The organism is Corynebacterium tuberculostearicum (assembly GCF_022347235.1).
Taxonomy (GTDB): Bacteria; Actinomycetota; Actinomycetes; order Mycobacteriales; family Mycobacteriaceae; genus Corynebacterium; species Corynebacterium tuberculostearicum_F.
Window position 1 is genome coordinate 1 of sequence record NZ_JAKRDX010000009.1, and the last position, 96737, is coordinate 96737.

A 96737-nucleotide genomic window follows, 5' to 3' on the forward strand; every position below is an offset into this window, starting at 1 on the left:
GGTACTTCCTTTCGAGGATAGGTAAGAGTTGATTCGAAAGGTACCCGCGATGGTCGCCTTCATGCACACCGGCACAAGACTTACCGCGGGCTACAGATACACCACGTTAGGGGACGCAACCGTCGGCTCCATGCACAAATAGGCCCGCCACCTGCGCAAACAATAACTCAGGGGCGGGCCTGTACAAACCATGTACCAAACGTATGGTAGCTGTGATGGTAGCTATCGCACCCGGACACTCACGAGGGGCGAATCATCCTCACGGGGCTTTAGGGAGCAGCTCCACTCAGAACGAACCACACCCCCAAAATCATTTTGTGAGTCAACATACTCACGGATACGCCAGACCGTCCCATCTGATTCTTTTTCTGAGGTGTATTCAGAATCATCTTCAAACTCAGCCGTGGATGGGGACTTCAATTTATCGGCCACCCATTCGTGGCACTTATCGCGGGCTTCGCTTGCCGTCCAGTCGAGGATTGCATCTTCTGGGGTGAAGCATCCGGTGAGGGTGAATAGTGCTGCGGTGAGGGTGAGAGTGAGAGCTGTCTTTTTCATGATTAAAGTATAAATTGTTGTGGTGGCAGCTCACTAAAAAGCTGCCGCTCAGAACTGGAATGATGAGCACAGCGTACAGTTCGCTTGTGGTCAGAAACTCCAAAACCAGCAATTCGGGCTGGATTGCTACAAGCAAATAACGGACTATCAATGTACCGAGCTGTAGGCGCGGTTTCGATTCCCTCAGGCACAGACTGTCAAATATGTCATGAACTCAGACACCGTCGTCGGCTCCAATTTTCGGGGGGACAATATCGTGCTAGTCAGTGGCGCTTAGCCACTGGGCCAGTTCTTTTTGTGCCCGTGCTACCCCGCCTGGATAGTGGGCTTCCAACTCTGCGGCGGCTGGTTCGAAAAATTTCTCTGTGAGCGCGGCTAGATCGCGCTCAGGAACGGAGCCACGGATGTCATCTAGCGGGGCACGAAACGTCATTCCAAGATCGGTCCGGAGCTGATATGCACGCCAGTCTTCGCTGTAGATGCGAAGTTCTGCCCCACGCAGGTTGGACTCAATGACCACGTTGCCGAATATGAGCGTGGTAAGGGTTCGTTCTTCCATGGCGCCGAGTCTACTAGCCGCAGCGGACGATGGGCTGCGGGTCGTAGACCGTGGTGGTGGTCTCGCGGGAAAGCTCCTTGCCGCCGAGGTCCTTGATGATGCGGGTATCGGACGTCGTAAAGCCTGGCGCACCAGAGGAAGGCGAGCAGTCGCTGCCGGGTACGGACATCGGTTGTGGGTCGGTCTTAGCCCAGCGGCCATTGTTCACAGACTCGACGTCGACCGTCTTCGTACCCTTTAGGCGCACGGTAATCTTGCCGCCCCCAAAGTCGGTCTCAATGCGGACCGGGGTATTGAAGGTATTGGTGAACTGCAGGTCGATGGCGCCCTCGTACACGGTGGCTTCGCGGCCGGCAGGGTAGCGGGAGATGTAGTACGAGTGCGGGGTGTGGGCAGTATCTTCCATGCCCGCAAAGTAGGCAGCGTTGTACAAGGTGGTGGCGAACTGGGAGATGCCGCCGCCCACGGCGGAGCCGGAGTGGCCATCAATAATGATGCCGGACTCAACGTAGCCTTGCGCCGTGCCGCGCGGGCCGGTGTGGCCGTTGAGGGAGAAGGTCTCGCCCGGGTTGACCACGGCGCCGTTGACCTGCTGGGCTACCAGCTCGATATTCTTGCCCGAGGCAGCCGAGTAGCCCTCGGTGGTGAATTCGCCGACGGTGTCGTTAAAGGTTGCCTTCTTGGCGTCTTCGGTGGTGAACTTGGCTGGGTCTGGCTTATAGGTAGCGTCCCACTCGCGGTCATCGCCGGTCACGCGCTTGTCAAAGTCCTTCATGGTCGGTTCCCAGTCGATGATTTCGCCATCTTCGGACGGGGTGATCTGCTTATCCTTGCCGTTGAAGGAAATCTTGGCATTCACGCCGGGCACATCGGCGCCTTCGGAGCGCTCGGCCAGCAGCTCTTGCGCGCGGTTGGTATCTACGGCGAGCTTGAGCTTGCCGTCCTTCTTCTCAATGCTGGTGAATTGCGAAATTTCCGGCTTTTTCAAGGTAGCGGTGACATTATTTTTGGCCTTCAAGGTAATGGGATTATCCAGCGCCTTGGCGGCGTCGCCGGTGCGCATGGCCTCGATGGCCGCATCGTTGATGGCTGGTTCTACCTCTTCTGGGTCCACGTCCACGCCCTCGGAATCGAGCCAATTATCCGTAACCGCATTGTGCAGGGTGCCGGCATCCACGGTTTGGCCGAGCTTGGGGTCGGTGACCTTGAGCTCACCATTGTTGAGCTCCAACATGCCATCGACTGGATCGGTGGAGAGATCCTTCTTCACGCGGTCCAGAGCCGGTTGCAGCTGTGCCTCATCCACGTTGGTCTCCACCGGAATATCCCGGGTGGAGCGGAAGAAGCTATACAGGCGGGTAAAAGGATTGAGGGAAGGCTCTTCAATATTGTCTACGGCGCGCTGGTTATCCAGCGCAAGGCCGGACTCGGAAGGGACGAGTTCCGTGTGGAGGTCGCCGGAGGTAACGCTCACGGGCTTGGTTTCTACACCCGCAAGCTCGTCTTCGAGCTTCTCCACGGCGGCGGTGCGATCCATGGCGGAAATATCCACGCCGTTGACGGAAACGGCGCGCGGAATCTTGTCCTGGTTAGCCGCGACATCCCAGGCATAAGCAATGCCCGCGATCAGGACAAGGCCGACCAATACGCCGAGCGCGATGAGCCAGCCTTTAACACCGTTTTTTCCTTCTGCCTTTTTCACGCCTTAAAGGTTAACGGTTTTAGTGGCGTTTTTCCTAGTCCTGTGCGGGCTCGGGTACAGCGCCAGCCGGCGGAGCGCTGACATGTCGAGCGGCGTCCGCAAGGCGTTCGAGTGGCAGGCGGCCCTGGTCGACGGCGCCAACAACGGCGTCAATCACCGCATTAATGTCGCCTTCGGTGGACCAAAGGGGCATGTCGGCTCCGGCATTGAGGGAGGCCACGACGGCGTCGGCAAGCGGGAGCGAATCTGCAATCGCCTTCATGCCGCCGATGTCATCGGTATAGATGGGCCCGTCGTACTGCAGAGTCTCGCGGGCTAGGCCATAGGCCTCCGGCAGGATAGAAGCGGGAGTCTGACCATCGCCCAAGCCGGGCACGGCGAGGTGGCCCATCATGAGCGCGGTATTGGGCGCTTGAGGGAGGGCGGTTTTAAAAGGAATGAACTCGTGGCCTTCTAGTTCTTCTAGCGGCGGGGTAACGGCCTCGGCCAGGTGGGTATCGCCAGAAGCGCGGCCGTGTCCCGGGAAATGCTTGAATACGGCCTTGACCCCAGCGGAATCCAGCCCGCGTGCAAAGGCCGCGCCATACTCGCCTGCTTGGACCGGATCGGTGGAAAAGGATCGATCGCCCACCACCTCTAGGCCGTTGCCATCGACGTCGAGCACCGGCGCAAAGTCCACGTTGATGCCGTGTGCCTTGAGGCTGGTGCCAATCTCGTGAGCCAGCTGCTCCACTTCTTGCGGGGAACGTTCGGCCGCCATCTGTTGCGGGGAAGAGTACTCCCCGAGGACGTCGGAAAACCGCTGCACGCGCCCGCCTTCAAAATCGATAGAGACTTCAAAGTCGCGGCCCACCTCCTGGCGCAGGGCATTAATATCGCGGCCTTCTTCCTGCAGCAGGTTGGGATCCGCCCAGCTGGGGATAAAGATTCCGCCCACTCCTGCCTCCAACTTGGCCTTAGCGTCGTCGTAGTTGGTGACCGGCGGCATCAAGACGGAGGCAGCCATGGCGCGGGTATCCTGCTGCGGGGCGGCCTCCTGCGAGGTCTCTTCGTGCGTTTCATGCGTTGCGGCAGGTGAGCTCGACGCAGCCGGAGTGGTGGAGTTTTGGCTCTCATTGTCCTCCTGGGTGGAGGTAGAGCAGGCGCCCAAAGCCGTCACGAGGGCGAGGCTGGCAAGGATGCGCGGAGTTTTCATGCCTTCTAGTGTGCAATATTCCTCGCGTTCTGTCGCAAGCGGTGGGTAGACTAGTGACATGAGTAACGGCGAGACAATGCTAATTGCCTACGATGGCACCGAACGAGCCGGCCGCGCCCTCGAGTACGCGGCCCAGCTGCTGCGGCCCACCACGGTAGAAATCCTCACCGCCTGGGAGCCGGTAGCCCGGCAAACCGCCCGCGCCGTCAGCCGCACCGGAATACACCAGTCCACCGTCTCCCCGGACGGCGTCGAGGAGGATCCGGCCTATGAAGAGGCACTAAAGATTTGCCGCCAGGGCATCGAGCTGGCCGAAAGCCTGGGCCTAGCCGGCCGCGCCCACCTGGTGGAATCCGCCACCACCATCTCCTCCGCCATCATTGATGCCGCGCACGAGCTAGACGTGGACGTCATCGTCACCGGCACCCGCGCCCTGACCGGCTTCCGCGCTTGGTGGACTAACTCCACCGCCGATCAGATTGTGCGCAATGCCGGCCTTCCCGTCTTCATCGTGCCGCAGGAAAACGAAGATGACGCGGACGATGATGAGGCAGAATACTTCTAAATAGCTGCTAGTATCTTTAGCCATGGCTCTGGAAACCGATTCTTTGAACAAGCGCACCCTTGGCCCTGCCATCGGTAGCGCTGTTGTGGGCATCGCGCTCGGCGTCATCACCATCATCGGCATCGCACAATTCTCCGGCACCGATACCGTGCCGGAAGGCAATGCGGTTTCTGCTTCCGATGCGGTTTTGGGCGGCCCTGAGTACGGATCCCGCAACTAGGTGTGCGTACCCTCCGCGGGCGGCTCGCCCGCCCCTACCCGCTGGGGATCTTTGCCCTAGCGCTCATCCTTCTCGTGCAGCCGTGGGGGTTGACGGCCGCCGATACTAAGCATGATCTGGCGGCCAATCCGCTGCACTTTCTCCACGGGGCGCTAAGCGCCTATACGGACACCTTTACCCTGGGACAGCTGCAAAATCAGGCCTATGGCTATCTCTTTCCCCAGGGACCTTTCTTCGTTTTAACCCAGCCCCTGCCCGATTGGGTGGCCCAGCGCCTGTGGTGGCTGCTGGTTTTAAGCGTCGGCTTCATCGGCTTCCATAAGCTCGGCCGCAAGGTGGGCCTGCGTGGCTGGTGGGTCTGGGTTGCAGCGATGCTCTACGCGCTCTCGCCTCGCGCCCTTTCTACCCTGACCGCCATTTCTTCTGAGACTTGGCCGGTCATGCTCGCTCCCTGGGTTATCCTGCCCTTCCTCAATGCCAAGCTCACCTGGCGCGATGCCGGCGCGGCCACCATCCCCGTAGCGCTGATGGGTGCGGTCAATGCCACCGCGACCATCGCGGCGTGTATCCCGGCCGCTGTAATCCTGCTCTACCGCCGCGCCTTCAGACCCGGCGCGGCCTGGCTCTTAGGGTGCCTGGCGGTATCGGCCTGGTGGATCGGCCCGCTCGTCGTGCTTGGCCGCTATGCCCCGCCGTTTACGGAATTCATCGAATCCGCTCGCGTGACCACACGCTGGCTTAACCTGCCAGAGATTCTGCGCGGAACCACGAGCTGGACGCCGTTTGTAGATACCGAGCGCGTGGCCGGCAATGCGCTGGCTACCGAATCCTTCTTCGTGCTGGTCACCATGGGAATTGCGGCCGTGGGCATTTACGGGCTCACCAAGCTGCCGCGCGTGTGGTCCGTCATGCTGGTGGTGGGCATCGCGGTGCTGGGCTGCCAGGTGGCGTGGTACCTCGATGCGCTCGATGGCCCACTGGCCGCGCTGCGCAACCTGCATAAATTCGATCCGTTGGTGCGCATCCCCCTGCTGTTAGGCGTGGCGCGCGCCTGCGCCCATCTTCCACTACCGAGGAGCTTGCGCCCCACCAAGAGGCAAACGGTGGGTGCATTGACGCTGCTCTTGTGCATCGCGGTGGTTTCCCCGGCATGGTCGCAGCGCTTGCTGCCACTGGGGGCTTATAAAGAGGTGCCTTCCTATTGGCACGAGGCCACGGACTTTATCAATACCCACGCCACCGATACCCGCACCCTTATCTACCCAGAGGCGTCCTTTGCCCGGCAGACCTGGGGATGGACGCGCGACGAGCCGGCCCAGCCGCTGCTCGATGTCCCCTGGGCCGTGCGCGATGCCATTCCGCTCGTGCCACCAGAGGCCATCCGCGGGCTCGACGGCGTCATGGCCGCACTCAAGGAGGACCCAGCCACGGGCGTTCGCTCCCTGCAGCGCTTGGGCATCGGCGCGGTCATGGTGCGCCACGATCTCTTCACCGGGGAGGACGAGGCCCTGGCCAGCAAGTTTGGCGGCGAGGTCCATCGCTTCGGCGAGGTCGATGTCATCCTGTTCAACCACGCCGGCATGTCCTTAGGACCCACGGACCCAGTGCGCGTGGCCGGCGGTGGGGAAGCCTTGGCGCTTCTCGACGCCCACTCCACCCCCACCACCCGCCAGCTCGTCGATCGCGACGCCGATATCGTCACCGATACCCCAGCGCTCACGGACCGCAACTACGGCACCCTCGATGGCCCTATCTCCGCACCTCTGGCTGCGGACGACCCCAGCCACGTGAATAACCGCCTGCGCGATTATCCCTCCGCAGGGCCTCTTAGCCAGGTCGAGACCCACGGCGGTTCCGTGGCGGTCTCCTCCTCGGCGGCCGATGCCACGGCCTTTGGCGGCGCCCAGCCGAAAAAGTCCGCCACGGCCGCCGTGGATGGGGAGAACTCCACCGCCTGGTGGCCCGCGCCGGGCGATGACTCCGGGTGGATTGAACTGCGCGGTTCTTTCACCCAACCGCGCCTCAAGCTCATGGCCACCAGCGCCACCACGGTAACCGTGCGCTCCGGCAGCGCGGCCGTAGAGGTGGATTTACAGCCCTTCCGCTCGCAGGAAGTCCGCGTTCCCGGCGGCGATACCGAGGCCATCCGCGTAGGGCTCTCCCACCGCACCGGCATCGCGGAGTTAGGGGTGGAAGGCCAGCCGGTCGAGCGCGTGGTGACCGTCCCGGATACCTCCCCTGACGTGCACCAATTCTTCTTCCAGCAAATGCTGCAGGATACCGGCGTGCTCATCCGCGATTTCACGGCGCCGCGCCCCATGCGGGTAAAGGTAGATTCCACCAAGCCTGTGCTTATCGACGCCCACTGCTACTCCCCCGGCGAATCCCTCACCCTCAACCCTGGCACGCACCGCGTGCGCACCACTGGGCCATGGGTGAGCTTGCGCGAGGTGGGGTGGCATCCTGCGGGCTCCTCCGAGCCCACCGGGTACTCGATTACAGCCGCTGATGAGGATCGCCTCTTGATCACCGGTCGCGCCTTCAATAGGGGCCTGCGCGGCTACCTAGGCGAGGAAGAGCTCACCCCACGCGAGATCGATGCAGCCACCCAAGCTTTTGTCATTCCGGCCGGCCGCTCCGGTGACTTCCGCATGACCTTTAGCGCCCAACCGGTTTATCGCGCCACCCTCCTCTTCGGCGGTGCGCTGGGGTTACTTGCCCTCGGCCTGTGCATCCTGGCGGCCGCACGCCGCCCTTCCCAGCCCACGTGGCGCGCGCCGCGCGGCGGCGCTGCCTCGTCCGTGGTCGCACTCGGCGCGCTGGCCCTCACCGGCTGGCCGGCCGCGGTGGCGGCCGTTGCCGCTTGGTTGGTGCTGCGCTGGACCACCATTCCGCGCGCCTACCTCGCGCCCGGTGTGGTGGCTGCGACCGGGGCCATCCTCGCCCGCGCGCCGTGGACATCGGGATCCTATGCGGGCGATTCGCTCCTGCTTAGCTGCTTGTGTGCCGCGGGCGTGGCCTGTCTTTTCGCCGCCGACCGAGGAGAAGATCCCGGCCGGGACGCTCGATGAGCGTATAGCTCGCGGCCGAAACCACCACGGTGCCCACCACCGTTACGGCCAGAATCACCCAAAAATCCAGGGTTTCCCCGCTAAACAGCGGCACCCCGGTAAGGGGAAAGGCTAGCCCCAAGATAGCCACATGCCACAAGAAGATGGAATAAGACCACGCGCCCAATGCCTGCATAAGCGGGCTGGTCAGCCAGGACTTATCCCGTGGGGCAAGCGCTACCGGCACCACCACGGATGCGCCAAAGGCCGCTCCCGTAATGATGCGTCGGGAAAATTCACCCGGTTCTGGATGCACCAGTCCCTGCGGCCCGAACCACTCGCGGCTGGCAATCCACAGCACCACCGCCGCCACGAGCCACCACGCCCAGCGCGCCCGCAACACGCGCTGCACGCGCGGGCTAATACCGATCTCTTCGCACTCCGCGGCCAACATTCCCACGGCAAACCACGAAGCATACGCCGGCGGCCAAATCTGGGAATTGACCTGATCCTTGGCGTAATCAGCCACAAAGGGAACGAAGCCCCAAGCCCAACTAATCACGGCGCCCAGCACAATGGCCGCTACCCGCCAGCGCCGCGGCAGCGCCCCAAGGAGCCACGCCAGCAAAGGCAAAGCAAGGTAGAAGAAGAACTCTACGCATAGCGACCACAGGTGGGTAAGCCCCGGCGCTAGTCCGTCCACCACATAAATCTGGGTGGAGGTGAGGTTGCTCAGCAGCTGGGTGAGGGAGAGCGAGTGGGCGTCGGGAAGCAGGAGCATCACCGCCACCACGCAGGCATAATAGGCCGGCAAAAGTCGCGCCACGCGCGAGCGCGCGTAGCCGGATAAGGTGTGCAAGCTGCGGCGACGCCACAGCAGGAAGGCGCTGAGCGCAAAGAAGACGGCCACGAAAAAATCGAAGCGCCCAGCAAACCCCCACCCGGTTCCGGTCTGAAAAGACACGTGGGTGACAATGATTCCAAGGGAGGCGACCGCGCGTAGACCGTCTAGCTCCGGCAGATGCTGGGGTACGCTTTTCACAGATGCCTGCGGCTGCACGCTTGCTCCTAACCCCGGATCGACCTGAAACTGATTGGACATATTACTGCAATGAAACGCTACCTTTGGCCACGCTCGCCACTGGCGTGGGTTGTCATTGCCGCCGTCAGTTTCTTGGTGCTGGGTACAGTGGTGCCGCCGCTGTATAACAATCAGACTCGGCCGCTGGCCTTCGACCAAAACATCAACACCGTCACCGCGCCGTCAGCCGGCGTGTGGATGGAAGCGCCCGAGTTCATCGCCGGGGCCAAAGCCACCGGCGATAGCAAGGACCCGCAGTGCCAGGAAAAGCAGGCGCCCATGTGGTGCTACCTGCACCACGACCTGCTTACTATCGAGCGCAATACCACCACCTCTGAGGTAGCAGAAGACGATGCGCTCGCTAACTCCGATTCGCTCTCTCGCCTGCTCGCCGGAGATACTCCCCTTGCCCAAATCACGGAGCATTCCGTGTTGAACCGCGAGTCCACCTACCCAGTCGCGGCGCCAAAGGATAAATGGAAATTTGTCCTGCCGGCGCTGGATACCGGCATGGCCCGCACCGACTTCGAGCGCGATGGAATCAACTACTTCTTTCCCTCCGGTACCGAGCAGCGCTCCTATCCGTTTTTCGATCTAGCGACGCAATCCTCCACGGCGGTGGACTTCACCACGACGGAAAAGCTCGATGGTATCCCTACCTATTCTTTCCACCACGATATCCAGCCTATTTCCCTGGCTGATATGCGCAAAAACATTACCGCCGAGGTCGATACCGGCACCGGCGATAGGCAGCTAGCGGCCGAGGATTTTCGTATCGCCGGACCGGCGAAGCGGTTCTACGACGCCGAGTCGCGCGAGTTCCTCGGACTGGATGCCACTGACCGGGTCACGGTAGAGCCCTTCTACACCATCGGCCGCGATATCTCCGTCGAGCCCACCACCGGCACCATGGTGGACCTGCGCGAGAACATCAAGATCTTCTTCGCGGCAGATGAAAAACAGGCCGGCACCATGGTGGCGAATGATGATACGGAGGACCGTTCCATCTTTGCCGCCGATTTGCGCTGGTCCGATGAGACCCGCGCGGAGCGCCTTGATGAGGTGCGCCCGGTCATTCGCACCATTCGCGCCTTGATGGTGGTCGGCTGGGCCGGCAAGGCCATCGGCGTTGGTCTATTGCTCTGTGCCGCCTATATGTACATGCGCCGACACCGTGAAGGCTAGGCGTCTTTTACTCCTTATCTGGGGCGCCCTCCTTGTGGCCGCGGTGTGCTGGCCCTTTGCCTTGCCCGGCGAGTTTTTGTGGCGCGATATGGCGTTGCTTGATCATCCGGCGATTTCCCCTTCTGCCTTTGGCGGCGGCAGTCTGCCCGCCCGCAATGCACCGCAAGATGGTTTCCTTGCTCTCGTGGGCGGCGCGTGGGCGGCGCGGGTGCTCATTTTTGCTGCCGCCGCGTCCTCCGCGCTCACCGCGGCGCGCTGGGCACGCTCTACAGTCGCCGCGGTGAGCGCGATGGCGGTGGCGGTGGCCAATCCCTTCGTCATCGAGCGTCTCCTGCAGGGCCAGTGGTCGCTTGCGGTGGCTGCGTGGCTGCTGCCGGTCATCGCGTGGGCAGGAAAAAGGCACAGCTGGGTGGCGTGGCTGGCTATGTGGGGAGCTTCGCTTACCCCTACGGGTGGTCTCTTTGCCGTGGTGACCGCGGCGGTGACCTGCCGCAAGCGGGTAGCGCTCGGCGGCGTGGTCTTGTGTTTGCCGTGGGCCATTCCGGGCATGTTCAACCCCGCCGCGCCCGGCGACACCGCAGCAGCGGTGGCCGCGTTTGGCCCGCGGGCAGAAGACTACGTCGGCACTGCGGGCGCGCTGCTGCGGCTCGGCGGTATCTGGAATGCAGAGGCGGCCATTGGGTTCGCCGTATGCGGCGTCATCGTGGCGGTCATCGCCGTACTCGGGGCGTGGCGGGTCCCCGCGCGGTTGAGCATCCTTGCAGCGATTGGTCTCGGCGGGGCGATATTCTTCTGGCTGGTTCCCGGTGCTCTGGTGTGGTTCATCGATCACGTACCGGGGGCGGCGCTGCTGCGCGATAGCGGAAAACTGACCATGTTGGCGTTGCCGCTCTATGTGGCCTCGTTGGGGGCGCTGCCGAATCTGCCGGCAGCACTGGCAACCGTGGCTGCAACCGTGCAGCTGCTGCCCGTTCCGGGACGCCTCGCGGTGCTCGCGCCGCGGGATACGGGGATAGATGAGGAGTTGGTGCGCGCGATTGACGGCCGCGTGGCCTTCTTCCCAGAACGCGCCAACCTCGTGGAGGTTCCTGGCGGCGTAGCCGTCGACCCCTACTCCAAGGCGGTGGCCATGGTGGAATCGGGGGAATTAAGCGTAGACGGGACCGTGGTGGACCAAGCCTCGCCGCACTACCGGGCGGCGCTGCGCGCGTGGAAAGAACACGATATGAACCGGCTGGCCGAGCTCGGCGTCGGTGTGGTCGTGGTGGGCGGTGCTATAGCCGCGGAAACGAACGCGCCGCGGCCGCAGGTTCCATGGGCTCTTACCGTCTTGTGGATGGCGTGTCCGCTACTAGCCTTTGCAGCAATTCCGCGAATTGCTCGCCGGTCTTCTCCCACGAGAAGCTAGCGGCAAAATCGCGCGCGTTGGAGCCGAGGGTGCGGCGAAGGGGGGCGTCGGCAAGCAGCTGCTTGGTGGCCGCCACGAAGTCCTCTTCGCGCTCTACCAGGATGCCGGTCTTGCCGTTGATAACGCTGTCACGCAGGCCAAATGTATAACCTACGGCGGGCACCCCATGTTGGGCTGCCTCCATTACTGCCAAGCCCCAACCCTCTTTACGCGAGGGCATGAGCAAGGCATCGGCACGGGCCAGCAAAGCGTGCTTATAGTCCTCGGTCACCTGGCCGCGGAAGCGCACGCGATCGCTTACCCCATGCTCCTCGGCATAGGCACGCAGGTTAGCCTCCCACCAGCCGGAGCCGATGACGTCCAGGACCGCGCCCGGGGTCTGCGCCACCGTATCCATGGCATGCTCGATCTGCTTATGCGGCACTAGGCGTGAGAGCGTGACCAGGTGCACCTCGGCCTCTCGTTCCAAGGAAGGAACGTGATCCGGAACCGGGTCCAGGCCATTGGCGATGATGTGCGCGCCCTTAATGCCCAGCGCCTCTAAATCCTCGCGGGAGGCCTCAGACACGGTGACATAGGGAGCGCCGCGATACACGCGCGGGGCCACCCGGGACTCGAGGAACCAACCGAGCCAGCCTAAGAGGGGACCCGCCACCGGCCATTGTTCGCGGTGGCAATGGTGAGTAAGCAACACCGTCGGCGCCCCGGACACCAGGCGAGCGAAGAAGGGGATGCCGTTTTGGGTATCGATTACCGCATCCACCCCGCGCAGGTCTCCCATCCCCAGGCGGCCGGCCAGCATCGCCGCCCAGGCACGCGGATATACGCCGAATTTGGCGCCACCGCGGCTATAGCGCACGCCATCGCGCACCTCGCGGTGGGCGGCATTCATGTGCTTGGAGGTGCGAAAGACCACCTCGTGGCCTTCAGACGCCAGATACTCGCCCACGCGCTCCAAGTAGCGCTCCGAGCCACCGCCTTGCGGGTGGGTGGAATCGCGCCAGCATAGTAAAAGAATCTTCATCGTGAGGTATTAGCCTAGTGGGTTATGAGACATACCCGTGAGATGGCCACGCTCCGCCGCTCTATTCAGCTGCTGCGTTCCTTCCGCTTTGAGCAGACGCGCCCGGAGATTTTCTACGGCGGGCTCGCGGAGGATACGGCCGCGCTGGTTGATAACCTCGGCCGCGACTTGGGCGTGCAGCTTTTCGGAGCACGGGTGCTCGATGTCGGCGGTGGCCCGGGCTATTTTGCGGATGCCTTTGCCCGGCGTGGCGCCCGCTATGTGGGATTGGAGCCGGATGCCGGCGAGATGTCTGCGGCCGGCATCCACCTGAGCAATTCCGTGCGCGGCGATGGCACCAACCTGCCCTTTGCCGATGATTCCTTTGACGTGGTCTATTCCTCCAACGTGGCCGAGCACATCCCCAATCCCTGGGATATGGGCGAGGAGATGCTGCGTGTCACCCGCCCCGGTGGTCTCACCATCCTGAGTTACACGGTGTGGCTCGGCCCCTTTGGCGGCCACGAAACCGGCCTGTGGGAGCACTACATTGGCGGCGAGTTTGCCCGCGATCGCTATACCCGCCGCCACGGACATCCACCCAAGAACGTCTTTGGCACCTCGCTTTTCGACGTCCCCTGCTCCGCCGGCCTTGCCTGGGCACAGCGCACCGGCGCGCTCAAACTCGCCTTCCCCCGCTATCATCCCAGCTGGGCTTGGTGGCTCACCCGCGTGCCGGGTATGCGGGAATTCGCGGTTTCTAACTTGACATTGGTATTGCAACCTAAAAGTTTCAATGGCAATACGCGCTGAGCTCGAATACCTCGCTACATTGATCCCGGACTCGATCATCGTGGGTAACCACGATGACAGCAGCACCAGCAGCGGCTTGCTCCTGCAGTAGGGACAGCACGCGGTCACTGTTCTTACTGTCGAGAGCCGCAGTTGGCTCATCCGCCAAGATGAGGCTCGGGGTGCGTACCAAGATACGGGCAAAAGAAGCTCGCTGCTGTTCGCCACCGCTTAAGGAAAATGCTTTCTCCTTCTCTCGCCCAGCTAAGCCCACCTGCTCCAGCGCACCGGAAATAATTTCTGACTTCTTAGCCTGCGGCGTCTTAGGAGGCAATGCTACAGCTAAATTATCGGCAACCGAATCGGTATCAACCAGAGCAAAATCCTGAAATAGATAGCCAATATCGTTGCGACGCACTTTTCGCGCCTGCCTTTCTTTCATACGCGTAGCATCGTGACCGAGCACTTCCATGCTTCCGCCGGTGAGCGAGTCCAGAAGACCTAAGCAATTTAATAGCGTGGTTTTTCCGCAGCCCGAAGGCCCAGTTAAGGCGACTACTTGCCCTGGCGCGATATCTATATCCACGCCGGACCACAAGGTGCGTTGAGCAATGGAGTAGCAACCTTCCCGAATCTTTATTACGGCCTCATTCATTCTTCTATCTCTTTCCTGCCCGATATGAGATGTGCACCATTGTCATTACTGAAACGACAGCCACAAGAATCGAAAGCCCAACCCCGTAGGCCATTGCTTCTGGCGTTACTTTCAGCTGAGCGACGACGGCGGGCATACTATTCATACGTTCTAGCTCTCGTGCTTGGCCGCCTTTAAACCATAGATAAGCGATGGTGACACAACAGATTGCGGCGTCAGCAAGCCATAAATATCGATACGCCCGAGCCATGGGGATTCCCATGAACCGGTAGACGCGAAGCCGCTGTGCAAACAACTTTCGATACAAAAAGCCCGCAATGACCGCCATGGTTAGCGCAATCAAAGCCGCAGCAATGACACCGAGGACCAACGCAACGGTATCGGCACGCAGCGATGCGTTTCCCTTGGCCCAAAGATGTGCAGCCGAGTTGGTCTTCAAAACGAAGTTGCTAAGGTCCGGATCATCGCGAAGCTCAGGCGGAACCCCACCCAGAAAGCCAGTGCCATTCTGAGTCATGCCGGCAACAATGGTTCTATCTGACGGCAACTGGTCGTCCGGATAGATGGTCATCCGGATAGATGGTCATCACCGGCCCCGCAGTTTTTATCTGTTCTCCCCAACCAGTTTCATCTATCTGCCAAGTAGCTACGTCAAAGTCATCACTATCGAGGATCTCCACTGGGCATTCGTGCTCGCTGCAATAGAAGTCCTTCGGGACCGAATCTGCAATGCCTTCCAGTCCTCGCGGAATATACCTCGTGGGTTCGTGCGGCGGATTATTCTGCAATTCCTCGCGCAGTGGGCCTTCCACCGAACGCATCGCTGCCGTGTAATTGAAACTGAGCATATCCCGGCCGACTCCACCGAACTCTGCCGGTGAGTCCTCAGAAAACTGTACATATTGAAACTGACCAACCGCAGATTTAGCCCGCGCAAGCTCGGATAACTTGTGTGTTGAATCTACGATGCCTTCGCTATCACGCGCCCCTGAAAGTTCCAGGAGCTGCAGATCATCGGCTTGCTTCCAGAAGTTACCAACGCCATTTTGCACCTCCACTTCATGCAGGTGGTTTAGTGCTGGGGCTATGAGTCCTACAGCTGCAATGCAGGGCACGAGTTTCAACAAAACGACAATTGCCACGGTACTGCGCTGCGGCAGCTTCCCTTTGAGCCGATCCCTCAACGCTAGCTTTTTGCACGCCCATGTAGTCAGGAGGAATGCCACCACCATGACAACGAGAAGCGGAAACAGAAATACTGCCGAGTAGCGCATAATCCCTAGCATCACTCGTGGTGAAACTAATATTGCGCATAGCACCAACGCCACCGCCCCGATGGCCAGTGCACTAAGAAATGCACTTGCATAAGAACGCCGAAACTCACGTGCAAATATGACGCTAGGCGATAGTCCCATGAGCTGCCACACGGCATAATCCCTCGTTCGCGCGATCGCGCCGGCCACGACGACAGCAAAGCACGTGGCCAGAATCAGAAAATAAATTCCAGCTAGCGCGGTATCCGTGAAAAGGAACGACCACTCTAGGCTTTCAAGTTCCTGATGCTGCGCGCTGTAAGCATCCAGAATCCCATACACTGTATTTTTGAAATCCTCGCCTCCGGACAGTTGCAGAAGCTGACGCGGATCCTCATCCGGTAATTCCGACAGATCGTGTACGCGAACTGGACTGCCCGGCGCAATCGTGTCGTACCAACTGCTACCAAAGTCCCCTGCGGCGTAGACGTCGGTATGGTCCGGTTGCTCGAGCTCCACTGCAATGCGCTCACCCTTCGATTGCGCAGCCTCATCGAGTGCAGCAAGAATTTCAGAGCCCTGGCCATCATTCGATCCGACGTTAATGAAAGAGCCGGTTTCAAATATTCCCTCCGACTGCGTCATCGCAAACGCCCAATACCCCAAGAACAATGCGGATAGTACGCAAAATGCGGCGAGAATTCGTTGAGAAAGGCTAACGCCTTCTTTCATGAAATACTTCCTTAACTAAAGCAAGGGTCGCCCATGACGGCGACCCTTGTGACGCTTACCTTCTATTAACACAAGCGGTAATAAGCGCCATCCGCCCCGAGCCAACGAGATGATGCCTGCGCACGGGCCCACGTATTCGCTGGCTGGCAGCCAGAGTCAACGTACTTGTGGCCATTCACGGAACTACCGTGATTAACACTGGGATGGTGGTAGTTCGACCACACTCGTCCTCCACCCTTACCGTGTTCCCACATACCTCCATCGACAAGTTCTCCTGCCAAAGCAGTTCCCCCAAGTGCACCAGCACCTAGTACAAAAGCAGCGGCTGCGGAAGCCAGACTTTTTTCCGCATCTATTTCTCTCCTTTTCCGAAATGAAATACCCGTTTTCCGGGCCGATAAAATAATTTCATAATTATTAATAGTTGTCATCGTTAACGATAAAGAGTTTCATTTTTATTAACTAAGATTAACTTATTGTTTACTTTTTATATCTGGCGGATTCTAGTGGTCGTGGAAACACTTCCTATGTTTCGGTTGAGTTTATCAGTGCTGCCATTTTCTCGGCTGGTGTTTGAAAGCCCAGGGTTTTGCGGGGGCGGCGGTTGAGTTGCATGGCGACGAATTCTAGGTCCGCTGCACTGTGGAGGCTTAGGTCTGTTCCTTTGGGGAAGTACTGCCTAAGTAGTCCGTTGGTGTTTTCATTGGTGCCCCGCTGCCACGGCGAGCCAGGATCGCAGAAGAACACGGGACAGTTTGTCGCTACAGAAAAGGCCTTATGGCAGGCCATTTCACTTCCCTGGTCCCAGGTAAGTGAGCCTTTGAGATGATCTGGCAAGCCAGCGATCGCTTTAGTAAGTGCTGCATTTACTTCGGTAGCATTATGCCCATTAGGTAGATGCAGCAAGATGACATAGCGCGTGGTTCGTTCTACGAGAGTCCCAATTGCAGACTTATTGCCCGCGCCTAAAATGAGGTCGCCTTCCCAATGACCTGGTACGGCTCGGTCGTCTACTTCTGCTGGCCGGTCGGAAATCATCACTATAGGGTCAACAAACCGCTTGCGGGCGCTGCGCGTGCCACGAGGTCGACGTTGGGCGTGACCGCGACGCAGTGCAGCAGCGATTTCTTTTTTCAACTCGCCTTTAGCCTGGAAATACAGAGATTGATAAATCGTTTCAGGACACACGTACATAGTCTCATCACCGGGGTAGCAACTGCGCAACCGCCCAGAAATCTGCTCTGGCGAGTACCTGTCTTTCACCATTTCCCAAACCACCTCACGCAAGCGTGGATTGGTATCAATCTTGCGCTTTTTCGGTCTAAACCTACGCAACACCGATTTACGGTGCGCATACGTGGGAAGATATACCCCAAACTCATCCCGGTTGCGTTTAAGTTCCTTGCTGATAGTTCCAGCAGAGCGCTGAAGACGCCGAGCTATCTCACGTACGCCTTTGCCTTGCCGGTCAAGATCAAAGATGAGCTCGCGCTCTTCTATCGATAGATAGCGCGAAGAAATACGCCTATCGATACGCTGTTGTGAAATAACCTGGACTGGAACTGCTTGGCGACCATCAACGTACTCGAGTACCTGCATAAGCCTGTTATACAGCGCCACATCCGGGCCATCCGGGACAAAAGGCACACGCCCGGTGGAAAGCTTAATGACGCCTTTGTCTATATCAGCAGCATTACGCGGATGAATGCCACAGGCTAAAGCGGCATCTTTGCGTCCTAAAGCATTTACACGCAGTTGCAGATAACTACACCGGCGAGTTGTTGCCGCAGCTTTGCGGCCGTACGGATTGCGTTTCCACAAACCAAGCTCAATACCGATTCGATATACCGGAGTAGAGCCTATGGAAAGCTGGCGCGCAATATCCATTGGTGCCACACCTTCAAGCCACAGGCGAGCTATTGCCTGACTGTCAGCCGAGCTAATACGCCTGCGGCGCTTGCGCGGCAAGTCCAACTCACCAGCAAGCCGATAAGCCACCGACCGCGGTAAACCAACCACACCAGCAGCCGCCCGTATTGAACTACCAGCCCGAACCAACGACGCAAACCGCGCCACGACAACAGAATCCGGAACCCATTTCGACTCCACACAATCACCCAACCCATGTCAGGTGTTTCCACGACCGCTAGAAATCAAGTCTAGGTAAGGCAATACGAAACCCCCAGCGTCAATGACGTCGCTGGGGGTTGGCTGAGCCTAGTGCTTAGGAGGCGTTTTCTACGCGCTCCTTCAGGGCATGGAACTGGTCCCATACCTCGGACGGCACGCGGGAGCCCAGGAAGTTGAGGTAGCTAGCGTTATCTTGCATATCGCCTTCCCAGTCCTTCGGGTTGACGGCGAGAGCAGCGCGCACATCCTCGATATCGAAGTCGATGCCCTCGAGGTCGATGTCCTCGGCGCGAGCGGTGTGACCTACGACGGTTTCCTCGGCCTCAACGTTGCCCTCAATGCGGTCAATGATCCACTTGAGCACGCGGGAGTTCTCGCCGAAGCCCGGCCACAGGAAGCGGCCGTCGTCGCCACGGCGGAACCAGTTAACTAGGAAGATAGACGGCATGCGGTCGCCGCCCTTTTCACCCATATCGATCCAGTGCTGCAGGTAGTCACCGGCGTTGTAGCCGATGAACGGAAGCATAGCCATCGGGTCGTGGCGCAGGGTGCCGACACTGCCCTCTGCTGCAGCGGTCTGGCCGGAAGCCAGCAGGGCACCGATCATGGTGCCGTGGTTCCAGTCAAAGGCCTGGGTTACCAGCGGAACGGTGGTCTTGCGGCGGCCGCCGAAGAGGATGGCGTCGATCTTCACACCCTGCCAGTCGTCGTACTCCGGAGCGGCGCTCGGGCACTGGGAAATCGGCACGCAGTAACGGGAGTTCGGGTGCGCAGCCTTAGTGGAGGAGGACGGAGTCCAATCCTGACCGGTCCAGTCGATGAGGTGCTCCGGCGCCTCCTTGGACATCTCCTCCCACCAGACATCGCCGTCGTCGGTAAGCGCAACGTTGGTGAAGATGGTGTTGCCCGGCTCCATGGTCTGCATGGCAATCGGGTTGGAACCGTAGTTGGTGCCAGGGGCCACGCCGAAGAAGCCATTTTCCGGGTTAACTGCGTAAAGGCCGTCCTCGCGCAGGTGCAGCCAGGCAATATCGTCACCGACGACCTCGGCCTTCCAGCCCGGAATGGTCGGGGTAATCATAGCCAGGTTGGTCTTGCCGCATGCCGAAGGGAAAGCGGCCGCAACGTGGTACTTCTTGCCCTCTGGGTTGGTGAGCTTCAGGATGAGCATGTGCTCTGCCATCCAGCCCTCTTCCTTGGCCATGACAGAAGCGATGCGCAGCGCGTAGCACTTCTTTGCCAGGATAGCGTTGCCGCCGTAGCCAGAACCGTAGGACCAGATTTCCTTGGTCTCCGGGAACTGGGTGATGTACTTGGTGTCATTGCACGGCCACGCCACATCTTCCTGGCCCGGCTCCAGCGGAGCACCCACGGAGTGCAGGGCGTGGACGAAATCGCCGTCGGTACCAATCTTGTCCAAGGCTTCCGCACCCATACGGGTCATGATGCGCATGGAGAGCACCACATAAGCGGAGTCAGTCAGCTGCACGCCCAGCTTTGGTTCCGGATCGCTAATAGGGCCCATGCAGAAGGGAACCACGTACATGGTGCGACCCTTCATGGAACCACGGAATGCCTCCGTCATCTCTTCCTTCATCGCAGCTGGCGGCGCCCAGTTATTGGTCGGGCCGGCGCCTTCTTCATTCTCGGTACAGATGAAGGTGCGGGATTCCACACGGGCAACGTCGGAAGGATTGGAGCGAGCCAGGTAGGAATTAGGACGCTTTTCCTCATTCAGCTTGATAAGCGTGCCCTTTTCCACCAGCTCTGCGGCCAAACGGTCAGCCTCGTCCTGGGAGCCGTCTACAAAGACCACCTGGTCCGGCTGGAAAAGCTCAACATTCTCGCTGATCCAGCCGATAAGCTTTTCGTTTTTAGTCGGCAGCTCTCCGACGAGCCCTGGGATAGTGGCGGTCATTAGTAATTCTCCTGAGGGTGGGTGTGAAAATTGGGGAAATAAATCCCCAACTGTGCCTTCCACCTCAAGATTAACGTGCTTGTCCGAATAATTTGCGCAGATTTTGTCACACCGGTTATATCCACCGCGTTTACCAGAACTTCACCAAGCGCAACCACAGATACTGTGTTAAAAATCGCCTTTTCCCATCCCCCTGTCTGGGGGTCTATTCCCCTCCCTAGCGGCAACCAAAACGATAATCTTCCACCCCCAACCGGGCCCACTGGTTATACCAGGATTGGCTTCGCCACACGTGATCCCCGGCGCGGCGTATTGCTTGGCAAGGCTAAGCAGGGAAAAATAGGCCGCAATGAATAACACAGATAACTCTCAAAACACCCGCGCTGGAGAAATGCCTCCAGGGCGCCCGCCACAGACCGATTTCAATGCCGTATTCGACAACGAGCTTGACTACCCACGCCTGGGCAACGTCACCTTCCGCCGCGGCACGCTGACCGAAAATCAGCATGAGCTTTTTGAAAAGCGCTGGCCAGAACTAGGCCGCACGCTGGAAGACGAGGTCATTGACCTCGATGCCTGGTTTGGCCGCAGCGGCGCCAAGACCATCGTGGAAATCGGATCCGGTACCGGCACCTCTACCGCCGCCATGGCGCCGAAGGAGGCCGATACCAATATCATCGCCGTCGAGCTCTACAAGCCGGGCCTGGCCAAGCTACTGGGCCAGATCGAGCGCGAGGGCATCGACAATATCCGCATGATTCGCGGCGATGGCATCGAGGTCATGGTGCGCATGTTTGCGCCGGAATCCCTTGATGGCATCCGCGTCTTCTTCCCGGATCCCTGGCCAAAGGCCCGTCACCACAAGCGCCGCATCATCCAGTCGGGCACACTCAACCTTTTTGCGTCCCGCCTAAAGAAGGGCGGCGTGCTGCACGTTGCTACCGACCACGCCGGATACGCCGAGTGGATCGATGAACTTGTGGACGTAGAGCCGAGCCTGGATTACAAGGGCTGGCCATGGCCAGAGTGCCCGCAGTTGGTGGATCGTCAGGTCATCACCAAGTTTGAGGGCAAGGGCCTAGATAAAGAACACGTCATCACGGAGTATCTCTGGGAGAAGAAATAAATGAGCACCTACCTACTTGTCTGGGATGCGCCCAATATGGACATGGGCCTGGGCTCCCTGCTCGGCGGCCGCCCCACCGCCGCACACCGCCCGCGCTTCGACGCCATCGGCCGCTGGCTGGTACACCTTGCCCAGGACGTTGATGCGGAGCCGCGCGCCGATGTCTTTACTAATGTCACCCCGGGCGGCGCCGATGTCATCCGCCCATGGGTAGAAGCCATCCGCAACGTGGGCTTCGGCGTTTTTGCCAAGCCCAAGATCCACGAAGACGACGACGTGGATCCGGATATGCTCGACCACATCGAAAGCCTCCGTGAGGATCTAGCCGGCGTGATTGTGGCTTCCGCCGATGGCCAGAATTTCCAGGAACCTTTGGAAGAGCTCATCGCGGAAGGCCTTCCGGTGACGGTCCTCGGTTTCCATGAGCATGCTGCATGGGCCGTAGGCCACGCGGATATCAATTTTGTGGACCTGGAAGATATCGAGGGTGTATTCCGCGAGCCGCTACCGCGCGTGAACCTGGATAACCTGCCCGAGGGTGGTGCATGGCTGCAGCCATTCCGTCCCCTGGCTGCGCTGCTTAATAACCGCTAGGAGGCTGCCCCAATGTTTGAAAAATGGGGACGTTTTTCCTATGCGCACCGCCGGCTCATCCCCGCCGTCATCGTCGCCGCCATCCTTGCGCTCTTCATCGGCTTTGGCTTGCAGCTCGATGACCGCATGAGCCAGGAGGGCTGGGAGGATCCCAATGCGGCGTCGACAAGCGCAGCGCAGATCGAGCAGGAAGCATTCGGCCGCGATAACTCCGGCGATGTCATCTTGCTCTTCCACTCCCCCGATGAGAACTTCGACGCCGCCAAGCAGCACTTGGCGCAGTTGAAATCGGAGTATCCGGACCAGATTGACTCGGTGACCAGTTACTTCGACACGAAGAACCCGAACCTGGTCAATGCTGATCATTCGCTAGCCTTCGCCGCCATCGGGCTGAAAGGCGATGATGAGCAGACGCTGAAGGATTTCCGCGCCATCGAAGGCGCGCTTACGGATACCACCGCACCGGTGGAGATTGCGGGTGCCACCGCGGTTGCTGATGCCCTGGATGAGGGAATGTCCCACGATATTTCCCGCGCCGAAAAGGCCGCCCTGCCACTGGTAGGCATCCTCCTGCTGGTGGTCTTCGGCTCGGTGGTTGCGGCCTGCATGCCGCTGGTGGTCGGTGGCCTCTCCATCTTGGGCTCTTTGGGAATCCTGTCCATCCTGGCCGGCTTCTCGCAGGTCAATGTCTTTGCCCAGGCCGTCGTCACGCTCCTGGGACTCGGCCTAGCCATCGATTACGGCCTCTTTATGGTTTCGCGCTTCCGCGAAGAGCTGGATAAGGGCCGATCCACCGAGGAGGCCGTGGCCACCACCACCGCAACCGCCGGCCAAACCGTGGTTTTCTCCGCGGCCATGGTCGCCGTTGCGCTTTCCGGCCTCTTCCTCTTCCCCCAGGCCTTCTTGAAATCCGTGGCCTATGGCTCCATTTCTGCGGTCGGCTTAGCCGCGCTCCTTTCCGTCACCGTGCTGCCGTCCATTTTTGGCATGCTCGGCCCCAAGATCGATACCTGGTCCGTGCGCCGTACCTCGCGGACGGCACGCACCATTCAGGACACCTGGTGGTATAAGCTTCCGCGCTGGGCCATGCGCCATGCCCGCGGGCTGACCATCGCCGTATGCGGCCTGCTCATCGCGCTTACCCTGCCCGTCATGAGCATCACCTTTGGCGGCATCAACGAGTCCTACCTGCCGCCTGACCAGGACACCCGCGTGGCCCAGGATAAGTTCAACGAGGAGTTCCCCGCCTTCCGTACGGAGCCGGTCAAGCTCGTGGTGGAAGATGCCTCGAACCAGCAGCTTGTCGACGTCGTCATGCAAGTCCGCGGCCTCGACGGCCTCACCGAGCCCATGGCGCCGACGACCGCCACCAAGGACGGCACAACTGTCCTTTCCGCCGGCATTGAAGACCGCGATGATTACGCGAAGATCGTGCACGAGCTGGAAAAGGTCAAGGCCCCTGAGGGCGTGAACCTCTACGTGGGCGGTACTCCCGCCATGGAGGTGGAGTCCCTCGATGCGCTCTTCCACACGCTGCCGTGGATGGCGCTCTACGTGGTGCTGGCTACATTCCTGCTCATGGCTCTGGTCTTCGGCTCCTTTGTACTGCCGCTCAAGGCCATTGTGATGACGTTGCTGACCTTGGGCGCAACGCTGGGCATCCTGACGTTGATGTTTGTTGCCGGCTTGGGCTCGGACATCCTCAACTTCACGCCCGGCCCGCTCATGAGCCCGATTTTGGTGCTCATCATCGCCATTGTCTACGGCCTGTCCACCGATTACGAGGTCTTTTTGGTCTCCCGCATGGTGGAGGCCCGCCGGCGCGGCGCTTCCACCGACGAGTCCATTGCGGCCGGCACCGCGCATACCGGCGGCATTATTACCGCGGCGGCGCTCATCATGATCGTGGTCTCCGGCGCGTTCGGCTTCTCCGATATCGTGATGATGAAATACATTGCCTACGGCATGATTTTTGCCCTGCTTATCGACGCCACCATTGTCCGCATGCTCCTCGTCCCGGCCGTCATGCACTTGCTGCGCGAAGATAACTGGTGGGCCCCTAGCTGGCTGCGCCACGCCACCACCACCTTGACCGGCGGTGCGACCCACCGCGGCAAGACTGTTCCCTTCACTGAGCTCAAACAACGCCTCGAAGGGGGTAAGTAAGTGAAGAATTGGCTGCGCCTTATCGCCTCGCTCATCGTCCTGCTGGTCTTGGTTTATGTCTTCCGCGATGAGCTAGACTTCCTGCGCGAAGGCTTCTCGCGGCTTTCTCATTCCAACCCAGCCGCGATAGCACTCGTGGTCATCGCCTCCATCGTGGCGGTACTCGCCATGGGCGAGGTCATGCGCCTGCTCATTCGCGCCGGCGGCATCAAGGTACCGGCCTCAGAAACCGCAGCACTAACGTTGGCCGCTAATGCCTGGTCCACCACTCTTCCGGCCGGCCCAGCTTTTTCCGCCATCCTCACCTTCTACGTGCAGCGCACGTGGGGCGCGTCCGTCATGTTGTGTGGCTGGTTCTTCGTGCTGTCCTCTGCCATTTCTACGATGTGGCTCGTGCTCATCGGCTTGGGCGGCGTGCTCTTCCTCAACGCGGATATGGCGCTCTGGTCCCTCATCGGCACCTTGGTGCTCATGCTGGCGCTTTCTGGCGGCCTGTTCTGGCTGACCAATCATCCGGATACCATCATGCGCTGGCTCAACCGCCAAAAGCTCATTAAGGGCTCCAAGCGCGAAGCCCTCGTGGACCAGGTCAAGAATCTGGAGGAAGTTCACCTTACCCGCCGCCAATTCGGTTGGGTCTCCTTCTACTCTTTGGCCAACCGCCTGATCGACATGGTCTCGCTATGGGGCTGCGTGTGGGCCGTTACCGGCCACCTGCCCGCCCTGCACGCTGGCGAGGACACCACGACGATGGCCGGCGTGGCGCTGGCCTATCTCACCGCTAAGCTTGCCGGCTCTGCTCAGGTCACGCCGGCCGGCCTCGGAACGGTGGAAGCCGCCATCATCGCCACTCTGGTGGCCACGGGCATGACCGCGGTGGACGCTACCGGCGCGGCCATCATCTACCGCCTCATCTCCTTTGCCTTGATCACCATCATTGGCTGGGTAATCTACTTCTGGCACTATGCCCGCAAGGGCATTACCTACGCCGCCTTGAACCGAAAGGAAAACGCATGAGAATCGCCCCCGTAATCGATATCATCGCCCTGATGCTCTTCGCCGTGGCTGCCCGCCTCGCCCACGGCGGCTTGAGCTTTTCCACCTGGGTAGATGCCTTTTGGCCCTGGGCCGTAGGCGCGCTTATCGGCTGGGTCATCATCCTGGCTACCAAAGCGCACGGCAAGTGGAAGGAAGGCGGCATCGTCTGGCTGAGCACCGTCGTGGGCGGCATGGCCCTGTGGATGCTGGTCAACGGCCGCTTGCCGCACTGGAGCTTCCTCATCGTAGCGACGGTGATGTCCGCACTATTTTTCTTTGGCTGGCGGCTTTTCGCCCGCAAATAAAAAAGAAGGAGGGTTTAACCCTCCTTCTTTTTTGCTCCACTTACTTGGAACTTACCTGAATGCCTGCCTGATTCAGAATATCGACCACGAAACCAATGATCTCGCTGACGATGTCCACAGCGCTAGACAGAATCATAGATAACTCCTTCACTAGGATTAGCTCTTTATATGCTATCCAAGCACAAGGCATTACATCGGGGCAATAGTGTGCTTCTTCGGCAGATCGCTTTCCTGCTTGGTGGCCAGTTGGCGCAGTGCCTGACGGAGCGCCAACCGGGACTGATTCGGCTGAATCATCGCGTCTAGATAGCCGCGCTCGGCCGCGACATAAGGAGCGGTCATGGTCTCATCGTAGAAGTCCATGAACATCTTCTTGGTCATCTCACGCTGCTCAGGGGTCTCGGCGGCCTCGAGCTGCTTGCCGGCGATCATCACCACGGCAGCGGCCGCGCCCATCACGGCGATCTGCGCGGTCGGCCACGCCAGGTTGATATCGCCGGTCAGGTTCTTCGAGCCCATCACCGCATAGGCACCGCCGTAGGCTTTACGCACGATGAGCGAGACCTTCGGCACGGTGGCTTCCACCACGGCGAAGGCAAACTTGGCGCCGCGGTGGATAAGGCCCACCTTCTCCTGCTCCACGCCCGGCAGGTAGCCCGGGGTATCCACCACAAAGACCAGCGGAATATTGTAAGCATCGCAGATGCGGATGAAGCGCGCGCCCTTATCGGCGGCATCGGCATCAATGCAGCCCGCAAGGTGCATGGGGTTATTGGCCACAAAGCCAACGGTCTTGCCATCGATGCGACCGAAAGCGGTGATCATATTGGGCGCGAAGTTTTCTTGAATCTCAATGAGGTCCTCGTCATCGCCCAACTGGGTCAACAAGTCCATCATGTCGTAGCCAGCATTGGTGTCATCCGGCATGAAGGCATTGAGCTCTTCGTCTTCGGCCACTTCGGCGTCGGAAGGCGCAGCGAACTCCGGTGACTCATCAAAGCAGGTCAGCGGCAGGTGATCGAGGAGATCGCGGACCATATCAAAGGCGTCATCCTCGGAAGGGACGACCGCCGAGACGTTACCGTTGAGCTCCTGCTGGCGAGCACCGCCCAGCTCAGCGGAGGTAATATCCTCACCGGTAACCTCACGGATGACGTTCGGGCCGGTGACATACATTTCCGCTTCCTCGTCCACGGCAATGACAAAGTCCGTGGTCACGGGAGCATAGACGGCGCCACCGGCGGACTTGCCCATCATGATGGAAATCTGCGGGCTACGGCCGGACAGCGGGAGCTGGCGGCGGGCGATCTCGGAGTACATGGCCAATGAGGTCACCGCATCCTGGATGCGGGCGCCGCCGGAATCCTGAATACCGATGACTGGGCAGCCAATCTTGATGGCCATGTCCATGACCTCGGTGACCTTCTTGCCAAAGGTCACGCCGACAGAGCCGCCGTAGACGGTTTTATCGTGGGCGTAGATACACACTGGGCGGCCGGAGATGCGGCCATAACCGGTGACCACGCCATCGGAATAAATGGCGTCAGGGTCACCTGGGGTCTTACCCAAGGAGCCGGTTTCGACGAAGGAACCCTCATCTAGCAATTCATCGATGCGTTGACGAGGCGTGGTGCGCCCAGCCTCGTCGCGGCGCTTGCGGGAGCGCTCACTGCCTGGGTCCTGCGCCTTGTCCAGACGCTCGCGCAGGTCAGCGAGTTTCTCAGCGGTTGTCTGCTTGGCCGCCACGTATCTTCTCCTCGATCCATTCGTCCATATGCTTGCCCACGATGCCGATGGCTGGCTCGTCTGGCACTGCAAGGTGATCGCCTTGCAGCTGCACAATTTCTAGATCCTTAACGATAACTCCCCAACCTCCGTCGGGATCAATCTCAGCGTAGCGCGGCTCCAGCTCAATCGCACCGTCGTGCATGCGCTCGGAACGGAAAAGCAGCACCGGCACCGTGACATCGGCCCAGCGATGGAAGTCAATCTTGGCCAGAATCTGGTTATCCACGAAGGAAGCGCGCTGGTGCTCCAGGACGCCGGCGGCAAGGCCGTGCTCGGAGGCGTCGGTAGTAGCGAGGAACTCCGCCAACATGGTCATGAGCGCATCTTCGCCCATGGTCTCAAGCATCTCGTACGGTGGCTCAAAATCCAGGCCGTAGGTCTTCTTCGCAAAGGCCGCGTAGCGCTCCCAGCGGGCACGGGTTTCTTCCGGGGTATCCGGCGCTGGGTTCGACGGCTGGGTGGTATCCAGCAGCGCGATGAACGCCACGTCCACCGAATCCTGGCCGCGCTGGGTGCGCTGATGCAGCTGGTAGGCCACCTCATAGGCTAGCGCGCCACCGAAAGACCACCCGCCGAGCACGACCTTGCGGCCGCGAGCGTAGTGCAGGATGTCCTCGATATAAGCCTCGGCGCGCTCCTCCAGCGAACCCTCGACGCGCTCTACGCCGTAGACTGCCACGTCCTCGGGCAGGCGGCGGGTTAGTGGCTGGTAGACCACAGTGGTGCCGCCGGCTGGGTGGAACATGAATACGGCCGGACCATCAGCCTCGCGCAGGACGCGGATATTGCCTTCTACCTCGGTCTCCAGTCCTTCGCGGACGAGGTCGGCCAAAGTCTCTAGCGCCTCGGCCTCGTGGACCTGCTGGGCGGTGACCTCGATGCCGGCACGCTCGGTGAGGCGCTCAGCAATCTGGGTGGCAACCTCATCGCTTACCTCGGGCAGTGCCGAAGTGACACCCGCCGCGGCCTTTCCGGTGAAGGTAGCCCAGGTGCCAAAGACCATGCGCTCCGAGGCATCGCGCGGGGCAACGCCGACGCCCTGGCCCGGCTCATCTTCTTCTGGCGCAGGGGTATCCGCAGAAGCAATCTCGCTGGTATCCACGCTGCCGCCGGCCACGGCCTCTTCCACCATGGCAATGACGTCTGCCAGGGAGGCGTCGCGAAGCGCTTGCACCTGCAGCGGCGGAATCTGGAAGTCATTTTCCACGCGGTTCTTAATGCGCATGCCCATCAGGGAATCCAGGCCCAAGTCAATGAGCGGCAGCTCGCGCGGCAGGTCAGAGACGTCGTAGCCCATGGATTCCGACACGATGAGTGCGAGGCGATCCTCCACGGTTTCCTCCGCGGGATCCCAGCGCACGGCATCAACCTCTGCGGTTGCTGCAGGCTCGCTTTCAGGCACATCGGCCACGCCCGGGATAGGCGCCGCGCCCAAGTCCAAGGCGGAGGCAAAGCCTTCCGCCAAAAGCTCGGTTTGTGCGCCACGGACGGCGTAGATGGCTACGGACATACCACCGATGGACTGGCTTACCACCGTGGTGACCTCACCGCGCGGTGGCAGGTCGGCGTGCTCCTCGGTGGCGATGATGCGCGCCCCAGGCTTGACGGCCTCGGCCGCCGCCTCCACGATGGCCAGCGCGGATGGCGCCTGGTCCGCATTGGTGGAGAAGGCAACCTTGCCCTCGGGCAGGTTGACGCGAGCGCCCGGCAGGCCGGAAACGCCGGCCGACGGACGCGCGTTGGTCCAGAAGCGCTGGCGGTTGAACTGGGTATAGGGCGCCTCTACGCGCGCACCCGAGCCAAAGACTGCGCCAAAATCTACCGGCATACCGGCGACATAGAGCTTGCTGAGCAGGTCCAGCAACGACTCGGTGGGATCCACCTTGCGCTTCAACGCATACAGCAGCTGGGCATCCGCCTTGCCCACGGCGAAGGCGGTGGACATGAGGCCCATCAGCGCCACCGGATTCGGCGAGATTTCTACCAGCTGGGTGTGGCCGGCGTTGAAGGCTGCCTCGGTGGCATCCTGCAGATAGACCGAGTGGCGGGTCATGCGCAGCCAATAGTCCTCATCGTGGACGGTGGTACCAGGGCGATAAACCTCGCCCTTATCCACGGAGGAAAACAGCGGGGTGTGCAGCGGCTTGGCCTCCATGCCGGCGATGGCTGCATGCAGCTCGCCCAGGATGGGGTCCACGGCCGAGGTATGCCCTGCTGCCTTCACATTGAGCGCACGGGCGAACTTGCCCTCACCGTCGAGCTTTTCCACCAGGTCCAGCACCTCTTGGCGCGGGCCGCCCACGGTGGTCATACCGGGTCCGGTATACACGGCGGGTTCGATATTGCCGTCGAGCGCGGCAATATCCTCGGCCGAGAGCTCTACGACGGCCATGGCTCCTTGCTCGGCATCGCTTAGCGACGCCTCACCCTCACCCATCAACCGCGCGCGGTGGCAGGCAATAACCATGGCGTCCTCTGCGGAGATGCCGCCTGCGGCATAGGCCGCGGCAATCTCGCCCATGGACATGCCCATCACGCCGGCCGGGCGCACGCCAAAGGAAGCGAACAGGTCCGTCAATGCAATCTGAATGGCGGTAATGGCCACCTGGGCGGTCTCGGTGTCATAGGTTTGGGCGTCGTCGTTGACGATATCCAGGATGGACCAGCCGGACTCAAAGTCCACGATGGCATCCAGCTCTTCCAGGCGGGCCTTGAACTGCGGCGAGATCGCAATCATGTCCTTCGCCATCTTGCGGTGCTGGGATCCAAAACCGGAGTAAACAAATACGGGCCCCGGGACCTGCGGGGAGTCCGCAGCGGCGATGCCAACAGAAACCTTGCCCTCAGCTACCTGGCGCAGGCGCTTGACTGCTTCCTCGGTGGAGCTAGCCATCACGACGGCGCGGGATCGGGAGTGGTTGCGGCGGGCGACGGTGCGGGCGACGTCGACAAGCGCGGGCTTTTCCGCCTCAATGAAGTCTGCCAACAGGGCCGCAGCGCGTGCCCGGTGCGAAGGCAAAAGACCAGAGACCGGCAACGCCACCGTGTCGGTGGAAAGCTGCGGCGCGCGTTCAGCCGGGGTGCCGCGGTAATCGGTGAGCACGACGTGCGCATTGGTGCCACCGAAACCAAAGCCGGATACGCCAGCGACCTTGTGGCCGGAGTACTCGGGCCACTCGCGCGGATCCTCGACTACCTCAAGGTGCTCGGCCTCGAAATCGATATAGCGATTCGGCGCCGAGTAATTGATATTGGCCGGAATCACGTCATTGCGCATGGCCTGGATGACCTTGATGAGGCCGACCACGCCCGCGGCGGATTCAGAGTGGCCGATATTGGTCTTGGCAGAGCCGAGCAAAATTGGAGTTTCGACCCCGCGGCCCGCACCGAGCACGCGGCCCAGGGCAGAGGCCTCGATCGGATCACCCAGAATGGTGCCGGTGCCGTGAGCTTCGATATAGTCCACGTCCTGCGGATTTACGCCCGCATCAGCATACGCGCGACGCAGCACATCCTCCTGTGCCTCCGGGTTCGGGGCGGTCAGGCCATTAGAGTGGCCATCGGAGTTGACGGCCGAGCCCTTGATGACGGCCAGGATATCGTCGCCGTCCGCTTCCGCGTCCTCCAAGCGCTTGAGCACGAGGACGCCGGCGGCGTCGGCACGCACGATGCCATCGGCGTCGTCCGAAAAGGCGTGAATGGCGCTCGTTGGAGAGGTAACGCCCAACTCCGAAAAGGCAGTGGACGCATGCGGGGCGGCCAGAATATTCACGCCGCCGGCCAGCGCCACGTCCGCGCTCCCCGTGCGCAAATCCTTCATCGCCTGGTTCACCGCCACGAGGGAGGAAGAGCACGCCGTATCCACGTTGATGGAAGGGCCGCGGAAATCCAGGGCGTAGGAAATGCGATTAGCAATCACGGCGGAAGAAATGCCGGTCAGCGCATACGGGTGCATCTCGGCGGAATCGGCACCGATGAGCATGCCGTAGTCATTATTGGTCGAGCCCATGTACACACCGGTCTGCGTTCCCCGCAGCTCATTGGCGGGAACACCAGCGTTTTCTAGCGCTTCCCACACCAGCTCCAAGAGGATGCGCTGCTGGGGATCCATATTGGCAGCCTCAAGTGGAGACAGGCCAAAAAATTCCGCATCAAAGGAGGCGATGTCTTCAAGGTAACCGCCATCGGTATTTTGCTGAGCGATCTTCTCGCTCATTACCGGATCGGCGGAGTATTCGGACCACCGACCCACTGGCAACGGGCCAGTGCCTGCGCGGGATTCCGCCAACATAGACCAGAACTCTTGGGCATTCTTGGCGCCCGGGAAGCATCCGGAAAGACCAATGACCGCAACGTCGGATCCCTGCGCGATCCGCGGGGCGCGCTCTTCCGGCTGGGGCGCCGCCGGTGCGTTCAGCAGGCGGTCCGCCAGCAGCTCGATGGTGGGATACTCATATGCCACGGTGGCATCGAGGCGGGTGCCCAGAAGGTTTTCCAGCTCGCCGGATAGCACTACAGCATCCCGCGAGGAGAGACCATAATTTTCCAAAGGCTTGGAATCTAGGATCTCTTCGGCGGAAACACCGGTGGCCTGGGCGACCCAGTCACGCAGCCATGCTCGCAGTTGCTCGATGGTCATAAAAAGGTCTTTCGTTACGGAAAAATACTAAATAGCATAGGGGTATATCGCTATATTTTGTCACTTTGTTAGCGATATATCAGAATCCCACATAATTCTTCTTGGCTACGCGGCGCGCAATCTTGCCGGAGGACGTGCGGTTGATTTCGCCAGGTGCCTTCCACACGATGTCATCCGGAGTGATGCCGTGGTGGGCAGTGACCGCGGTGCGAATGGCCTCGGTTGCCTCGGCATCGCCGGACGGCTGCGCATCATCGGCGCGCTCCACCAGCAAAACGAGGGACTCAGAGTCATTGCCTTCCACGGAGAAGGCAGCGACGGAATCCGGGCGAACCTGCGCGGAAGCGGCTTGCACCGTGCCCTCAATATCCTGCGGATAATGGTTGCGCCCAGCAATGACGATGAGATCCTTCAGTCGGCCGGTAATATACAATTCCCCATCCACGATGGTTGCCAAGTCTCCGGTGGCCATCCAGTAATCGTCTTCCGGCAGGCCATCTTGTTGACGCTCACCCAGCGTATTGCGGAAGGTCGCAGCAGTTTCCTCTGGGCGGTTGAGGTAGCCGGTGGCCATATTGGGACCGTGGACCCAGATTTCTCCGATAACGCCGTCCTTCACCTCGGCGCGAGTTTCCGGATCCACAATGGCGAGGTGCTGATGCGGCACGCACTGGCCATTGGAGGCGTAGGCAACGGTGTCTTCGGATTTATCCTCGATGACGGCGCGACCTGCAGCTAGCTCCGCGCGGTTAAAGTGCGCGATGACCGGGCGCTTCTCGGTTTGCGGAGTAGACACAATAAGCGCCGCTTCTGCCAGGCCATAGGACGGACGCAGTACGGAACGGTCCACGCTGAAGGCATCGAGGAAGGAGTCCACGGCCGATTCGGTCACCGGCTCGGAACCGATAATGATGCCGGCCACGTGCGAGAAATCTGCATCCTCGGCATGGCGAGCAGCGAGTTCCAAGGCAAAGTTCGGGATGGCGGCATAGGTGGCCTGCTTGCCCGCGGTGAGGCGCCGGACCCAGCGATCCGGGTGCTGGATGAAATCGCGCGGGGTCATCACCTCGAAGTCGAGGCCCAAGATGGTGACAAATACGGCAAGGATGATGCCCATATCGTGGTGCATCGGCAGCCAAGAAACGATGCGGGCAGGCATCTGCAGCTGCACGGCCTGGAAGATCTGCGCCACGTTGGTAATAATCGCGCGATTGGTGAGCTCCACACCGGCCGGGGTGCGGGTGGAACCGGAGGTGTACTGCAGGAAGGCAGTGTCCTCTGCGGTTCCCTCCACAGGAGTCCAGGAGGACGCCAAAGAATCAGGAAGGGCGTCGAGGGAAATGACGCGCGGGCGCTCGCGTTGAGCGGAAAAGTACGTGCGCACTGCCGCCGCCGATACGCGGTTAGTCACCACAATGGACGGTTCACAGTCACCAAATACGGCCTTAAGGTGGTCCGAGTGGCCCGGCTCGTTGGGGTCATAGAGCGGAATCGGCACCATGCCCGCATAAAGAGCACCCAAGAAGCCGAAGACGTATTCCGGTGAATTACCAGCCAAGATGGCCACGCGGGTACCAGGCTCTGCCACCTGCTGCAGGCGCGCCGCCACCACCTTGATGCGGTTATTGACCTGCGCGCGGGTAAGTTCCCGGCAGGTTTCTTCCTCCCCGTAGATCCACTGGCGCATCACCACGCGGTCTGGGTTGGTCTCCGCTTGGAAGAGATTCTCTGACAACTGGGCCAAGGTGAACTCGGGCGCTAGGAACTGCCCCATCTGCGCTTTCAGATCCATCGATTCTCCTTAGGTAAATGGTTTCGATAATAAAACTATCGGAGTTGGGGGAATGGTTGTTACGCGGCGTCGATAAGCTGGCGGGCCCAACCCACTACCCACTGGTTGGCAGTCGTGCCATCGATAACGCCACTATTGGAGGCGTATTGCGCATGCACGCCATTCGCGGCAATCAGACCCTGCGCGCGCTCTAGTGCATTGGTCACGTTTGGCGGGGCATCACACACCGAATCATTGGGCGCGCAAATCTGGAAGGTGCGATCCGCGAGGCTACCGAACCCATTCTGGCGCGCACCACGCATGGAGGCACCCGGCACGATGGGCTGAACCAGTCCGGATACCGGCTGAAGGGCAATTTCTGCACCGACGCCACCCACCTTGCGGCCTGGGTTTTGCCCGACGCCATTTTGGCGGCGGCCGTCTGCGATAAGGGCCACGCCTGCGATGTTTTCCGCCGGAACCACGCCCTGGCCGCCACCAATCTCATCGGCAACGTCGCCAGCAATCACCGCGCCCTGAGAAAAGCCGCTCACAATAAATTTGGTAGCTGGGCAGCTTTGATGAACGCTACGCAGCTCGTCATTCATCTTGGCGGTTCCCTCAGTGCGGGAATCGTCGTAGCTCATTTCGTGCTGCGCATTAATATTTTTGAATTGCGCGGTATAGGGAAGGGTCCAAACCTTCACGTCATCCCCGTAGGCCTCCTGCAATGGCTTCGTAATAGACAGCATGAACGAGCGCGGGTTGGCAGAAGGATTAATGGGGTCGTCGTCAGCCGCGGACTCCCAAGTACCCGGGGCAGAAATGAACTCCACACGGGGGCACCACTCGGGCTGCTGCGGTTGCGGCGGCGCGGCCTGCTCCGTGGTGTGCGGAGCAGGGGAATCGGTGCCTTGGTTGAGGTAACGCGACGCGCCCACGCCGATGACAGCTAATACGACGAGGGCCGCGACAACGGTAATAGTTTTTCGCATGGATTAGTTGTACCAGCTAAACCTAGCAAATCCCTGAACGTGCAGAATCCTTGATGAGCTGGGAAAGCTCCTCAAAACTCTGCGTGGTGCGCTGCTGCTCGATGAGCTGGCCGGCAACCGCAGAAATGGTGACCTCATTCTCGTCACAGGCCGCTTTGCCGGCTCCAAGGAGCTGATCCTCTACACCATCGACGTTAACGCCGGCGTCCTTGAGCTTGTCCAAGTACTTGGCGTCCGGTTCCGGCACCTCAGCGGACGGGATTTCAGAGATCTCACGCGCACCGCGGTCTTCCTGCGACTTAGAAGCGGAATTCTCCGAAGAGGAAGGGGCATCGGACTCCCGCTCGAGGGGCGCGATCTCGGTCTCTTGCGGCGGTTCGCTATCCACCGTGGCGGAATCGCAGCCCGCAAGACCCAGGCACAGCGCCGCGCCCACAACTACTAGCTTGCGCATAGCTACTTCTTCTCGGCCCGAACCTGGCCGAGGACCTCGCTGATCTTGCCGTGCTGGAATTCCTGGCTCAGGCCGCCAGCGGCAATCTCAGAATAGTCAGAAGTAGGCCAGCCGAACTCGCCTTGCTCCCAACCAGCCTGGCCCCAGCGGTCCATGATCTTGCTCTTCAGAATGTAGTGCGCGCCAGTCTTCGGGGACCAGTAGATGCTGCCCTTCTCAAAGGTCTGGTAGAAGCCGCCGTTGACGGCGTTCTCACCGGACGTCGGGAAGCCGAGCGCAGATTCAGCGCCGCCCATGTCCTTGTATTTGGCGCCGATAGCGCCGTGGACTACCTGGTTGGAGCCATCCGGGTTTCGGGTCAGGATGCCATCCTGGAATTCCTGCATGTAGCCCTCGCCGATCTTCTTGACCGGGCCGGTCGGGTACTTCAGGTCGCCCTTTTCGTAGCCGTTCTTGCCCCAGGCCTGGAACATATCGCCGGTAATCTCCCAAGCACCGGACTCCGGGGACCAGTAGATGGAGCCGTGCTCGAAGTGCACGAAGCGACCCTTGCCGTCCGGGGTCTTAGACTCGCCGGTCTTAGGGAAGCCCAGCCAGGAGGTGGGCCCGCCGATCTCGGCGTAGCGAGCACCAATGCGGCCGAAGAGGGCGTGCGCACCGGTATCCGGGGACCAGTAAGCGGTACCAGACTCGAAGTCCTGGGCCTTGCCCTTCTTGGCGACGTCGTACTCGTTATTCAAGCAAGAGCCAATGACGCCGCTCTTGGTCTCCTTGGCGATGGCGCCGATGGCCTCACAGTCCGCACCGCGATCAGCCTTGTCCATCTCGAGGGCATCTGCGATGTAGGGCCATGCCTGCTGCATCTCAAACTGCCAGTATTCCCAGCTGTGCACGCCGGATGGGCGGAACTTAATCACTGGGTTAATCTTGGCGCGCTTTGCGTAGTCCACATAGGTCTGGGTGGACATGCGGGAAATGACCTCCAAGCCCATACCGGCGAGATTGGCCTGACCCTTGGCTACGGAGTTGGCGTTACCAAAGTCATCCTTGCCCGAACCTGCGGAGACATATACCTTCATGTCCTTCAGGTTTTCAATGCCCAGCTTCGGATCGTGGTCGATCCAGTTTTGGGAACCTGGCTCGCCCCACATCTTGCGGGAATCATAACCGCCGGCATCGCGCTGCGCAGCCATAATGGCTTCCGGCATACCGCGCGTAGTGGTGTCCAGGTAGCCGGAGAAGGAGCCCACGAAGTTAAACAGGTGCGGGTTACGCTCAGCCAAGTTCATCGCGGCGGTGCCGCCCATGGACAGGCCGGTGACCGCACGCTTGTGGTTCGAGCGGTACTCATTGTCCAAGATGGGGATCAATTCCTTGGTCAGGAAGGTCTCCCACATGTAGCGCTGACCGCGGTCTGCCTGCTCCCAGTCCGAATAGAAGGAAGATTCGCCGCCTACCGGCATAACTAGGTTGACGTTACGGTCAGCGTACTGGTTCAAAATATTGGTCTCGATGGTCCAGCCGGACTCATCGTCACGGGCACGTAGGCCGTCGAGCGCCCATACCTCTGGGAACTTCTTCTCCGGGTGGGAGTACCAGTCACGAGCAAGCTGGATTTGTACCTTCTGCTCTTTATCCGGCATAGCCGCGGACTTGATGTAGACCATCAGGTGGCGGTTGGTCAGGTACTCCACACGGTTGATCTTCACGCCCTCCGGCAGGCCCTTAACATCCGGGTATTCGGTGTTCAGCGGGGTGCGGGCGGGCGGTTCCTTCGGTGCGAAGTGATCGGACAGGCTGGAATCGCCGCCGATGGCGGAAGAGAGATCGCCTACGGAAGATTGTGCGGTGGCGTTTGGCAGCAGAGCCAAACCCACGGCAATAGCGGTAGGTACTGCGGCCACTGCAAGGCCCTTGCGAGCTTTGCTCGGGGAAGTGCTTTTGCGCATAGGTAAACGTCCTTGAAGATTTGCCGCGGTACCTTTCCGAGGGTTCCCCTCCCCCGGACCGATGCCTGCGGCGTGAGCTGTCTATCGTGTGCTCAAGTTTAAGTTGAACTTGAGACTTACGCTAGACTGACACGCCGCTACATTGCCGGGGAGTTGCCCGGGTTATCCTGTCCGCTCACGCGGTACAGGTGCTCGTTGACAAACTCGCCGACGCCCCAGCGCGCCAGCTCGCGGCCGTAGCCGGAGCGGTTCACGCCGCCGAATGGCAGGCCTGCTGCGGTTACCGACGCCTCGTTGACGAACGTCATGCCATCGTTGAGCTGGTTTGCCACCTCGAATGCGGCATCCAGGTCGGTGCCCCACACGGAGCTGGACAGACCATACTCCGAGTTATTGGCAATCTCGATAGCCTCTTCAACATCCTTGGCCTTGTAGACAATAGCCACAGGGCCGAAGATCTCGTTGCAGCCTACGTCGGTGGATGGGTCGACGTCGGTAAGCAGCGCAGGCTCCATGTAGGCGCCCTCGCGGTCAATCTTCTTGCCGCCTACGCGAATCTTAGCGTCGCCGTTGGCCGCAGCCTTTTCCAGGCGCTCCACGATCTCATCGCGAGCATCGATGGAGGACAGCGGACCAATGTCGGCATTCTCGTCGTCATAAGTGCCGACCTTCATGTCCCCAATCTTCTTCTCCAGGTACTCTACAGTGCGGTCGTAGAAGTCCTCCAGAACGATGAGGCGCTTTGGCGCGTTGCAGGCCTGGCCGGTGTTGTACATGCGGATTAGGTTGTACTGATCCAGTACCCACTCTAGGTTCTCATCATCAATAACCAGGAACGGGTCGTTGCCGCCCAGCTCCAGCACGGACTTCTTGTAATTTTCACCGGCGGTCTTGGCCACGGCAGAGCCCGCACCCTCCGAACCGGTCAGCGAAACACCCTTGATGCGCTTATCCGCTACAAAGGCATCCATCTGGGAACCGGAAGCGTAGATGTTGATGTACGCATCCTTCGGCAGACCAGCCTCTTCCAGGATGTCCTGGCACGCCTGGGAAGACAACGGGCAGATGGAAGCGTGCTTGAGCACAATGGTGTTACCCAGCAGCAGGTTAGGCGCCGCGAAGCGGGCCACCTGGTAGTACGGGAAGTTCCACGGCATGATGCCGAGCAACGGGCCGATCGGCTCCTTGCGCACTACGGTCTTGTCGGCATTCTGTGCCGGCAGGTACTCGTCGGCAAGCAGCTCGTGCGCGTGCTCGGAGTAGTAGCGGTAAATATCGGCAACAATCTGCACCTCGGCCTTGGCCCAACGGGTCAGCTTGCCCATCTCGCGGCCGATGTGATCCGCTAACTCATCAATGCGCTCTTCATAAAGATCAGCTGCGCGGGACAAAACCGCAGCACGCTCCTCGATGCGAGTGCTACGCCATGCATCGTAGGCCGCGGTGGAGCGGTCTAGGATGTCATCGCGCTGCGAATCATCGATACGTTCAAACTGGTCTTCACTCTTGCCTGTGCTTGGGTTCTCAATAGCGAACATGGGCCCCTGTATAGTCCTGACTCACATTCCTTGCAATGATCCCCTCCTGAGCTTGAGGAATCGCTCCCACGTCAGCTTCCAATGAATATTCCGGGGCGCCAGAGGACCTGCAGCTCGGTCCACCTCATAAGTGCCATCCTCAAACATCCAGACAATATCTCCGGTAAACGGGTCCATGATGTATCGCACCCGACCATCCGTCTTCACGTTATGGTGATGCTGACACAAGCTCACCAGATTTCCCACACTGGTAGGTCCTTTGTCGCCGTACTCCACGCGGTGATCCAATTGACAATAGTGTGCTGGCATCGAGCACCCTGGCCACCGGCAGGTCGCGTCCCGTCCCTGCACCCAGGCACGGATTTCTTCTGAGGGGACATACTTTTTGACGTCCTCGGCGGTTAGAGTTCGCACCGCAGAGTCATGTGCTAAGTCCTCCCCCAGATCGCACCATCCCGCGCTAGGAATGAAGACGCGGGAAGGATCCTCCCCGGTGCGATAGGTGTTAATCACCACCTTGGTACTAGTGCGGTTGAAGATCAGACTTTCCAGCGCTTCTGCCTTTGACACCCCGTCTTGTGCTGCCGCTTTATCAACATGCCTGGAGATTGCCGCCGCAGTGGCCTTATCCGTCTTCAATACAATCGTGGCTTGTCCACCCGAATAGGACACCGACACTGCGCGCTCGATCTGCGCCGACAAATCTGGCTTCAGCAGCCCATCAATGAATCCACGCAGGAAATTTCGGATTTCCGGTTCCGTCGGCACGTGCTGTCCTGGGTCTTTGGGCGTGAGGAAATCTGCCAAGGCCGCATCAACCAGTTGGATCTGCGCTTCATCCTCGCCGAGGGGACGCAATTCCACGTCAATGACCTGGAGTCGCGGAAGGTCCAAAATCCAGTGTTCCGTTTGTACCGCGGTAGTAAGCGGCAGCTCGCGCATCCGAAAGTGGGCTTGGATCGCACTTGATACCCGCCATCGCGAAAGACCGAGCCTCTTAGACAATATGGCCAGTGTGCAATCAACGTCGTCTTCTAACTGTGGCAGCACTGCCTGGAACAGTTGCCATGATTGAATTCTTTGCACCATGGCCATGACACACACGGTGTCTTCCATGTCATTGGTAGAAAAATACGCCTGTTTTGGTGGTGCGGTAGCAGTAGTCACGAAAGCTCCCCCTCTAAATAGATTCGCACACCCAATCGAACTGACACCCCTAGATTAACGCAACGACGAGACGCCCGCAATAGATAGACGCATATTTGTTCGATACGACCCGCAAAAGAAAATCCCCTTTCCTTGAGAAAGGGGATTCGGCCGCAAGAATTACCAAGCGTTCATAACGTTAAGTACCTGTGGCTTAGAGCGGTTGAGCTGGTAGCCGAACTGTTCCCAGTTGTGCAGACCCTGTGCTGGGTAGTCCACGGTCGGGTTCAGGCCCTGCAGGCGAGCGGCGCCCTCCCACACGCGGGTGGTGATATTGGAGCCGAACTCGAGTGCAGCACCTGCCGCTTGGTGCTCCGGCAGGTAGTGGCTATCGCCGGCGCCTGGGACACCAGAAGCTGCGGAGATGTACAGGTTGGTATTGCGCAACTGCGGAATAAGCAGCAGCGGATCGTTCTGGAAACGCTTCGGGTTAAACAGGGAACCGTACATAGCGTTGATGTTGAATCCGCCCGCATCCAGCATGGCAAAGCGCATCATGGTCTGAGCGCCTGGGACCGTGGTGGTCAGGAAGCCGGAGTAGGACAGCGCCTGACGGAACTGGTTCGGGTGCTTAGCAGCCAGGGTCAGAGCGGCACCAGCGCCCATGGACAGGCCAGCAATGGAGTTATTGTTGCGGGCAACACCGAAGTTACGCTCCAAGTAACCAGGAAGCTCGCTGGTCAGGAAGGTTTCCCACTTGTAGTTGACCGGATTTTCCAGGTCGTAGGTAGCAGGACCCTGCCAGTCAGCGTAGAAGGAAGCGGCACCACCGACGGGCATAGCGAGGGTGATGTTGTGCGGCTCGTAGGTCTTGGCAGCATTAACGTCATTTACCCATGCGTTAGTGCGATCGGTGGCACGCAGGCCATCTAGCAGGTAGAGGGCAGCATTGCCGCCGCGCTTTGCCGGCTGAACCTGTACCGGAATGGTGCGGCCCATAGCCTGGGACCATACGTCGCAACGCTGGACCCACCAGCCAACCTTGTCCCACTCACACGTACCAGTGGCGTCACGGCGCAGCCAGTCGCGGTTGGCTGCCTCTGCCGGCTGGGAACCCGCCACGACGGCCAGGCCCAAAGCTACGGCAACTGCCATGATGACTGAAAGGACGCGACCCTTGATGGATGCAGTCATCTTTCTCCTTCAAACTACTCGGTGATTGTCACTAAGTTCTATCGTCCGGAACCTGTATACCGTTAACGTCACGGATCGATAACAATGTCACAGAATAGTGTAACTTAGGTTCTCCCTAAAGTCTGCATTTAAAGGGATTAATGCAGGTAGTCAGAGGGATCAGAAGAAAAAGTGAGGGTCCGGCCATCGGTCAGGGAGAATTTAATATTTTTCCAGAAACGGTCCCAAGTTAGGGGTTCCCTGTATGTGGCGAAGAGTTTCTGAAAATCGACGTCGGCAAGCGCGGCGCGAGCCTTGGCCGCCTCGTACTTATCAATCCACGCCGGGATCTCGTCAATATCGGCCGCGGAATCTGCCACCTGCCACGACATATCCAAGCTCTTGTCGTGCCCAATGCGTCCGCCCTCGATGCGCGGCTGGCGCGCCGCCAAAGGGTTGCTGAGGCCGATATTGTCCAGCACGCGAATATCCAGCGGCGCATTCATGGAAGACAGGCCCAAATTGAGCAGGTAAACGGTCGGCGGATCGGTGCGCGAAGGGTCTGCAGGCGTGGCCGTCCACGAGAACCTATCTTCGCCCTTGATATAGCGGAAGGTCATGGCGTCGCCGGCCTCTAGCTCGTCGATGCCCTCCTGGTAGTCCTCCATAAACTTGGCGCCGAGGAACTCTTCAGCGCGCATGGGCGGGTCCTGGCGCTGGGTGGCATAGGTCCAGAAATCGCGCTCGTCCACGATGGAGATCTCATCCGCATAGATGCTGCGATCCACCGGATGTCCGCGTAGAACGATAACCAGCGCCCACACCGCGCAGAGGACGGAGACGATCCACATGCGTACGCTAACGACAAAGATCGGAAGCAGAAACGCAAAAAGTGGCAGCAGCAGCATGCGGCCATGCATAAAGTCCCCGCCCACGCGCAAGACGTAAAGCGTATGGATGAGCGCCGCGCCCACAAAAAGATAGGTGGCAGTGGCGGTGGAGCGCAGAGCGGTGGGCCGCAGGTCCGCCTTCCATAGACCGGCAATGGCCAGCACGATGAGCGGCAGGAAGAGCCAGTACGGTCCGGCAAAGTCCGCCAGGTAGGTAAAGCCCTTGTCCCATTCGGAACCCGCCGCGGACTTGGCCACGGCCGTGTGCGGGGTCAACAGGCCGTAGTAACCCATGCGGAAAATCTCATAGGCCAACGGCAGCGGCACTGCGACGGCAAGAATCTTCCACCAGCGGTGGGATACGAGCAGCGCGATTCCCACCAGGCCGCCATACAGGGCGAGCTCCGGGCGCACCAGCCAGGACAGCCCGGCCCAGAAGGCGAGCCAATAGGCGTCGCTATTACTCCCGGAGTGGCGGCGCGGGCGCGACCACCGCAGCAACAGCCACCACAGCACCGCAAGGTAGAAGATGCACAGGCCCCATTCCAGGCCGGAGGTAAAGAAGTCGCGGGCCGGTGGCAGGGCCACATACACAAGTGCGCCGGCCGGAAGGACGGCGCCAGAGCGCATGCTTGCCGACGCCCCCGTGCCCACAACCATTGCCGCTACCGCCAAGAAGAGGCCCAAGTAAATGGCGATGCCTTCCAAGTTTGCGTGGGAGACCCAGCGCACAAGGAAGATGAGGTACTGCCACAGCGTGGAAGTATTGGCCTCCACGCGCTCGCCCATATTGAACACGGGCCCGTTTCCGGCTTCGAGATTGCGCACGGTACGCAGGACGATGAGTCCGTCATCGGAAATCCAGCGGCGAGCGAAGCCGCCCCAGAAAGATAAAACACCGATCACAAGAACGACCGCTGGGGTACTCCAGCGGGCGATACTCTTGTGGTCGGTGTTAAGCACGGGGAGAAAGTTTATCAGCCCCGCAGAAAATTTCTATATCGATTCCGCTGTGTCTAGATCAACGGCATGATATAAACCGCCATGGCAATGCAGGCGAGCCAGGCCAAGGCGAGAACCTGCAAAGTGCGGTCCTCGAGTGCAATCTCGTCCGGTGCGCCGCCCTGGCCGCGGTCCACGTCGGCCGCATAGCGGAGGATGGCGATGGTAAACGGCACCATGGAAATCTGGTACCACACGCCACCGGTCTGAGCGTCGTTAGCGAGCTCGAAGCCCCACAGGGTGTAGCAGATGACCACCGCGGTGGCGGCTAGGGTCCACACGAAGCGCAGGTAAGTGGGCGTATACCCCTCCAGGGACTTGCGGATTTTCGCGCCGGTCTGTTCTACCAACAGGATCTCCGAGTAGCGCTTGCCGGAGGCCATAAACAGCGAGCCGAAGGCCGCCACCAGCAGGAACCACTGGGATAGCTCGATGCCTGCGGCTACGCCACCGGCCATGGTGCGCAGCATGAAGCCGGAGGACACCAGGGCAATATCGATCACCGGCATATGCTTCCAGCCAAAGCAATAGCCCAACTGCAACGCGATATAAATCGCCATCACGATAGCCAGCTGCGGCCCAGCGGTGGCAAGGAAAGACAGGCCGATGGACAGGCCGATGAGCACCACGGCCATGACATAGGCGAGCTTAATCGGCAGCACGCCCGAGGCAATCGGGCGGAAGCGCTTGGTCGGATGCTCTTGGTCCTCGCGCCAGTCCTTCGCATCGTTAATCAGGTAGATGGAGGAAGCGCCGAGGCAGAAGACGACGAAGGCCAAGAGGACGTCGAGAAGCACGCGGCCATGGAACAGCGCATCGGCGCCGGCCGCGGCGGGGGCAGCCAGCACCAGGACGTTTTTGACCCACTGCTTGGGGCGCAGGGCCTTAATCATGCCATCGACAAGATTCTTCGGCGGCTTGCGCTTGCGGCCGGTATCTACGCCGGAGGTGTGCGGTTCCGAATGGAAAAAGTGCTGGTTTCCATCATCACTCATGCTTCATTCCTTTCATCACGACCTCCGCGGTAGCAGCGCCGATGGCCGCACCCACGGCCGTGTCTGTTGGATAGTGCACTCCGAGCACCATACGCGATGCCATCATTACCGGCACGCCGAGAAGGGGCGCCTTGCGGCCGGTCAGGCGGCTTACCGCCACCAGGAATGCGGTGGTCGAAGTCGCGTGCGAGCTAGGGAAAGACAATGTGGAGGGCGTCTTTACCCCCACGCGCACGTACGGATAATCCGGGCGCTTGCGGCGCACGATGCGCTTGAGCACCACACTGGCGGCGTGCGCGAGGAAGGCGGCGGCCCCAACACGGACCCAGCCTTCGCGGCGGCGCTTGTCGATGCCCGCCCCTACCGCAGCGCTGCCCATCCAACCTAAGGCATGCTCGCCCCAGTGGCTAAGCCCGCGGGCGGTGGGAAGTACGCCGGGCACGTCGAAAGCCGCACCCTGGATGGACTCGAGGACGCGCGATTCGGCTACGGAAAGCTTATTGGGCATCGAAGACCTTCTTCCACGACTCGCGCGAGGTCAGCTCCGGCTGGGCCGCGCGGTATTCGGCGCGCAGGTCGTCGAAGTTCTCTTCGATTTCCTTCAGCAATTCGCGGGTCTGGGCCACGAGGTCCTTAGCTAGGTCGCGATCACGCTTGCGGAAGGCCACGCCGGTGCCACCCGCGGTGGACACGGTGGCCGAATCTACGCGGGACAAGGTGAACCAGCGGGCCTCGTCCGGGGTGAGGTTGAGCTGCGGCGCCTCATGGTGCGCAGCATCTTCCTTGCTGACGAGATGCTTGAGGCCCTTGATGGCCCACGGGATCTTCTTGATCTTGGCCAGGCGGCCGCCGATATTACGGGTGGGTACTCCCGGCGCGCCGGTGGGAGCTGGCAGCTCATCGGCGGATTCCAGGATGACGGCATCGGAGTAGTTCTTGCGGATCTGCGCGATGCGCGGCAGCGAAGACTCCAAGATGTCGAAGAGATGGTCCGGTCCGGCCAGGAAGTCTCGCATGGCCTCAATCTGGATGGCCATGGTGGAGTATTCCATGCACATGGTGTGCTTGAGGGTGGACTTAAAGATGGACTTGGTAATGCCCTTGGCCGGTCCCTCGTGGTACATCGCGGCCACGATGAGGCGGTTGCGCAGGTGGAAGTAGGCCTGCCAGTCAATGGCATCGTCCTTATCCGCCCAGGCCATGTGCCAGATGGCGGCGCCTGGCCAGGTCACCGTGGGGAATCCGTTGCGCGCCGCGCGCAGGGAGTACTCGGTATCGTCCCACTTGATAAACAGCGGCAGCGGCTGGCCGTTGGTTTCTGCCACGATACGAGGGAAGAGGCACATCCACCAACCGTTGTATTCCACGTCAACGCGGCGATGCAGCGCGCGGGAATCGTACTTCTTGGGATCCAGGTGAGTCTCGCGGGTGCCGATGGCGCGCAGCGGGTACTTGGCAAAGTCGTGGTCGTAGACGGCGTGCGGCGCCGCGCCCCACATGAAATCGGCTCGGTTAACCTGCTCGCCGGTGGTGCGCAGCTGGGAGCGCTCCTGCAGATTGAGCATCTGGCCGCCGACGATGATGGGCTTAGCCGCGTAGCGGGCCGCCTGGACCGCGCGCAGTACGGAGTCTGGCTCGATGGCGATGTCATCGTCCATGTACAGGATGAAGGGCGATTCGGTATTTTCCAGCGCCTCGTACATGATGCGGGAGTAGCCGCCGGAGCCGCCCAGGTTGCCCTGGCGGAATTCGCGGAAGCGCTCGCCAAAGTGGGCCACCGCCTCGTCGTAACCCGGCTCATCGGCGGGGTGCTGGTTGCCTTGATCCGGCATGAGGACGAAGTCGATGATCTCGTCTACTACCGGGTCCTCAGCCAGTGCCTTGAGCGCTGCCACGGCATCGGTGGGGCGGTTAAAGGTGGGAATGCCAACCGCCACGCGCTTGTCCTGCGCCGGCTGCTCGGTGCCGTCCGGCAGCAGCTGCGGGCCGGGGGCGTGGGGGGAGCACCAGGCGGCGTCGGCAAGCGTGGTTTCCTGCTCGGCGGTGATATCGAACCACAGCCAGCCGCCATCCTCGAAGTTTTTGAGCGGCAGCTCAAACTCATGGTGGCCGGTGCCTACCAGGTGGTTGGCCACGGAAATGCGCTGGCCATCCTGCTTGGAGCGGTAGAGGGAAATATTTGCTTGACCCTCAATGTCCAGGCTGAGGATTACGGAACGCAGCTGGGACCAGCGGCGCCAGTAGGAGGCTGGGAAGGCATTGAAGTAGGTTTCAAAAGATGCTTCCTCGCCGGCCGGGATGGTGACGGAGGTGCGGTTAAACCAGCTGAGGCGTTCGCGGTTTTGCTCGGCCTCGATGAGGTAGAGCATCCGCACATCAAAGGGCTCGCCGCGCTTAGGCAGCAGGATGCGCTGCAGGGGCTCATGGGCCTGGGTGTTGTTGGCAGTCACGATAGCTTCGATTCTCCAAACGGTATAAACAGTAGTCAGCGATTTAGCGTAGTTGCTTTTGCATAAGTACTACGGTTTACACGCGGAGCCCGTAATATGGAACATCATGAGATGGGTTCCTTGCGCGGCAGCAGTAGGTCTTCTCGCTGTAGCCAGCGCGCCCGCCGCTATCGCAGAGGAAAAGCCCGCGGTGGAGTTTCTGGACCACGCCCAAATCCTCAGCAATTCGGACGAAGACGCCATCAAATCGCAAGCGCAGTCCATGCATTTGCCGGATTCTGTGCACGAGGTCGTCTACGCTACGTATCCGAACTCGGGCGAGGAATTTTCCCGGACTCTGTTCCATGACTTGGCCCGCGAGCATCCACAGTTCATCAGCGGAAGTGGGTTACAGAAAAATGTGCTCGTCATCGCGGTAGGTTTTGAGCCCAATAGCATGGCTGTGCACTGCGGCACAGAGGTGTGCCAGGACATCAAGATTTATGACGAGGGCCGCATGGACGGCATCTTGGACCAGATGCGGCCGGCGCTGGCGGACGATGACTATACCGTCGGCATGATCCTGGCGACGCGCGCCACCGCGGATACCACCGTGCGCCGGCAATATACGCAGGATATGCCCACGTGGTCCTTATTCATCGCGGCCACTATGGTGCTCGTGGTTCTGGGCGCGGTTGGCCTCATTACCTACTTGTTCATCCGCCGCGCCCGAGTGCGCAAGCGCTTCGATTATATTAAGGGCGCTCGCGACGGGGCTGAGGAACTCATCAAGCGCACGGAAGCACGGATTGACGCCCTGCATTCCCCCTTAGCGGGCGACTACCTGAAGGTACAGTGGCGCTCTCTGGTCAATCAGTACACCGATGCGCGGCCGACGCTCAAGGCGCTGGAGGACATCCAAGACTATTCGCTTCACGCTGCCTCCATCAAGGAGGCGTACAAAGCGCTCAAGCAGATCAATACGGCCGCAGCGCAGATAGATTCCCTGGAAAATTTCTGCGCCGGCGATACTGCGGTGCGCGCGGGCGAGGTGCAATGGCTGCTTGGCGACGCCCAAGCGGCCCTCTCCCGCCAGCCCGACAACGCCAGCTTGCGCCAGATAACGCAGCGCATTAGCGACCTGTCCCAGGATTTGTCGCGGGAAGACTTCGATTCCGCCTTCGCTCGCGTCCTCGAGGACTATCACCCCATGGTGGGCGCGCTGCCAGAACGGCTATATCCGCAGCGCGACCGCAAAACTCCCCCACTGTTGGGCACGCCGGAATGGCGCCCCGGTATGGGCACGCACTACATGCCCTATAGGTTTGCGGGCTTCTGGGTGGCTAATAATAACGTCTCCTCCCAGCTGCCCGACCCCTATCGCTTCTAGGCGTTGACCGGCTCGGTTACCGGATCGATGCCCAGCTTATTGAGCATGTAGAGCACGCGGGCTTCGAGGTCATCAGCCAATTCGCGCGCCTCCTCCACGGTATCCGCAGCAGGAATATCCCAAATCTTGATGTCCTTGCCCGCCTCATCGCGCTCTACCTCGCGGCCCAAGAACACGATGTAATCCGGCATCGCTACCGTGCGCACCTCGTCGAGGTACTTATTCGGGGCCTCACCCATGCCGCGCTCGTTCATGACGTGGGCAAGGTGGCCTTCCGCTTCGTTTTCTGGGTGAGCAACGGCGGTATCTACAAAGAGGGCTTCGCCGGCGTGCTTGCGGGTAAGTTCCGCTGCGGCTTGGGCCAGCGCATTATTGGTACCGGCGGCAAAGCGAACGTGCAGGCGGTGAGCACCGAAGTAGTTGCGCACCTCACGCTCCACCAAAAGCGGCACGAATTCCTCGAGCTCCGCCTTCTTGGTGTGCTTGGCAATAACCTCATCGAGCTTGGCATCGATTTCCGCGGCCGTGTACTCGTGGCCGTAGTTCTCGTGCAGATCCTGGCGCAGGGTTTCAAACTGGTTCATTGTTATCCCCTTTCTCGGATTATTGTCCCGTTTGCTAATTGTTAACCTGTCGTTAACTTTAATGGTTAACGTTGGGTTAAGTCAAACGGTTGGGAATAACCCAATAGTTTTCTGCACCAAGAAAGCGGAAAGGCCCGCCGGGAGTTCCGGCAGGCCTTCTTGGACTGTTCCTTCTTTTTATCGGGAATGCGCGATGCGCGGCTACGTAATTTCAGATGCTCTTGCAGCCGCTCCGGCGACATTTTCCACATGCGGCGGTCAGCCATGCCGTCACCTCCTTTCCTCAGAGGTGATTAAGTATAGCGCTTAGTGGCCACGCTCCTGCTCAATGGCCTTGCCCTCGTTCCAGAACGGAGCCAGCTTGATGTCGAACATGCTCAGCGCGGAAACGATAGCCATGCACATGTCGACATCGACAGACAGCCCGAGCCAACACGTTTACAAGCAGGAAATCGGCCACAAAGTGCACATCAATCCCCCGCTTTAGCACCGGATCTGACCGAACACGTCAGCAAGTCATGCGCTTTTGAAGCCCGATCCCCACGAAACCCAAACCACTCTCGGGCAACACTTTTTAGTATTAATTAACCAGCCTTAAGCCCCCTTCAGGACGATTAACAGACTAAAAGCTGGGCACTCCACTCGAGTTCGTTTAACGTATTGGGCAGAGCAATCAGCAATGACCGCTCACCCTTATTCCCCATCACTACCCTATGAAAGGAGGCCTCAAGTGACCGCAACACTGACACTCGCCGATGTCGCCCGGCTGACCGGCGTTACGCGCCCCGCGGTCAACGAGTGGATTCAGCGCTTTAACTCAGAATCCAACGTGCCCTTCCCCTCCCCTTACGGAGAACATGATGGCCACCCCTACTACGCCATCACCGAAATTCAAGACTGGCTGCGAGCAACCAAGCTCGGCCGCCGCGACACAGCCGTTGAAGATGCCCTCTTCTATTCTTCGCTCTACCGAATGCTGCTCCGCAATCCGGCACGCGCGGCCTTGGGCCTTTTGAACTGCAACACGGCTCTCTCCCCTCAGGATTTTTCGCCCTCTGCTGCAGTAATCGACTCTCTTACCGCGGCGTACCAGCGCGCAGCAGACAACATTCCTTCTGATGCCCCTGAAGCTGATATCGCAAAAGCAGCAGAGCAGGTAGCCGAGGCAGCTTTCGGGCCCGCGGCCGCGCTCGCCCGTCTTGCAGATGACCTCAGTGCTCAGCGCCAGGTCACACTCTCTTCCCGATTTACTTCCCGCGCTATGCAAGCAGTATCGGAAGCCCTCACGCTAGAGAACCCAACTCCACCTATCATCCCTACTGATGAATACAGCCTAGGTTTCGTCACTGGACTCACCCGGGAACTCGAAGAGACACTGGTGCTCAGCATCGGATATCGAAAAGACTGCGCACCAGACTCTCTCTATTGGGCCGAACTAGCGTGCCGAAACGTGGAATTCATCGACGCTAGCGAGGAGATCCCAGCGAATTCTCTCCTCGTCCACGCTGTTCCTTCCCCTCCAAAGACTGCGCCCGAATACTTCGAGCACCTCCAGGACTTGCTCGACAACTTAGACGAGCGCGGCACAATGTTCTGCATTTCCACCGCAGACATGCTTATCGAGGACTCTTTAGCGCAGGTCGTCCGACGGCGGTTCCTCGCACCGACCGAAACCGGCGCAATTGCACCGCTGCGTTACAGCGCACGGCTGCCCCGAGGTATTTTTCCGGACCGCGGACAGCAGCAGGGCGCACTATGGATTCTCAAGCGCCCTAATCGCGAGGCCATAGGCAACCCTGCCGATGCTGCTGTGGTTATCGCTGACGTGCCGGACCTTAAGAGACCCGGTCTCGTCTCAGACTGGGCAACCATGCTCACCACACCGGATGAAGCACGCAAGCACGCCTTTGTCCGCGGTCGTATTCTTCGCGCCGCTGATGCCTGGCGCAGTCGTACTCATTCTCTCGATGACTCGGTCTTTTCTTCTACGTCGACGTCCTCCGCCGCCGATCTCATGCATACCGCGCATCAAGCAGGATTAGACATCAGTTCAGCAGGGCTGGAGGACGCGCAGCCAAAGATTGGTATGCGCGCTGAATCGGGGGCAACGCGCCTTGAGTACCTACCGTGGAAGGCCGCGACCAACGCTCGCACTGGGGTACTGCAGAAACTCAGCGGATCCCGCATTGCCGAACATGATCTCGCCCCTGAAGCAGTAGCAAAACTGGAACTCATCGGTGAACCCGAAATTCTGGGGAGCACTCCACAGGGCGCACGTTGCATCGATCGTCTCCGGCTGGAAGACATTGCACCGCGCGGCACCCTCACAGAACCAGGGGACGTGGTCTTCATCAAGAACCCAAGACCACGCGCGCTCATCGATGAGGAAGGCGGCAAGCTAGTCACTGCACCGGCTCAAGCACTACGATGCCGCACCTTCCGTGGACGCAGCCACACTCCCTTGGAACAGGTCTGCCTTCCTTACCTCGTAGAGAAGGCTATTAACGAAGCTGTCTCCTCCGAGTTGGCATCGGTGTACTTCCCCGTATTGCCTCGCAAGAATGCGGAAGACCTCAGCACAGTCGAGCAACAGCTCGGCGCACGGCGTCGCCAGTTGGTTGAGCAGCTAAGGAGCATCGATGTTCTACGGCACAACCTCACTATTTCGATAGGTACCGGTGCTGTCACCATCGCTGAATCTCGTGCACAATCCCCGCCAGGTTAATAACAGAGTTCAACATTCAAACGCACAAACACCGTTATATCTAAGGAGAAAAATGACTAACTCAGTCAAGGATGAGCAGAACGTAGAGTCTGCCTCCGCCACCACCCTCAAAGAGCTCAAGGACACTTTATGGAAGGCAGCAGACAAGCTGCGCGGTTCCATGGACGCATCCCAGTACAAGGACATCGTCCTAGGACTGGTGTTCCTCAAGTACGTCACTGACGCCTTCGATGCCCGGCGCGCGGAGCTGCGTGCTGAAGGCGAGGAGCGCGGCGATAGCGAAGAGTACATCCAGGAAGACCTGGAGGATATCGACGCTTACCGTGAGAAGAACGTTTTCTGGGTGGACCGCATCGCTCGTTGGACCTTCCTGCGCGACAACTCGAAGGGTAAGTCGGCCGACGCTGGCCAGGAGTACCAGTCCATTGGCAAGCTCATCGATAACGCGATGAAGCAGCTCATGCAGGACAATGAGTCGCTATTAGGTACCCTGCCCACGAACTTCGCCTCGGATAGCGTTGACCAGCGCCGTTTGGGCGAACTCATTGACTTGTTCAGCACCACGCGTTTCACCGCGGAGGGTCCCGAGCGTGCTCGCGATTTGCTGGGTGAGGTCTATGAATACTTCCTGGAGAAGTTCGCCCGTGCCGAGGGCAAGCGTGGCGGCGAGTTCTACACTCCCCGCCCCGTCGTCCGCACTCTCGTAGAAATCCTGGAGCCAACCCAGGGTCGTGTTTACGACCCGTGCTGTGGCTCAGGCGGCATGTTCGTTCAGGCAGAGAAGTTCCTCGAAACCACGGAGAAGGACCGCACTGCTCTGGCCATCTACGGTCAGGAGCTCAACGAGCGCACGTGGCGCATGGCCAAGATGAACCTGGCTATTCACGCTATTAGCTCCGCTGGCCTCGGCGAGCGCTGGGCCGACACCTTTGCCCGCGACATTCATCCGGGTAAACAGATGGACTACGTCATGGCCAACCCACCGTTCAACATCAAGGATTGGTCGCGCAACGAGGAAGACACTCGCTGGAAGTACGGCGTCCCACCCAAGCGCAATGCGAACTTCGCGTGGATGCAGCACATCATCTCGAAGCTCACCTCTCAGGGTGAGGCCGGCGTCGTCATGGCTAATGGCACGATGACGTCGAACTCCTCCGGTGAAGGCGATATCCGCAAGGCCATGGTCGAAGACGACATCGTCTCCTGCGTCATTGCACTTCCTGCACAGCTCTTCCGCGGCACACAGATTCCGGTCTGCGTCTGGTTCTTCGCCAAGGACAAGAAGGCCGGTTCCAAAGGCACCATCGACCGCACCAACCAGGTGCTCTTCATTGATGCCCGCGAGCTCGGCCACATGATCGACCGCACGGAGCGCACCTTCAGCGACGACGACATCCAAAAGATTGCGAACACCTACCGCTTGTGGCGCGGCCGCACCTCCGCACCTGAGGGCAAGGCCTACGAGGACATCGCCGGCTTCTGCAAGTCCGCCTCCCTCGATGACATCCGCGACGCCGACTTCGCCATGACCCCCGGCCGCTACGTCGGCTTCGCCGAGACCGAAGAAGACGACGAGCCCATCGACGAGAAGATTGCCCGACTCACCGGCGAACTCACCGCCGCGCTTGACGACGCCGCCCGCCTCGACCAGGTCGTGCGCGAACAGCTTGGGAGGTTGAAGTAACATGCCCAACCTGAAAGAACTGACTACCAAAATTGGCTCAGGCTCGACACCTCGTGGCGGCAAGAGCGCCTACATCGACTCCGGAATTCCGATTATCCGCTCCCAGAACATACTAGATCTGTCATTCCACGAATCAGGCCTAGCCTTTATTTCTGAAGAACAAGCTCAAGCGATGGAAGGTGTCAGTGTCCACCTCAATGATGTGCTCTTAAATATCACCGGTGACTCAACGGCAAGAGTCGCAATCTGGAACCGCCGACAGCAAGCCCGTGTCAATCAACACGTCGCTATCATCCGAGCAAATCCAGACCAGCTCGACCCTTACTGGCTTATGTACTGGTTGTATTCCCCCGAGGTAAAACAGCACTTATTGATGCTCGCATCATCCGGAGCGTCTCGAGCTGCTCTCACGAAAGGAATGCTGGAGCAACTGGAACTGCCCGATTTTTCGGTACGACAACAACAATCCATATCTGCTCCACTCAGGGCTCTCGACGATAAAATCGCCGCAAACCAAACGTCAATTTCAAAAATCGATGAAATCCTAAGAGCCCTTTGGCAAAAAGAACTTTCTCTTAGCAACATTGACGTTCCACTTAGCTCATTGGCTTCATTCATCAATGGCAAAGCATTCACTAAAGGCGCGTCTGGAACCGGCCGGGTTGTCGTCCGCATTGCAGAAATGAACTCTGGCATTGGCGGAAAGACCGTATTCAGCGACTTCGATGCAGATCCAGACAACGAGGTAAATCCAGGCGACCTTCTATTTTCTTGGTCCGGTACCCTTATAACCAAGCGTTGGCCCTATGACCAGGCAATTGTCAATCAACACATCTTCAAAGTGGTTCCCAATGGACAACTGGATTTATGGGCTCTCCGTCAAGCAATCGATGCTCAGCTCGAATATTTCCAAATGATTGCCGCTGGTAAGGCCACAACGATGGGGCATATTAAGCGTGGCGATTTAGACCAGGAAGTCGAAGTCCCCGCCCAGATGTCGGAAGAAACGAATCAACTCGGAAATTCACTTTGGAGACTTGCCACAAGCCTTGAGATCCAGAATTTACAACTCGCCCGCACCCGCGACGAGCTCCTTCCTCTCCTCATGAGCGGCCGCATCACAGTCGGTGAGGCGGAGGACGCTGCGGATGAGGCGGCGTCGGAAAGCTAAGCAACCCTACCCCTACAACTCCTAAGGAGAAGCTCATGTTGAGCGAAGAATCCCTCGAACTCATTGTTCAGGACCACCTGGCGGAACTGGAATGGCAGGCCGGCCACGGCCCGGACTTTGCGCCGGGCTCCGGCGAGCGCGACACCTGGAATGACATCGTTCTGCGCGGGCGTCTGCACAATGCCGTGCGCAACCTCAACCCGGGCGTACCGGAGGAGTACCTCGACCAGGCGATTGGTGAGGTCATCACGCCGAAGTCACAGTCCGCGATTGCGGAGAACCGGCGCATTCACCAGATTCTGGTGGAAGGCTACCGCGGTATCGAGTACATCGACCACGAGGGCAACGTTCAGAACCCAACCATCTGCTTCCTGTCCTCGCATCCGCACATGAACGACTATTTGTCGCTCAACCAGGTCACCGTTGCGAACCTTGATGGAGAGCGTCGATTCGATGTGGTCTGTTACGTCAACGGCATGCCGCTGGCATTCATTGAGCTGAAGAAGACGGGCGCGAATACCTCCGTCGAGGGCGCGTACAACCAGCTGCAGACCTACGTCAAGGAATTCGGCATGGCCTTCCGCTTTGCCAATATTGTGATTCCTTCGGATGACCTCAGCGCGAAGTACGGCACGCCGTTTACTCCGTGGAACCACTTTGCGCCGTGGAACGTGGATGAGGACGGCAGCCCGGTAGACCCCAACAACATGGTTGTGGCCGGCGAGCCGGTCACGCAGCTGGACCTGTTGCTTGATGGTCTGTTTAATGTGGAGCGTTTTGGGCAGCTCTACAGCGACTTCACGGCGTTCGATGACACGGCCGAGGGGCTAGTCATGCGCATCGCGAAGCCGCACCAGTACTTCGCGGTGACCAAGGCTGTGGGTTCCACGATCACGGCGGCGCGCGGCGACAAGCGCGCTGGCGTCATCTGGCACACGACGGGTGCGGGCAAGTCCATGGAGATGGAGCTCTACGCCGCCAAGATTATGCGTCGGCCCGAGATGCTCAGCCCGACCGTCATTGTGCTCAATGACCGTACCGAGCTGGATGAGCAGCTATTTGAGACCTTCAACCGGTCCACCATCCTGCCGGAGGCACCGCGCAATATCGAGTCCCGTGCTGAGTTGCGTGAGCTGCTCTCACAGAAGACCTCCGGCGGCATCTACTTCTCCACGCTCCAGAAGTTTGGCTTGAATGGAAAGGGCGAGCTCCGCGAAAAGGAGCACCCGTTGCTCTCTGACCGCAGCAACATTGTGGTCATCGTTGATGAGGCTCACCGCTCGCACTATGGCTTTGGCGACACCGCGGCTGACGGTTACGCGCAGCACCTGCGTAATGCACTACCGAATGCCACCATGTTGGCGTTTACCGGTACCCCGCTCAAGGAATGGGACCGCGATACGCGCAAGGTCTTCGGTGATGACGTCGACATCTACGACATGAACCGCGCCGTCGAGGACGGTGCCGTCGTTCCCGTGTATTTCGAACCGCGCCTCATCCCACTCAAGCGCATTGCTGGGATTACCGATGACGAGATTGATGACACCGCTGAGGAAGTGCTCACGGGTCTCGACGAAGTCGAGCGCGACCGGATTCAGCGCTCCGTCGCCGCGTTGGAAATCATTTACGGTTCCGACGACCGCTTGGATGCGCTCGCTGAGGACTTTGTTCGCCACTGGGAAGACCGCCGCGAGAACATGCGGGAGTTCATCGGTGCACCGGGCAAAGCCATGATCGTGACCGCCACGCGTTCCATCGCAGCACGCCTCTACTCCAAGATCGTGGCGCTGCGCCCTGAGTGGCACTCGGATGCCGATGACAAGGGAAAAATCAAGGTCATCTACTCTGCCGCGCCGTCCGATCCGGATGAGCTCAAGGTCCATATGCGCCGCCCGAGCGCGCTCAAGGCCGTGAAGAACCGCATCAAGGACGTCGACGACGAGCTGGAAATCGCCATCGTTCAGTCCATGATGCTCACCGGTTTCGATGCGCCGCCCCTGCACACGCTCTACATTGACCGCTCGCTCAAGAGCGCGCTGCTCATGCAGACCCTCGCCCGCGTCAACCGCACGTTCCGAGACAAGCAGGATGGCCTCCTTGTCGCCTATGCTCCGCTGGTCGAAAACCTGGAGAAGGCGCTGGCTGAGTTCACACTCAACCCCTCCGACGACGGCACGAAGGTCACGGGACAGGACGTCGAAGAAGCACTAACTCTGGCGAAGGGATTCCTGGCTCGTCTCGACGACATTGTGGGAATCGAATGGAAGAACACCGCTTTCATCGATGACGCCAACCTTCGCCGTGCCTTGCTCGATGTCACGGGCTTCCTGCGCAATCCGAAGACCGAAGGCAACTACGACCCCGAGAAGCCAAACGCGCGTCCCGTCGCTGATGAGTTCAAGCGTCAGGCTGGAAGGCTCGCGCGTGCATGGGCGCTTGCGTCCAACAGCCCTGCCGCCGATGAATTCCGTCCGAGCGTGCAGTTCTATTCCGAGGTCAAGAACTGGCTCATCAAGCTCGATGCAGGCGACCGCGTGGCCAATGGCGAGCCGATTAGCGACTCCATCCGCAACGCCCTAGGCAAGCTGGTCGTTGATTCGGCTGAGGCCACCGGTGTCATCGACATCTACCGCCAGGCCGGGATTGAGATTCCGAACTTGCAGGATCTCACCGTCGACCTGTTCAAGGACAAACAATCCCCCTCGGAGGTCTCGTTGCTCATTGATGCGTTGCGCCGCCAGCTCCAGCAGGAAGCCCGCACCGCCACAGGAAACAACGAGCTGCGCTCCAAGCAGTTCTCCGAGCGGATCACTGAGCTGATGAATCGGTACACCAATCAGCAGCTCACGGCCGCTGAAATCATCGCCGAACTCATCCGCCTGTCCAAGGAGATTGTCAAGGAAAGCAAACGCGGTGAACAATTCACCCCACCACTAGGCAATGACGAGCTCACCTTCTTCGACGCGGTGTCGACAAACGAATCCGCAACCGAGCTCATGGACGACGAAGTTCTTGCTGAAATCGCACGCCAGCTCGTTTCCATGCTGCGTCGCGATGCAAAGACCGACTGGACAGTACGCGATGACGTACGCGCGAAACTACGCCGCTCGGTCCGCAGGTTGCTACGCGACTACAAATATCCACCGGACAAGGCGCCGGAGGCCATCAAGCTCGTGCTTGAACAGATGGAGAAATTCGCGCCAAGGTATTCAGCGGCGGCGCGCGAACAAGGTAACGTTGAACACCGTGGTTAGCCCTGCAGCCGATAGCGCTGCTTCGGGCTCTTCAGCGGCTCAGTGCGCACGATGACGCCTTCCTCAACAAGTTCGTTGATGATCCTGCGCACTCCGTTGAGGGACAGCCCTGCAGCCCCTGCCAATTCGCGGCTGGACGCTGTCCTGTGTTCGCGAAGATAGTCGAGCACGCGCCCGCGGGTTCCGCCGCCCGACGCCGCGGTGCGCTCCGGGGTAGTCGGATTTCGCCGCGCAAAGGTGAGTTCAAATTCGGTCAATGAATCCCGTGGTACCGGCGGCGGCAGCAGCTGCTGTTCCAGTTGGTCGAGAATCTCGATATATCCGGTACCACGATTTTCCGCAACGTACCCATCTCCGTCACCGGCAGGAGTCACCTCCAGCAGCGCAGACAAATGCTGATTGCGCGCGCTAGACATACCCGCAGTGCCCAATCGATCAACGGTGACCGTTCCATAAAGACCACCGGGGTTGAGGATCTCCAGCCGGTCGACATACAGGTTCACTTGTACCTGCGTGCCCCGCGCCTGCGGCGAATAGTCACGGTGCATAAGCGCATTAGCGACTGCCTCACGCACGGCCTCCGGAGGATAGTCCGGCAAGTCCTTACGGAAGACTCCCGCGATTACGCCTCCGACGCGCATATTGCGTCGGACTGCCCGCACGGCATCCGCGACCAGCACCGGAATGGGCCCCACCAGACTTTCGTTGTCGAGGAAGCGCTGCTTGCCCAACCCGGCCGCTTTATCGGTGCCGGGATATGCTGCAAAGGTCACGTTGAGCCGCGGGAAAAACTGTTGCGGGTAAGTGCCCGCTGCCATGAGCCCGCCCAGAGTTGGCACTAGTTTTCCGTTGTCGTTCCGGGTAATCAGGTGGAGCGCTAACATCGCCTCTTCATCGCTCAACCGTCCAAAAATGCGTTCATGGATGGAGCGCTCGCGGGCCAAGATCTCGGCCACAATGTCAGGATCCAGATCGTCGATGTCAGCAGCCGGAACCGGCTCCAGATCCCATTCCGGCTGGGTCTTGTTTTCCTCCAGCCGGTCGATCTCGTATGGCTTTAGTACGCGGTCCCCATCATGGACCCGGATATAGCTGCCGTGATACTTCGACTGAGAAACGACCCAGCAGGGCTTCTCAAAAGGAGCACATTCGGGAATGGTGCCAACGACAATGCTCGCGCCCTCCCACTCAACAATGTCGATCTGGGCGCGAACCGACGGGGTCACGAGGTCTGCGCATGCGCCAGCCAGGGCATCCGCCATGGCAGTAGCATCAAAGTCTGGTACCGTAACGAACCCGTTGTCTTCATCCAGCCCCAAGATGATGATTCCACCGGTCCCGTTAGCAAAGGCAGAGATAGAGCGAACGAGCTTCTTGGGAAAACCTCCCGCAGCTGCCTTGACCTCGACAGCGCGCGTATCGGTGTCCTGAGATCGCAGGCTTCCAATGATCTCGGCGATCTCCGCCTGGTCATCATCCCAGACCACAATCACTCACCCCTATCAGCGCTCAACGCTCCTGAACGCCCTCAAACACTACACACAACACTACACACACTGTGGTGTGTTGTGTAGTGTTCGCACGTGTTCCTCGTCCGAAATTCTCACAGTACGGTATGCTTTCGCAGTTCAAACATAATTTTCCCGGTCTGCGCAACACTACACAACACTACATACAACACACCACCCAACACTCCATAGTGTGGTGTGTTGGGTGGTGTATTGAGTGTTAAGTGTTCTGTTGACGAAGTTCGGCTTAGTGGCCGCGCTCCTGCTCAAGCGCCTTACCCTCGTTCCAGAACGGAGCCAGCTTGTTGTCGAACATGCTCAGCGCGGAGGCAATGGCCATGTGCATGTCGAGGTACTGGTAGGTGCCCAGGCGGCCGCCGAAGAGAACCTTATTATCCTTCGACTCCTGGGCGGCGAGCTTACGGTAGGCCTCCAGCTTGGTGCGGTCCTCAGGGGTATTGATTGGGTAGTACGGCTCATCGCCCTTATCGGCAAAGCGCGAATACTCCTTCATGATGACCGTCTTATCCTTCGGGTACTTATCCTTGCGCTCCGGGTGGAAGTGGCGGAACTCATGGATGCGGGTGTAGTCCACGTCCGCATCGTTGTAGTTCATCACCGGGGTGCCCTGGAAGTCACCGGTATCCAGCACCTCCAAGTCAAAGTCGAGGGTGCGCCAACCCAGCTCGCCCTCGGCAAAATCAAAGTAGCGATCCAGTGGGCCGGTGTAGACCACGGGCGCATCTGGGGACTCGGCGCGCAGCTCTTCGCGCACCTCGAACCAATCGGTATCCAGGCGGACCTCAATATTGTCGTGGTCAGCCATGTTTTCTAGCCATGCCGCGTAGCCGTCGACCGGCAGGCCCTCATAGGTGTCGTTGAAGTAGCGGTTATTGAAGGTATAGCGCACCGGCAGGCGGGTGATATTCGCGGCCGGCAGCTCCTTCGGATCGGTCTGCCACTGCTTTGCGGTGTAATCGCGAATGAAGGCCTCATACAGCGGGCGACCGATGAGCGAGATGGCCTTCTCCTCCAGGTTTTGCGCCTCTTCCGGGGAGAATTCGCCGGCCTGATCCTTAATGAGCTGGCGGGCCTCATCCGGGGAGTAGTAGCGGCCGAAGAACTGGTTGATAAGACCCAGGCCCATCGGGAATTGGTAGGCGGTGCCATCGTGCATGGCAAACACGCGGTGCTGGTAGTCGGTGAAGTCGGTGAACTTATTGCAGTAATCCCACACGCGTTTATTAGAGGTGTGGAAGAGGTGCGCGCCGTACTTGTGCACCTCGATTCCGGTGGTGGGTTCGGCCTCGGAGTAGGCATTGCCGCCGAGGTGATTGCGGCGCTCCACAATGAGCACCTTCTTATCCAGCTGGCTAGCGGCGCGCTCGGCAACCGTTAGACCAAAAAATCCAGAGCCAACAACGATGAGGTCATAAGAAGTCATGGCCTCCACTTTATTGCACTACGGCAGCTGACACGGTGCATCGGCGTGTCGCAACAGATTTCACAGAGGTCACAAACGTACCATCACTATCAACTCTTAACTTTGGCAACGGTTTTTACAGCTGCACAACCCTAGGGAGATAACAGTGCAACAACGACGTCGACTAGTACCCACCAGGTCAAAATGGTCCACCCCCGTCATCGCGGCGGTCACCTCCATCGCGCTCGCCGTGACGGCCGCATTCGGCGGACAGCAAGTTCTCAAGACCCAAGACTCCGGCAACGGCGGTCCCATTGAGGTCAAAAATTCCTCCTCTAGCTTCAGTGACGGCGAATCCATCGTCGTCGATGACCCAGCCGTAGCCGCTCAGGGCGAAGGCGAAAGCCGCCGCGCGGTCAAGCAGTTCCACCGCGACGAAACCTTCAACATGTTCGCCGTCACCTGGGAGGGCAAGCGAGATATCAACTCCTTCGTCCGCTCCAAGCAGCAGGACGGTTCCTGGAGCGAGTGGCTGCCCATGGATGCAATGAATTACACCGAGGGCAAGAACGGCACCGAACTCATCTTCGTGGGCGATACCAACGATGTGCAGGTTTCTATGGCCAACGTTGACCTCGTGACCGGTTCCAACCTCGACAAGAAGGAAGACTCCCTCCTGGACAAGGCCGCCAAGGGCGCTGATGCCAACCGCCCCGCGCCGCTTGCGTACAACGTCGGCGATATCTCCCCCGTGGCCGATGAGCGCACCCAGGTTGCGGATCTCGACGCCGTGTTTATCGACGGCAACGCCCAAGAAGGCGAAGCCATCGAGCCCACCGCAGAAACCGCGGGCATGCCCAAGGTAGTCACCCGCGCCGGCTGGGGAGCAGACGAATCTAAGCGCTGCCAGCAGCCAACCTACGACGATGGCATCAAGGCCATGACCCTGCACCACACCGCGGGTAGCAATAACTACACCCGCGCGCAGGCGGCGGCACAGGTACGCGGTGCCTACGACTACCATGCGCAGACCCTGGGTTGGTGCGATATCGGCTATAACGTGCTGGTGGATAAATTCGGCACCATCTACGAAGGCCGCTACGGCGGCTTGGACAAGGCCGTACAGGGCGCCCACGTGGGTGGCTTCAACTCCAATAACTGGGGCATTTCCATGATTGGCAACTACGAGGAAACCGAGCCTTCCCGCGAGATGCTCAACTCCGTGGCGGAGATTGCCGGCTGGAAGGCCGCTATTTCTGGCATCGATCCAATGGGCAAGGCCAGCTTGTACTCCGGCGGATTCAACGGCTCCAAGTTCCCTGCAGGAACCACGGCCACCGTGCCGGCCTTCGCGGGCCACAACGATTTCCACTACACGGCTTGCCCGGGCCAGTACACCACGCGCCACTGGGACGAGATTCGAAAGAATACCAAGCGCAAGGCGGATGCCATCAAGTCCGGCAAGAACAGCACGGACCTGAACTGGCAAGAGTCTCCACAGCCAAATACCCCCAAGACCCCGCAACCAAATACCCCCAAGACCCCGCAACAGGTGGGCGGAGAAATCATGTCCTCGCTTGGCGAGGTCGAGGTACCGGTCTCCACTATCTCCGCCCTTGCCGGCATCGCTGCCGCCGTCTTCGGCGTGCTCATCGCCAATGAGCGCCTGCAGAAGCCTGATACCGATCAGAAGGTGGCGGGCAACCTGACCACCGGCGATATCCCGGAGATTGTCAACAAGGTTGTCCAGGTCTCCAGCAACGAAGGCCTGAAGGAATCGTGGACCTCCGTCCTCAACGCTTTCGGCCCAGTCCTAGGCTTGGCAGTCGGCGGCCCGGATACTACCGACGGCGGCAAGATCCTCTACCAGCTCTTCCAAAATGGCGTGGTGCTCTCCTCCAAGGAGTCCGGCACCAAGGCGCTGACGGGCGAGATTGCCAAGAAGTGGTCCGAGGGCGATAATGCCTCCAAGCTCGGCCTGCCGACCTCCAACGAGGAAAAGAATGGCAAGGAAATCCGCGTGAAGTTCCAGGGTGGCGAGATTGTCTACAACACCGAAACGGAAAAGGTAGACATCTTCACCGACTAGAACCAGCGCTCTAGCACCTTAGCGACGCCCGCCTGGTGGTTAGCCACGGTGACCGCATCCGCGGCCGCCTTTACCTCCGGGTGGGCGTTTTCCATGGCCACGCCACAGCCGGCCCACGTCAGCATTTCGATATCGTTGGGCATATCCCCAAAGGCAATAGTCTCTTGCTGGGCGACCCCGGTGTGCTCCGCCAGCCATTCCACCCCGCGGCGCTTAGTCACATTGGGCGCGGCAACCTCCAAGATTCCTTCCTGCATGGAATAGGTCAGGTGCGCGAGATCCGGATCGATGTGCGGCGCAATGAGCTCATAGAGCTCTGGGGCGGAGTAGTCCGTGTTGCGGATGAGGAACTTTACCGCCGGCTGCCCCACTAGCTCGCCCATGCTGACCACGCCAAAGCCTTCAAAGAGGGCGTTTTCGGAGTAGTGCCGCTCGACTACGAAGAGGTCCTCGACGGCGTCGGCAAGCGAGCCCCCTGCCCGCTCCGCGCCAAAGCCCACGGTGCCCAGTACGGTCTGGGCCACGTCCACCACCTCCGCCAACGCGGCGGGCGAAAGCTCGTGGGCGGACATCACCCGATCCTCCGCGGAGTCATACAACACAGCACCATTCGAGGTCACGCATACCGGCCGCACGGGCAGCTGCTCCAGCACCGGGGCAATCCAGCGAAACGGACGGCCGGTAGAAAGCGCAAAATAGGCACCCTGTTGGACTGCCCGCGCCACGGCGTCACGGTTGCGACGCGGGACGCGGTGGTTGCGGTCCAGCAGGGTGCCGTCAATATCGCTCGCGATGAGGCGAGGCGCGCGGGCAGGGAAATTCTCCATACCCGCGAGTTTACGTCAGGACTTAGATGTTCAGGTCCTCGTCCTCATTATCCTCCCACTCCAGGGAACGCTTAATTGCGCGCTTCCAGTCGCGGTAGAGCCCCTCTACCTCTTCCTTATCGCGCTTCGGCTTGAATACCTTCATGTCTCCGGTCTGGCTGCCCAGGACGCTGAGATCATCCCAGAAGCCATGGTCCAAGCCTGCCGCGAAGGCAGCACCGGTAGCGGTGGTCTCGATATTCTTCGGGCGGTGTACTTCCACGCCGAGGATATCGGACTGGAACTGCATCAGCAGTTCATTCATGGTCATGCCACCATCCACGCGCAGCTCGGTAATCTCCACGCCGGAGTCCGCCACCATAGCGTCGGCAACATCGCGCGTCTGGTACGCGGTGGATTCGAGCACGGCGCGGGCCAAGTGCTTGCGGTTGGCAAAGCGGGTAAGGCCCACGATGACGCCGCGGGCATCTGGGCGCCAGTACGGAGCGAAGAGTCCGGAGAAGGCGGGCACGATATAAACGCCGCCGTTGTCCTTAACTTCGCGCGCGAGGTTTTCGATGGACGCAGCGTTGGGGATGAGCTGCAGGTTATCGCGCAGCCACTGCACCAGGGAACCGCCCATAGATACAGAACCCTCGAGGGCATACACGGGGCGCTCGCCTTCGCGCTGGAAGCAGACGGTGGTCAGCAGGCCGTTCTCGGAGAACTTCGGGGTGGTGCCCGTATTCAGCAGGAGGAACAGGCCGGTGCCGTAAGTATTCTTTGCGGAACCTGCGCGGAAGCAGCCCTGGCCGAACATCGCGGACTGCTGGTCACCCAGGATGGCGCGGATAGGCACGCCGGAAAGCGAGCCGCGCTCACGCACGGTACGGAAATCGCCCAGGGACGGGCGGATCTCCGGCAGCATGGACATCGGGATGCCCATTTCCTTACACAGTTCCTCATCCCACTCCAGCTTTTCGATGTCCATAAGCAAGGTGCGGGAGGCGTTGGTGACGTCGGTGGCGTGCAGCGCTTCGCGGCCGGCATCGCCCTCGGCGCCGCCGGTGAGGTTCCACAGCAGCCAGCTATCGATGGTGCCGAAGAGCAGGTCGCCTGCCTCGGCACGCTCGCGGGCGCCTTCGACGTTATCGAGGATCCACTTCACCTTCGGTCCCGCCGGGTAGGAGTTGATGATGAGACCGGTGCGGCGGCGCCACTTTTCCGGTCCTTCCTCACCCGAGAGTTCCTTACAGATGGCGGTGGTACGGGTATCTTGCCAGACAATGGCGTTGTAGACCGGCTTACCAGTGTGCTTATCCCACACCACGGTGGTCTCACGCTGGTTGGTAATACCTACCGAGTCAATGTCTTCGACGGTGATATCGCCATTGGCAAGAGCCTCACCGACGGCGCGACGGGTATTGCTCCAGATTTCTTCTGGGTCGTGTTCTACCCAGCCCTTCTCCGGGAAGATCTGCTCGTGCTCGAGCTGGCCAACGGCAGCCTGCTCGCCGTTGTGGTCAAAGATGATGCAGCGCGTCGACGTGGTTCCCTGGTCGATAGCGGCGACGTATTTCTTGTTAGTCATGTGTCTAGTCTCCTATACGAAGATGGAATTAGAGCGCAACGGACAACAGGCCAACGGCTACGGCCGCGACCAACGGGGCCACGATGGGGACCCAGGCATAGCCCCAGTTCGCGCTGCCTTTGTCCTGGATGGGCAAGATGAATGCATAAGCAATTCGCGGGCCCAGGTCACGGACCGGATTGATGGCATAACCCGTAGGGGTACCAAGGGACAGGCCGACCGCCACCACGACGAAAGCAACGGCAAAGTAGCTCATTGGGCCAAGCTCGCCGCCGGTGGGGCCGAAGGCAATGAACATCAACAGCACGCAGGTGGCGATGAACTCCGTCACCGCATTCCAGCCGTTCTTAGGATGTGCCGGCTTGGTAAAGAAGATACCGTTGGTGTCCTTATTGGCGCCGGTGACGTTTCCGGCGTCGTCGTAATTATTGGCGTCGAAAAGCTGCTTGAAGGCAGCCCATGCCAGGATGGCACCGAGGATAGCGCCGAGGATCTGGCCCAGGAAGTAGTACGGCACCAGAGACCACTCGAGCGAGCCATTGACGGCCAACATTACGGTGACGGCGGGGTTAAGGTGCCCACCCGTGGGATCGGCCACGCTCGCGCCGACGAAGACTGCCATGCCCCAACCCAGGGCGATAACGACCCAATCGGAGCCGCGCGCGCCAGAGGTGCGCAGGTTTACCAGCGCACATACGCCGTTACCTAGAAGGAGCAGCAACGCAGTGCCGATAAACTCCCACAGGAATGCATCAAATCCGGTCATAACTTATACCTCGTTTTGGGTGGGTCGGGCGGATCCTGCGCGTACCAAAATGTCATTGGCCTCACGGTCAGTTACCGCAGCTTCTGCTTCAAGTTCGGCCTGGGTGTGGGCCTTGAATTGGGATACCTCGCGCTCCTTGTCGGCGTCGCTCCAGCCCAGCAGCGGTGCTACAAAATCAGCAACGGCCGGGGCGGCGTTCACACCGCGGTCGCCGAACTCGATGGCGATGCGCAGGCGGCGGGACAGGATGTCTTCCAAGTGCAATGCACCCTCGTGGGTGACGGCGTAGCGGACCTCGGCCCACAGGTAGGACTCGGCACCTGGCACTGGCTCGAGCAGGGAGGCATCCTCAGCTGCGGGTGCCAAAACCTCACCCAGCAGGGATCCATAGCGGCCGAGCAGGTGCTCAATGAACTTCTCGCTCAGGTTGTAGCGACGAGCCAAGGACGGGACCTGGTTAGCTAGGGCATGGTAGCCAGCGGCGCCCAAGATCGGGGTTTGCTCGGTAATGGACTCTGGGACCTTGGTATCCAGCTCTTCCACTGCCAGGTCCACGGCATCCTTACCGATGACGCGGTACGTGGTGTACTTACCACCGGCGACAGAGACCATGCCTGGGGCCACGCGTGCGACGGCGTGGTTGCGGGAAAGGTTGGTGGTGGAATCGGACTTGCCGGACAGCAGCGGGCGCAGGCCGGAGTAAACGCCCACGATGTCATCGCGGGTGATCTTGCGGCGAACGCGCTGGTTAACCTGATCCAAGATGTAGTCAATATCGGACTTGGTCGGTGCCGGATCCGGCAAGGAGAGACCCTTTTCCCAATCGGTATCGGTGGTACCGATGATCCAGTACTCGCCCCACGGGATAACGAAGAGGACGGACTTTTCGGTGACGAAGCACAGGGCCGCCTCTGCATCGAGCGCATCCTTCGGCACGACGATGTGCACGCCCTTGGAGGCGTGCACGGTGAACTTGCCCTCCACGCCGGCCATCTCTTGAATCTTGTCATTCCACACACCGGTGGCGTTGATAAAGACCTTGCCGCGCACGGTGGTCTCGCGGCCGGTGGCGGTATCGCGAACCTTCGCGCCTACGATGCGGCCGCCGCGATCCTTGTCAAAGCCAATGACCTCGGTATTGGTACGTACATCGGCACCATACTCGGCGGCGGTACGCAGCACGGTCATGGTGTGGCGGGCGTCATCAACCAGGGTGTCGTAGTAACGCACGCCGCCCACAATGGCATCTTCTTTCAGGCCCGGAGTTACCTTAAGCACGCCCTTTCGGGTCAGGTGCTTTTGCATAGGGACGCTCTTGGCGCCACCCATGAGGTCATAAAGAGTAAAGCCGCCGAACATCATCACGCGCTCCCATACGTGGTGGGTCAGCGGGAAGATGAACTTCAGCGGCTTCACTAGGTGGGGTGCCAGGGTAGACATGTTCAGCTCGCGCTCCTTGAGGGACTCCGCCACTAGGCGGAAGTCAAACATGGCCAGGTAGCGCAGACCACCGTGGAACATCTTGGAGGAGCGGGAAGAGGTACCTGCGGCGAAGTCGCGTGCCTCAATGACGGCGGTCTTGAGGCCACGGGTAGCGGCGTCTGCTGCCGCACCGGCGCCCACGGAACCGCCACCAATAATGACTACGTCGTAGTCCTCATCCGCGTATCCATTCCATAGATTTTCAAAGTATTCGGGGTTAAAGGATTGGTTGCTTTGCTGGGTCATTACTGACCGCATCTCCTTCCTTGGTGCTTGCATGTGCCTGCGCCATAAATCCATGAATGAGATGGCAAAAGCACAGCCAAAAGCAGTGAATTGTGGTTTCGGTGGAAAGTATCACACCGCGGCTGCAGAGACTTTATCTCCTGAAATCTATGTTAGGAGTCACGGACGCGAGTTACACATGTGGTTACTCACACGTAAGTTTCAGGCCCGTAAGCAGTCAGTTTTCTTAAAATACTTAGACATTCAAAAAGAAAAACCACCCCCTCGCGGGGGTGCAAAGCGGACGAAAATCCTTCGCTATTTCTGCGCTAACCGCGCCATTGCTTCAAGCACTTCGGGCATTCCGGCTTTCTCGGCAGAATAAGTGACCGCCTGAGCGCCTTTGACCACCTCGATAGGGGCAGTTTCCAAAGCCACCACCGGCATCCGGTCAAGGAAATCCTCATCTCCTGGCTCGTTAGCAAAAACCAGGGTCTCCTCCGGTTTAGCTTGCAGATCCTCAAGGATGCGCTCCACGCCTTGTACCGCAGTCGCGGCAGTGACGGACAGTGCATCGGTATCGAGTCGCGGCTGCACAGCGTCCTCATCAACGACAACGCTCCACACGGCTTGCGGAACTTCCACTTCACCGGCGGGTGATATCACGATCAGGACTTCGGCCGCCGGGTAGATATCTGCCAAAGCCTTGTGCAATCGCGGAGTTAGCGCGCCATCTTCCCAATTCAGCGCGCTGCTCTGCGCCACTACCACGCGGGGGATGGAAGAAAATTGCGCCTTCATGCGGTGTGGCAAGCGCGAAACGATAAGCCGGGATTGGGTGGCTGCCGCCAACAGGCCCTGCTCCGCTACGGAACCAGCCCATATCTCCTTACTGCTGGCCGTGATGGACGCTTGGGTTTGCGCCACATCCGACTTCAGCTGCGCCATGATATCCGCGACCTTATCGCGACCTTCATCCAAGCCGCGGGTTGCCTCTTCTACCACGGCGTTGAGGTTGTTCTTGATCCACTCCAGGGTCTCCGGGGCGGTCCGCGCCTTATTCTTTGGCTCCTCCCCGTCCGCTCCCTTGGCGGCGGCCATGTGGTTGCGCACCAAGTCAACCGTAGTAACGGAGACCCGTTCTTTGAGGCCCACTAGATCGTCGCGCAACCGGCGTACGCGGTGGCGCTCGGTTTCTACTTCAGCATCTCGAGCTTCTGCCTCTTCAAGGGTAGGAGCCCCTCCACCTTTACGGGCGGGCACCCAGTATTCACCGGCAGGCATGGGTCCAAATTCGGCTTCGTACTGTTCCCATAGCCCTTCCAATGCCTCTTGCATGCGGCGTCGAATCTCCGCGGTATCAGCCTCCGCATCGCCGGTGGGATAGTACGGTTCGAGGGCGGTAATAAAGACAGGGGTCTTGGTCCGTCCCAGGTTCTTTTTGTGTCCCTTGGTCCACAGGCGCTGCGAACCAAAAATGACCTGTGGGACTACCGGCACCCCCGCCTCATAGGCAATGCGGGAGGCGCCACTTTTCATGCTGCGGATTTCAAAGCTGCGGGAAATTGTGCCTTCAGAAAACACGCCCACGAGTTCGCCGTCCTTGGCCAGCTGTACCGCTTGGCGGAAGGAGGCGCTGCCATCTATACGGTCAACTGGCACGTGATGCATGGCCTTCAACAACGGACCCGCCACCGGTGCTTTGAAGATTCCAGCCTTAGCCAAGAAGCGCACCAGACGCTTCTTGCGATAGGCCAAAAAGGCGCCGAAGAGGAAATCCATGTAGCCGGTGTGGTTGCAGACCAACACCGCGCCGCCCTTATCGGGGATATTTTCTTCCCCCGAAAGGCGCATTTTTAATCCCTGTGCCAGAGTCACCCCCCTGCCAATGTGGGTGATCTGGCGGTACAGGAAATTCGTCGCAGCGTTCATAACTCTCCAGGACGACGGCGGACTTACTGCGGGGTCAGGACATCCTTGCCCACGAACGGGCGCAGGGCCTCAGGGACAACGACGGAGCCGTCGGCCTGCTGGTGGTTTTCCAGAATGGCGACGAGCCAGCGGGTAGTCGCCAGCGTGCCGTTCAGGGTAGCTGCGGTCTGGGTCTTGCCGTTCTCGTCGCGGTAGCGGGTGGACAGGCGGCGAGCCTGGAAGGTAGTGCAGTTCGAGGTGGAGGTCAGCTCACGGTAGGTGCCTTGGGTGGGAACCCAAGCCTCATTGTCGAACTTGCGGGCCGCCGAAGAACCGAGGTCGCCACCGGCAATGTCGATGGTGCGGTAAGGCAGTTCCATGGCTGCAAGCATGTCCTTTTCCATGGACAGAAGGCGCTGGTGCATTTCTTCCGCGTCCTCCGGCTTGCAGTAGACAAACATCTCCAGCTTGTCGAATTGGTGGACGCGCAGGATGCCGCGAGTGTCCTTACCGTGGGAGCCAGCCTCACGGCGGAAGCAGGAGGACCAGCCGGCATACTGCAGCGGGCCATTGGAGAGGTCGATGATCTCATCCTTGTGGTAACCAGCAAGGGCCACCTCAGAGGTACCGACCAGGTACATATCGTCGGCCGGCAGGTAGTAAATCTCATCGGAGTGCTGGCCCAAGAAACCAGTGCCGGACATAATATCTGGGCGAACCAGAACTGGCGGGATCATCAGCTTGAAGCCAGCTTCGCGCGCCTTCTGCGCCGCGAGCATCAGCATTCCCAGCTGCAGGAAGGCGCCATCGCCAGTGAGGTAGTAGAAACGAGCGCCGCCTACCTTGGCGCCACGCTTGACGTCAATGAGACCGAGGGACTCACCCAACTCAAGGTGGTCCTTTGGCTCGAAGTCGAACTCAGGAATCTGGCCTACTTCTTCGACCACTACGAAGTCATCTTCACCGCCGGCCGGGGCACCTTCGACCACGTTATCGAGCTTGTACTGCAGCTCTTCCACCTTGGCTTCAGCGGCAGACTGTGCCTCTTCCGCCTCCTTGACCTTGGCCTTCAGCTCATTAGAGCCCTCCAGCAGTGCCGGACGCTCCTCCGGGGAGGCTTGGCCAATCTTCTTGCCAAAAGCCTTCTGCTCGGAGCGCAGTTCGTCGGCCTTCTGGATAGCAGCGCGGCGCTGCTCATCAGCTTCCAAGAGCTGGTCTACGAGGGAGGGATCCTCACCTCGGTTCACCTGGGAAGCACGGACAACGTCAGGGTTTTCGCGGAGTAGCTTGAGATCAATCACGAATGTAAGTTTAGCGTATTGACAACATCTTGCGGTGGTAATAACCAGCGAATTATGATGGCTTTATGTCCGCCGTTCAGCTCCCCGCCCGCACAATTACGGACGGTCCCGTTCCAAAACACACCCAATTGCACGATATCCTCGAAGAATTGTGCCGCACGACCCTCAAACCCGGCGATATCCTGCCCGGCGAGAGGCTTCTTGAAGAAACGTATGGCGTGTCACGAATCACGGTCCGCCGCGCCATCGGGGATCTTGTCTCGGCCGGAAAATTGCGCCGCGTCCGCGGTAAGGGCACCTTCGTAGCGCCCAATCCCCTTGTCTCCCGGCTCCACCTGGCCTCATTCTCGGATGAGATGGGCGCACAAGACGTCACCGCCTCCTCCAAAATCCTTACCAGCGGACGCAGCAGCGCCCCGGAGGATGCCGCCCTCTTTTTTGATACTCCTGCCCAAACCGAACATATTCACCTGCGCCGCCTGCGCTTGGGCGATGGCGAGCCCTACTCCATTGATGACGGCTGGTATAACTCCACGTATGCGCCCAGCCTGCTAGAAAATGACACCTACAATTCGGTCTACGCCATCCTCGACTCCGTCTTTAACGTCCCCATCACCGATGCGGATCAAACGGTCTCGGCGATTTCCGCCGATGCGGACACTGCCCCGCTTCTCGACGTCCCCGTGGGCACCCCGCTGCTACACATCGTGCGCTACTCCCGCTCGGGCGATAGGCCGGTGGAGTGGTGTTCCTCCGTCTACCGCACCGACCGCTACCGGCTGACTACCCGGGTGGCTAGGGAGAACAGTATCTAGCCAGCACCCTGCTTAAAAGGTAAGATTAAAGGCCTTATGAAGAAATCACCTGCGTGGCGTTCCGCTGTGGCCGTCCAGATTGTCTTGATTGCGGCAATCGCGGCGGCCGTTTTCATGGGCATCTATGGCGTTATCAGCTCCCACAAATCGGGCGGCGAAGACACTACCGCTGCCCAGCAGCACAATAGCGGGGATACTTCAGAAACCGCCGCTCCTAAACCGGAGCCCTTCACCGCTGCGGCCGCCGGCGCTTGCTTGACGTGGGACATCGCCCAGGATGGCTCCGCCACCGGGTTCAAGGAAGTACCGTGCTCCGAACAGCACCGCTTCGAAGTTTCCAAGACCGAAGACCTGAGCGTCTACCCCACCAGCGAATTCGGCCCTGATGCCACCCGCCCAGCGCTTACCCGCCAACACCAATTGCGCGATGAGCTGTGCGAATCCGCCACTGTGGGCTACCTGCACGGTAAGTGGGATCCGAATGGCAAGTACGATGTGGCGTCCATTCTGCCGCCGCAGTCCGCCTGGGATCGCGGCGACCGCACCTTGCTATGCGGCCTGCAAACCACCGATGATCACGGTGTACCGCAGCTTACTACCGGCAACGTCGAGGCCTCCGAGCAGGCAAACCTCGCCAAGCCGGGCGAGTGCTTGGCCATCGATGACAAGCAGGTTCCGCACGTCGTTGACTGCGCTAAGCCCCACCAGATGGAGACCGTTTCCGTCATCGATGTGGGCAAGCAGTTCCCTGACGGCTACCCGGACGGCAAGGATATGGACAAGTTCTTATCCGATACGTGTACCGCTGCCACCGAGGACTACCTTGGCGGCGAGGAGCAGCTCTACCAGTCCACGCTGCAACCATTCTGGGGCTCTATCACCGAGGCCTCGTGGAATGGCGGCACCAAGTCCGTCAATTGCTCCCTTGTGCATGCCCGCGAAGGCGGCGGTTTCTCTGCCATCACCGGTTCCGCTACCGGTGGCCGCCAAGCGCTGACTATCGACGGCCAACCGCCGGAGGAACGCCCCGAGCGCAATCCACTGCGTGAGGACAAGGACAAGAGCCCGGCACCCGAGTCTGCCGCCCCCGCCCCGGCCCCAGCGCCCTAATGGTGGAGGTATCGGAAGAGCGCTTCGATGAGATGGTCAACGAGGCGCTGGATCAAGTCCCCGAGGAATTCGTGCGCCGCATGCGCAACCTCGTCATTTTGGTCGAAGATGAAAACCCCGATAACCCTATGTTGCTAGGGCTCTACGAGGGCGTGGCACTGCCCCACCGCACCTTCGATCACACCGGTTTCCTGCCCGATGCGATCTTCATTTACCGCAACACGCTGCAGCGCTGGTCCGGCAGCGAGGAAGAATTAGCAGAGCAGGTCAAAGTCACCGTATTCCACGAACTCGGCCATTACTTTGGCCTCGAGGAAGAGGAGCTGCACCGCTTGGGCTGGGGCTAGAGCTCCGTATCCGCCCACCGGGTCAACGTCCACTCACCAAAGTCCTTGCCGCGCGGTTCCATCACCATAAAGCGGCAATTGGCCAGGTAGCCGGTATAGGCAAAGTCGGCATCAACACCCGTGGCGTGTTTGGTGACCACGCGGATGGCGGCGCCGTGGCTGACAAGGATGACATCGTGGTCGTCGGCAAGCTGCTCCGCAATGCCCTCCAGCACCGGCTGGTAGCGCGCCAGCACATCATCCAAGGTCTCGCCGCCTTCCATCCCGGCGCCGCGCTCGCCATCGCACCAGCCACGCATGGCCACCATGTGCGACCTATGGGCATCCTCGCTACCGTCCATCTCCCAGTCACCGGCGAAAATTTCGTGCACGCCGGCAATTACGTCAACCCGCTGGGAAAATTCCGGCATGCCGCGCTCCTGCTCAAAGGCGCGTGCCGCCAGCATCGCGGTCTGCTGAGCGCGCAGGGCAATGGAGCATTTAAATTCCACCTCGCGCTCGCCCACCAACTGCGCTAGCTCACGGCCTACCTCCGTAGCTTGGTCGCGCCCGCGCTCGGTAAGCTCTGCCCCGGGCGGGCGGGTATCGAGGAAGCGGGAAATATTGGAATAGGTCTGGCCGTGGCGCAGCAGGATAATTCTTCCGGGCATGCTTCTAGATTATTGGCCCCTGCGTGCCCGCGCTACCCAATCATCCGCCGCTGCCAGATCGCGCGGTGGCTTGCCCGCGGGCGTTGCCGCCGGCCAGGAGCCAAGGAAAAGCAAGTCCTCTGCCCGCAACCACAAGGCCCGCAGCGCCTCCGCCACCGGTTGATCGTCAATGTGCCCGATGAGGTCCACGTAGAAGCGGTACGTACCAAAGGCCTCCCGCGTGGGGCGCGACTCAATCCGGGACAGGTCCACCCCGCGGTGCGCAAAGTCCTGCAACGCCCCCACCAGGCTGCCCGGTTCATTTGGCAGGGTGAAGATGACGCTGGTGCGGTCCTGGCCCGTTCGCGCAGTGGGTTTTCCCGGACGCCCCACCAGGACAAAGCGCGTTGCGGCACCCTCAACATCCGCCACGCTCTGGGCGATGGTCTCCAGGCCGAAGATCTCGGCGGCCCGCGCCGGCGCTGCGGCCGCATCCGCTTCCCCACGGGCTACAGCCTCGGCCGCCGCAGCATTGGAACTGGCCGGCACGAACTCTGCCTCCGGCAGATTGTCTTTTACCCAACCGCGGATTTGCTGGAACGCCACCGGGTGGGTGCTCAGCCGCGCAATGTCACCCGCGCCTTGCCGGGTCATGATGCTAAAGGCCACGGGGATATCCACCTCGCGGTAAATCTGCACCGGTTCGGCTTCAACCAGCGCATCAAAGGTGGTGGTGACCGCACCATCGACGGAATTTTCAATGGCTACACAGGCGTACTCGGCGTGCCCGGCGCGCACGGCGGCCACGGCCTCCGAAGGCGAGCCAACCGGCATGGTCTCTACCTGCGGCAGGTGCGCGGCAAACTTATGCACGGCGGCTTCCGTGAAGGTTCCGGCTGGCCCCAGGAAGGCGATGGTGGTAGTCATGCACGTCACCTTAGCCCACTAGACTGGTGCCCCATGGACTTTTCCGTAGAACAACTCCGCGCGGATCTGCACGGTCTTGCCCCCGAGGAACACGGTTTCACCTACCTGGATGTAGACCGCGAGCCCTCCGGCCGAGGCCGGCTGACCGGCTGGGTCCTCTCCGCTAAGGATCTCTGCGATGTCCGCGGCATGCCTACTACCTTGGGAAATGTCGATCGCACCTACTACCCCGAGCGCAGCGATGCCTTTATTGAAGCCTTGGAGAAGCAGGGTGCGCGCATCATCGGTAAATCCTCCACCCCGGAGTTGGGTCTGCGCGTAGATACGGAACCAGTAGGCCTGCCCCATCCCTATAATCCCCTCTATCCCGGCTGCACTCCGGGTGGTTCCTCGGGTGGTGCGGCGGTACAGGTCGCGCGGGGGTTGCTGCGCGCGGCGCACGCCAGCGATGGCGGCGGTTCCATCCGAGTGCCGGCCGCGGCCTGCGGCGTGGTGGGCTTTAAACCGGCAGGTGATGAACTGGGTGTGCAGGGCTTTATCACCCGGACCGTGGCCGATAATGCCTTTCTGCATGGCCACCGCATGATCACCCCGCGCGCCCGCATTGGCCTGCTCGTAGAGCCGCTGTTTTGCGACGCCAACGTCGATGCCCACCACCTGCGCGCCGCCCGCGAGGCCGCCCAACGCCTACAAGCTGCCGGCTTCACCGTGGTGCCCATTTCCCCGTATCCGCAGGCCCGGGCCACCTTTGCGCATTTCCGCACGACCTTTACCTCCCGCTTGGCGGGGTTGAACCCAGCGGCAGGCTATGCGGAGTGGATTGCCCAGCAGGGCCGGCGCGTGAGCTCCGCTGAGCTGGCCGCGGCGCGGGCGCATGTCCGGCAGCTGCCCGACTTGCTGGCCCGGGAATGGGGCGTCGATGCCATCCTCACCCCGATGCTCACCACGGACCCGCCGCGCACCGGCCACTTCCTGTCCTTGCCCCATGCGGAGAATTTCGCAGCCCAGACCCGGTGGTCTCCGTGGGGTTCCCTCTTCAACATGGCCCGCCTGCCAGCCATTTCCGTGCCATGGGCCGTTCCCAATCACCCGCCGGTAGGCGTGCACCTGGGAGGCATTACGCTTTCCGACGCCGCCCTGCTCGGCCTCGCCCACATCCTCCACCCATGACCAAGTCCCTACGCGCCGAACTGCTCATCGTCCTTACCCTCACCTTTGGCATTTCCGGGGTGCGGGCGGTGTTAAACCTCATCAATTCCCTGGCCGCGCCGCAGCGGCTCGACGAACAATCGGTCACGCTCAATTCCAGCCAGTCCTCTCTTGCCTGGGTGGATATGGGACTGCAGCTGTGCTCGGCCGCCGTACTCTTTTCCTATGGAGCCTTAGCGCTTTTCCTGCTGGCCAAGGATCACATAGTGCCCCGGCCCCACCGCGCCCGCGACTGGCTAGAAGGCGCAGGGCTTGCCGCTCTCATTGGCATCCCGGGACTCGCCCTGTATTTCGCGGCGGTGCATTTTGGGTGGAGCAAGGAGGTCATTCCCGGCGACTTCGCCAATGCCTGGGTGGAAATCCCCGTTTCCCTCCTCAAGGCCGCTGCCAACGCCTTCGCGGAGGAAACCGTGGTCGTGATGTGGCTGATGACGCGCTTGCGCCAGGCCCGCTGGTCGCTGCCAGCCACGCTGGCCGCAAGCTCCATTCTCCGCGGTTCCTACCACCTCTACCAGGGAGTTTCCGCTGGCTTTGGCAATATCATCATGGGGTTAATCTACGGCTATTACTACCACCGCACGGGGCGGGTATGGCCGCTGGTCATAGCGCATTTTCTTATCGACGCCGTCGCATTCGTGGGTTATTCCTTCCTGTGAAAATGCCCTTAAGGGGACGTCGCGAAGCAGGCGTTACTCCCTGCTCCTTGTAAGGTATAGCGCATGACTGAATCAGGACGAGATCCGCATAGGGAGGCCCGCCGCGCCGGCGACGACTCCTCCACTGAATTCGTCCTTGGGGCCGATGGACGTCCCCTCAAGGATCGATACGGCCGCCCCATTCGACGCCGTTCCTCCGCCCGCCCGGCACCGCGGCGCGTGGAACCCGAGCAACAATCCTTTCGCGCTCCGCAGCCACAGCAACAGCCCCAGCGCCGCACTCCGCCGCCAACGCCGAGCCGCTACCCCAGCCAGTACCGCGCGCAGCAGCGCCCACCTCGTCGCACCGCGCCACGCCCGGCACCCCGGCAGCGCCCGCATAGCCGGCGTAAAAAGGTCAATCCGGCCAAGCGCGCCCTCGGCTGCGTTGGCTTGGCGCTCGTTGTCCTACTGGTATTCAACCTCGTCTTCATGTTCTGGGCCGATGCCCGCCTCACCCGCGTGGAGGCGCTGCCAGAAGAACAGGTGTCTAATACCGCTGGCACCAATTGGTTGCTCGTCGGTTCCGATTCCCGCCAAGGCCTCAGCGAGGAACAGCAGGCGGAGCTCGGCACCGGTGGTGATGTGGGCGAAGGCCGCACCGATACCATCATGCTGCTGCACATCCCTCGCACCGGCAAGGCCAAGCTCGTTTCCATCCCACGTGATAGCTACGTGGAAGTCCCCGGTTTCGGCATGGACAAGATCAATGCCGCCTTTACCTACGGTGGGCCGCAGCTGCTTGCCCAAACCGTCGAGGGCACGACCGGTTTGCACATCGACCACTATGCCGAGATCGGCATGGGTGGCCTAGCCAATGTGGTCGACTCCGTCGGCGGCGTAGACGTGTGCGTGAAAGAACCCATCAATGACCCGCTGGCCGGCATTGATCTCCAAGACGGCTGCCAAAAGCTCAAGGGCCGCGACGCCCTCGGTTACGTGCGCACCCGCGCCACCGCCATGGGTGACCTTGACCGCGTGCAGCGACAGCGCGAATTCTTCTCCGCATTGCTGGACAAGGTTGCTTCCCCAGCCACCCTGATCAACCCATTCCGCGCCTTCTCCTTGGTCAACCACACCGCCTCCTCGTTCATCGTGGGCGAGGGCGACCACGTCTGGCACCTCGCCCGCGTGGCACTGGCCATGGGCTCCGGTGTAGACACCGAGACCGTCCCCATCGGCGGATTCCAAGATACCGAGGTAGGCAACGTCGTCCTCTGGGACGATGAAGCAGCCGCCGGGTTGTGGGATTCCCTCAAATAGCGATCAAAAAATGGCCCTTCCTCTACCGGGGAAGGGCCATTTTCCTGTCTTTAGCGCAGGGTCACCTGGCGGGACTTGATGTTTTCTAGCTGCTTGCGCTCATCGGCGCTCAGCTGGGCATCATTAGAGATTTCTTCCTCCAATGCCTTGTCCACGCGGGTGAGGTGATCCTCATAGGAAGCGTGGTCAACCTCTGGATCCAAGTCGAAGACCGGAGCAATAAGACCGTGGGTGCGGAAGACACCGGCGAACTTGGTGCCCTCGCCCAAGTTCAGCTCACCGCGGGCGGCGACGCGCGCCAAAGCGTTCAGGAATGCGGCTTCATCATCATTCGGGCGGACCCAACGGATGTGGGCCTTGCCGCCGCCGGCATTTGCCCAGAAGGCCGCACCGGTGATGTTCTCGCCCACCTCGTGGGACTCGATGACGGAATCATTTGCGGCGCGTAGCGACTGCGCAATCTGCGGGGTGACCTGTGCGCCCTCCGGGATCCACCATTCGAAGTCCTGGTGAACCTGCACGTCGAGGGTAGCGGAGGCATCGATAAGCTCCTCCAGCTTCGGCTCCGAGCCGTCAGCCGCGGTGGATTCCAGGGTGGCGCCGGGCTCGTTATTCTTCACCCAGTTAAGGGCAAAGGCGAGGTCGCGGCCCGGGTTGTGGGTGTGGGACTGTACCTGCAGGCCCACGAAGGCATCGCCGCCAAATTCGGTGTCACGAATGAGCGCAGCAGAAGCACCCGGCAGGACGGTGGCTACATACACGTTCTTGTCGCAGCCTTTGACGTCAAGCTTGGCAAAAGCGGAGGGGACGAACTCCTGCATGGCGACCAGGGAGGCCTCCGCAGCAAGTCCGCCGTAGGGGCGGGGATCCTTTTCCAGGGCGGCGCGCTCCTTGGCGCGGGCAGCGAGCTTTGCCTGGCGGCGGGACATGCCCTCAGGCAGCTGTTCCTTGTTCTTTTTCTTCTTGGCCATGCCTCCAAGATACCTGCTTACTAGAGCTCAATGGCATGTAGGGCCACTTCGGGTTGATTGGTGGCGAGCATATCTACCCCGTTAGCCCACGCCCACTTCATATCCTCCGGCTTGTCTACGGTCCACAGGTAGGTAGGCAATCCCTGCGCGCCGATAATCGCCGGACGCAGCTTCGCGCGCAGCAACGATACGCCAAGCGCGGTGGGCCTGGACAGCATGACATCGGGGCGGTTGACGTGGCGCTCCCAATCGCGACGAAGATAAATCCGGTCCATGTGCGGCGCCAAATTCTGCATGCGGCGGATGGCGTGGTGGGAAAAGGAAATGACGTGGATCCGGGGGTCATCGAAAAGCCCCGCATAACGCAGGCGCAGCACCGTTTGCTCCTCCAGGATGTCGCCCTGCCCGGAGGGGTGCTTAGTCTCGATATAAAGGTGGTGCGGTTTGCCCTCGAGCAGTTCCAAGAGTTCGTCGAGAAGCATCATGCGCTGGCCCGAACCGATGTCAACGCCGCGCAATTCTTCCCAGTCCATCTTGGAAATGCGGCCGGGGCGCCCCGCGGTGCGGTCCAACGTGGGATCGTGCTGAACCACTACTTTTCCATCGCGCGTCAAGCGCACATCGCACTCGACGCCATGGATTGGCAAATCTAGGGCTTTTTCAAAAGCTAGAGGGGATAGCTCCGGATATTTTCCGGAGTATCCCCTATGGGCGACAATCTTCACTAGCCGAAGAACTCTTCCTTGATGTCATTCAGGGTCTTGGCAGAAGCATCGAAACGCTCCTTTTCGTGTTCACTGAGCTGCAGCTCAATCGCGCGCACGATGCCGGAGCGGTTGATGATGGCAGCGGTGCCGATGTAGAGATCCTCTACGCCGTACTCGCCCTGCAGGTAAGCAGATACTGGCAGCGCCACATCCTGGTTCTGGATGACGGCGGCGGTGATGCGGGCCAGGCCCATGCCAATGCCGAAGGAAGTGGAGCCCTTAGCGTCAATGATGGAGTAGGCGGCATCGCGGGTGTCTTCAAAGATCTTCTCGATGCGCTCTGCATACTCCGGATCCGAGTCCAGCTTCTTGGACATCGGGACACCGGCGATATTGGCGGTGGAGACGGCCGGCAGCTCGGAATCGCCGTGCTCGCCCACGATGTAGGCGTGTACGGACTTCGGTGCAACATCTTCCAGCTCGCCCAGCATGTAGCGGAAACGAGCGGAGTCCAGCACGGTGCCGGAGCCGATGACGCGCTTGTGATCCAGGCCGGAAGCCTTCCATACGGCGTAGGTCAGGATGTCCACCGGGTTGGAGGCAACCAAGAAGATGCCATCAAAGTCATTCGCCATGACATCAGAGACGATGCTGTTCATGATCTTGACGTTCTTGCCCACCAGGTCCAGGCGGGTCTCACCCGGCTTCTGTGCGGCACCGGCGCAGATGACGACCATATCGGCGTCTGCGCAATCGGCGTAGGTGCCCTTGGTGACGCGGGTACGGGTCGGGGCCCACACAACACCGTGGTTGAGGTCCATGACGTTGCCCTCTAGCTTCTTTTCATCGATGTCGATGATTGCCAGGTGGTCAACGATGCTTTGGTTGATGAGAGCGAAGGCGTAAGCGACTCCCACATCGCCGGCGCCAATGAGAACTACTTTGTTTCCTACATGATTTGCCATGACCCTATTGTGCAACTTTGTGGAGATTTTTGCACGGGCTAAGTCTCACACTGAAATTCCCACCGAAATCTGGGAGAATCGGGCATTATGAAACGCGCACTCCGCCGCGCTGCACTAACCGCTCTTGGCGTAGCCGCGGATCTCACGCCCATCGTCCGTATGACCAGCCGGCAAACCTTACCGCCCAATATGTCGGCTGGAATTTTGGGTGCGGAATTAGCTACGTGGGCTGCTGTTTCGCCTTCCTTACTGCCCCGTCCGTGGTGGGTGACCGCCGCCAACGTGGCAATCGGGCAGGGCGTCGGGCATCTAGGGGCGGCGTCAACAAGCTTCGTGCTCAATCGCATTGGCAAGCGCCCGCAGGACCGCCTCGGACCTCAACATCGACAAATTGTGCACCTTGCTATTGGCGCTGGGACTGCATTTAATGCCGTGCTTTCGCTGCGCAATCAGAAAAAACAGGCGGAGTTGGTCAATAAGCAGCTCGTGCGCGGGCCCGTCACAGCGGCCATCGGCCTGGCTGCGGGCACCGCAGGCTACGGCACGCTCCTACTCATCGGGGAGGCCACGCAGCTTGCCGTCACCAAACTGTCACGCCAGCTGGGCCGCTGGGTGCCGGCGCTCATTGCGTGGCCGGTGGTTACCGCGGGACTGAGCCTCACGGCGTTTGCACTTTCTGACCGCGTGGTCTTTCGACGCTGGCTGCGCTCGCTATCGCACCAAGCGCAGCGGTTAAATAAGCAGATTTTCCCCGGCACCTCCATGCCGTGGGAGCCGGAGCGCTCCGGCAGTCCGTGGTCGCTCGAGCCGTGGTCGGCATTGGGACAACAGGGACGCCGCTTTGTCTCCAATGGCCCCCGCGCCCGCGATATCCGCACAGTGACGGGAACCGATGCAAAGGAACCGATCCGCATCTACGCCGGATACATTCCAGGGCGCTCCTTCCAACAATCCGCGGAAAAGATCCGCGCCGAACTCGAACGCACCGGTGCCTTGCGGCGAGAGACTATTGTTATCCAGATGCCCGCCGGCTCGGGATGGATCAATAACTGGGGTGCGTGCTCCTATGAGTTTTTGACCGGTGGTGATTGCGTCACCGTCACCATGCAGTACTCCTACCTGCCTTCGGTTTTTTCCTACCTCGTGGATAAGAATGCGCCAAAGCAGGCGGCCCGCGAATTGATTCGGGTGATACACGAAGAGATAGATAGGCTGCCGGAAGAAAACCGCCCACGGCTATATTTCGCAGGTGAATCGCTTGGCGCCTACGCCATTATGGATAACTACCATAATGTGGAGGACCTACTTTCCGCCTGCAATGGCGCGGTCTTTTCTGGGCCTCCGCGCATGACGCACTTTACCCAGCGCCTGCGCCGGGATATTGGTTCACTAGAACGCCTGCCCGTTATCGATGGCGGCAAGCATGTGCGCTACGCCGCGGCCCCTGACCATACGCTGCACGATGCCTTTGGCAATGACTACGCCCATACCTGGCGCCGGCCCCGCATGCTCATTGCTCAGCATGCTTCCGACGCCATCGTGTGGTGGGATCTTAACCTTCTCGTGCGCAGGCCCACCTGGATCCATGAACCACAGCCGGAAGCTTTGCACGCGGATACCTTCCGGCAGCTGCATTGGGTGCCGTTTATTACCTGGTGGCAAATTGGCTTGGACCAGATCAATTCCCTCAACGTCCCTGGCGGGCACGGACACAACTATTTTGAGGAAATGCTCTGGTATTGGGATGAGGTCTTAGGATCCCAATCGCGCCAATCCCTCACGCCGAAGCTGGCCAAAAAGATTGCCCGCTTTATCCGGCGCGACGCTTAGTCGCATTTCACCCCAGTACTGTGGTGCGGGCAGTACCCATTAGGAACCTTATATAGGTACTGCTGATGCTCATCCTCGGCCAGGTAGTACTCCCCAGAATCGGTTTCAGAGAGCAGTTTGACCTCCGTGGTGGTATCCCCGAATCCGAATTCTTTGAGTTTTTCTGCATAGGAATCCACGATGCCCTGGATTTCTGCCCGCTCTTCCTCCGTGCGTGGGTAGAAAGCAGAGCGGTATTGCGTTCCTACATCGTTGCCCTGGCGGAAGCCCTGCGTGGGATCGTGTGCTTCTAGGGCCTGTACGACAAGATCGCGCAGGCTGATGCGCTGCGGGTCATAGACCACCTCCACCACCTCGGCATGGTTGGTTAGCCCACGGCACACCTCGTAGTACGTGGGATTCGGGGTGGTACCGCCCGCATAGCCCACTGAGGTGGACTCCACGCCTTCTGTCTCCCAGAACATCTTCTCCGCGCCCCAGAAACATCCCAACGCAATGAGAATGGAGCGCTGCCCGTCCTTCCACGGTCCGGTAATCGGTGTTCCTAAAACGGCGTGCGGGGCGGGGTCTAGGATTGGCTCCGTTCGTCCCGGCAGAGCATCGTCTGCAGCAACAAGTTTGGGCTCCGGCTTAAACATCCACATGAGGTATAGCTCCTTCCTTATTCCTTCTTCCCAACATTGTACTGCGAAAAGCTATTCCGCGGCCAGTTAATATTCGCGCTAGTTCCACAATTCGAATTAATCATGGCGAAATCTTTCAACCGTGCCTATCATCGGGACACGTACCCGAAGAAAGGATTTAACAAATGGCTGTTTACGAACTTCCTGACCTCCCATACGCATTCGACGCACTGGAGCCACACATCTCCGCAGAGATCATGGAGCTCCACCACGATAAGCACCACGCAACCTACGTTGCTGGCGCTAACGCTGCACTCGAGGCACTCGAGGAGGAGCGCAACGGTGAGGCTAACCCGGATCGCATCCGCGCCCTCTCCAAGAACCTGGCGTTTAACCTGGGTGGCCACACCAACCACTCCATCTTCTGGAAGAACCTGTCCCCGAACGGTGGCGGCGAGCCAACCGGCGAGCTGGCAGAGGCCATCAACCGCGACTTCGGCTCCTTTGAGAAGTTCAAGGCTCACTTCTCCGCCGCTGCTACCTCCCTGCAGGGCTCCGGCTGGGCAGTTCTGGGCTACGACCACATTGCTGGCCGCCTCATCATCGAGCAGCTGACCGACCAGCAGGGTAATACCTCCATCAACTTCACCCCGCTGCTGATGCTGGATATGTGGGAGCACGCTTTCTACCTGCAGTACAAGAACGTTAAGGCTGACTACGTTAAGGCCGTATGGAACGTCTTCAACTGGGATGACGTTGCTGAGCGTTTCGCTGCAGCCACCAAGTAACTCCTTGTAGTTACTTCGGCCGCCCCTCTGGGGCGGCTTTTTCTATGCCCGGATAAATTCCCGGAATTGCTGCACTGGGGGTGCATCGTCCCCGGCACGCCACACTAAACCGAGCTCGCGGTACGCCGGCGGCGTAAGGGGGATCAGGCTCCCCACCTGCAGATAGGGATCATCCAACGGCAAAAGCGCCACCCCGAGTCCTGCCGCTACCAGCCCCGCAACGGTAGTAAGCTCCATTGATTCGAAGACGAGGTGGGGGCTAAAGCCAGCGTCGTCCGCGAGGGCATCGAGAAGCATGCGCGTGCCATAGCCCGGCAGCATGCCGATGAACGGTTCTGCAGCGAATTCCGCTAGTTTCACCTCGCGTCGGTTTGCTGCCCAATGGCCTTCCGGCACCGCAAGGCCTAGTCGTTGCACCTTTATCTGGTGCCAGCCCAAGTCTGCATCAGGCCGCGGGCCCACGAGGGCGAGGTCGGATTCGCCGTTTTCCACCCTGCTCACCAGCTCCTGCGCCGCGCCTTGATGCAGTCGAATATCCACGTGCGGGTGCTGCGCGCGATAGCTCTTGAGCAGGTCCGGAACCAGCCAGGTGCCCAGCGAGTGCATGAAATCTAGGCGCACGGTGCCGCGCTCTGGATCCATGAGGCGGGCAACATCGTCCCGCCCTACCTGATAGGCGCGGAGCATTTCCCGCCCAGCCGCAGCGAAGGCCCTCCCGCGCGAGTTCACGTGCAGGGTGCGCCCAGTGCGCTCGAAAAGGCGGGCGCCAAGACTAGCTTCTACGCGCTGTACGCGGCGGGTCAGCGCTGACTGGGAGATTCCCAATTCATCGGCCGCAGCGCCCACGCGGCCATGATCCACCACGGCGAGGAAGCCGCGGACATCCTCCACATTCATGCATACTCCGCATCGATTAGTGTAATTTTCCACATTTTACACATGCTGCGTGTCCGGGCAGGCTAAATGATATGACTCGAACGCGGCGCGCTACGGTGGCCATGCTCCTTGTGGGCTTGGCTATATTCTCCAGCCTGTATTCCACCCAAGCCATCCTTCCCACGCTGGTAGACAACATGGGCCTTTCTTCCACCGAGGCGGCCATGACCGTATCGGCCGCCACGGGCGCGCTGGCACTATGCGTGGTGCCCGCATCGATCCTCTCCGAACGTTTCGGCCGCGGACGCATCCTGCTCATTTCGGCCGTTGCCGCGACCGGCGTGGGACTCATTGTTCCCCTCGCCCAGGAGGGATGGCAGCTCATCGTGGTACGCGGCCTGCAGGGTGCGCTGCTGTCCGGCGCCCCCGCCACGGCAATGGCATGGCTTTCTGAAGAGCTCGATGACAAAGCCCTGCCGCGAGCCATGGGCCTATACATTGCAGGCACCTCCGTCGGTGGCCTTACCGGCCGCCTCATCCCCACCGGACTGGTGGAGATTTCCACGTGGCGCTGGGCGCTCTTCGGCTCAGCGCTGGTCTCACTCGCCTTTGCCATTACGGCTTGGCTGCTGCTTCCTACCCAACGCAATTTCCGGCCTAAATCCATCCATCTCAAGACCGAAAGCAGGGCACTCTTTGGTCATTGGGCCAACCGGGATTTGGCCTTGCTCTTTCTCACCGCATTCCTGTCCATGGGCACGTTTGTCTCCATGTATAACTTCTTAACCTTCCGGCTCATCGATGATTTTGGCTTGGCCCCTTCGCTCGCCGGCTTGGCTTTCCTCTTCTACCTTTCTGGCACCTGGTCCTCGGCTCGGGCTGGAGCGCTAGTGGCCCGAATCGGCCACGGAAAAACCCTGTGCGGCTCGGCCGCACTTTTTACTGTGGGCATCGCGTTGTGTGCCGGTAACCTTCCGCTGACGCTCCTCGGAATGATCGCCTTTACCGTGGGCTTTTTCGCCGTACACTCCACCGCCTCCGGGTGGGTGGGCCAGATTGCCACCCACGACCGCGCGGAGGCTTCCTCAATGTACGTGTTCTGCTATTACTTTGGCTCTTCTGTGGTGGGCGCATGTGCCGGCCTGCTTTTCGACGCCCTGTCATGGCCCCTTTTCATCGCCTTCTTCACTGCCGTAGCCCTCACGCTTACTGCGCTGACTTGGACCAAGATTAAAACCGACTAACATCGGTTTTATGCCTGAGAATAAGTGGTCGGCGCGGACATGGCACCGCAAGGCCTCCCGTCCCGTATCCCTGTGGATGATGGTCTTCATCCTCGTGGGTGCAACGCATACCTTGGTTCCGAACTACCGGTGGGTGCTCATCCACCTATTCACCCTCGGACTGGTGAGCAATAGCATCATCGTGTGGTCCCAGCACCTCACGGAGAAATTCACCCAACAGCGCCTCCCCGAATCCACTCGACCTACCCAATTGGCCCGCATCTATGGCCTCAATGCCGGAATCATCCTCGCGTTAATCGGCCAAATCCTCATGGAGTTCTGGTCCCAACACTGGATCGTCACCCAGATGGGCGCCACGCTCATTGCGCTGATGATGCTCTGGCATGCGGCATCGCTCTTCCGGCAATGGCGCGGTGCCAAAGATAAGCGCTTCCGCCCCGTGGTGGGCGCTTATGTTCTTTCCGCTCTGTGCCTGCCGGTGGGTGCCATCTTTGGCGGGCTGCTGGCCGTCTACCCCGGCCGTCCCACGCTGCTGCTCGCCCATATCGCCGCCAATATCGGCGGATTCATCGGCTTGGCCGCGGCCGGTTCTCTCACCATCCTTTTCCCCTCCATCTGGCGCACCCAAGGTATTAATCGCCACATGCAATCCTCCTTTGCGCTGCTCGCAGTCGGTGTGGTTGCCACCATCGTGGGCGCTTTTCTCGGCTTCCCTGAGTTGGGCCTTATCGCCTACTGCTGCGGTTGGGCGCTGAGCTTGCAGCAGTGGCTCGCCAATGTACTGACGGTGGCTAAGGACCCGCGCGATCGCATCACCTTTGCCTCGGTCTCCGTGCTCATGGCCTCGTTATGGCTGGTGCTGTCTTTGGTGTACTACACGGTGCAGCATTTCTTTATACCCGAGCCGGCGCTGCCCACCCTCGCCTTGCTGGTGGGGTTTGCCGGTCAACTGCTCATCGGCGTGATGAGCTACCTCTTGCCCAGCACCATGGGTGGCGGCCCCGCTGCCGTCCGGGCGGGCTTGCAGCAACTGGACAAACTCGGCCTCCTGCGCGCCACCCTCGTCAACGGTGGGCTGCTCATCTGGATCGGCACCGATATTTCCCTACTTAAGGTGGTCGCCTCCCTCTTGTGCATCCTGCCCCTGGCGGTCTACCCCGTGCTCATCGCCCGGGCGGTCAAGGCCCAGAAGCAGGTCCTGATGAAGAAGGCGGAGGGCCCGGATCCGAAGCCGGGGCCAGAATGGAACCAGGTCTATGCGGGCATCGCGATCCTCGCGGTCATCTACGCCCTATTTACAGCGCTGTAGTACCCGGCGCGCCGGCATCCATCCACTCGCGGACCGCGCGGGTGGCTTGGACGTCGCCGGAGTTATAGTCCAGCAAGCGCTGCCGCGCCACGAGGTCACCGGCTAGCGCCTCGCGGCGCGCGTTCACGGATTCTTCGCCGTCGAAGTCTTCTTCTGGCCACGTAAACCCCGCTTCCGGGGCGACTACCTTCAGGCCTAGGCCGAAGGGTCCGGCGAAGGATCGTTTGACGTGGACGAACATATCCACCCACTCCGGTGAAGAGATAAATTCTTCTACCTCCCGCTCATCCACCTCGCGGAAGCGCTGCGCAGACATGCGCATCCAGTGGTTCTCGCCGTGGGCCGAGTAGCAATATGCAGCAAAGGTTTTGCCCTCCGCATGGGCCTTAGCACGCACATCCATCAACCAGCGCCAGAACGCCGCAAAGTTTTCCGCCTCGGCACGCCCGCCCAACGGCTCCCACGTAACGAACGGAACGTAGTTACCGTCGTGCCAGGCTCCCCATAGGTACGCGCCCTGGTCCAGGTAAGCTTCCATATCCACATCCACCTCCACGTCTGCGCGCGGAGCGTGCACGTCGCCGCGGCGCAGCAACACTTCCCCGGCGCGCCAGGCAGCAGCAAGGCGGGAGGGCTCGCCCAGATCGGCGTCGATAAGCGCCTGCACGGTAGTAATCCCGCGCTCGCGGTAAGGCTTAGCGCGGTCGCCGGCTAGGAAAAGCGAAATATCATCCGCCGCCACCAGCTCTTGCTCGCACAAAGACCAAAAGCGGCAGCTCGCACACTCCTTGACCCGCACCGGGGCGGTAGGAAGCGGCTGATTCCAGGCGCGTTCCAGATCAAACTTGGCTGTTTCCGTAAAAAATGCCCGGGTGCGGTCCTGGCCGATGGCCCCGCCCCGGCCGGAATCGAGCCCGAGATCCCGCAAAGCACGGGCGGCAAACGCTAAGCGGTAACCATCTACCGCATGATGGCGCAGCTTATACGGCGCCTCGAGCGGCTCGCTCAGGCCCAAGCGATGGGTAGGCACCGCCGGCGTCGTCTTGGTGTCATTCTTGCGGGCCACACGGTGATTGGACACGATAATCGGGGTGTACTTATCGCCCTCGCGCAGCAGCAAATCTACGCGCACCATCCACTCCTCGGTGGCGAAGACCGCGTTGGTAATGTGCGTATACCCGGAAGCTAAGGCCTCAAGGGTGCGCATGGAGCGCTCCCACTCATCGCCTTCCAGATCGATGCGGCGAAACCTGCCAGAGCCCTTGCGGGGAAACATCTCCATGACCGCCTCCACTGCGGCCGCGTGGCGTTCCGCCCGGGCAATCGAGGCATGGGTACGCGGCATCTCGGGGTGCGCGCGCCGCTGTACTAAGCGGTAGCGGCACCCCACAAGGTCCGAAGCAACAACCACATCCTCCACACCGGGTGAGCTTAATAGAACGGCAAGGTAAAGTTGAATCCAGACTCGATCAAACGTGAGGGAAATTTAATGAGCATTCTGAAGAAAGTTAAAAAGGCCCGCCAAGAAGCACGCGCACAGGCAAAGGCTGCCAAGACCCGCGCCAAGGCAGAGGTAAAGGCCCAGTCTAAGGACCGCCGCCGCCAGCAAAAGCTCCTGGCCAAGCAGGAAAAGCACCTCATTAAGTCGGAGGAAAAGGGCCTCAAGAAGCGCCGCAAGCATGAGGAGAAGATGGCCAAGAACGAGCTAGCCAAGCTCAAGGCCGGCCGCTTTAACTCCGATAACGTCAAGCGCTATGCCGGTGCACTGCGCACCGCCGCACCCCTGCTGCTGCCGCTCCTCTACCGCGGCTACGTGGGCCTGAAGACCGAAGGCGAAAAGCGCAAGGCCGCTAAGGCGGGCGTGAGCTCGGATCAGATGGCTTCTTTCTCCGGCTACGGTGCGCCGCTCAAGGCCCGCACCGCCGGCATCCGCAACTCCCTCGATAACACGGACGTTCCGGCCGGCTTCAAGCGCGATGTGCGTGACCGCCTGCAAGAAGTAGACTCCGCCATCGATAATGCCGAGTTCATGACCGAGCAGCAGCGCCGCCGCGCTCACAAGACCATTAGCTCGGAAATTGACTCCATTACTGCGGAAATCCAGCAGCGCCTGGCCCAGTAAAAGAGCTACACGCCGCCACCGCCCCCTATTCGGTGGTGGCGTTTATTTATTTTCTATAAAGATCCGGGTTTTTCGGGAAAAGTATTTTCGGCCAGAAAAAGTTGCTGATAATCTTCTAACCGCCCTACCCCGTTAACACCGTTTATGCTCTCTGTGCGTGGTGTGCAATTTTTAAAATTGGAGGAAATATGTCCCGCCGTGAAGTGACCCAATTTTACGACGACTTGGACCACACCCTAATCCCTGAAGACCAGCTAGAAGTCGTTCGCTTCAGCGTAAACGGTCAAAATTACCTTATCGATCTCTCCACGGATAACGCGCGGCATTTCCATAATCTGCTCGCCCCCTACGTGGACGCCGCCCGCATTGCCCCCGCCCTCGATGCCCAGCGGGCCAACCCCAGCCAAATCCGCGAATGGGCCCGCACCCAAGGCCTGCCAGTGGCGCACCGCGGAAAAATCCCGCAGGACGTTATCGAGGCGTATAACGCCGCTAATTAAAGCACGCCCTGCTCGCGTGCTGCCGCCACAGCGGAGGTGCGCGAGCGCACGCCCAATTTGTCATAAATGTGCACAAGGTGGGATTTCACCGTGGCCTCAGACAGCATGAGGTCTTGGCCAATCTGGCGGTTCGACGCGCCCGCCGCAACCAGCTGCAAGACCTCGAGCTCACGCGGCGTGAGCGAGGTGCGTGGCGTACGCACGCGAGTCATCAGCCTATCGGCCACGATGGGAGATAGCGCCGAATCGCCCTCCGCAGTCGAGCGCACTGCGGACAGCAGCTCGTGCGGTGGTGCATCCTTGAGCAAATAGCCCACGGCACCGGCTTCGATAGCGCCGAGGATATCCGCATCAGTGTCATAGTTGGTAACCACGAGGACCTTGGGCGGGGTGGCCATCGCGGAGCGAATCTGCGCGGTTGCCTCCGCGCCGCCCATAACGCGGGTCCCTTCCACACCCGCGCCGAAGCGCAGGTCCATCAATATGACATCGATGCCGCCCGCCTGCGCTGCCGACACCGCAGCTTCAGCCGTAGCGACCTCCCCTACGACGTCGATATCCTCTGCGCCCTCAAGCACGGAGCGCAGACCCAGGCGGACGATTTCGTGGTCATCTGCCAATAGGACCCGAATCACGACATTCCTCCTATCGATGTCATTGTCAACCAAAAGTTTAATCTACCCGGTTGCCTAAGGGCATACTAACTGACACGGCAGTGCCCTCCCCCGGCGCGGATTCAATAATGACCTCCCCGCCTAGCTCTTGTGCGCGGCGCCTAATTGCGGCCAGCCCAATATGCCCCAGTCCAGCCGGGGTACTTTCCACCGCGGCCGGATCAAAGCCCTTGCCGTTATCCACCACATCCAGGCGCACCTCATCACCCTCATAGGTCACCGTGATCCGGGCGCGGCTTGCCTCTGCATGCTTGACGACGTTCCCCACAGCGCCCTGCGCAATCCGCAGCAGCGCCGCCTCTACCTTCATGGGCAGCTGCTGTACCTCTCCTTCGGATTCCACCTCGACGTGGATATCTCCGGTAGCGCCGAAATTTTCCGCCATACGGGTCAACGCGGCCTCAAGGGATGCCTCATTAAGCGTCGGCGGCTGCAAAGCGGCAATCATTGCCCGCGCCTCGTGCAAATTATCCGCGGCCGTCCTGCGGGCCAGCTCGATGCGCTCTCGCGCTTTGCCCGCGTCCTGCTTATCCAGATCACGGTCCGCCGAATGCAGGAGCATTTGAATGGAAGACAGCCCCTGGGCAAGGGTGTCATGAATCTCGTGCGCAATGCGCTGACGTTCGGCCACCATGCCGGCATCGCGCTCCGTGGCTGCCAGCTGCGAGCGGGTTTCAATCAACTCTTTATTCATCCGCGACAGCGTCCGGAAGGCGTAGGTGATCGCTATCGTCACCAGTGCCGAGACCGCCGGCCCCATGACACCGCCGAAGGTCAGACCCTGCGGAATCTGCACCACCACGGTGATGATCGAGGCAAAGATGACGCACGCGATGCCCGCCGCCATGTCCAGCACCGTGAGGTACAAAAAGAACATGGCGAAGACCAGATAGATTGCCGCTGGGGCCACGAACAGATCCGCAACCCACAGCACCGAGAGTATGCACAGCCACAGATAGCGCACAGGCTGGGCCCAATATTCCCCGTATACCGAGCCTGCGAAGTACACGGCCGCAAAGCCCACCAAAAGCAGCAGGTTGATGATCGCTTGCGAAAGCGGCATCCGCGCGGAGGTAAAAATGCCCACCACCAGCAGGCCAGCGGTCAGGATATGGATGCCGGTGCGCAACGCATCGGTATCCCGGTCTATTGTGGAGCTCATGCGCAAAAGCCTACTTCCCCTACTCGCCCTAGCCACTTTTGGGATCGCTGGCTGCGATTCATCCGCACCCACCCCTGCACCAACTACTACGGTCACTCCGGAGGCTTCGGAGGCACCGGAGGTTAACGTCGCCCAAACCGCGGAAGTCAATGACTGGAGCGATTGCCCCTACATCGGCCCCGGCTGGCTCGAAGAAACCAACGGCCAGCGCCTGACCAAGCAGGGCATCGACACGCGCTTTCCCACCCCGGCCTGCGTCTTTTGGTCCTACCAGGACGAGCCACAGGCCACCGTCATCGTGCGCGATATGCCCACGGTCGACGACGCCCGCGCCGCAGTGGATTGGGCCGCGCCTATCGACGCCACCGAACCCGCCTCCTTCGACGGCTGGGAAGGCGGCCGGGGCGTGGTCAATGAGCACGCCGTGTACGCGGTGCAAAAGGACACGCACGCGGTGCTGGTGTGGAGCAACCAGCAACAAACCGTTAAGTCAGAGCAAATCGCCCACGAAGCGATCGCCAACTTGGGCCTTTAAACCGCCACATCGTTATACGGCATCATCGGCGACAGCCACGGGAATACAACCTCCATAAGTAGGAAGAAGACTCCCACTGCAATAGCAATAGCCAAGATGACCTTCACCGGCGTCGGCCCCGGCAAGAGATTCCACAAAGCGCGATACATTATTTCTCCTCTTTTTCTACTTCCATAGCGTGCACAATCATGCGCTCCGCGTTGGAAAACTGCGGGTGGCACGTGGTCAAGGTCAAGATCTCGCGGCTCGGTTCGGCGTCCGACTCTGGCACGGGGTTGGTCACCGAGACGTCGCCAGGCGTCGTAATATGCCGACCAGCCACATGGGAATACTCCGGCGGGATTCCATTGAAGCAGTCCGCCTGCTCGCCATCGATGGGCAATACGCGATAGGTAATTCGCTCCTTGTGCGTCTCCACCACGATGTCATCGCAGGTCTCTAGCTTGCCCAAGTCATTAAAGGGAGCTCCCTTGCCCACGCGGTGGCCCGCAACCGCAAAATTGCCCATCTCCCCCGGCATCTGGGAATCCACGTAGCGGCCCGGGCCGCGCAGCAGGTCATCTTCATTAGTGCCCTCAATGATGGCGAAGCGGTAGTCAGAACCGAACGTGGGAATATAAAGCTGCGCGAACGCCTCACCCAACTCCGGCTCCAACTTCTGCCGCGGATTGCGCCATTGCTCGTCGAGGTGGGCGCTCGCCTCCTCCTGCAGCTGGCCGGATTCTACATTTGTCCAATAGGCTTCATAGAATGCAAAGAGTAAAAGAACCACGCCAATGGTTAGCATGAGTTCCCCTAGAACTTTAGTCATGCCTTAAACCATACTGCCCATGAAAGGTTGAGCATGTACGAAGTCTTCATGTACCCAGTTTCCGGAATCATGAAATTCTGGCACTGGCTCATCAGCAGCTTCGTCGGTGAATCTACGGCCTGGCTGATTTCCATCATCCTGCTGGTTATCACCGTGCGCGGCGTCGTTGTTCCCTTGAACTGGATATCCGTACGCTCCGCCCGCATCGGCGCACTCATCCGCCCGGAGAATAACCGCATCAAAAAGCAGATGAATAACGCCACCACCACCGAGGAAATGGCGGAGCTCATGCAAGAGGAAAAGAACCTCATGAAGAGCTATAACTACAACCCCGCAGCTGGTTGTGTTCCCCCGCTCATCATGATTCCGGCCTTCATCGGCCTTTATCAAGTGCTCCTGCGCATGTCCAATATTGAGAGCGGCTCCACCACCGTGGGCATGTTGAATGCTTCCGATGTTTCGGCCTTCCGCGAAACCACCTTCTACGGCGCTCCGCTGACGGATTTCGCCCGCGAGCACGGCGACCTCATAAATCCCATCCTCATTGCCGCCATCGCCTTTACCATGGCTAATTCCGTCATTTCCCTCGTGCGCAGTTTCCGCACCACTCAGTTTGATCAGAAGGTCAACCGCCGCGTCTTCATACTCATGGGCTTTTTGCTGTTGGTAATCCCTTTCTTCCTATGGCACCTAGCCCAAACCGGACCTATCCCAGTAGCAATCATTCTTTACTGGGGCTGCGCCTATCTCTTCATGCTGATCCAAACCGCTATCTTTGAGATCATTTTGCACCGCGACTACCCGCTTACTGAGGATGTCCACGCTATGCGCCGCGAAAGCATTCGCCGCTGGCGCAAGCGCGAAAAAGAACCCGCCCTCTCCAAGGAGGAGAAGAAGCGGGTCAACCAGCTACGTATGGAGGCGCGAAAGTACCTTAAATCGAATAATCAGCAGGGGGAGCAGAAAGCATCTGAGTAGCTAGGTCGCGGGCCGTCTGCAGCGGCCCAATCTCCTTGGTGAGCCGAGCACCCGCACGGCCGCCATCCAGGAAAATCAACAGCTGGCTCGCCTGCGAGGACGATGGGTACCCATTGCGCTCGGTTAACAAGGCTGTCAGGGTAGAGTGCACCCAATTACGGTGTTCAACGCAGGCAGCCACGATACCGTGTTCCGCCTCGGTTTCTGGGCGCGGATACTCTCCGGCCGCATTCAAGAAGTGGGAGCCGCGGAATTCCTGCGTGGGTTCTTCCTCGATCGCCTTATCAAAAAAGGCCAGGATCTTTTGATCCGGATCCGTCATCTCCGCGGTACGCTGTTCCCAATCTTGGCGGAACTTCTCATCCAAAGCTTCCACATAAGCGATAACGAGCGCGTCTTTGGAACCAAATAAAGAGTACAAAGAAGCTTTAGCCACATCCGCCTCGCGCAGGATGCGGTCGATTCCGATGACACGAATGCCCTCGGTGGTAAAAAGCTTGGTCGCCGATTCCAGCAGCCGGCTGCGCGGGCTGGGCCGATTACGGCGCGACTTCTTCTCTGCCATGGGTTCCTCTCTAAAACGACAAAGCCGGTTCATCTATACTTTATAGACAAACCGGTTTGTACGCGAATTAAACTCGGGCTACTTCTTGATGAGCCCCACGATCCACAACAGGATACAAGCACCACCCGTAGCGGCAATCAAGGAGAAAATCCATCCACCTTCCTCAATGTTCAGGAAGTGGATAATCATGCCACCGATAATGCCACCCAGCACACCAACAATAAGGTTGGTCAGCAGGCCGTGGTCGCGCTTCATAATCTTTTCTGCCAGCCAGCCGGCAATGATACCAATAACAATCGAGCTAATAAGCCCCAAACCCAAATTCATGCAATCCTCCTAAATTAGCGGGTAATACCTTAGCGTACACGAGCGCACAGTACCTAAGGCGGCCCCACACAACAAGAGCGCTCCGCCCTTGTGGGCGAAGCGCTCTATAAACGGCAGCTTTTAGCTTTCCTCATCCGGACGGACAACCATCATCGGGCACGGTGCGGACTGCAACAGTGCGCGAGAGGTCGAGCCCAAGAGCATACCTTTAAAGCCGCCGCGGCCGTGCGAACCTACAACCAAAAGCTGCGCGCCTTCTGCAGCCTCGGTCAAAGCGCTCACTGGACGGTCACGGGTAATGAGCTTCTTTACCTCAACCTCTGGGTATTCCTCACGCGGCTCCTTCAGATTCTCAGTCAGAAGCTCGCTCTGCTCCTTTTCAATATCAGCCCACTCGGACTGGGCGGCCGACAGACCCGCCAAGGAAGCCTGCACCTGCATATCCATCCAAGTATGCACGGCGATCAAAGCAGCACCGCGGGCCTGTGCCTCACGGAAGGCATAAGCCGTGGCCTTCTGCGAAACCTCAGAACCATCCACGCCAACAACGACAGGGCCGTACTTGGTGGAGTCCGTGACATGATTATCCTCGCGAACGACGACCACCGGGCAAGAGGCGTGGGACACAACCGAAGCGGAGACAGAACCCATCACCATGCCGGACAGGCCACCCATGCCGCGGGATCCCATGACGATCATGGTGACATCGTGCGACATTTCTAGCAGCATGTCGATCGGGGAGCCCTCGGCCACAGTGTGACCAATCTTCAGCTCTGGGGCTACCTCATGAGCGATGGCGCGAGCTTCCTCGATCTTCTCGAGGGTCTCGGCCTGCAAGTCGTCGAAAAGCTCCTTTGGCGGAACCATGCCCTCTGCGTACAGGAACTGTGGCATGGTGTAGCTAGATGCGATTCGCAGTGGAATCCCGCGCTTCATAGCCGTATTTGCGGCCCAACGAACTGCATTCTTCGATGCATCCGAACCGTCAACGGCAACGACTACAATGTCTTCCTTAGCCATGATGTGTCCTTTCGGTGGTTATACCTTAATTGTAGTACGGATTAGGCTTGAGGGTTGACGGTTGCAGCCTCGGAATTCGACGGGAACATAACGGTGTACACAAACTCCAGGACGGTGCGAATTACGGCACCAATACCTTCAGAGAAAAAGGCAACAACCGGTTCAATGAGAGAGTTAAAATCCATGGACAAAACATTAATACATCGCCGAAAAGGTTTCACGCCTTTGCCGATTAAAGACGGTCTGAATCCAACCCGCGTGCGCACTCCCGAGGCAGGCATAACGGCCTGGGATTTTCTTAGTGCAGTAATTTCGGCACAACGCCATCGACACCCCGACGACGACGCCTCGGCGCTCCAGGCACGCTTCGACTCTGGCGAGGTTGTCCTACGCAATCAGACCAGGCTTCGGCCGGACTCAATATTAGGCAACGACGAGGACGTCTTTTTCTACCGCATTCCGGCACCCGAAACACCGGTGCCTTACGACGTCCCCATTCTCTTCGAGGATGAACATATCCTCGTCGCCGATAAGCCGCCGTTTATGGCAACCATGCCACGCGCACGCCACATCGTACAGACAGCTACAGTCCAGCTCCGACGAATGACAGGAAACGACGAGCTCGCACCGGCGCACCGCCTAGACAGACTTACCTCCGGAATTTTGCTATTCACCAAACATCGTGATGTTCGCGGCGCCTACCAAACGCTCTTTGCGGAAAAGAAAGTACAAAAGACCTATCAGGCGATCGCCGAATACCGCCGCTTTCCGACGCCCCTACAGTGGGCCTCCCACCTCACCAAAACCCCCGGCGAAATCCAAGGCCGCATAGGCGATGGCATCCCCAACGCATTTACTACTCTGACTGCAGTAGAACTAATAGATAACGCCCCCTATGAAAAGATCCACGGAGAACTGCCACAATTAGGCAAATACACGCTCAAACCCACCACGGGCAAGACCCATCAATTGCGCCTCCACATGTGGCAAGCTGGAATACCCATCCTGGGTGATCCTGTCTATCCAGAAATCTTCCCTGAAGACGCGGAGGATATGCGGATCCCTATGCATCTCACCGCAGCCCACATCGAATTTACTGACCCCCTCAGCGGGAAGTACCGGGAGTTCGAGTCCGCTCTTCCTCTCTACACGCACCGCCTAATCGACCACACATAGCCTTCATATTGCGTAGACCGTGAAACTGTCACGTGGCGAAACGTAGAACCAAAGCCGGCGCTATTCACCAGTGGATAAGGGAAAGCGGCACGCGGCTCGCCACGAGTTCCTTCGCGTGATGCTTGCTCCCGCAAAACGTGAAAAAGGGAAGAGTACGGTGCTTGTCCGTCCTCTTCCCTTTTTGATTATTAAATTATCCATTGTTGTTTGGTGTCGGCGGTGACTTACTCTCCCACAACCTCCCGGTTGCAGTACCATCAGCGTGTGCAGGCTTAGCTTCCGGGTTCGGAATGGGACCGGGCGTTTCCCTGCAGCTATTGACCACCGACAAACATACGAAGCATTAGTACAAACCCTTCTTAGTGCAACTTTGTGTGGGTGTTGTGTCAGATACTGCATAGTGGACGCGGTCACGACAGTGACTGTTTCTTCTTCTCTTGTTGTTTTGCCAGTACACGAATGTGTGTTGGTGTTTGTTGTGGTCAATTAGTACCAGTAGCCTTCACACCTTACAGTGCTTCCAGGTCTGGCCTATCTACCCTATCGTCTTTAGGGGACCTTAACGAAACCTCATCTTAAAACAGGCTTCCCGCTTAGATGCTTTCAGCGGTTATCCCTTCCGTACGTAGCCAACCAGCGATACCC

The 96737-nt window shown here is 59.8% G+C and carries 83 protein-coding genes and 2 rRNA genes; 32 read left to right on the forward strand and 53 right to left on the reverse strand.

The window, feature by feature from the left end; genetic code table 11:
- Positions 1–222 precede the first annotated feature (222 nt).
- From MHK09_RS06230 to MHK09_RS06245, 4 genes are all read right to left on the reverse strand, one after another.
- Positions 223–558: a hypothetical protein gene (locus MHK09_RS06230; protein ID WP_250413007.1), complete on the reverse strand. Its 336-nt coding sequence runs from the start codon at positions 556–558 to the stop codon at positions 223–225.
- A 259-nt stretch (positions 559–817) separates the two neighbouring features.
- Positions 818–1117: a hypothetical protein gene (locus tag MHK09_RS06235; RefSeq protein ID WP_250413008.1), complete on the reverse strand. Its 300-nt coding sequence runs from the start codon at positions 1115–1117 to the stop codon at positions 818–820.
- Positions 1118–1130: 13 nt separating this feature from the next.
- Complete coding sequence (locus MHK09_RS06240) at positions 1131–2819, reverse strand: VanW family protein (protein WP_250413009.1); 1689 nt, start codon at positions 2817–2819, stop codon at positions 1131–1133.
- 34 nt (positions 2820–2853) lie between these two features.
- Complete coding sequence (locus tag MHK09_RS06245; protein WP_250413010.1) at positions 2854–4014, reverse strand: glycoside hydrolase family 3 N-terminal domain-containing protein; 1161 nt, start codon at positions 4012–4014, stop codon at positions 2854–2856.
- A gap of 58 nt (positions 4015–4072) precedes the next feature.
- Between MHK09_RS06245 and MHK09_RS06250 the strand changes: the two genes are divergently transcribed.
- Genes MHK09_RS06250 through MHK09_RS06260 form a run of 3 tightly spaced genes read left to right on the forward strand, consistent with a single transcriptional unit; the run spans position 4073 to position 7870 of the window.
- A complete protein-coding gene (locus MHK09_RS06250) occupies positions 4073–4579 on the forward strand; it encodes a universal stress protein (RefSeq protein WP_005329423.1) in 507 nt (168 codons plus the stop codon).
- A 22-nt stretch (positions 4580–4601) separates the two neighbouring features.
- Positions 4602–4799: a DUF2613 domain-containing protein gene (locus tag MHK09_RS06255; RefSeq protein ID WP_005325448.1), complete on the forward strand. Its 198-nt coding sequence runs from the start codon at positions 4602–4604 to the stop codon at positions 4797–4799.
- 2 nt (positions 4800–4801) lie between these two features.
- Complete coding sequence (locus tag MHK09_RS06260) at positions 4802–7870, forward strand: alpha-(1->3)-arabinofuranosyltransferase domain-containing protein (RefSeq protein ID WP_250413011.1); 3069 nt, start codon at positions 4802–4804, stop codon at positions 7868–7870.
- Here MHK09_RS06260 and MHK09_RS06265 read toward each other — a convergent pair.
- Positions 7791–8951: an acyltransferase family protein gene (locus tag MHK09_RS06265; protein ID WP_250413012.1), complete on the reverse strand. Its 1161-nt coding sequence runs from the start codon at positions 8949–8951 to the stop codon at positions 7791–7793. The genes MHK09_RS06260 and MHK09_RS06265 overlap by 80 nt on opposite strands.
- 9 nt (positions 8952–8960) lie before the next feature.
- On the opposite strand from MHK09_RS06265, the gene MHK09_RS06270 reads away from it, so the two are divergent.
- Entirely contained in the window at positions 8961–10115 is a 1155-nt protein-coding gene (locus MHK09_RS06270; protein ID WP_250413013.1) for a porin PorA family protein, read from the forward strand.
- 43 nt (positions 10116–10158) lie between these two features.
- Positions 10159–11523, forward strand: a complete 1365-nt coding sequence (locus tag MHK09_RS06275) for an MmpA family trehalose lipid delivery protein (protein ID WP_494546140.1) — start codon at positions 10159–10161, stop codon at positions 11521–11523.
- Here the strand turns inward: MHK09_RS06275 and MHK09_RS06280 are convergent.
- A complete protein-coding gene (locus MHK09_RS06280; protein ID WP_250413015.1) occupies positions 11438–12547 on the reverse strand; it encodes a glycosyltransferase family 4 protein in 1110 nt (369 codons plus the stop codon). The genes MHK09_RS06275 and MHK09_RS06280 overlap by 86 nt on opposite strands.
- Positions 12548–12571: 24 nt before the next feature.
- Between MHK09_RS06280 and MHK09_RS06285 the strand changes: the two genes are divergently transcribed.
- Positions 12572–13339 carry a class I SAM-dependent methyltransferase gene (locus tag MHK09_RS06285; RefSeq protein ID WP_250413016.1) on the forward strand — a complete coding sequence of 256 codons (768 nt, stop codon included), beginning with the start codon at positions 12572–12574 and terminating at the stop codon, positions 13337–13339.
- Here MHK09_RS06285 and MHK09_RS06290 read toward each other — a convergent pair.
- The 6 genes from MHK09_RS06290 to MHK09_RS06315 all read right to left on the reverse strand — a co-directional run bounded on the left by MHK09_RS06290 (position 13320) and on the right by MHK09_RS06315 (position 20006).
- Positions 13320–13973, reverse strand: a complete 654-nt coding sequence (locus MHK09_RS06290; RefSeq protein WP_250413017.1) for an ABC transporter ATP-binding protein — start codon at positions 13971–13973, stop codon at positions 13320–13322. The genes MHK09_RS06285 and MHK09_RS06290 overlap by 20 nt on opposite strands.
- A gap of 4 nt (positions 13974–13977) precedes the next feature.
- The gene (locus MHK09_RS06295) at positions 13978–14544 is read right to left on the reverse strand and encodes a hypothetical protein (RefSeq protein WP_250413018.1); all 567 of its coding nucleotides are present in this window, start codon (positions 14542–14544) and stop codon (positions 13978–13980) included.
- The gene (locus MHK09_RS06300; protein WP_250413019.1) at positions 14507–15958 is read right to left on the reverse strand and encodes a bacteriocin-associated integral membrane family protein; all 1452 of its coding nucleotides are present in this window, start codon (positions 15956–15958) and stop codon (positions 14507–14509) included. The genes MHK09_RS06295 and MHK09_RS06300 overlap by 38 nt, the downstream gene beginning before the upstream one ends.
- Positions 15959–16023: 65 nt before the next feature.
- Positions 16024–16389, reverse strand: a complete 366-nt coding sequence (locus MHK09_RS06305) for a lactococcin 972 family bacteriocin (RefSeq protein ID WP_005325431.1) — start codon at positions 16387–16389, stop codon at positions 16024–16026.
- A gap of 94 nt (positions 16390–16483) precedes the next feature.
- Positions 16484–17845 carry an IS30 family transposase gene (locus tag MHK09_RS06310; protein WP_436232103.1) on the reverse strand — a complete coding sequence of 454 codons (1362 nt, stop codon included), beginning with the start codon at positions 17843–17845 and terminating at the stop codon, positions 16484–16486.
- Positions 17846–18182: 337 nt separating this feature from the next.
- Positions 18183–20006, reverse strand: coding sequence for a phosphoenolpyruvate carboxykinase (GTP) (locus MHK09_RS06315; protein ID WP_179387083.1), 1824 nt, complete (start codon positions 20004–20006; stop codon positions 18183–18185).
- Positions 20007–20355: 349 nt separating this feature from the next.
- Here MHK09_RS06315 and trmB point away from each other — a divergent pair, with 349 nt between their 5' ends.
- The 5 genes from trmB to MHK09_RS06340 are packed head-to-tail and all read left to right on the forward strand — an operon-like array spanning position 20356 to position 25235.
- Complete coding sequence (gene trmB, locus MHK09_RS06320; RefSeq protein WP_005325428.1) at positions 20356–21132, forward strand: tRNA (guanosine(46)-N7)-methyltransferase TrmB; 777 nt, start codon at positions 20356–20358, stop codon at positions 21130–21132.
- Positions 21133–21726 carry an NYN domain-containing protein gene (locus tag MHK09_RS06325; protein ID WP_005325427.1) on the forward strand — a complete coding sequence of 198 codons (594 nt, stop codon included), beginning with the start codon at positions 21133–21135 and terminating at the stop codon, positions 21724–21726.
- Positions 21727–21738: 12 nt separating this feature from the next.
- The gene (locus tag MHK09_RS06330; protein ID WP_250413020.1) at positions 21739–23892 is read left to right on the forward strand and encodes an MMPL family transporter; all 2154 of its coding nucleotides are present in this window, start codon (positions 21739–21741) and stop codon (positions 23890–23892) included.
- Positions 23893–24909 (forward strand): lysylphosphatidylglycerol synthase transmembrane domain-containing protein, encoded by a 1017-nt coding sequence (locus MHK09_RS06335; RefSeq protein ID WP_250413021.1) that lies wholly within the window; start codon positions 23893–23895, stop codon positions 24907–24909.
- Positions 24906–25235 carry a DUF3054 domain-containing protein gene (locus MHK09_RS06340; protein WP_005325424.1) on the forward strand — a complete coding sequence of 110 codons (330 nt, stop codon included), beginning with the start codon at positions 24906–24908 and terminating at the stop codon, positions 25233–25235. Before MHK09_RS06335 ends, MHK09_RS06340 begins: the two co-directional genes overlap by 4 nt.
- Before the next feature lie 189 nt (positions 25236–25424).
- Here MHK09_RS06340 and MHK09_RS06345 read toward each other — a convergent pair whose 3' ends face one another.
- The 13 genes from MHK09_RS06345 to MHK09_RS06405 form a co-directional block, all read right to left on the reverse strand.
- The gene (locus MHK09_RS06345) at positions 25425–26981 is read right to left on the reverse strand and encodes an acyl-CoA carboxylase subunit beta (protein ID WP_005325422.1); all 1557 of its coding nucleotides are present in this window, start codon (positions 26979–26981) and stop codon (positions 25425–25427) included.
- Positions 26956–31662: a type I polyketide synthase gene (locus MHK09_RS06350; RefSeq protein WP_250413022.1), complete on the reverse strand. Its 4707-nt coding sequence runs from the start codon at positions 31660–31662 to the stop codon at positions 26956–26958. Before MHK09_RS06350 ends, MHK09_RS06345 begins: the two co-directional genes overlap by 26 nt.
- 79 nt (positions 31663–31741) lie before the next feature.
- Entirely contained in the window at positions 31742–33454 is a 1713-nt protein-coding gene (locus MHK09_RS06355) for an AMP-binding protein (protein ID WP_250413023.1), read from the reverse strand.
- Positions 33455–33513: 59 nt separating this feature from the next.
- Positions 33514–34428 carry a cutinase family protein gene (locus MHK09_RS06360; RefSeq protein ID WP_250413024.1) on the reverse strand — a complete coding sequence of 305 codons (915 nt, stop codon included), beginning with the start codon at positions 34426–34428 and terminating at the stop codon, positions 33514–33516.
- Between the two features lie 22 nt (positions 34429–34450).
- Entirely contained in the window at positions 34451–34882 is a 432-nt protein-coding gene (locus tag MHK09_RS06365) for a DUF732 domain-containing protein (protein ID WP_005325418.1), read from the reverse strand.
- A gap of 2 nt (positions 34883–34884) precedes the next feature.
- Positions 34885–36831: an alpha/beta hydrolase-fold protein gene (locus MHK09_RS06370; protein ID WP_250413025.1), complete on the reverse strand. Its 1947-nt coding sequence runs from the start codon at positions 36829–36831 to the stop codon at positions 34885–34887.
- Positions 36832–36968: 137 nt separating this feature from the next.
- Positions 36969–38369, reverse strand: coding sequence for an NAD-dependent succinate-semialdehyde dehydrogenase (locus tag MHK09_RS06375; protein ID WP_250413026.1), 1401 nt, complete (start codon positions 38367–38369; stop codon positions 36969–36971).
- Positions 38370–38390: 21 nt separating this feature from the next.
- Positions 38391–39536, reverse strand: coding sequence for an HNH endonuclease signature motif containing protein (locus MHK09_RS06380; protein WP_250413027.1), 1146 nt, complete (start codon positions 39534–39536; stop codon positions 38391–38393).
- 159 nt (positions 39537–39695) lie between these two features.
- Positions 39696–40709, reverse strand: coding sequence for an alpha/beta hydrolase (locus MHK09_RS06385; RefSeq protein ID WP_150850360.1), 1014 nt, complete (start codon positions 40707–40709; stop codon positions 39696–39698).
- A 137-nt stretch (positions 40710–40846) separates the two neighbouring features.
- On the reverse strand, positions 40847–42541 hold the full coding sequence (locus tag MHK09_RS06390) for an arabinofuranosyltransferase AftB family protein (RefSeq protein ID WP_250413028.1): 1695 nt from the start codon (positions 42539–42541) through the stop codon (positions 40847–40849).
- A gap of 53 nt (positions 42542–42594) precedes the next feature.
- Complete coding sequence (locus MHK09_RS06395) at positions 42595–43575, reverse strand: decaprenyl-phosphate phosphoribosyltransferase (RefSeq protein WP_250413029.1); 981 nt, start codon at positions 43573–43575, stop codon at positions 42595–42597.
- Entirely contained in the window at positions 43568–44083 is a 516-nt protein-coding gene (locus MHK09_RS06400; RefSeq protein ID WP_005325407.1) for a phosphatase PAP2 family protein, read from the reverse strand. The genes MHK09_RS06395 and MHK09_RS06400 overlap by 8 nt, the downstream gene beginning before the upstream one ends.
- Positions 44073–46025, reverse strand: a complete 1953-nt coding sequence (locus tag MHK09_RS06405; protein WP_250413030.1) for a glycosyltransferase — start codon at positions 46023–46025, stop codon at positions 44073–44075. The genes MHK09_RS06400 and MHK09_RS06405 overlap by 11 nt, the downstream gene beginning before the upstream one ends.
- A 106-nt stretch (positions 46026–46131) precedes the next feature.
- Here MHK09_RS06405 and MHK09_RS06410 point away from each other — a divergent pair, with 106 nt between their 5' ends.
- Positions 46132–47394 (forward strand): TPM domain-containing protein, encoded by a 1263-nt coding sequence (locus tag MHK09_RS06410; protein ID WP_250413031.1) that lies wholly within the window; start codon positions 46132–46134, stop codon positions 47392–47394.
- On the opposite strand, the gene MHK09_RS06415 is transcribed toward MHK09_RS06410, so the two are convergent.
- A complete protein-coding gene (locus MHK09_RS06415; protein ID WP_005325402.1) occupies positions 47391–47978 on the reverse strand; it encodes a three-helix bundle dimerization domain-containing protein in 588 nt (195 codons plus the stop codon). The genes MHK09_RS06410 and MHK09_RS06415 overlap by 4 nt on opposite strands.
- Before the next feature lie 65 nt (positions 47979–48043).
- The gene (locus MHK09_RS06420; RefSeq protein ID WP_250413032.1) at positions 48044–48244 is read right to left on the reverse strand and encodes a DEAD/DEAH box helicase; all 201 of its coding nucleotides are present in this window, start codon (positions 48242–48244) and stop codon (positions 48044–48046) included.
- A gap of 464 nt (positions 48245–48708) precedes the next feature.
- On the opposite strand from MHK09_RS06420, the gene MHK09_RS06425 reads away from it, so the two are divergent.
- The 4 genes from MHK09_RS06425 to MHK09_RS06440 are packed head-to-tail and all read left to right on the forward strand — an operon-like array spanning position 48709 to position 56812.
- On the forward strand, positions 48709–50703 hold the full coding sequence (locus MHK09_RS06425; protein ID WP_250413033.1) for a helix-turn-helix transcriptional regulator: 1995 nt from the start codon (positions 48709–48711) through the stop codon (positions 50701–50703).
- 52 nt (positions 50704–50755) lie between these two features.
- Positions 50756–52387 (forward strand): class I SAM-dependent DNA methyltransferase, encoded by a 1632-nt coding sequence (locus MHK09_RS06430; RefSeq protein ID WP_250413034.1) that lies wholly within the window; start codon positions 50756–50758, stop codon positions 52385–52387.
- 1 nt (position 52388) lies between these two features.
- Positions 52389–53558, forward strand: coding sequence for a restriction endonuclease subunit S domain-containing protein (locus MHK09_RS06435; protein WP_250413035.1), 1170 nt, complete (start codon positions 52389–52391; stop codon positions 53556–53558).
- Positions 53559–53593: 35 nt separating this feature from the next.
- On the forward strand, positions 53594–56812 hold the full coding sequence (locus MHK09_RS06440) for a type I restriction endonuclease subunit R (RefSeq protein WP_250413036.1): 3219 nt from the start codon (positions 53594–53596) through the stop codon (positions 56810–56812).
- Here MHK09_RS06440 and MHK09_RS06445 read toward each other — a convergent pair.
- Together MHK09_RS06445 and glf are read right to left on the reverse strand one after the other, a co-directional pair.
- A complete protein-coding gene (locus MHK09_RS06445; RefSeq protein ID WP_250413037.1) occupies positions 56809–58299 on the reverse strand; it encodes an ATP-binding protein in 1491 nt (496 codons plus the stop codon). The two genes, MHK09_RS06440 and MHK09_RS06445, sit on opposite strands and share 4 nt — an antisense overlap.
- 268 nt (positions 58300–58567) lie before the next feature.
- The gene (glf, locus tag MHK09_RS06450; protein ID WP_225746292.1) at positions 58568–59764 is read right to left on the reverse strand and encodes a UDP-galactopyranose mutase; all 1197 of its coding nucleotides are present in this window, start codon (positions 59762–59764) and stop codon (positions 58568–58570) included.
- 145 nt (positions 59765–59909) lie between these two features.
- Here glf and MHK09_RS06455 point away from each other — a divergent pair, with 145 nt between their 5' ends.
- Complete coding sequence (locus MHK09_RS06455) at positions 59910–61832, forward strand: N-acetylmuramoyl-L-alanine amidase (protein ID WP_250413038.1); 1923 nt, start codon at positions 59910–59912, stop codon at positions 61830–61832.
- Here the strand turns inward: MHK09_RS06455 and MHK09_RS06460 are convergent.
- From MHK09_RS06460 to serS, 6 genes are all read right to left on the reverse strand, one after another.
- Positions 61829–62659, reverse strand: coding sequence for an HAD family hydrolase (locus MHK09_RS06460; protein ID WP_250413039.1), 831 nt, complete (start codon positions 62657–62659; stop codon positions 61829–61831). The genes MHK09_RS06455 and MHK09_RS06460 overlap by 4 nt on opposite strands.
- 22 nt (positions 62660–62681) lie before the next feature.
- Positions 62682–64229 carry a glycerol kinase GlpK gene (gene glpK / locus MHK09_RS06465; RefSeq protein WP_250409100.1) on the reverse strand — a complete coding sequence of 516 codons (1548 nt, stop codon included), beginning with the start codon at positions 64227–64229 and terminating at the stop codon, positions 62682–62684.
- A 28-nt stretch (positions 64230–64257) separates the two neighbouring features.
- Positions 64258–64995, reverse strand: a complete 738-nt coding sequence (locus MHK09_RS06470) for an MIP/aquaporin family protein (RefSeq protein ID WP_086588558.1) — start codon at positions 64993–64995, stop codon at positions 64258–64260.
- 3 nt (positions 64996–64998) lie between these two features.
- Positions 64999–66723, reverse strand: coding sequence for a glycerol-3-phosphate dehydrogenase/oxidase (locus tag MHK09_RS06475; protein ID WP_250413040.1), 1725 nt, complete (start codon positions 66721–66723; stop codon positions 64999–65001).
- Positions 66724–67020: 297 nt separating this feature from the next.
- Positions 67021–68556, reverse strand: a complete 1536-nt coding sequence (locus MHK09_RS06480) for a lysophospholipid acyltransferase family protein (protein WP_250413041.1) — start codon at positions 68554–68556, stop codon at positions 67021–67023.
- A gap of 101 nt (positions 68557–68657) precedes the next feature.
- The gene (gene serS, locus MHK09_RS06485) at positions 68658–69914 is read right to left on the reverse strand and encodes a serine--tRNA ligase (protein ID WP_150850412.1); all 1257 of its coding nucleotides are present in this window, start codon (positions 69912–69914) and stop codon (positions 68658–68660) included.
- Positions 69915–69979: 65 nt separating this feature from the next.
- Here serS and MHK09_RS06490 point away from each other — a divergent pair, with 65 nt between their 5' ends.
- Genes MHK09_RS06490 through MHK09_RS06500 form a run of 3 tightly spaced genes read left to right on the forward strand, consistent with a single transcriptional unit; the run spans position 69980 to position 72186 of the window.
- The gene (locus tag MHK09_RS06490) at positions 69980–70729 is read left to right on the forward strand and encodes a GntR family transcriptional regulator (protein ID WP_250413042.1); all 750 of its coding nucleotides are present in this window, start codon (positions 69980–69982) and stop codon (positions 70727–70729) included.
- 36 nt (positions 70730–70765) lie between these two features.
- Positions 70766–71839 carry a septum formation family protein gene (locus MHK09_RS06495; RefSeq protein WP_250413043.1) on the forward strand — a complete coding sequence of 358 codons (1074 nt, stop codon included), beginning with the start codon at positions 70766–70768 and terminating at the stop codon, positions 71837–71839.
- On the forward strand, positions 71839–72186 hold the full coding sequence (locus MHK09_RS06500) for a metallopeptidase family protein (protein WP_049377520.1): 348 nt from the start codon (positions 71839–71841) through the stop codon (positions 72184–72186). Before MHK09_RS06495 ends, MHK09_RS06500 begins: the two co-directional genes overlap by 1 nt.
- Here MHK09_RS06500 and MHK09_RS06505 read toward each other — a convergent pair.
- Positions 72183–72836: a histidine phosphatase family protein gene (locus tag MHK09_RS06505; protein WP_250413044.1), complete on the reverse strand. Its 654-nt coding sequence runs from the start codon at positions 72834–72836 to the stop codon at positions 72183–72185. The genes MHK09_RS06500 and MHK09_RS06505 overlap by 4 nt on opposite strands.
- A gap of 9 nt (positions 72837–72845) precedes the next feature.
- Positions 72846–73742 carry a prephenate dehydratase gene (pheA, locus tag MHK09_RS06510; protein ID WP_200435628.1) on the reverse strand — a complete coding sequence of 299 codons (897 nt, stop codon included), beginning with the start codon at positions 73740–73742 and terminating at the stop codon, positions 72846–72848.
- Positions 73743–73775: 33 nt separating this feature from the next.
- Between pheA and MHK09_RS06515 the strand changes: the two genes are divergently transcribed.
- The 3 genes from MHK09_RS06515 (at position 73776) to MHK09_RS06525 (ending at position 76909) form a co-directional block, all read left to right on the forward strand.
- Positions 73776–74912, forward strand: a complete 1137-nt coding sequence (locus MHK09_RS06515) for an amidase (protein WP_250413045.1) — start codon at positions 73776–73778, stop codon at positions 74910–74912.
- The gene (locus tag MHK09_RS06520; RefSeq protein ID WP_250413046.1) at positions 74909–75607 is read left to right on the forward strand and encodes a CPBP family intramembrane glutamic endopeptidase; all 699 of its coding nucleotides are present in this window, start codon (positions 74909–74911) and stop codon (positions 75605–75607) included. The genes MHK09_RS06515 and MHK09_RS06520 overlap by 4 nt, the downstream gene beginning before the upstream one ends.
- Before the next feature lie 63 nt (positions 75608–75670).
- A complete protein-coding gene (locus MHK09_RS06525; RefSeq protein WP_250413047.1) occupies positions 75671–76909 on the forward strand; it encodes an LCP family protein in 1239 nt (412 codons plus the stop codon).
- A gap of 50 nt (positions 76910–76959) precedes the next feature.
- Here the strand turns inward: MHK09_RS06525 and MHK09_RS06530 are convergent, their stop codons facing one another.
- Genes MHK09_RS06530 through MHK09_RS06540 form a run of 3 tightly spaced genes read right to left on the reverse strand, consistent with a single transcriptional unit; the run spans position 76960 to position 79552 of the window.
- Positions 76960–77880, reverse strand: a complete 921-nt coding sequence (locus MHK09_RS06530; RefSeq protein ID WP_250413048.1) for a DUF5926 family protein — start codon at positions 77878–77880, stop codon at positions 76960–76962.
- A 20-nt stretch (positions 77881–77900) separates the two neighbouring features.
- Entirely contained in the window at positions 77901–78605 is a 705-nt protein-coding gene (locus MHK09_RS06535; protein ID WP_250410521.1) for a glycerophosphodiester phosphodiesterase family protein, read from the reverse strand.
- Complete coding sequence (locus tag MHK09_RS06540; protein WP_179387159.1) at positions 78605–79552, reverse strand: L-lactate dehydrogenase; 948 nt, start codon at positions 79550–79552, stop codon at positions 78605–78607. The genes MHK09_RS06535 and MHK09_RS06540 overlap by 1 nt, the downstream gene beginning before the upstream one ends.
- A gap of 87 nt (positions 79553–79639) precedes the next feature.
- Between MHK09_RS06540 and MHK09_RS06545 the strand changes: the two genes are divergently transcribed.
- A complete protein-coding gene (locus MHK09_RS06545; protein WP_200436301.1) occupies positions 79640–81382 on the forward strand; it encodes an alpha/beta-hydrolase family protein in 1743 nt (580 codons plus the stop codon).
- Here MHK09_RS06545 and msrA read toward each other — a convergent pair.
- Positions 81379–82026: a peptide-methionine (S)-S-oxide reductase MsrA gene (gene msrA, locus MHK09_RS06550; RefSeq protein WP_250413049.1), complete on the reverse strand. Its 648-nt coding sequence runs from the start codon at positions 82024–82026 to the stop codon at positions 81379–81381. The genes MHK09_RS06545 and msrA overlap by 4 nt on opposite strands.
- A gap of 164 nt (positions 82027–82190) precedes the next feature.
- Between msrA and MHK09_RS06555 the strand changes: the two genes are divergently transcribed.
- Positions 82191–82793, forward strand: a complete 603-nt coding sequence (locus MHK09_RS06555; protein ID WP_005325362.1) for a superoxide dismutase — start codon at positions 82191–82193, stop codon at positions 82791–82793.
- Between the two features lie 42 nt (positions 82794–82835).
- On the opposite strand, the gene MHK09_RS06560 is transcribed toward MHK09_RS06555, so the two are convergent.
- Positions 82836–83690: a LysR family transcriptional regulator gene (locus tag MHK09_RS06560; protein ID WP_250413050.1), complete on the reverse strand. Its 855-nt coding sequence runs from the start codon at positions 83688–83690 to the stop codon at positions 82836–82838.
- A 71-nt stretch (positions 83691–83761) separates the two neighbouring features.
- Between MHK09_RS06560 and MHK09_RS06565 the strand changes: the two genes are divergently transcribed.
- Together MHK09_RS06565 and MHK09_RS06570 are read left to right on the forward strand one after the other, a co-directional pair.
- A complete protein-coding gene (locus MHK09_RS06565; protein ID WP_250413051.1) occupies positions 83762–84913 on the forward strand; it encodes an MFS transporter in 1152 nt (383 codons plus the stop codon).
- A 10-nt stretch (positions 84914–84923) separates the two neighbouring features.
- On the forward strand, positions 84924–86222 hold the full coding sequence (locus MHK09_RS06570; RefSeq protein WP_250413052.1) for a copper oxidase: 1299 nt from the start codon (positions 84924–84926) through the stop codon (positions 86220–86222).
- On the opposite strand, the gene MHK09_RS06575 is transcribed toward MHK09_RS06570, so the two are convergent.
- Entirely contained in the window at positions 86209–87642 is a 1434-nt protein-coding gene (locus tag MHK09_RS06575) for a TM0106 family RecB-like putative nuclease (RefSeq protein WP_250413053.1), read from the reverse strand. The two genes, MHK09_RS06570 and MHK09_RS06575, sit on opposite strands and share 14 nt — an antisense overlap.
- A 69-nt stretch (positions 87643–87711) precedes the next feature.
- On the opposite strand from MHK09_RS06575, the gene MHK09_RS06580 reads away from it, so the two are divergent.
- Entirely contained in the window at positions 87712–88344 is a 633-nt protein-coding gene (locus MHK09_RS06580; protein WP_005325356.1) for a DUF6474 family protein, read from the forward strand.
- A 188-nt stretch (positions 88345–88532) separates the two neighbouring features.
- The gene (locus MHK09_RS06585; RefSeq protein WP_005325354.1) at positions 88533–88844 is read left to right on the forward strand and encodes a histone-like nucleoid-structuring protein Lsr2; all 312 of its coding nucleotides are present in this window, start codon (positions 88533–88535) and stop codon (positions 88842–88844) included.
- Here MHK09_RS06585 and MHK09_RS06590 read toward each other — a convergent pair.
- Both MHK09_RS06590 and MHK09_RS06595 read right to left on the reverse strand, forming a co-directional pair.
- On the reverse strand, positions 88841–89479 hold the full coding sequence (locus MHK09_RS06590) for a LuxR C-terminal-related transcriptional regulator (RefSeq protein WP_040425341.1): 639 nt from the start codon (positions 89477–89479) through the stop codon (positions 88841–88843). The genes MHK09_RS06585 and MHK09_RS06590 overlap by 4 nt on opposite strands.
- Positions 89480–89516: 37 nt before the next feature.
- Complete coding sequence (locus MHK09_RS06595; RefSeq protein ID WP_250413054.1) at positions 89517–90680, reverse strand: sensor histidine kinase; 1164 nt, start codon at positions 90678–90680, stop codon at positions 89517–89519.
- Here MHK09_RS06595 and MHK09_RS06600 point away from each other — a divergent pair.
- A complete protein-coding gene (locus MHK09_RS06600; RefSeq protein WP_239278638.1) occupies positions 90679–91215 on the forward strand; it encodes a DUF2020 domain-containing protein in 537 nt (178 codons plus the stop codon). The two genes, MHK09_RS06595 and MHK09_RS06600, sit on opposite strands and share 2 nt — an antisense overlap.
- On the opposite strand, the gene MHK09_RS06605 is transcribed toward MHK09_RS06600, so the two are convergent.
- Together MHK09_RS06605 and MHK09_RS06610 are read right to left on the reverse strand one after the other, a co-directional pair.
- On the reverse strand, positions 91212–91364 hold the full coding sequence (locus MHK09_RS06605; RefSeq protein WP_049377502.1) for a hypothetical protein: 153 nt from the start codon (positions 91362–91364) through the stop codon (positions 91212–91214). The genes MHK09_RS06600 and MHK09_RS06605 overlap by 4 nt on opposite strands.
- Positions 91364–92026 carry a class E sortase gene (locus MHK09_RS06610; protein ID WP_200436294.1) on the reverse strand — a complete coding sequence of 221 codons (663 nt, stop codon included), beginning with the start codon at positions 92024–92026 and terminating at the stop codon, positions 91364–91366. The genes MHK09_RS06605 and MHK09_RS06610 overlap by 1 nt, the downstream gene beginning before the upstream one ends.
- Positions 92027–92059: 33 nt before the next feature.
- Between MHK09_RS06610 and yidC the strand changes: the two genes are divergently transcribed.
- Positions 92060–93004, forward strand: a complete 945-nt coding sequence (gene yidC, locus MHK09_RS06615; protein ID WP_250413055.1) for a membrane protein insertase YidC — start codon at positions 92060–92062, stop codon at positions 93002–93004.
- Here the strand turns inward: yidC and MHK09_RS06620 are convergent.
- The 4 genes from MHK09_RS06620 to MHK09_RS06635 all read right to left on the reverse strand — a co-directional run bounded on the left by MHK09_RS06620 (position 92961) and on the right by MHK09_RS06635 (position 95101).
- Positions 92961–93569, reverse strand: coding sequence for a TetR/AcrR family transcriptional regulator (locus tag MHK09_RS06620; RefSeq protein WP_005327015.1), 609 nt, complete (start codon positions 93567–93569; stop codon positions 92961–92963). The two genes, yidC and MHK09_RS06620, sit on opposite strands and share 44 nt — an antisense overlap.
- 78 nt (positions 93570–93647) lie before the next feature.
- A complete protein-coding gene (locus MHK09_RS06625) occupies positions 93648–93896 on the reverse strand; it encodes a GlsB/YeaQ/YmgE family stress response membrane protein (protein WP_005327014.1) in 249 nt (82 codons plus the stop codon).
- Between the two features lie 120 nt (positions 93897–94016).
- A complete protein-coding gene (locus MHK09_RS06630; protein ID WP_179387148.1) occupies positions 94017–94916 on the reverse strand; it encodes a universal stress protein in 900 nt (299 codons plus the stop codon).
- Between the two features lie 41 nt (positions 94917–94957).
- Positions 94958–95101 (reverse strand): hypothetical protein, encoded by a 144-nt coding sequence (locus tag MHK09_RS06635; RefSeq protein WP_005325337.1) that lies wholly within the window; start codon positions 95099–95101, stop codon positions 94958–94960.
- Here MHK09_RS06635 and MHK09_RS06640 point away from each other — a divergent pair.
- Positions 95082–96092: a pseudouridine synthase gene (locus MHK09_RS06640; protein ID WP_436232104.1), complete on the forward strand. Its 1011-nt coding sequence runs from the start codon at positions 95082–95084 to the stop codon at positions 96090–96092. The two genes, MHK09_RS06635 and MHK09_RS06640, sit on opposite strands and share 20 nt — an antisense overlap.
- 211 nt (positions 96093–96303) lie before the next feature.
- Here the strand turns inward: MHK09_RS06640 and rrf are convergent.
- Positions 96304–96421 (reverse strand): 5S ribosomal RNA (gene rrf, locus MHK09_RS06645).
- 137 nt (positions 96422–96558) lie between these two features.
- Positions 96559–96737: ribosomal RNA gene (locus MHK09_RS06650) — 23S ribosomal RNA — on the reverse strand; the annotation flags it as partial.

What these genes read in the sequence shown, in the direction of transcription:
- MHK09_RS06435 (WP_250413035.1), top strand. Translation starts at nt 52,389, where the DNA reads ATGCCCAACCTGAAAGAACTGACTACCAAAATTGGCTCAGGCTCGACA.
- MHK09_RS06480 (WP_250413041.1), bottom strand. Translation starts at nt 68,556, where the DNA reads ATGCGCCTTTCGGGGGAAGAAAATATCCCCGATAAGGGCGGCGCGGTG.
- MHK09_RS06565 (WP_250413051.1), top strand. Translation starts at nt 83,762, where the DNA reads ATGACTCGAACGCGGCGCGCTACGGTGGCCATGCTCCTTGTGGGCTTG.
- MHK09_RS06280 (WP_250413015.1), bottom strand. Translation starts at nt 12,547, where the DNA reads ATGAAGATTCTTTTACTATGCTGGCGCGATTCCACCCACCCGCAAGGC.
- MHK09_RS06515 (WP_250413045.1), top strand. Translation starts at nt 73,776, where the DNA reads ATGGACTTTTCCGTAGAACAACTCCGCGCGGATCTGCACGGTCTTGCC.
- MHK09_RS06370 (WP_250413025.1), bottom strand. Translation starts at nt 36,831, where the DNA reads ATGCGCAAAAGCACTTCCCCGAGCAAAGCTCGCAAGGGCCTTGCAGTG.
- MHK09_RS06560 (WP_250413050.1), bottom strand. Translation starts at nt 83,690, where the DNA reads ATGAATGTGGAGGATGTCCGCGGCTTCCTCGCCGTGGTGGATCATGGC.
- MHK09_RS06545 (WP_200436301.1), top strand. Translation starts at nt 79,640, where the DNA reads ATGAAACGCGCACTCCGCCGCGCTGCACTAACCGCTCTTGGCGTAGCC.
- MHK09_RS06520 (WP_250413046.1), top strand. Translation starts at nt 74,909, where the DNA reads ATGACCAAGTCCCTACGCGCCGAACTGCTCATCGTCCTTACCCTCACC.
- MHK09_RS06250 (WP_005329423.1), top strand. Translation starts at nt 4,073, where the DNA reads ATGAGTAACGGCGAGACAATGCTAATTGCCTACGATGGCACCGAACGA.
- msrA (WP_250413049.1), bottom strand. Translation starts at nt 82,026, where the DNA reads ATGTGGATGTTTAAGCCGGAGCCCAAACTTGTTGCTGCAGACGATGCT.
- MHK09_RS06420 (WP_250413032.1), bottom strand. Translation starts at nt 48,244, where the DNA reads ATGGCTGACCGCCGCATGTGGAAAATGTCGCCGGAGCGGCTGCAAGAG.
- MHK09_RS06630 (WP_179387148.1), bottom strand. Translation starts at nt 94,916, where the DNA reads ATGGCTAAGGAAGACATTGTAGTCGTTGCCGTTGACGGTTCGGATGCA.
- MHK09_RS06570 (WP_250413052.1), top strand. Translation starts at nt 84,924, where the DNA reads ATGCCTGAGAATAAGTGGTCGGCGCGGACATGGCACCGCAAGGCCTCC.
- MHK09_RS06430 (WP_250413034.1), top strand. Translation starts at nt 50,756, where the DNA reads ATGACTAACTCAGTCAAGGATGAGCAGAACGTAGAGTCTGCCTCCGCC.
- MHK09_RS06530 (WP_250413048.1), bottom strand. Translation starts at nt 77,880, where the DNA reads ATGGCCAAGAAGAAAAAGAACAAGGAACAGCTGCCTGAGGGCATGTCC.
- MHK09_RS06340 (WP_005325424.1), top strand. Translation starts at nt 24,906, where the DNA reads ATGAGAATCGCCCCCGTAATCGATATCATCGCCCTGATGCTCTTCGCC.
- MHK09_RS06415 (WP_005325402.1), bottom strand. Translation starts at nt 47,978, where the DNA reads ATGAACCAGTTTGAAACCCTGCGCCAGGATCTGCACGAGAACTACGGC.
- yidC (WP_250413055.1), top strand. Translation starts at nt 92,060, where the DNA reads ATGTACGAAGTCTTCATGTACCCAGTTTCCGGAATCATGAAATTCTGG.
- MHK09_RS06265 (WP_250413012.1), bottom strand. Translation starts at nt 8,951, where the DNA reads ATGTCCAATCAGTTTCAGGTCGATCCGGGGTTAGGAGCAAGCGTGCAG.
- MHK09_RS06305 (WP_005325431.1), bottom strand. Translation starts at nt 16,389, where the DNA reads ATGACAACTATTAATAATTATGAAATTATTTTATCGGCCCGGAAAACG.
- MHK09_RS06350 (WP_250413022.1), bottom strand. Translation starts at nt 31,662, where the DNA reads ATGACCATCGAGCAACTGCGAGCATGGCTGCGTGACTGGGTCGCCCAG.
- trmB (WP_005325428.1), top strand. Translation starts at nt 20,356, where the DNA reads ATGAATAACACAGATAACTCTCAAAACACCCGCGCTGGAGAAATGCCT.
- MHK09_RS06475 (WP_250413040.1), bottom strand. Translation starts at nt 66,723, where the DNA reads ATGACCCAGCAAAGCAACCAATCCTTTAACCCCGAATACTTTGAAAAT.
- MHK09_RS06500 (WP_049377520.1), top strand. Translation starts at nt 71,839, where the DNA reads ATGGTGGAGGTATCGGAAGAGCGCTTCGATGAGATGGTCAACGAGGCG.
- MHK09_RS06255 (WP_005325448.1), top strand. Translation starts at nt 4,602, where the DNA reads ATGGCTCTGGAAACCGATTCTTTGAACAAGCGCACCCTTGGCCCTGCC.
- MHK09_RS06490 (WP_250413042.1), top strand. Translation starts at nt 69,980, where the DNA reads ATGTCCGCCGTTCAGCTCCCCGCCCGCACAATTACGGACGGTCCCGTT.
- MHK09_RS06270 (WP_250413013.1), top strand. Translation starts at nt 8,961, where the DNA reads ATGAAACGCTACCTTTGGCCACGCTCGCCACTGGCGTGGGTTGTCATT.
- MHK09_RS06495 (WP_250413043.1), top strand. Translation starts at nt 70,766, where the DNA reads ATGAAGAAATCACCTGCGTGGCGTTCCGCTGTGGCCGTCCAGATTGTC.
- MHK09_RS06585 (WP_005325354.1), top strand. Translation starts at nt 88,533, where the DNA reads ATGTCCCGCCGTGAAGTGACCCAATTTTACGACGACTTGGACCACACC.
- pheA (WP_200435628.1), bottom strand. Translation starts at nt 73,742, where the DNA reads ATGACTACCACCATCGCCTTCCTGGGGCCAGCCGGAACCTTCACGGAA.
- glf (WP_225746292.1), bottom strand. Translation starts at nt 59,764, where the DNA reads ATGACTTCTTATGACCTCATCGTTGTTGGCTCTGGATTTTTTGGTCTA.
- MHK09_RS06410 (WP_250413031.1), top strand. Translation starts at nt 46,132, where the DNA reads ATGAGATGGGTTCCTTGCGCGGCAGCAGTAGGTCTTCTCGCTGTAGCC.
- MHK09_RS06620 (WP_005327015.1), bottom strand. Translation starts at nt 93,569, where the DNA reads ATGGCAGAGAAGAAGTCGCGCCGTAATCGGCCCAGCCCGCGCAGCCGG.
- MHK09_RS06230 (WP_250413007.1), bottom strand. Translation starts at nt 558, where the DNA reads ATGAAAAAGACAGCTCTCACTCTCACCCTCACCGCAGCACTATTCACC.
- MHK09_RS06600 (WP_239278638.1), top strand. Translation starts at nt 90,679, where the DNA reads ATGCGCAAAAGCCTACTTCCCCTACTCGCCCTAGCCACTTTTGGGATC.
- MHK09_RS06360 (WP_250413024.1), bottom strand. Translation starts at nt 34,428, where the DNA reads ATGCGAAAAACTATTACCGTTGTCGCGGCCCTCGTCGTATTAGCTGTC.
- MHK09_RS06470 (WP_086588558.1), bottom strand. Translation starts at nt 64,995, where the DNA reads ATGACCGGATTTGATGCATTCCTGTGGGAGTTTATCGGCACTGCGTTG.
- MHK09_RS06440 (WP_250413036.1), top strand. Translation starts at nt 53,594, where the DNA reads ATGTTGAGCGAAGAATCCCTCGAACTCATTGTTCAGGACCACCTGGCG.
- MHK09_RS06640 (WP_436232104.1), top strand. Translation starts at nt 95,082, where the DNA reads ATGAGAGAGTTAAAATCCATGGACAAAACATTAATACATCGCCGAAAA.
- MHK09_RS06235 (WP_250413008.1), bottom strand. Translation starts at nt 1,117, where the DNA reads ATGGAAGAACGAACCCTTACCACGCTCATATTCGGCAACGTGGTCATT.
- MHK09_RS06385 (WP_150850360.1), bottom strand. Translation starts at nt 40,709, where the DNA reads ATGACTGCATCCATCAAGGGTCGCGTCCTTTCAGTCATCATGGCAGTT.
- MHK09_RS06605 (WP_049377502.1), bottom strand. Translation starts at nt 91,364, where the DNA reads ATGTATCGCGCTTTGTGGAATCTCTTGCCGGGGCCGACGCCGGTGAAG.
- glpK (WP_250409100.1), bottom strand. Translation starts at nt 64,229, where the DNA reads ATGACTAACAAGAAATACGTCGCCGCTATCGACCAGGGAACCACGTCG.
- MHK09_RS06375 (WP_250413026.1), bottom strand. Translation starts at nt 38,369, where the DNA reads ATGTTCGCTATTGAGAACCCAAGCACAGGCAAGAGTGAAGACCAGTTT.
- MHK09_RS06555 (WP_005325362.1), top strand. Translation starts at nt 82,191, where the DNA reads ATGGCTGTTTACGAACTTCCTGACCTCCCATACGCATTCGACGCACTG.
- MHK09_RS06540 (WP_179387159.1), bottom strand. Translation starts at nt 79,552, where the DNA reads ATGGCAAATCATGTAGGAAACAAAGTAGTTCTCATTGGCGCCGGCGAT.
- MHK09_RS06460 (WP_250413039.1), bottom strand. Translation starts at nt 62,659, where the DNA reads ATGGAGAATTTCCCTGCCCGCGCGCCTCGCCTCATCGCGAGCGATATT.
- MHK09_RS06580 (WP_005325356.1), top strand. Translation starts at nt 87,712, where the DNA reads ATGAGCATTCTGAAGAAAGTTAAAAAGGCCCGCCAAGAAGCACGCGCA.
- MHK09_RS06610 (WP_200436294.1), bottom strand. Translation starts at nt 92,026, where the DNA reads ATGACTAAAGTTCTAGGGGAACTCATGCTAACCATTGGCGTGGTTCTT.
- MHK09_RS06395 (WP_250413029.1), bottom strand. Translation starts at nt 43,575, where the DNA reads ATGAGTGATGATGGAAACCAGCACTTTTTCCATTCGGAACCGCACACC.
- MHK09_RS06325 (WP_005325427.1), top strand. Translation starts at nt 21,133, where the DNA reads ATGAGCACCTACCTACTTGTCTGGGATGCGCCCAATATGGACATGGGC.
- MHK09_RS06310 (WP_436232103.1), bottom strand. Translation starts at nt 17,845, where the DNA reads ATGGATATTGCGCGCCAGCTTTCCATAGGCTCTACTCCGGTATATCGA.
- MHK09_RS06355 (WP_250413023.1), bottom strand. Translation starts at nt 33,454, where the DNA reads ATGGATCTGAAAGCGCAGATGGGGCAGTTCCTAGCGCCCGAGTTCACC.
- MHK09_RS06295 (WP_250413018.1), bottom strand. Translation starts at nt 14,544, where the DNA reads ATGACCATCTATCCGGACGACCAGTTGCCGTCAGATAGAACCATTGTT.
- MHK09_RS06285 (WP_250413016.1), top strand. Translation starts at nt 12,572, where the DNA reads ATGAGACATACCCGTGAGATGGCCACGCTCCGCCGCTCTATTCAGCTG.
- MHK09_RS06300 (WP_250413019.1), bottom strand. Translation starts at nt 15,958, where the DNA reads ATGAAAGAAGGCGTTAGCCTTTCTCAACGAATTCTCGCCGCATTTTGC.
- MHK09_RS06315 (WP_179387083.1), bottom strand. Translation starts at nt 20,006, where the DNA reads ATGACCGCCACTATCCCAGGGCTCGTCGGAGAGCTGCCGACTAAAAAC.
- MHK09_RS06245 (WP_250413010.1), bottom strand. Translation starts at nt 4,014, where the DNA reads ATGAAAACTCCGCGCATCCTTGCCAGCCTCGCCCTCGTGACGGCTTTG.
- MHK09_RS06505 (WP_250413044.1), bottom strand. Translation starts at nt 72,836, where the DNA reads ATGCCCGGAAGAATTATCCTGCTGCGCCACGGCCAGACCTATTCCAAT.
- MHK09_RS06635 (WP_005325337.1), bottom strand. Translation starts at nt 95,101, where the DNA reads ATGGATTTTAACTCTCTCATTGAACCGGTTGTTGCCTTTTTCTCTGAA.
- MHK09_RS06625 (WP_005327014.1), bottom strand. Translation starts at nt 93,896, where the DNA reads ATGAATTTGGGTTTGGGGCTTATTAGCTCGATTGTTATTGGTATCATT.
- MHK09_RS06595 (WP_250413054.1), bottom strand. Translation starts at nt 90,680, where the DNA reads ATGAGCTCCACAATAGACCGGGATACCGATGCGTTGCGCACCGGCATC.
- MHK09_RS06525 (WP_250413047.1), top strand. Translation starts at nt 75,671, where the DNA reads ATGACTGAATCAGGACGAGATCCGCATAGGGAGGCCCGCCGCGCCGGC.
- MHK09_RS06365 (WP_005325418.1), bottom strand. Translation starts at nt 34,882, where the DNA reads ATGCGCAAGCTAGTAGTTGTGGGCGCGGCGCTGTGCCTGGGTCTTGCG.
- MHK09_RS06290 (WP_250413017.1), bottom strand. Translation starts at nt 13,973, where the DNA reads ATGAATGAGGCCGTAATAAAGATTCGGGAAGGTTGCTACTCCATTGCT.
- MHK09_RS06330 (WP_250413020.1), top strand. Translation starts at nt 21,739, where the DNA reads ATGTTTGAAAAATGGGGACGTTTTTCCTATGCGCACCGCCGGCTCATC.
- MHK09_RS06400 (WP_005325407.1), bottom strand. Translation starts at nt 44,083, where the DNA reads ATGCCCAATAAGCTTTCCGTAGCCGAATCGCGCGTCCTCGAGTCCATC.